This window comes from Legionella shakespearei DSM 23087, assembly GCF_000373765.1.
In the GTDB taxonomy this organism is placed as follows: domain Bacteria; phylum Pseudomonadota; class Gammaproteobacteria; order Legionellales; family Legionellaceae; genus Legionella; species Legionella shakespearei.
Genome location: NZ_KB892434.1, coordinates 66,806 through 151,045, shown reverse-complemented (window position 1 = coordinate 151,045; position 84,240 = coordinate 66,806). Strand labels below are relative to the sequence as shown.

Genomic DNA, 84,240 nt, shown 5'->3' with positions numbered 1-84,240 from the left:
GCTGGTTGGGGTTACCACAGTGCTACAGACATAAACGGCTACACCCATTATAACGATTGGGATGGTGACTGGAACTGGGGCTTCAAACTGGAAGGTTCTTACCACTTCAACACTGGTAACGATCTGACTGTTAACTGGTACCATTTAGATGCTGACACTGATGGCCACTACTACGATGAAGTATACCGTGGTTACACACACAACAACAAATGGGATGCAGTTAATGCTGAATTAGGTCAATTCGTTGATTTCAGCGCTAACAAGAAAATGCGTTTCCATGGTGGTGTTCAATACGCTCGAATCAAAGCTGATGTAAACAACTACGAAAACACTGTGTTCTTAACTAACCACAATGCTGAGTTCAGCGGTTTCGGTCCACGTACTGGTCTGGATATGCACTATGTATTCGGTAACGGCTTTGGTATTTATGCTAATGGCGCAGCTGCAATTCTGGTTGGTACTAGCAAGTTCAACGATGGTGTGAACTTATTCAATGGTTCCAAGAACTCTATTGTTCCAGAAGTTGAAGCTAAATTGGGTCTGGACTACACTTATGCAATGGCTCAAGGTGATTTAACTCTTGATGCTGGTTACATGTGGTTCAACTACTTCCATGCAATGCATACAACAGCTACTAACCTGAATGGTGGTGTTCTGTCTGAAACTGATTACTCAGCTTCTGGTCCTTACATCGGTCTGAAGTATGTTGGTAATGTTTAATTTCTTAGTTAACTAAGAAAATAATATAAGCCCGTCACTGGTTTGATGGGCTTTTTTTTTTGAAAGGGAGTCCATATGTTAAAGAAAACAACTTTAGCTGTACTAGGTTTGGCGGTTAATGGTTTTGCTTCTGCTGGTACTATGGGGCCAGTTTGCACCCCAGGTAACGTTACAGTTCCTTGCGAAACAAAGCAATGGGATTTAGGTGTTCAGGCACTTTACATGAAAGTTATTCAAAGTGCTGATAGAGCCTATCTGCATACAGTTGCGCCATTTGATGGTTATGGCGAATTTAAAAATGATTGGGACTGGGGCTATAAGCTCGAAGGCTCTTACCATTTTAATACAGGCAACGACATTACTTTAACCTGGATGCATTACAAGAGTGATACAACTCAGGGAGATTTCAGAGGTTTTATACCCTTTTCAACATTAGCTCCCCCCCTCTTTACTTCTTACACAGCAGCCAGTGAAAATCAATTAGATCAAGTCAATTTAGTCATGGGACAGCATGCTGATTTTGGTTTAGTCAAAAATATGCGTTTCTACGGCGGTTTGCAGTACGCGAACATTCGCTCTGATATTACCCATCTTTACAACCAATCACCAGCTGCCCTTATTCCATCTGGTATAACTTCTGTAAGTCTGCATGATGACTCAGATTTCAAAGGAGTTGGTCCTGTAATTGGTATCGATTATTCCTACGACCTGACTAATGAATTCAGCCTGACTGCTAATGGTGCTGGCTCAATTCTTTATGGTTCAAGCAGAGTGTTCACTGGTTACGTTGGTGCACCTGTAGCTGCAGTTATAGCATCCTGGTATGGTAGCAAGAAAACAATGGTTCCCAGCCTGGAAGCAAAACTTGGTGTAAACTATGCTTACGGCATGGCTCAAGGCACATTAAACATTGAAGGTGGATACCAGGTAGTTAACTATTTCCATGCCTTACAAACTTTTGGTGTTGAATCCCCTGCTGCCAATGTCATAACAACTAGTGATTTTGGTCTTTATGGTCCATACCTTGGCCTTAAGTATGTAGGCAACGTTTAATTAGTATTATCTAATTCTCCAGGCCCATCAATTGATGGGCTTTTTTATTTCTATCCGTAATAAAAACCAATACATTGATTAATCTCTAATAATTGAAATTAGCGGTACAAAATCAGATTCAGCCAAAAGCAAGATTCAAATTATTCGCTAGCAAAGCAGAATTCACCACGATATAATCCCTCGGCTATCCGACGAAGAATAAAAATAATACACAGGAGTACCCCGCATGAAGTTTAATAAAGTTTTATTGGCCTTAGTTTGTTTGTCATCGCCACTCTATGCGGAAAATGATCAACAACTGCAACGTGAAATTCAGCTGTTACAAAAGCAAACCCGTGACTTACAAGCTCAGCTGGACAGGCTACAAAAAAGACTGGTTTCACAAAGAACCGTTACTAAAGCTCCTCCAAAAGCTAAAGCTACAACCAGAAGCAAACGCGCAACCCCTCAAGCGGCACCTGCGCCAGTAGCCAAACAGAGTAGAAATAATATTAATGTACATAGATTTCATTCTACCACTGTAACCGTACATACCCCGGACGGTCATCCTGAATCAGTAGGCTTCTATCCTACTGCATTGATAGCCGATAATCAGGTAGTGACCTATATTGCCGGAACTCCAGTGGTAAGCTCACCCTATTTAGGGGACAGGCCTGCATTCGATGGTTCTGATTACATAGTCAACATTTCCAGTATTAACCGTGACATACGATTGATGCAACAAAGGCGTCGTATGTACAGAGCATACCAAAGTATAGGTTACCCCATTCCTGAAATGCCAATTATTTCAATCAGCGGAAAATCAGAGCCTGTTGCCGTTTTAAGTAATCCGTTCAGGGCTAATATGGACGGTGATATCACACTCGGTTCCAGTGAGTTGGACGTAGCGGCTGCTTTAAACCAGAACGTAGAAGCTTACATTGCCATTGCTTATGATGAAAGCCCTCCCTCTGTTGGTCCGCGTATTAATAACTCGGCATTTAACCTGAACATGGGCTTTGTCAACGTCGGTAATCTGGATCGCACGCCCTTTTATTTCACCGCAGGCCAGGTATACGTACCCTTTGGGCGTTATTCCAGCTCTATGATCAGTGCTCCATTGACCTTGAATCTTGCCCGAACGAAGACAAGACCGTTTATCTTCGGCTATAAATCTCAGGAAGATACCGGACCTTTCGCAGCTGTATATGGATTCCGCAGTGATACAACGCTTGGCAAGTCAGGTGTTGGCGGCGTTAACTGGGGTTACATTTTCAAACAGCATAATACCACTGGTGAAGTTGGCGTCAGCGTTATTAGTTCAATAAATGATGCTGCTGGGATGCAAAGCACTGGATCCAATGTAGGAACGACCTTTGGTGGTTTTGGATCACTGCTTAACGGAAATGAGGCCGTGCGCAAAATCCCTGCTGTTGACGTCCATGGTAATATAAGCATTGATCGTTATAATTTTACCGCAGAGTGGGTAGGAACGACCAAACGTTTCAGATATCAGGATTTAAGTTTTAATGATTATGGAGCAAAGCCACAAGCTGCACAAGCAGAGGTGGGCATGACGTTCAGAGCATTTAACAGACCTTCTTCTATAGGTGTTGGCTATCAATGGTCGAAAGATGCTCTTGCTTTAAATTTGCCGAAGCAACGTTTCAGCGGCGTGTTTAACATTTCCATTTGGAAAGATACCGTTGAAAGTATTGAATACAGACATGATATTGATTATGGCCTGACCCAATATGCCAATGGTGCTGCACCTCCTGGATTTGTAAACGAACCTACTTTAGGAACAGGCCGTTCGTCAGACACAGTGTCTGCGCAAATCGGCGTTTACTTCTAAAACCTGTAGCCCGTATTAGCGAAGCGTAATACGGGATCATCACCCTTCATATCCTTTATGTTATGCACTAATACTCCGCCGTCCCGCGGCTTGTCCGCGGGATCCAGGGATCTAGGCTCGGAGTGAAATCTCTGGATCCCGCGGACAAGCCGCGGGACGGCGGAGAGAAGTACCCTCTTTATGCCCCATATATGGGGCTATACATTCAACCTATCAAACTTCACCTGATTATTTTTTACAAACTGTGCTATCTTTTATCATAGCAACTCTTCAAACAGGAATTGGCATGCATGAGTCGGATACAGGACGAGCGATAGTTTCATTGTCAGTCAAAATGAAAACAAAATTAGTTTCTGTATCGATCGTTTTCATACTCGTAATGCTTTTCCTGATTCTCTCGCTTCCTAAAACATACGCCGCCAAAATTGTTGAATTAAGTATAAAAGGCCCTATTGGCCCCGCAACAGCTGATTATATAGTTCGTGGAATAAGTAATGCGCAAGATTCTGATTTAATTCTTATCTTGCTTGATACACCCGGAGGGTTGGATGCATCAACCCGAATCATTTTACAACAATTTCTTACATCAAAAGTCCCCATAATCACCTATGTCAGCCCTACCGGTGCGAGAGCGGCAAGTGCGGGAACGTTCCTTCTTTATGCCAGTACCTTAGCTGCAATGGCTCCGGGTACACAGTTAGGTGCGGCAAGCCCGGTTAATATTGGAGGTGCTGATGCCAAGACAGATAAATCGACCATGGAAAAAAAGGTAACTAACGATGCGATAGCAACAATTCGTACGCTGGCTCAATTAAGAGGACGTGATCCGGTGTTCGCACAAAAGGCAGTGGTGGATGCCATTTCGATTACTTCCAGTGAAGCCCTGAAAGCAGGAGTAATAAATTATATAGCTACAGACGTAAATGATTTATTATCTCAGGTTAATGGTGTAACCGTTATGCAGAATAATCAAACAGTCAGCATTAATACGGCGAATCCGGAAATTCAGGTCGTTGCCCCTGATTGGCGCACGAGATTCTTATCTGTTATCACCAATCCAACAGTCGCCTATTTGCTCCTTTTGCTGGGAATTTATGGAATATTTTTTGAACTGGTCAATCCTGGCTTCATTTTACCAGGCGTAATCGGCGCGGTTGCCATGTTGCTGGCGCTTTATGCCCTGCAATTGCTACCGGTAAATTATGCTGGCCTCCTGCTTATTTTCCTTGGTGTAGCTTTTGTCATAGCAGAAGGGTTTACCCCCAGTTTTGGAGCACTTGGTATAGGCGGGACAATTGCATTTGTACTGGGTTCTATCATGCTGATAAATACTGATTCAGCGGCATATCAAATCGCATGGTCAACCATATGGGCTATGGCTGTATTCAATGTGGTGGTCTTTCTGTTTTTGTTAAGTATGGCATTCAAAGCCAGGAAACAGAAAGTAAATAATGGGCTGATTATGTTAGTTGGCGCAAAAGGACGAACCCTGGGTGACATCAATCTGAACGGTCAGGCTGTTATACGCGGTGAAATCTGGAGTGTCTATTCCAAAAAACCGATAGCGGCGGACAAACCCATCAAGGTTTTATTAACCCATGGTTTGTTATTGGAAGTAGAGGAAGATTTGGCAGCTGAATAATGCCTGTGCCCCACGGCAACTATTAAGGAGAACGAAATGGGTGCTTTTCTGGGAGTTTTATTAATTGTTATTGCTTTGTTCTTAATGTCTATGTTTAAAGTATTCAGGGAATATGAGCGTGGTGTTGTGTTTATGCTGGGTCGCTTTTGGCGCGTTAAAGGGCCTGGTTTGATCATAATTATTCCAATAGTGCAGCAGGTCGTAAGGGTTGATTTGCGTACCATAGTAATGGATGTTCCCAGTCAGGATGTTATTTCCCGTGATAACGTATCCGTACGGGTCAATGCCGTTTTATATTTTCGTGTGGTGGTGCCTGAAAATGCCATTATTCAGGTAGAAAATTATTTTGAGGCGACAAGCCAGTTGGCACAGACTACTTTGCGCTCTGTATTGGGTCAGCATGATCTGGATGAGATGTTGTCTGAACGAGAAAAACTAAATAGCGATGTTCAGAAGATACTTGATGCGCAAACCGATAGCTGGGGGATTAAAGTATCTAATGTAGAAATCAAGCGCGTAGATTTGGATGAAAGTATGATTCGCGCGATTGCCAAACAGGCAGAGGCAGAGAGGGACAGGCGAGCCAAGGTCATTCATGCCGAAGGGGAGTTACAGGCTTCAGAAAAACTATTGCAAGCATCTCAGGTTCTGGCACAGCAACCCCAGGCCATGCAACTAAGGTATTTACAGACTTTAGCAACCATCGCCGGGACTAACAACTCAACGATAGTTTTTCCCATGCCTATGGAACTGGGTGACATATTAGCAAGCATGGCCAAAAAGAAATAAATTGCAAAATATTGTCACGATCTAATCGTAGCCCGGCCTGCTCGCAGCCGGGATCGAAGTGGCAATGAGCTTAAGTAAGAATCGCTGCGGGAGAGTCCTGCGCAAGAAACCCCTTGACCTAAGCGTGTCTTTTAGGGAAACCTGCATCCATGCGGTCGATGTGCGCGTCCCTGCGCACAACGCCCTAAAAGACACGCTTAGGCCAAGGTGTTTCCGAGAGAATGTGCCAAAGTGGCAGAGAACGTAAATCTGAATCCTGGCACAGTGTGTAGCCCGCTCTGCTCGCAGCCGGGATCGAAGTGGTAATGAGCTCATTCCCGTATTACGGTCAACACCCGATCTACGTCGTCCTGAGCGCGTCTTTTGGCGCGAAGGATCTCCTGAAAGCGGCATGGTGCCAGTATTTGGAGATCCTTCGCGCCAAAAGACACGCTCAGGACGACGTGGATCGGGGAATGGTTACGGCTAATGCCTAATACGTTCTACGCTATGTTTTTTCAATTTTCATCATTACAAACTTTCGTTTATACGCTATTTATGATAGAACTCTATCTTTTAAAGTATCATGAGGTTTCACTGTGTCGATTAAATCAGATAGATGGATTGAAAAGATGGCGCTTGAACATGGGATGATATCACCATTCCAATCCGGGCAAGTGCGTGAAAATGATAGTGGCCGGATCATATCTTACGGCGTTTCCAGTTATGGCTACGATGTGCGTTGTTCTAATGAGTTCAAGATTTTTACCAACATTAACTCGGCTATTGTCGATCCCAAAGCCTTTGATGAGAACAGCTTTGTCGATGTTCAATCCGATGTATGCATTATTCCTCCCAATTCTTTTGCATTGGCAAGAACAGTTGAGTATTTTCGCATACCCAGAAATGTTTTAACGATTTGCCTGGGTAAATCTACTTACGCCCGATGCGGTATTATCGTCAATGTAACCCCGTTGGAACCTGAATGGGAAGGTCATGTAACTCTGGAATTTTCCAATACTACAACGTTGCCTGCAAAAATTTATGCAAACGAAGGTGTGGCGCAAATGTTGTTTTTGGAAGCAAGTGAAGTGTGTGCTGTTTCTTATCGTGATCGTGGCGGAAAATATCAGGGGCAAACTGGAGTAACCCTGCCACGCACTTGATAAACTATTGCCACCGGTACTTGAGTTTGTAGCCTGTATTAGCGGAGCGTAATACAGGATCGAATTGGCAATTTCCGTAAGTGTTCAACCCTATTGAAGGAACAGCCATATTTGGCTCATCTTGAGAGAAAAACCCGCGAAATGATGCTCACATAGCCACCTATGCTCCGCTCATTTCGCGGGTTTTTCTCTCAAGATGAGCTCAAATCTGGCTGTTCGAGTACACATAAGCCCATACCCCCTGAACGGTTATCAATTTCCCGTATTACGCTTCGCTAATACGGGCTACGACCTATGTTACGAATCCGAAAATCCAGTTATTCGTCTTTAGGTAAAGGACAATTTGCCCGCGAAGCATCCACTCGTTCCCGTAATTCTTTCCCGGGTTTAAAGTGAGGACTATGTTTTGCTTCAGTCACTACCTTTTCACCTGTTTTAGGATTGTGGGCATTTCGAGGTGGTCGGTAGTGCAGTGAGAAACTACCAAAGCCCCTTATTTCTATTCTTTGGCCTTTGATAAGCGCTTCACTCATCAATTCCAATATTTTATTAATGCCATCGGCTACTTGTTTCTCAGTAAGATGCGTCATTCGAGCAGCGATGTGTTCAATGAGTTCCGATTTAATCATACCCACCTCGTTTTGTCGCGTGTTCCAGAGTCTGCTACCAAGACACATCAGGTGCTGACAATTTTCTCTTGTTTTATAAGTATAGACGGGGTAAAAAAATATTCAATGTTTTCAAACCAGTTAGTGCAAATATGTTTTTGTGGTATGAATATAAGCAAGAACCACGCCCCAACTCATTTGAATTTTTGTATGTTCTACTTGCCAGAACTCAGTGTTTAAAAGGGGTTTGCTGGTGGTTATGATGGCTTCTATTTGCGGCAGGTTGTTCAGGCGGGAGCAAAGATCTTCCCAGGTTTGTCCTATCAATGCAGTTGCATTTATAAAAATCAGGGTGGCATCCTTTAAATCTGCCTCAAGAATGTTTCCCTCTATTAACTCAATTTTTTCTGCGGCAATTTGGTACTCATTTATTGTTTTTAATTTTTCTACCTGTTCGCAAGCGCATAAGTGCAATTGATGAAACAATTCAATACCCAAACTCTTTCGTACAGGATATACCATAGCGCAGGCGAGTACTGCTTTTCCAACTCCAGAGCCCAAATCGTAAAAAACAGTGGTACTGTCGATTTTTACTAAAGATAAAAGGGCAATAAAGGGAAGAAATTCTATTTCACCATAGGTAAATTCAAAGGCATCTTGCTTTTCCCTTGCCTGACGAGAAAGAATGAAACCATTCACGTCTTTATAGATTTCCTGAAAAACGGGTTCATGATGCATCAAATTTAAGGATTTTTGCCACTTTTTTATTCGCCTTATTTTTCTTTTGCGAAGAAAGTAAAACAGTAAAAAAAGAATAAAAATGGGCAAATAAATAAGGTAAGGCATTAAATGGATGGAGAGTTCAAGCCCTTCATCCATGTTGTAATCCATTATCGTTTAATATTTTTGCTTTTTCTTCCTGGGTCAAGTTTGGCCAGGCTTGCAGCAGTACCTTCCCTGCCTGGCGTTCATTCATGGCCTGATGGTGCATTTCCCAGGGTAATTCATCACTCATATAAAGAACAATAATAAACGCGGTGAGAATAGTAAGGAATACGGCAAAAAAACCTGCTTTAAATTGAAATAGGCCCAACAGCTTATTGCTCTTATTTACGGCGTCTTGCGCAACGCGCTCTACATGATCGCAGCTTTCGCTGGCTATGCGATGAAATTGATGCACATCATATTTGGACAGCTGATTGGCTATAGATTGGCTAGCCTGCAAAGAGCGATTTTCAATTTTATCAAGGCAATTTTCGGTCAGGCTCTTTAGCTGTTCCTGTTGTTGCTGAAAATTATGAGTAATTTGAGCGCATTTTTGCTCTAATAATTGCAGATTGGCTTCACCTTGAGATAAGGCCTTTTCCGTTGTGCTGCGAAACTGAGTGATCCCTGTGTGAGTCAAAAGATCATTAATTGTTGTCAGCTCATCATGTACGGTGCTTAAGTAATGCTGCAAGTGTTGCGATTTCTGTTCGATCTCGGTACGCCAATCCATCATTTTGGTTTCGGCAAGTTCGAAATAAGCAATAAATTCGCCAGTATGTCGCAATAGCTCCTTAATACGCACTAAATCATCATCAGGATGTTGTTCCATACGTTCTCCTTGCAAGCAGTCCTGTCTTTATCCTGGATTATGATTCTATACCCAAAATTCGTTTACTGCTATGACTCAGGGCGTTTATTGGTTGATGCGGCAATTTCTGGTTGCGAATCTGTTCAACAGTGCAGGAAGCAAGCGATAGATTGTTGGTGTAGCTGCTTTTAGGTGCTGTTGACAGACCCGGATAAATTGGCATTATTTGTGCTTAACAAAGTGATCCATTTTCATTATCATCATTTCAGGAAATGAAAGAGCCCTTCTAAATAAAAATCGATTGAATTATTTTTCGACATGGTGGTTTAATTTTTTATTTATGAGTGGTAAAATATACATTAAATTGTAAAACCTTGTTAATATTTCCTTAATCTGGATTGATTAAAATGGAGATGTATCCCAAGGTAGGAGAGTGCTATGGTTAAAGCTTTCTTTGATAGAACTCCTGCGATAGATGATGGCAAGCAGGATAAAACGGAATATAAATTTATTCATGTAGGTGGAGATCAGTTCCGTGCTCTTGCCGTGTCTTTAATTGATTATTTACGTAATACCAGGCGTGTTAATGATGTCTCTTTGAAAAAAATATTGGAGCGTTTTGACAGCCGTTATCCCCAATATGTTCCACGACCGCTTTATTTTTCGTCCGCAGAACGCATGGGAATGTTGATTAATGGGCCACGTAAATCTGAAGTAGTGGAGTGTATGGCGGATGTATTACGTCAACTTGCTGTTGATGAGATCTATGCCCATCCTTTAAACTATCGTGAAGTTTTTAATGATTTGCCAGCCAGCACGTCACGCGATTATCTTCGTCAGGCAACGACACCTTTGTCTGTGGATGCGCTACGTGCCCTTTCCCAAATGCTTGGTTTAAATATCACCCTCTCTTTTACGGAGCATGGTAAAGAATTGCGTAAGCGAGTGGTGCATGCCAATAATTCTATGCCTGGTCCTAAAGCAGACTTATATTTACAAGTACAGGGTACAAATTATTTACCCGGTGTAAAGAATGAAAGTGATTTCGCTTATGTTGGGCATTTGGCTGTGAAAGCACCAAAACCGGTTGAACAAACAACGTCAGAAACGATTACCGCTCTGCTAGAGTTAATTGCTTCAGACAATAGCGAGCTTTTAAGAAATTATTTTCGCTGGCGCAATAATCTGTTGTTTAAACTGCATGACCCGGATGACAAATTAAACACTCAGGATCTGATTCTTCTTTATGCAGTGTTTTTACCTTCTCAACGCGGTATTGTTAATAATCCTAACGAATTTTTTGCCAGATTAACCGAAAAAGAAAAAGAGCCTGTGACGGCTAGCAAATTGCAGCCTTCAAATTACGTGAATGAATTATTGGCAAACGCTTTTGCCGGATGGATTAGTACAGGGTTAGTAGATCCCGATGAGTTGTTTGAATGTATTGAAACACCTTCTTATGCCAGCCCAGCTGCTTGATAAAACAAATGTGTAGCCCGTATTAGCGAAGCGTAATACGGGAAACAGCGATTCATTGCTTGACCACGTCATTGCCATTTTGATCCCGTATTACGCTTCGCTAATACGGGCTACACTCCTCAGTAATCCTACAAAAATCCTTCTTGCTTCATCCATTCGTCATTGGGGAACTTGGACATATAATTACGGATGGAGTCAGGTAAAATGACCAGGCATTTCTGCCCTTTACCTAAAGTTTTGGCCGCTTGCAATGCGCCCCACATAGCAGCACCACAGGAACCTCCTACCAATAGCCCTTCTTCACGCATCAGTAATCGCGCGGTGCGGAATGAATCAGCATCATTAGTTTTCACATAACCATCTAAAAGCTCATTCTTTAATACTTCAGGGAAGAAATCATAGCCTATACCTTCTACATGATAGGATTTGATTTCAGTACCGCCACCAAGAATGGAACCTTCGGGATCCACACCAATAATTTTAATTGCAGGATTATATTCTTTCAGGCGTTTGGCTATTCCGGAAATAGTGCCGCCAGTTCCAACTCCGGCAACAACCATATGCAAATCCATGCCAAAATCATCAATGATTTCCTGAGCGGTACCTTTGTAATGGGCATTAGGATTATTCGGGTTTGAGTATTGATCCAGAATATGAGAATTAGGGATTTTCGCCTGCAGATCCTTTGCCAGAGAAATATGACTGTCCGGATCATGAGACGCGGCTTCAGTCCGGGTTCTATAGATTGTCGCACCAAGGCGTTCCAGAACCGATTGCTTTTCCTGGCTCATTTTTTCCGGCATGGTAATGATCACTTTATATCCAAGAACCGCCCCTGCCAGAGCTATTCCTATCCCTGTGTTGCCTGAAGTAGGTTCAATCAAAGTATCACCTGGCTTAATCCGCCCTTCACGCTCGGCTTGAGTCACCATTTCATAGCCAATCCGGTCTTTTACGGAGCCACCTGGGTTGAAAAACTCACATTTGGCATACAGTTCACAGTCCAGATCGCGGCTTAAATGGTTAATTTTTACTACTGGGGTTCTGCCAATAGTGGCTAAAATATTGGGGTAAATCATACTCAGTCCCTGTGATTGATAAAGAAGTCTAAATTATACTGAAGAACGATGAAAATACCATGTTTCAAAAGGTTCGATTTTTCAACAAGGTGATAATAATGAGTTGATCTCGTCAGACAAAGATAAAAATAGTATTATTATCAATGCCTTACTTTAAGGGCTGTTAACTCAATAAAACACTATCTTGTTCGTAAAGCTTAATGATTTCTTCAACTTGATAAGAATGAATTAATTTACCATGATCAAGCAAAAGAGCCTGATTGCAATACTTTCTGATTGTATCCATTTCGTGTGATACAAGAATTAAACCCTTTCCTTTCGATTTTTCATTAAATAACTCAATACTTTTTTGTTTAAAGGCGGCATCACCAACGGCAAAAACCTCATCAATGACATAAAAATCGAAATCAAAAGCCATGGACATGCCGTAAGCAAGGCGAGCTATCATCCCTGAACTGTAGGTAGAAACGGGCATATCAAAATACTCGCCTAAATCTGCAAAATAATTAACAAAATCAATTTTATTTCTTCTCTCTATGGCGTTACAGGAAAAAAGGCGACAAATGAATTTGATATTTTCTCGGCCAGTCAACGCTTTAATAAAACCGGTAGTTAATCCTACTGGCCAGGATATTGAACTGGTACAGGTTACTGTGCCTTTATTGGGAAATTCTACACCGCAGAGAAGGCGCAATAAAGTCGACTTACCTGAGCCATTAACGCCCAGCAATCCCAGTCTCTCTCCAGGAGCTAATGTTAATGAAAGATTTTCAAAGATAATCCGCCGGCGTCTATTGACGCGGTAATATTTAGTAATATTATCAGCGATAATCATTATTAAGCCTCCTCCATGCTCAAGATTTAAATTACATCTGGGTATTAATTCTCAGAGTTATTTCTTCTTCCCGAGCCTTTAACAGATACGATACTTGTCTTCTCAGGCTTTTAATTGCTTTTATACGTTTTATTTTTCTGAGAGAAAAAGAATATTGAGCTAAGGACAACAAAGTTTTTTCTCCAAAGCCATCGATGAGAACGAAATGATAACCTTGAGATGGTTTAAAGGCATAAACAACATTATTTGCAGTTAATTCTATGACACAAATATCAATTTCCGTCATATGAGCTATAAATTCTTCAAGATGTTGTTCTACTTGTTCGTTAAATTGTCCATCGGTAATGACATCGAAAAGTGTCTTTGCATACTTACCCTGATCGTTCTTTTCTGCTTGAACAACTAAGCCTAATCCGAGGTTGGTGTCAACAAAACCGATGATTCGTTGAATGTAATTACTGGGCGAGTTGGGTGCAAAGTGTAATTTCAGCCTGGCATATTCTGCGAGCTCTCTGAGTAAATATTTAAAGAAGCGATGATAATTTCTAACAGACAATTCTTCATTGTTAATCCACTTTTTTATGGTGCATTTTAAAATTTTAATTAACAAATCAGGATTTTTCGGGTGTGCGTAAACATAGCGTGTCATGCCTTCGGCCATGTATTCGTTTTTATTTAGGCGTACTAAATTATCATTCATGAATTCATCTCTTTTACTGATTCATTAAAAATAAGATACAGGGGAGAACCTGTAACCAAAGAATTATTTGCGATACAGCCATACTTATCCAAAATTTGTGTATAACCTTTTAAAGGTAAGTCAGCAGGCTCTGGATCATTAGACCAAAGCATTATGACTTTTTGTTCTTCAGTTTTAAACTCAAAAACATACAGTTCATTAGAATAATCATGTTTATGGATAAAATGTGCTTTGCCTAAAAAATGTAAAAAGAAAGCTAAAGCCTTAAAAGCAGCCCTTGGACGAAAATTGTCTCTATCATCAACCAGACCATAACCATGTGCGGACAATCGCCACCAGAATATTTGCTCTACATGGCCCGAGCATAAGGCTATTACAATATAGCGTAACATATAATTGGCATACTCTTCTTCACTAATGCCGGGTTCTTCCCTTCTCCATTTAGGCGTTTCATAGGGACAGCCTATGGGAGACCAGATTCCGGTATATTTAACAGGCCAATTTACTTCAGAAATAATGACTTTGTCAGTGCATTGTTTTGAACCACTGGCTAAAGCTTTAAGTAACGCGCATTTTTCGACAAGAGAAAACGTTCTTCCTTGCTTGTTTTCCGGAGCGCCTCTTCTATCTACATACAGGAAATGCGATAAGGCATCCAGGCGCTTGCCTTTAGGCAATGTTTTTAATGCAGCAAATACGGCCTGATAGTCAAAATCGATGCATGCAGGTCCTGTTAGTTTGATTTGCGGATAACGCTTTTGCAGTTCGAAGGCGGGACGCATTAATTGAGCATATTCTTTCGAGCTCCAAATACCCCATTTTACCCGATTGCTGGCATGAGTGACTTCAATATAAGAAACTTTATCTGCAACAGCACTAATTACCGTATTCAAAAAGCCTGCCCAACCCTCAAGATCTAATATCGCTTGCCGGTCTTGTAAAATCGCAACCATTACTTCAATGTTTTGCTGGTGTAGGTAATGAACAAGGTCAATACCTTTTCGCCAGTCTTCAGGTGATTCATGATGACAAAATCGCAGTAGGACAGGGGGATTGCCTAATTGCTTTAACAATATTAATTCATGCTCCATATAGTCCTTTTTAGGATGGAGTGCTATCCCGACACGATGTTCTAAGGAGAGGGGGTGTCGATAACTATTAGCCAAAATCTGATAATAACGCTTATGAATAGCTCTTAAATGAATAACTCCATGAAAAGCCATTGTTATGATATGCAGCCAATCACGATAACAGTTCTTTTCTTTCCGATTTAATATCATCATGGGCTGAGCCGTTTTTTCGTCCCAAAGCCATATATTCTGTTTATTCACGGTTACTTTTTTATGTTTCTTCCTGAAGTAGCGTACTGGATGTCTGAATGGGCTTAAATACTGATACAATTCCCAACGCCTCCTGTATTTCACCTCTTGTTGGTGCAATAAAGCAGGTGCATCTTCATGTCCCCAATAAATCATTTTGAAGATATTTCTGTAGGCTCCAGGCAAGTTAATGCGCGAGAGATCAAAGGCGCGTTGTTTCAAGCTGAGAGGGTTTTGCGCTATTTTGCTGTTATTTAAATTATGAAATAACGGCTTTTCCCATTTTTTATCCTGTTGTTCCGGGAATACAATAGCCTCGCCATTCAGATTTCCGTGCATGAATCCCATGTCATGCATTGATCGGATAGCGGGGGCAATAGTATGCAGTAAATCCATCAATTCTTTATTGTCACAACGCTCATATATTTTATTAAGGTAATCCCCAAAGCAAATGACGGGCTCAAAAAGATAAAGATAATAGCTTTCTATTAAATGCCCTTTATGCCATAGATCTAACCAGGCAACAGGATTTGGAGCGCCAATATGATTTTGCTGTAAATACCAGGCAGCCAGAAAGGAATGTTTGGCTTTTGATTGCCTGTTACCATATTGACGCCGGAAACATTTAACTGCAACAGATAATTCTCCCAATGTTACTATTGAGTTTTCGTCATGAGAAAAAGGAATTATTGCATTTAATTGCGACAAAAGGAGTGTATGGTCAAATGCTAAAGCAACGCCGCCTTGATAAGGTCCTAAAGTTATAGGAGTATACTGATTCAAAAAGCACCTCTTGTATTTATCAAGGCCAACGATTATAAGACCAAAGCCATTGTTCTGGATGCGATAAAATCATTCTTTCAAGGATCTCATTATACAAGAGGGTATTTTTATAAATAGCCTCACGTCTATCCGGATACTCTTCCCAGGTGACCTGAGGGTAGAATTCAATTATATGTTTATGATTTTTCAAACGATAAGTACATACAGGAACTACTGGGGTTTTAAATTTGGCAACTATTGTTGCTATGCTGGAATAAATTGCTGTTTCAACACCGAGAAAAGTCCCCTTGATACTGACAGATGATCTACGGGAAGCACGTTCATCCATAACAAAAAAAACGGCATTTTTTTTTCTTAAAGCGGAGCAAACTTTGAACAAAGCGTGATTTTTTTCAATGATGTGCAATCCGGAGCGAGAAAAGTTGTAGTGAATCAATTTTTTAAATAATATTGAAGTCGAGCTTTTTAGTTTGCGAATAAAATAAAACTTACCGTCAAACCCCTCCGTATCAGGTAAACCGATAAGAGGGGCGAACTCCCAATTACCCAAATGCCCGGTCAAAAGAATTGCCCCCCTTTCTTCTGCAACCGCTGCAACTAAATGTTCTATTCCACGAAACTCAATGCGCTTTAAAAGGCGTTTTCTGCTCATTAAAAGCAAAAGAAATATTTCTTTGATTGACGTAACGATGTGACTGTAGAAAGCCATTATCAGACGTTTTTTCTCTTGCTCAGTTAAAGTTTTTTGAAAAACAAGATTAATATTTCTACGTACTTTCAATAAATTAGCGGGAAGCAAATAATACATTAACTTCCCTGCCCAGCTAATACGAAAGTCATTTTTCGCTTTTAATAATTCTGGCACTTATAGCTCCCAGTTAATTATAGCTTCCATCGTCTGTGTACCCACCACCATTGCTCAGGATGCTCCATAACGAATTGTTCTAACACCTGATTGTAACGTAAAGTATTATTGTAAATGGCTTGTTTCTTATCCGAATGAGGCTCCCAAATCACCTCAGGATGGAATTCAAATACATGCTTGCCATTTGGGGTTCGATGACTTGATAAGGGAATAACAGGAGCATTATATTTTTGTGCAAAATAAGCAAGGCTGCTGTAAGTTCCCGCTTTAATATCAAAAAAATCGACAGGGATACCCAGCTTATTTTTGGTATCTGCATGTTGATCCATGACAAAGACTATTTTACCGTTATTCTTCAAGACCTGGTTTATTTTTGTTAGGGCGCCATGGCTGTTAATCAGTTCAATGCCACAACTCGACATACGTTCAAAGAGCATTTTCTCCAGCCGTTTATTGTGAATTGGACGTCTTATTACATAAAAAGGTTCCGTGGGAGGGGCAACATTCAATAACCCTATTAAAGAAAAAAATTCCCAGTTACCTGTATGTCCGGAAAGCAATAAAACGCCTCGTCCTTTAGACTGGGCATTACGTAAATGCTCCACTCCATGCAGTTCTATCAGTGCATCAATCTGCGCAACTCTAATCCTTCTCATGCTCAGTATTTCTTTCAAAGTTGTAGCTGCGTGAGAATAAAAAGCTTTGGCTAAGTGCGTCTTTTCCTTTTGAAGAATTGTATTCTTAAAAACCCGATCAATGTTATCCAGAACGATCTGCTTTCTGACAGGCAATAAATAATAGAAAAAACGTCCCATCCATGACACTGACAATTTCATTAAATCTGGTTTCATCTTTAAAACAGTTCAGCAGCAAAATAGCTGCTCAGTTTACAGGCAATATGATACTAAGTACAATACCGATAAAGTTTTGGAAGTAATAGAGCATTATCGTCATTCATAGATGTTCTAGCAGGTTTATCTTTTAGCAGATCTTATGATAAAAGCAAAACGGATTATACCCAATTATTCCTGGATAAGCGGAATTGTGAAAGTTAAAAATACCTGTCAAATGGTATCTAAAGTGTTCTTATCACGCTTACAAGGTAAACGTCATTTGTTATATGACGTATCTGAAATAGTCAGACGCGATGCGAAAACGGGTATACAGCGTGTTGTCAGAGAATTCTATTTATTTTTAATAAATAATTGTCCCCCTGGCTACGTGGTATATCCTATTTGTGCCGGATCAGATAAACCTTACTCTTACCTCAAAATAAATTGCTTTAACATGCGTTATCCTTATACAAGTCATAGGGTTAAGATAAAACCTGGGGATATTTATTGTGCTATGGACTTATGCCAACATATCATAACGAAGCATAGCGAGGAATTAAATCATTGGAAAGAAAAGGGGGCTTTACTGTATTTTTTTATTCACGACTTGCTCCCCTATCTGCATCCGCAATGGTTTAATGAGGCAGATGCCGATGTCTTCATTTCATGGCTTAAATCTGTTACTCAATTGGCTGATGGGTTTCTGTGTTCGTCAAAAGTGGTACAACAGGATATTATCCAGTACATGAAAGCGTATTACGAACCGCAAAAAAATATTTTGCCCCAAATTATACCTTTGGGAGCCAATTTTACTCAAAGCATCAGATCAAAAGGGTTTCCTTCTAATGCAAAAGCGTTATTTGCTCAATGGAAAGAGCGAATAACTATTCTTATGGTAGGAACAATTGAACCTCGTAAAGGGCATGATGACATTTTATCAGCCATCGAAATGTTGTGGCTGCAAGGAACAGAGCTGAATTTAATTATTGTTGGTAAAGCCGGTTGGAAAACAGATACACTCCAGGAGCGAATCAGATGTCATCCTGAAAAGGATGAAAAATTATTTTGGTTGGAACATATTAGCGATCAAATGCTGGAAAAAGTGTACCAAAATACTCAAGGATTAATTTTTGCCTCTCAAGCAGAGGGGTTTGGCTTGCCACTAATTGAAGCGCTTTATTATAAAAAGGCAGTTTTAGCTCGCGATATTCCCATTTTTCGTGAAACAGGCGGCGAGTCTGTTAGCTTTTTTAAGGGGGAGGATCGCAATACCCTAAGTGAGGAAATTCATTCCTGGCTCAATACCATACAACAAGGAAAAACCCAATCCAGGGGGTATGGACGAACATGGGATGATGCCGGGAGGGAATTATTATCCTGTCTGCCATTAAAGAAAAGTGAACCGGGGAATTAAAATGGAAGATGAATGGTATCAATTGTTTGAAGCTAAATTCCGGGGCTCGGAAGCATCAATAAAAAATCGTTTAAAAATATATTTGCCCTTTATCAAACCCTTATTTAAATTATATCCTGATGGACAAGTACTGGATATTGGCTGTGGGCGGGGGGAATGGTTAGATCTTTTGACTGATGAGGGAATAAAGACTGTCGGCCTTGATGTGAATGTTGCTTTTACCAGGTATTGTCAACAAAAAAAACTAACAGTTATAGAAGAGAATGTCCTCACTTTTTTGCAAAAGCAGAAAGCAGACTCCTGGCTTATAATTTCTGCATTTCATGTAGTCGAACATCTGAGTTTTGATGACCTGCAACAATTAATCAAAGAAGCATACCGGGTGTTACAACCAGGTGGTCTTTTTATATTAGAAACTCCCAATCCTGATAATCTGAGAGTTGCCAATGTTACATTTTGGTTTGATCCTACTCATAAACGATTATTACCCAAAGAGCTTTTAGCTTTTTTGATAGAGCAAAATTTTTATCGCCATAAAATATTGGGGCTTAATGAGAGCAAAGCAAGTTTCTCTGATGGGATACGATGGTCTGAGTTGTGTGCTGCTGTTAGCCCTGACTATGCCATTGTTTGCCAAAAAGTGGGTGATAAAAAAATCATTCACCTTGTTGATGAAGCGTTTAAAAACAAATATGGTGTCACTTTTGAAGAAGTATTGGAACACTATGAAAATGGTAGGCAGAAAGAACTGCTGGCTTTGGAATCACGTATCCAGAAATTGGAGAAGGAGATAATCCGTATCCGGCGCTCATATGGAATTATAGTACTGCTTAAACGGATCTATTCACACAAATTTTGGAAATTTAAAAGACAATGAAGGCAATTTTTTGGTGCTGTGTAAGATGATGCAGTCAGTTAATGCAATAAAAAAAAATTTAAACAGCATGAGGGCTGCGATTTATGCGCTCATGCTTCGTAATATAGAAGAAAACTTTATCGTTAGCTCAAATCCTAATCGTTTACGTGATTTATTAAGAATATTTTTAGAGCCTGTGGCGCATGTTGCATTATGGAGTATGATCAAATCATTTCGTTATAAAGACCTTGAAAATGAGTTGGATACCTCACTTTTCATCCTCTTGGGTGTTCTTCCCTGGTTGTTCACCCATGGTTCCATTGCAAACTCTTTAAATATTATTAAAAAAAATAAAGCCTTATTATGTTTCAAACAAATAAAACTTATGGATCCGGTTATTGCTTTACTGCTTTCTGAGTTGATAACTATTACTTTTGTATTTTGTATCAGTTTACTTGTTTTTTATTTCCTGGAAATAGAATGGAGGTTGGAAGACCCTTTATGTTGGTTTTTTGCCCTGTTATTCTACGTTTTAACTGTTATGGGGCTGGCTTTTTTTGTTTCATGTCTGGCTTTTTTTTCAAAAAATATAGGTAAATTTTTTTCTGCCATATTGCGTTCAATGTATCTTTTTTCCGGCATATTTTTCAGCGCACGCATGCTTTCCCCTGACTGGAGTCAATACCTGACATACAACCCACTGTTCCAATTTATCGAGTTATCACGAAGCGCTTTCTCAAATGAACCATTAAATACAGACGTAGGGCTTAGTGTTTTGGCTCACTCTGCATTAGTATGCATGTTTATTGGCCTGGGCACCTATACTTTGCTCAGAAAGAAAATAATGACGGAAATTATGAATGATTAAGGATTAATTCTATGAGTCTTTCTCTGAAGGAAAAATCGGGTAGTGGCCTGATATCTTTTAAAAACAAAACGTTGCTTTTCCTCGCCAGGAGCTGGATGAAAAAACAAACTGCATTCAGTATTTGCGTCCTGCTTCCTTTGTTCATTATTGGCAGTTATCTTCTATTTATCAAAACTCCTGAATATGAAAGTAGTACCAGTATTTTAATTCATAATTATGGAGAGGATTCCGGAATGAAGAACAAAACCAATTCTTTATTCCAAAAGGCCAATGATAAGCAACAAAGCCAGATGACTTCTTCTGCTACAGTATCTTTAATCAAGCACTACTTGTCTTCAGAAGAGCTGCTATTTGCTTTGGAAAACACTGCAGGTATAAAAGCGCACTATCAGGCAAAGAGCATTGATTCTTTATCAAGGCTTAAAGAAACAGCAAATAAGAAAGAGTTTCTCGATTATTTTAATAAAAAGGTTAAAGTTTCAGCCAATAGCAATACTGGGGAGATAAGCATTGCTCTAAGAGCATTTTCATCTGAAAAAGCACAGAAATTACTTCATTTGATGAGTAAACAAACTATAGAGTTCGTGAATAAAATAGAATTATCCGCTGCTAAAGAGCAAAAAATGTATTTACAATCAGAACTGCATAATAGCAGAGAAAAACTGATCAAAGCCAAACTCCAATTCAAAAATCTGGCGCAAGACCCTACAGTGCATCAGCAGGAATTAGCCCACAAACAGCTGAAATTAAAATTTGCTGAGGCAGAATATGATGCGGCACAGCAGGCCTATGTTTTCTGGATCATGTCATTGAAAAGAAACAGTGTGATCCAGATCTTGCCGCCAACTCAACCCGATTCTTATTCCTATCCGCGGTTACCCTACGATCTTTTCTCCTTGTTGGTTATTTTCAGTATTTTTTTTATTTTAGCTAAAATGATCATCATGCTTATCGGAGAACATATTTATTGATGCAAAGAAAAGTACAGTAAAGTCGATTATCAGTACATTGAAGCAAGTAAATAATACTGTTCTTCTCATTATCTTTAGGCTAGTATCCTTTCATTAATCAATTCAGATACATTGTATGTAAATTAAAAGCAGAGACATCATGTAGTATGAGAAATTCTGCGTAGTTACAAAGGGATTATTTTGACCGAAAAACGCCCATTAAAAATAGCTATTGTTGCCGGTGAAATGTCTGGTGACCTCTTAGGTTCTGGATTAATACGCGAGTTAAAAAACCATTATTCCCCCATAGAGTTTACTGGTATTGGAGGCCCCCTGATGCAACAGGAGGGTTTTACTTCCTCTATTGCGATGGAAAAATTGTCTATCATGGGTTTTACCGGCGTGCTATTGCGCGTTCCTGAATTATTGCGTATTCGGAAGGCATTAATAAAAAGGTGGACTGAAGAGCCACCTGATGTTTTTATTGGAATAGATTACTCTGATTTTAACCTCTCGTTAGAACTTGCGCTAAAACAGTTGGGAATAAAAACCGTTCATATGGTTAGCCCCAAAGTTTGGGCCTGGAGACAAAAAAGAGTAGTGAAAATAAAAAAAGCGGTGGATTTAATGCTCACCTTATTTCCCTTCGAAGCTTCATTTTACCAAAAAAATCAGGTTCCTGTAGAGTTTATAGGCCATCCGTTAGCAGATTCTATTGATTTACAGGAAGGAGAAATCTCCCCAAGGCACCACTTTGGTTTTTCCGATAAAGATAAGATTATTGCCGTATTACCAGGAAGCCGTATGTGTGAAATGAAATATATGGCACCCTTGTTTATCGAGGCAATGAAAGAAATAAGTATACAGGAATCGGCAGTACAGTTTATTGTTCCCATGCCTACTGCCAGGTTGCGTCTTTTCTTTCAAAAGCAATTAAGAGCTAAAAATTATAATCTCAACGTGCAGATTTTGGATGGAAAATCAAAAGAGGCTATGGCAATTGCTGATGTTGTTTTAGTAAAGTCAGGAACAGCAACACTTGAGGCCATGCTACTCAAACGTCCTATGGTAGTGGCATTTAAATGTGATGCCCTAAGCTATGCTATCGCCGCTTTATGCGTTAAAGTGCGTTTTATTTCCCTCCCTAATTTATTAGCAGATCAGGGCATCGTAGCAGAATATATTCAAAAAAAGGCAACAGCAAAACCAATTGCAAAAAGTGTCATCAATCTACTTGATACACGCGTCTCGCAACAGATGAAAACACAATTTAGCCTCATACATCAAACATTGAGGCAGGGAGCTAGTAAAAAAGCAGCCCTAGCTATTTTGGGTCTTCTCGACTCTTCCCACGGCTGATACTTTTTTTCAAGAATACGGTTTGTTTGTGCCACTCTCTTGCCGGAGTTGCCGGATAGCCGGCCATTACCGCACCGGCTGGAACGTCTTTTATCACGATACTGGCGGCAGAAATTACAGCATTTCGCCCGATTTTTAAATGCCCGATTACTCCTGCCCGCCCGGCTAAAACAACAAATGGTTCTAATTGAGAACTGCCAGCAATAGCTGCCTGAGCCACAATAATGGAGCCTTTTCCAACTTTCACATTATGACCAATTTGCACCAGATTATCTATGCGGCACCAGTCGTCAATGATTGTATTGTCCAGTGAACCTCGATCAATGCAGGTATTGGCTCCAATTTCTACGTCATTACCTATAACCACGCCGCCAGCATGAGGTATTTTATAATGTCCATCCGCATCACTGGCAAAACCAAAGCCATCTTGCCCGATTCGCGCACCAGGATATATCCGTACTTTATTTCCCATAACGGTATGGCTGATACTGACATTATTTTCAATATGACAGTGGTTACCAATAATTACGCCATCACCAATATAAGTATTTACCCCAATTTTGCATCGTTGGCCAATGGTTACCTTCTTTCCTATATAAGCCCCGTGCTCTATCTCACAGCCTTGACCTACAATGGCACTTGGCGAAACAAAAGCAGAAGGCGCAATAGATGCAATGAGCTCTTCTTCCGGATAAAATGCCTGAGTAATCAATGCATAGGCTTTGTAAGGGTTTTTATGAACCAGCAAATGCATGGTTGGAGGAGCATAGTCCACATATTCAGGAGCCAGTATACAGGCGCCTGCTAAAGAATTTTTTAATTCTTTCAGGTATTTTTTTTGATGCAGCATACACAAGCTTAGGGGGGTAGCAGAAGAAAGCGTGGCTAAATGCGCTACTTCAAATGCAGCGCCCTTATTATCAATGAGTTCTGCTCCTGAAATTCGAGCCAGACTGGATAAAGAAAAAGGGCCTTTGGAAGTGGCAAACTGGTAAGAAGTCATAATAAAAAACTCATTGATACTATCGATAAATACTACGGTTAGATGCCTGTAAAAATTTTATTACATGCATAACGTCCTGATTGTCTGAAAACTCATCCTTTAGACGATTCATCCCACTTTTTAATGAAAGTCCATCCTGAAATAGAATTTTATAAGCACGGTGAATTTCCCGACGTGCGGTGGCAGTGTATCCATTACGACGCAGGCGTTCTATATTAAGACCATAACGCCTGGCAGGATTACCAGAGACCATAGAATAAGGGAGTACATCTTTCGTTATTTTACTCATGCCACCGATCATGGACATTCGTCCCAATTGAATAAATTGATGAATGCCAGTTAAACCGCCGATAGTAACCCAATCTTCAATGATCACGTGCCCAGCCAGTGCGGTACTATTGGCAATGACATTGTGGTTGCCAATAATCACATCATGTGCCACATGTACCGACGTCATAATCGAATTATGGTTACCTATTTGAGTTTGTCCGCCCCCTCCGGCTGTACCGCGATTAATAGTCACATATTCTCTGATAATATTGTCATGACCGATGGTAACTGTACTTGCTTCACCTTGAAATTTAAGATCTTGTGGAGTGCCTCCAATAACAGCGCCAATACCTATTTGATTGCGCTCACCAATTTTTGTCCAGCCATCAATAACAACGTGAGAAGCGATGGCGGTGCCTTGACCAATCGTTACATGTTCACCAATAATTGAATAAGGGCCGATGGTAACATCAGGAGCAATTTTTGCACTATGGGCAATGATTGCAGTGGGATGAATTCGATTAGGAATAGAGATAACATTACCAGGTACATGGGAACGATCTAACGGACTCATCGACATGAACATAGTTTACCTCCGTACTACTAAAAATTAAAACTCACTTCTTTGATGAATTTTCTTATGATGATAGGGGTCATGATGAAGAAAACGCATGGCCGGATAGCTCCAGGCCATGCGAAACACCAGATTAGCAATAATAAGAAGCTTTCAAGAATACATTTCGCAAAGAAAAGCGTTGGTTGATGGTTATAGAGTTCGCGCCATCTTTACGACGATATCGTTCAGAAGCTGTTTCCGACCAATATTGTTCTGTATTAAGACCTGCTTCAAGACCCAGTCTGTTGCCACTGGTAAAATCATAATTAAAACTGGCTACAAGATTTGCTCCTAATACTGGAACAACCCATAAAGCAGAATCATAAGCTTGATGATAGGTATAAAGATTACTTACTGGCATATTAAATATCGGGGTTCCAGTACGAAGAGACTCATTGAGTTGGCTCTTACGATTACCACCAAGAACTGCAAGGGATAAATCACCGCCTATACTGAAATAGCGATTAAAATCCCAATAAGCTCCGGCCCCTGCTTTGGGTCCAATACCCCAGTATTTTGCCTCGTACTGAATGTAATCAGATTGAGGTGCCTCTGTGTCAAAACCGAGGGAAACTACTGTCCCATTGTAAGTGGTTTCAAATCCCTTTTTAAATTCTGTTGCTTTAATTCCGTAGAACCTGGAAAAACGGATTTGATCAGCAAATTTGCTTTGAAAATTATGGTGAGTCATCAATTCACCACTTTGGAACTCATAATAGCTGCTCATAGAAGCCAGAGCTGGTCCTGTTAACGTAGGATTGTCATCAGCATTTCCCATCGCCAGGCTCATGGTATTTTTCATCAGCGCGTCAGCTTCTGAATTGCCGGCAAATTGCGTACCATGGTTTTTCAGGTTTGTATAACTTAAAACAACATCATTACTGTATTGTGGTCCAAATTGGTAGCCCAGACTTAAGGCATATCCCCAGCGAGGATCAACATCCGATAAGTGCGATACTATATTGCCAGTCGGGCTTATAGTGTCGACAAAATGGAATTTGTTTAATGATTCATCGCTAATAGCAGCATAGACAGCTGAAGCACTAAAAAAATAACGTTTGCTGTCATCCTGTACATCTCCCATGGTTCCGGCAAACGAAACACCTGCATTAGCTAATGCAAAACCAAAAAAACAAGCCTTAGGAATACGTCCGTAAATCATTATTTTTATGCTCCCTTATTTTATTGTTTTTATAACTATTTTTTGCTTGAAGATGCTCATAATAACATGATTTTTATCTTTGTCTACAACGCATATGAAAGCCTATATTTCCAATAAACAGACCTCTTATGAGAGCTCCAGATCCTCAATAAACGCATCCACTTTTGCAAAATGTTCATCCCAGACGGGTATACGAAAACCCGACATGCGTTCAAGTTGGGCCTGGCGACGAGGGCTTTGCTCCTGAGCATAATGTTCAATACATTGCATCCAGCCAATACCATCCAGAGGATCAAAGTACTCGGGAATATCGCCGGCAATTTCATGAAAAACAGGGAGATTGCTGACAATGACTGGTACCTTTATGCTCAAGGCCTCTATCAGAGGTAAACCGTAACCTTCAGTAAATGTAGGGAAGAGTAAGGCTCTGGCATGCTTTACATAGCGGACAAGTTCTTGATCGTCACACCGGGTTTCTATGACGGAATGGCGTAATTGCTGACATCGATCCAGCAAGGATATGGTATAACTGCATTTGGTGCTGCGTTTACCAATAATAACCAGCTTGGGAGCTTTGTCACCCAGTCGGTCTACCATGTCTCTCCAGATATGTAATAACAATACATGATTTTTACGATCTCCGATTGTACTGATGGTCACAAAGTAAGGCCCTTCAATCAATGGCTGGGTATTTATGACATCAGCGTTCCATCCCGGCGCCAAGGTAGCGGGACGCGTTGGAGGACAAAAAACACCTTTAGATTGTACATAATGCGCCAAAACATCCTGAGTAAATTGAGATACGGTAAGAATGCCTTTGCTATGCTGCAGAATCAGATCAAGATTTAGGGCAAATTTGTGAGTATTGTTCGGTGTGCAATACTCAGGATTGAGTACAGGTATCAGATCATGAACTACACTCAACAAATTAATTTTTTTATCTTTTAAGGTTTTAATATAGGATGGTTTTTTCAATCCTCCCTGATCTGTTTTAAGTAAATAAGTGGTTCCTTTCGGCATTGCATTACGCGATCTGAAAATTCCTTTAATAACTAATTTTATAATTTGATAAATATGTTTTGCATTCCAATCTAACAACAATACGGCAATTTGTTTGGATGAGTCCTTAGGTAAAATAAATATCCGTTTATCAAGGCGTATCAGGATTTGCATTCTATCCAGATAAAACTTCAAATAAGCAAGAGTAACACGTGGAATACCATGCGGAGGTCGTTTACGTCTGAGTTCATTTATTAAACTGCTTGCATCAATTAAAATATGTACCATCCATCAACTCCGCTATATTACACCCAGGCAGGCGATTTTAGTGCCCTTCACCCAGACAATCAATTTAATTTAATCATTGCTTTTGGAAGTTAATAATGAACTATAAAAATGCTCGAATAAAAGGATTGTGTCAGAGAAATCGTTATGGCCATTTTGCACTTTTTAATTTATAGTTATTTATGAACAAGATAGATTCATTAACTTATAACGTACTGCAGGAAGCTATTATGAACAAAAATTTATTCAGGTTGAGTTATGGAGTTGTTGCAGCACTTACTTTAGGTTTGTCTGGTTGCTATTTTGATGGGCAAAGCGCGCAAGAAACCGATTATTCTTCTTATGATTCTGCTCCAAGGACTCAATCGTATGGAAAAGCAAACGGTTCCAGCTCAGGTTCGAGTTCCAGCACTCCAAAGGCGGCTGCGAAGGGTACTTCTTCTTCCAGTGAACCCGCTCAAAAAACCACTCCTGGACCAAAAAGAGCAGCAGCTCCGCAACTTCCAGTGATTCAATAATCCACATTTCGGTTCCTCTCTTGTATCTGTTCTCAGGAGAGGAAACCGCACGCTGTTCGCTGGAAAAATTTCGTTATTACACTATTCTTTAATGTAAAACTTCACCCTCTTTAGACAGACAAAGACCCTTCAAAGGAATTGATCATGGCAAATGTAGCTGAGGTACTTGTTGATACGCTATCCAATGCTGGCATAAAACGGATTTATGGCATCGTTGGCGATTCATTAAATGGCATAACCAATGCCTTGCAAAAGCATAAAGAAATAGAATGGGTTCATGTACGCCATGAGGAAGCGGCGGCTTTTGCTGCGGGTGCTGAGGCACAATTAACGGGTGAACTAACGGTGTGTGCCGGCAGTTGCGGACCAGGAAACCTGCATTTGATCAATGGTCTTTATGACAGTCACCGTAGCGGTGCGCCAGTGCTTGCCATTGCGGCACACATACCCAGCCCCGAGGTTGGGGGAAATTATTTCCAGGAAACGCATCCTGGCATCTTGTTTAAAGAGTGCAGTTGTTTTTGCGAGGTTGTGGAATCGGCAGAGCAAATGCCAAGGTTACTGCATCTTGCCATGCAAGCAGCTCGTGCCAAGTCAGGAGTTGCAGTATTAGTGATTTCTGGCGATATTGCCTTGCAGCAGGCACGCCATAAAGTGATGAAAGAGAGTTTGTCTTTTGTCCGTCCGGAAGTGACACCTCCTGCCGCTGTATTAGAGGATATTGCCCAACGCCTGAATGCATCTAAAAATGTTACTGTATTCTGTGGTATTGGTGCTGCCAATGCTCATGATTCGTTAATGCAGCTTTGCAGTACTCTCAAAGCTCCTGTAGTACACACCGTGCGTGGCAAACCCTTTATTGAATATGATAATCCCTATGATGTAGGCATGACTGGTTTTATAGGTTTTAGCTCTGGCTATTATGCAATGGAGGCCTGCGACACCTTATTATTGTTGGGAACCAGCTTTCCTTACCGACAATTTTATCCTGAAAAGGCTCAGATTATTCAAATTGATTTGCATGGAGAGCAATTGGGCAAGCGAACCCATCTTGCTTTGGGTGCGGTTGGTGATGTGGATTGCACTCTAAAAGCCTTATTGCCTTTACTCAAGGAAAAACAAGACAGCAGCCATTTAGACAAGGCAAAGGGACACTATCAGAAAGCACGTAAGGGGCTCGATGCCCTGGCTACAAAGACCGCTGATAAAACCCCGCTTCATCCACAGTATGTTGCGCAATGCATTGATCGTGCTGCACGTGCAGATACTGTTTTTACAGCGGATGTGGGAACGCCTACAGTGTGGGCTGCGCGTTATTTGAAGATGAATGGCAAGCGGCGGTTGTTAGGATCATTTAACCATGGTTCTATGGCTAATGCGTTATCACAGGCTTTGGGTGCGCAATCCGCTTATCCTGACAGACAAGTTGTTGCCTTGTGTGGGGATGGTGGTTTTGCCATGCTCATGGGCGAGGTTTTAACGCTAATCCAGCAGAAATTACCGATTAAAATCGTTGTTTTTAATAATGGCAGTTTAGGTTTCGTAGAAATGGAAATGCATGTTGGCGGAATGCTGGATTATGCTACTTCCCTGACTAATCCTAATTTTGCTGCTATGGCGGAAGCGATTGGTATTAAGGGAATACGTGTAGACAGTGCTTCAAGTCTGGAAAGTGATTTGGAAGTGGCATTTGCACACAAAGGCCCGGTTATTGTAGACGTATCGGTAGATCGCAATGAATTGATCATGCCCCCTGCTATTGAAATGGAACAAGTCAAAGGATTTAGCCTGTACATGATGAAAGCCATAATCAATGGCCAGGGTAACGCCATTCTCGACCTAATGAAAACCAATTTATGGCGACCCGAATAATCAGTCTTGGCAGGTTTTGTAGCCCGGCCTGCTCGCAGCCGGGATCGAAGTGGCACCAAACTTTAATAGTCCTGCGCAAGAAACCCCTTAACCTAAGCCTGTCTTTTAGGGAAACCTGCATCCATGCGGTCGATGTGCGCATCCCTGCGCACAACGCCCTAAAAGACAGGCTTAGGTCAAGGTGTTTCCGAGAGATTTTGCCAAAGCGGCAGAGAACGTACATCTGAATCTTGACACAGTGCGTAGCCCGGTCTGCTCGCAGCCGGGCAATGAACTCATTCCCGTATTACGGCTACGCCTAATACGGGCTACGAAATCTGATTCTTCCCCGATCTACGTCGTCCTGAGCGCGTCTTTTGGCGCGAAGGATCTCCCGAAAATGGCATGGTGCCAGTATTGGGAGATCCTTCGCGCCAAAAGACGCGCTCAGGACGACGTAGATCGGATTAAATTACTTCGGCGCTATCATTTCTTCAGGTTTCACATATTCAGCAAATTGTTCCGCTGTTAAAAAGCCTAACTTCACTGCTGCTTCCTGTAAGGAGGTATTATCATGATGCGCTGTTTTAGCTATTTTCGCAGCTTTATCATAACCTATATGCTGATTTAACGCGGTGACCAGCATTAAAGAATGATGTAAATAATAATCAATCACAGGCTTGTTCGCCTCTATACCTTCTGCACAAAACTCCTGGAAAGAATGGCAGGTGTCAGCAAGTAAATTTAATGAATGCAACACATTAAAAATAATAACCGGTTTGAATACATTCAATTCAAAATTACCCTGGCTGTCTGCAATACCTACAGTAGTGTCATTACCCAGAACCTGACTACACACCATAGTCATGGCTTCGCACTGGGTAGGGTTTACTTTCCCTGGCATAATAGAAGACCCTGGCTCATTTTCAGGAATGATTAACTCACCAATACCACAACGTGGGCCGGAAGCAAGCCATCTGATGTCATTGGCGATTTTCATCAGCGCACAAGCCAGTGTTTTCATAGCAGCATGAGCAAAAACCAAAGGTTCGTGCGACGCTAAAGCTGCAAATTTATTCGGTGCAGTGACGAAAGGCAGGTTTGTGATTTGGGCAATGTGTTCCGCAACTTTGACTGCAAATTGAGGATGAGTGTTTAGCCCGGTTCCCACCGCAGTGCCTCCTGCAGCCAGTTCGTAGAGTTCAGGTAATACTTCTTCCAGCCTATGAATGCAGGCATCCAGTTGGGCAACATAACCTGAAAATTCCTGGCCTAAGGTTAAAGGCACGGCATCTTGTAAATGGGTTCTGCCGATTTTAACTATGTCTTTAAACTGGTGCATTTTCGCGTCAAATACATCGCGCAGGCTACGTACAGCAGGTATCAGTTTTTCGTTGAATGCAACCGCTGCGGCAATATGCATGGCTGTCGGGAACGTATCATTAGACGATTGTGACATGTTGACATGATCATTGGGGTGGATGGGCGCTTTACTGCCCATGACTCCGCCAGCCATTTCTATAGCCCGGTTGGAGATCACTTCATTCGCATTCATATTGGATTGGGTACCGCTTCCTGTTTGCCAGACATGCAGGGGGAAATGATCGTCTAACTTGCCCTTGCTCACTTCATCCGCGGCAGCAACAATTAAATTGGCTTTATCTTTAGGTAATTTACCTAAATCAAGATTGGTGAGGGCGGCTGCTTTCTTTAAAATGCCAAAAGCATGGGTGACTTCACGGGGCATAATATCCTGGCCAATATTGAAATGATGCAATGAGCGTTCAGTCTGTGCTCCCCAATATTTATCAGCAGGAACTTCTATTTCGCCCATGCTATCTGATTCTATTCGTGTTTTACCCATGATTTTCTTATTCCTCAGATGAAATTAATAACCATAAGATTTTAGCATAGCAGGCGGTAATAAGTAATTTTTGTTATATTGTGTCAGATAAAAATATTGGTGAATTTATCATGAGAGAAATACGCATTTATCAAGCGGGTGAATACCAGAGTGGGCAATTACTTGAATTGTCTCCTGAGGCAGGGCAGCACGTGGCTGTCGTTTTACGCATGCAAGCAGGAGAACCGCTTACTTTATTTAGCGGTGATGACCGTGAATTTGATGCACTTATAGAAACCGTTAAAAAAAAGCAGGTCTTTGTTCGCATTGGCACTGTAAGAGAAGTCAGTCGCGAATCACCATTAAGCATCCATTTGGCTCAGGCTATTTCCAAAGGCGACCGGATGGAACTGGTAATGCAGAAATCGGTTGAATTAGGTGTAACCCGCATTACTCCATTAATTACCGAACGCTGTGCGGTAAAACTGGATAAAGACCGAATGACAAAAAAACTGCATCAGTGGCAAAGCATAGTCATTGCAGCCTGTGAACAATCTGGCCGTAATAAAGTGCCTGTGGTACACCCTCCAATCCATTTTGACCAATATGTTGCAAAAGAATCGGCGGCATTGAAGTTTGTCGTTCACCCCTTAGGCAGTAAGTCATTAAAGGAATATGCAGTGTCTCAGCCAGATATTGCCTTAATCATCGGTCCAGAGGGTGGTTTAAGTGATGAAGAAATCAAATTGGCTTGTAAATATGATTTTTTACCCTTATCTTTAGGGCCAAGAATTTTGCGGACAGAAACCGCGGCCATTACTGTATTAAGTATGTTACAAGCGGCTAACGGTGATCTATAATAAATAATTCGAAACGATAAATAACAGAGGTTTTCCCATGAGCGATAATATTAAAACGGTAACTGATGCGAGCTTTGATCAGGATGTTATTAACTCCAACAAACCAGTATTGGTTGATTTCTGGGCTGAATGGTGTGGCCCATGTCGCGCACTGACACCTATTTTGGAAGAAGTGGCTGCAACTCATGGCCAAGCGGTAACTTTTGCCAAAGTAAACATAGATGAAAATCCCCAGGCTCCAGCCAAATTCGGTGTAATGAGTATTCCTACACTGATTTTATTCAAAAATGGCCAGGTTGAAGCAGTTAAGATGGGTTTATTGTCCAAATCACAATTAAGCGCCTTTGTTGAGAGCCACGTTTAAAGATACTGTAGGTTCCGTAGCCCGTATTAGCGCAGCGTAATACGGGAATTTTCCAGAGACTTCCTACTCTCGTTCCCCGATCTCCGTCGTCCTGAGCGCGTCTTTTGGCGCGAAGGATCTCCCGAAAGTGGCACTGAATCCTGGCAGGATGTGTAGCCCGGTCTGCTTGCAGCCGGGATCTCAGTGGCACCATGCCACTTTCAGGAGATCCTTCGCGCCAAAAGACGCGCTCAGGACGACGAGGATCGGGTAGCGCACGGGCTACGATTGCATTTGGAGCGTTACCAAAAAAGTTTTTTTATTTATTTCAGTAGAAAAATGTTGGATCTTGTTAAAAAGCTGTGATAGCCTGTTACCAATATGTGGCAAGCCTTCAAGGTATGACACATAGGCAGCAGAATCCTTAGCTGCTATTCCCTAACAAAATTTTCTCGGATATTCAATTCGTTTAAACCATAAATCAAGTGAGAAGTATGAATCTTAGTGAACTTAAGCAATTACCTATTGCCGATCTCGTCAACATCGCACAAGAGATGGGAGTAGAAAATACCTCCCGTATGCGCAAACAAGACATCATTTTCGCCATTCTTAAGGCCCATGCCTTAAAAGGTGAAGACATCCATGGTGATGGAGTTTTAGAAGTTTTAACTGATGGTTTTGGTTTCTTGCGATCCGCCGATGGCTCTTATTTGGCCGGTCCTGATGACATTTACGTCTCACCAAGCCAAATCAGACGTTTTGGCCTGCGCTCTGGCGATACCATTTCAGGTAAAATCCGTCCACCTAAAGACAGCGAGCGCTACTTCGCATTGCTGAAAGTAGATGAGATTAACTACGATACTCCTGATAGTGCAAAACGTAAGATTCTATTCGAAAACCTGACTCCTTTATTTGCTTCCGAGCGCCTGGTAATGGAGCAAGGCAATGGCAGTACAGAAGATTTAACTGCCCGGGTTGTGGATTTATGCGCACCTTTCGGTCGTGGCCAGCGTGGTTTGATTGTTTCCCCGCCAAAGGCAGGAAAGACCCTAATGCTGCAAAACATTGCCCGCTCCATAGAAAAAAATTACCCCGAATGTTACCTCATCGTTTTATTGATTGATGAGCGCCCCGAGGAAGTAACTGAAATGCAACGCTCTGTTAAGGGCGAAGTGGTTGCCAGTACTTTTGATGAGCCGGCAAACCGACACGTTCAAGTGGCTGAAATGGTTATAGAAAAAGCCAAACGTCTGGTAGAGCATAAACGCGACGTGGTCATTCTTCTTGACTCCATCACTCGTCTGGCTCGTGCATACAACACCGTTGTGCCTTCTTCAGGCAAGGTACTTACTGGTGGTGTGGATGCCAATGCATTACAAAGACCTAAGCGTTTGTATGGTGCTGCGCGTAACATCGAAGAAGGCGGTAGTTTGACCATTATTGCTACAGCACTGGTGGATACCGGTTCCAAAATGGACGAAGTCATTTATGAAGAGTTCAAGGGAACAGGTAACATGGAAATTCACTTAAGCCGTAATATTGCCGAACGCCGTGTCTTCCCGGCAATCAACATCAACCGTTCGGGTACTCGCCGTGAAGATCTCCTGTTAAGCCCCGAAGATTTACAGCGTACCTGGATCTTACGTAAAATTCTGCAGTCAATGGATGAGTGTGATGCAATTGAGTTCTTGCTGGAGCGCATGAAAAATCACAAAACCAACTCTGAATTTTTTGATGCAATGAAGCGCCAGGAATAATCTCTAATACGTAGCCCGTATTAGGCGATAGGCGTAATACGGGTAGTCGTGTCCTGACTTCCCGCATTACGCTGACGCTAATGCGGGCTACGAATACCATAATTTACTCGCTTTCCGCCATTCACTTCTAAGTTGAGATAAATCATCAATGAAATATTCTGATCTGAGAGACTTTATAACCCAACTTGAATCACGTGGATTATTAAAACGCATTGACTATCCTGTTTCACCTTATCTTGAAATGACTGCGGTCAGTGATCGTGTTCTGCGCTCTGGCGGCCCCGCTTTACTGTTTACTAACATGCCTGATCATCAAATGCCTGTTTTGACTAACCTGTTTGGAACGGTCGAACGGGTTGCAATGGGCATGGGCGAGGAATCTATCTCTGCTTTAAGAGAAATAGGAACGCTCTTGGCAGCTTTGAAAGAACCAGAGCCACCCAAAGGTTTTAAAGATGCTTTTAGCAAATTACCTTTGTTGAAGCAGGCATTAAATATGGCGCCCAAATACGTCAGCGGTGCAGAATGCCAGACTCATGTCTGGGAAAAAGATGAAGTGGATTTAACACGCCTACCCATACAAACCTGTTGGCCAGAAGATGCCGCTCCCTTAATTACCTGGGGACTAGTTACTACCAAAGGGCCACATCAAACCCGCGAAAACATGGGGATTTATCGCCAGCAAGTGTTAAACAAGAACCAGCTCATTATGCGTTGGCTGTCTCATCGTGGCGGCGCGCTGGATTATCAGGCCTGGCAACAGGCTTATCCTGGAGAACGTTTTCCAATAGCCGTAACTTTGGGTGCCGATCCTGCAACCATTCTGGCGGCGGTAACACCGGTTCCCGATACTTTATCAGAATACGCCTTTGCCGGTTTGTTACGCGGGCAGCGGACCCGTTTAACCCGATGCATAGGAAATGAATTACACGTACCTGCCAGCGCTGAAATTATTCTGGAAGGCTATCTTGAGCCTGGTGTTGAAGCACCGGAAGGGCCTTATGGCGATCACACCGGTTATTATAATGAAGTACAATCGTTTCCCGTTTTTACAGTAGAACGCATAACCCATAGGGAAAATCCCATTTACCACAGCACCTATACTGGCAGGCCACCTGATGAGCCGGCTATTTTAGGTATGGCCCTGAATGAAGTGTTTATTCCTTTATTGCAGAAGCAATTCCCGGAAATTGTTGATTTTTATCTGCCACCCGAAGGATGTTCTTATCGTTTGGCGGTGGTTACGATTAAAAAACAGTATCCCGGTCATGCCAAACGAATTATGATGGCCGTCTGGTCCTTCTTGCGCCAATTTATGTACACTAAATTTGTGATAGTATGTGATGATGATATTGATGCGCGTAATTGGCAGGATGTGATTTGGGCAATGACGACCCGCATGGATCCTTCGCGAGATACCGTTATGATTGATAATACTCCCATCGATTATCTCGATTTTGCTTCACCTGTTTCAGGCTTAGGCTCAAAAATGGGAATGGACGCGACCAGCAAATGGGCTGGAGAAACGCAAAGAGAATGGGGTAAACCTATTATTATGGATGAAGAAATTCTAAAGAAAGTAAACGGCTATTGGCCCTCTCTGGGCTTGGATTTATGAGTGAAAAGACAGTTAATGCTCAGGTGGAAACGATTTCACCATTAACAGACAGCATCATGCAATTGGTATTGAGACCTGATGAGTTTGTTACTTATCAGGCAGGACAATACCTGAACATTCTTTTTGCAGGTGAAGAGTTTAGTTATTCTATTGCCAATGCACCCTTAGGTTCTCATAAATATGAACTACATATCCGCCATAGCCTTGATAATCCTTACAATAAACAGTTATTTGCCCATATTAAAGATCAAGGCGAAGTGCAATTAAAATTACCCTTTGGCGAGTGCAGCATTAATCATCTGGATCCAGTACGGCCTATACTATTTATTGCTGGCGGTACTGGATTTGCACCAGTGAAAGCAATGATTGAGCAGCTGTTATCCAGCACAGACCGCAGGTCATTTGAATTAATCTGGGGTGCCCGTTCCCGCAGTGATTTGTATATGGATGAAAAAGTGAGTCATTGGCAATCCCATGTCAGTCATTTTAAGTATTTTTCACTGGTGTCTGATGAGAGCAAAGAAACCTTGGCGTCATCTGCTTTGGCACGGCATCCAACCGATCTTGATGAGTGGCAAATAGTATTAAGCGGCCCTTTTGATATGGTTTATAATACAAGAGATGTATTGATCAACAAGGGTATTTCTCACCATCATTTGTTTTCCGATGCCTTTAGTTTTGAAAATAAATAAAATATAAATAAAAAGGAACAATGCACATGGAAACTTTATATCAGATTTTAGGATTGCTTGGAGCAGGCCTGATTGTTTTCATTTTATACCGTGCCATTAAAGGCAAGCCAGAGATGTTCAGCAAAGAAAATTTGAGCAAAAGCTCCTATACTATGGCCATTTTAGCCATAATCCTCATCGCTTTTGTGGGTTTGCTGGTGTTAATGCTGAGAAATACTTAGCTAAATTGTAGCCCGTATTAGGCGAAGCCGTAATACGGGAATGAGCATATTGCCATTTCGATCCCGTATTACGGCTTCGCCTAATACGGGCTACACACTCTCCTAGTGCTTGGCATTAGAAGTAGAATAAGCGCCTTTTTGCTCCCTTAAGTAATGACCAATATTAGGATTATTAATGGGCATTTGGCTTGGATCAGCAATGAGCATGCATTCTTCCACATAAGTCACCTGGCTGCTGTCATCAACCAGCAAACGATACCAGGGATTTCTGGTTGCAAATTCATGCTGACTTGCCTGAGGATTGTAGTTGCCTGAGGCCTGAAATAAAGGGTCTACATCAACCACTATAGCCCGGTAGCGAATCCTTTTATGAATCACCAAATCCCCGATATTAAATTTTGCGGTTTTATCCATCATTAGCTCCCCAATTTTGAGCATCTTGAACAATATATCGGTAGATTGGCCGAGAGCTTGAATAATCCTTAAACATCAGGCCAGCAAAGGAGTTTAGGCGAGGTAAATGGCCAGAATAATTCCTAGTTCATAGAGCAGGCATAATGGGACAGCCAGCATAACCTGAGATAAGACATCAGGGGGAGTGAGTAACATTCCAAGAGTAAAGGCCGCAACAATAATATAAGGCCTTATCTTTTTTAAAGAGACAACATCTATGATCTTGAGCCGCACGACGATTAGACAAATCAATGGCACCTGGAAACTAAAACCAAACAAAAGCAACATTCGGGTTATGAAATCCAGGGTGTAGGCCATATCCGGCATCAAACGTACTCCTTCCGGGAGAGCCTGGGTAAAAAACTGAAACATGAAGGGCAGCACCAGATAAAAACAAAACAGCATGCCGCTTACAAACAACGCAAGGCTGATTAATAGGGCACCGCGAACTTGATCCTGTTCCTTTTTATAAAGACCGGGGCTTACAAAACACCAGATTTGATATAAGGCAAATGGAGCGCTAAGCAACAAGGAAGCATCGGCAGCGAGTTTAAGCGGTGTAAAAACAGAAGAAGTAATCTGAGTAGCAATTAACCCATCTTGATTGGGCAGTGAATGCAGTAAAGGAGTTACCAGCCAGTGGAACAAATCCGCGGCAATGAAAAAAAATAACAAAAACAAACTGCCAAAGCAGATAAGGGTATACAAAACCCGGCGGCGCAATTCAAGTAAATGAATTAGCATAAGTCAGTTTGAGTTGGCAAGATTATCCCTAGAGTAAACTATTTGGCTTTGATTTCCTAGGCGTTTCTCTAATACGTACATACCCTAGATCCACGTCGTCCTTCGCGCAAAAAGACGCGCTCAGGACGACGTGGGATTTAAATAGATAAAAAAACCGTAGCCTTGATGCAGCGATAGCGTATTTCCTACTGGTGACGTGGTCAAGTTTTCCTATGGTCTCTTAGCTTTGCTGGATGAAAACCTTGATTACGCTGTCGCTGCATCAAGGCTACACTTATTTTAATTAACTTAATGGCCGTATTAAATAGCGCAAGGAATCCTGTTTTTCACACCAACAACTTCAGGTCTGATTTCTTTTAAACGATTGAACTGGTCGACGAAGACCACTGTTGGAACCAACGCAGCACAATCTTCTTCCAGTACTTGGGTAAAAGAAGCAATAATTATCAGATCGCCTGGAGTGACTAAATGTGCTGCAGCGCCGTTTACACAAATTTCTGTTGAGCCTTTTTCCCCGGTAATCGCATAAGTTTCAAATCGGGTTCCGGCAGTGATATTCCATACATTAACTGCTTCGTAAGGAAGAATGTTTGACGCCTTCAGTAATTCCGGAGAAATAGTAATACTGCCTTCATAGTCCAAATCTGCCTCGGTTACACGGGCGCGATGTATTTTAGATTTGAGCATTTTTCTGTAAGCCATTATCTTATCCTAAATTAACCTTATTCATTGTGGCTGAATTTTATCCCAGGTTATAAGCCTAGGCTATATATTTTTTGCACTGGCTGCGAAATATAGAGGACTCACCGATCCCCGTCGTCCTGAGCGCGTCTTTTTGCGCGAAGGATCTCCTGAAAGTGGCATCGTGCCAGCATATGGAGATCCTTCGCGCAAAAAGACACGCTCAGGACGACGTGGATCTGGGAATGGCGCAGTTTTGTAGCCCGTATTAGGCGTAGCCGTAATACGGGAATGAGTTGATTGCCACTTCGCTCCCGTATTACGGCTGGTGCCTAATACGGGCTACAAATTGGCACCATGCCACTTTCAGGAGATCCTTCGCGCAAAAAGACGCGCTCAGGACGACGTAGATCGGGAGATGTGTAGAAGAGTCAGCTGCAAGCAGACCGGGCTATAATACGAACCAGAGTAGCCCGGTCTGCTTGCAGCCGGGAAGTACCTTCATTTAACTCAATCCCTTCTTTCTGTTCACTGTTAATACGGTTACAGGCACGGTATAATTGTTTTTTAATTCATAACAGGTGGCAAAAGTGAGGCATAGCCCACGTAAACGGTTTGGCCAGAATTTTTTACAAAACCAACACGTCATTGATGATATCTTGCGCGCCATTAATCCGCAGGCGGAAGATAATATTCTGGAAATTGGTCCGGGATTAGGGGCTTTGACGCAACCTTTATTACGCAAGGTGAACCAGCTAACCGCAGTAGAGATCGATACCGATTTACAACACTATCTGTCAGAACTGCCCATAGCCAAGGGGAAATTACACCTTATTGGCGCTGATGCCCTTACCATTGACTACAGCCAGTTCGGCCAAGATTTAAGGGTTGTAGGAAATTTACCCTATAATATTTCCACACCGTTACTGATTCATTTATTAAAGTTCATTCCCTATATAGAAGATATGTATTTTATGTTACAAAAGGAAGTGGTCGACAGGATGGGGGCAGGACCTGGTACTAAAGCTTACGGGCGTTTAAGTGTCATGTTGCAATACCATTGTGAAGTGGAGCACCTGTTTGATGTGCCGCCAGAAGCCTTTGATCCACAACCTAAAGTGGATTCAGCAATTGTTCGCCTGATACCCTATCGCAATTCTCCCTTTGATGCAGTACCGGTAGAGGATTTAGAGCGATTGGTAGCCACCGCCTTTGCCATGAGGCGTAAAACACTGACGAATAATCTGAAGGGAGTTATCTCTTTAACGCAATTAAATGATTTAGGCATAGATGGCGGTAAAAGGCCGGAACAAATTTCTGTTTCTGATTATGTCCAACTAGCGAAATTTATTTCCAATTAGTGTAAAATTATATAATACGTTATTATGGAGGTTAATTTGTTTCATAGCCAACGCAAGAAATCTTTATCTACGCACTCTAAATCACTCAAAGATTTAACGCGTTTTCAGACTGCTGCCCAGTTTTTGCTTGAAGAGAAAAGAAAGATTTTATTACAAAAAATGAAAGAGCTCAGCGGGTTGGAAGCTTCCCGTTATGAGAGCTTATGTGCCTTGCTTATCGAGAATCTGGTTCATTACTGCCAAAACCTTCCTGAAACCACTAACAGTTACTATTCGCAACCAGGTGGTTTGGTCGATCATGCTTTAAATCGAACAGAAGCTGCCTTGAGCCTGTTTCAGGAATTTCTGGTTCAGGAACAGCCGAATGCATTATCTGAAGAGCAGAAACTGTGGCAATACGCCCTTTTTAGTGCCGCTATTTTACAAGGCATAGGCAAATTATGTATTGATTACCGCATCAACCTTTTTGATGTGAACGGACAGCAACTGAAACAATGGAACCCATTACTGGAGAGTCTGGTTAATACCGGTACTTATTATGATTATGAGTTTCAGAAAGAATCGGATATTGAATTTCGCCGTCGTTTGAACCTTTTGTTAGCCAGAGAATTAATGCCAGCCAGTGGCTTTTCCTGGATAGCATCCAATCCTGATGTCCTGGCGATTTGGCTGGCTTTGCTGAACGAAGACACTCGTTCTGCAGGAACTCTGGGAGCCATTTTAATCCGGGCAGATGCTATTGCCATACAAAGGTACATCAGCGAGTTTATGGTTAAAAGTGGGATGAGCCGTTCAGGACGCTTTGGGCGTGCGGGAACGTTTGCTGGGGGTGTACCTGAATCCATTGCAGAAAAAGAACAGGCTATGGGTGTTGAATTTATCCAATGGTTGTCCAAGTCTTTGGCTGAAGGCCGGATTATGATTAATAAAGCACCCTTATTTATGGTTCCGGGCGGTTTATTGATGTCGCAGGAAATGTTCCAGTTGTTCGTACGTGAACACCCTGAATATAAAAATTGGCAAGCTGTCCAAAATGGCTTTTTATCTTTAGGCCTGCACGGCCGTGGCGTTGCTGGAAACGTGATGAGCCGTTTTGAACAGGCTCATACCCAGCAAATGCAAAGTGGTATTGTTTTTTCTGAATATGCGATAGCACTTCCCTCGACTGTAGAGGTGCATCAGTTAAATACGGGTAAAGTTGAGTCCATGTCCGCTACAGAACTGGTCTACAGGGCACAATTTACCAGTCAGTTTACCCAACAACAAAATACCCTGGTGGTCGCACCGTTACAAAAACTGGCGGCATCAGGGCAGTGGCAAGCAATAGAAAATGACCTGTCACCATTAACACCAGGGGCGAGCCGCAGTGTCTGATTACGCCATAGGTGATGTTCAGGGTTGTTATGAGCCCTTGCAACGGTTACTTGAATCAATTGATTTTAACGAACGTGTTGATCGCTTATGGTTTGTTGGCGATTTGGTGAATCGCGGCCCTGAATCTTTGGCAGTTTTGCGCTTTATCCATGCATTGCCAGTAACGCCGCAAATTACTTTGGGCAATCATGATTTGCATTTATTGGGTTCATTATTTGGTGGAAGACCATGGAAAGGGCACGATGACACCATTCAGGATGTAATGCTGGCTGCTGATGGAGAAGAATTAGGGCATTGGCTCAGAAAGCAATCCATCTTGTGTTATTCGCAAGAATTAAATGTAGTTATGAGCCATGCAGGCATAGCTCCTGTTTGGGATTTGTCTCAGGCGATTCTTTGTGCTCAGGAATTAGAACAAAGGCTTTCTGGCGATGATTATGCTGAATTCCTGTCTCAGATGTATGGCAATAAGCCCGATGTCTGGTCTGATGAACTGGAGGGCCTGGACAGGCTGCGCATGATCACCAATTACTTTACCCGTATGCGCTTTTGTAATGATTATGGCGCTTTGGATCTAAGTTATAAAGGTACCATAGCCAAAGCTCCTGCCCAGCTTCATCCCTGGTTTGAGGTACCGGGTCGTAAAGAAATTACTGCCGATATCGTTTTTGGCCATTGGGCGGCCTTGATGGGAGTTACTGCAAATCCCAATATTCATGCTATAGATACTGGTTGTCTTTGGGGGGGCGAATTGACTGCCTTACGTCTGCAGGACAAACAGCGGTTTTCTGTTCCAGGACAAAGAGGTAGTATTTAGTTTATGAGACGGGTGAATAACAGCATCACATCATTGCATATATTCCTGACGATCCTTATTGCCTGGTCGGCTCAAACCTATGCAGTAGACAGTTCCCTTTACAAATGGGTAGATGATCCTGCACAAGAAGCCCAGCGCGTTGAACAGGCAGGCACACGCTTGAGGGAAGCCATACGCAATCCAGAATACATGATGAAAAACTGGATAGAATTGCCCACATCACCCGAAGCACGCAAAAAAACGGTTTATCAGCTCAGTATCCGTGAGGCCATCTTATTGGCATTACGTTATAACCCTAATATTCAAAACCTTGAGTTGGATCGGATTGTTCAGCGCTATCAATTACGTCTGGCCCATAATGAGTTTGAATTGCAGTATGCTCTGGGGGCTTCAGGTGCGACCCAGAGAAGTACGTTTAATGGTATTGGCACATCTTCCGCCAATACCTTTATAGCCAGCCCTGAGCTGGGTTTAAAAACCAAACTGGGAACTAAAGGATCTCTGTCTATAGATAATAATGTTGGGGTGAACAACAGTTACAGCCCGGTATTAAATCTTTCTGTAACCCAGCCGTTACTGCGTGGTTTTGGCCCTTCAGTCAACGAAGTGGGATTGCTAAACGCCATTGATAACGAATGGATCAATAAATTAAGTTTGCAGCAATCGGTTGTTGATCAGGTAACTCAAGTCATTATTGCCTACAGAGCATTAATTTTAAGCGGCAATAATTTACAAAATCAGCGCCTGCAATTAAAAGAAGCAAAAAAATCCTATGAAATTAATGAGAAAAAGATAGAGGCTGGTCAATTGGAGCCCACCGGTAATATCCAACAATCCTATCAAATTGAATCCTTAAGTTTGCTGGTAGAACAAGGTGAAAATGATTTTAAAACCGCGGCCCAGGACTTATTGCAAACCATAGGGCTTGATCCCGACATGCATCTGTCCGTGCCTAGTGATGTGAGTGTGCAGGAAATTAAAGTCCCTGATTTGCAGGAATCCATTGAAATAGCCTTGAATCATAATACCCAATATCTGGCTTTGAAAATGGCCTTAAAGGCCGACGAGCGAGCATATACCGTAGCCAAAAACCAGCAATTATGGCAATTGGATTTGGCAGGTAATGTCCAAAGCGGCATAGTGAATGACGTTACCGGCACTAATACAGGTATTCGCGGTATTTATAATGGCAACAACGTGACTGAAACGGCGCGGGTTACCCTGACCGTCCCTTTGAATGATATAGGCCGGCGCAGCCAGTTAATCAGTGCCAAGGTACGTCTTGAAAAAGACAGGATTAATTTGATTGCTGCCAAAAGAGCTTTAGTGACCAACATAACAAATACCATCAATACCATCCAAAGCTTGGCAAAACGGTATGAATTGGCACAAAAGCAAGTGAAATTAGCGGAGCAATCTTATGCTTTGGAAAAGAAAAAACAACAGGCTGGAATATCCAGTGCATTGGATGTAAATAATACTCAGAATCAGTTGATTCAAGCGCAATCAGGACTAATTGGAGCTAAGGTTGCGTATCTCAATCAGTTATCAGCACTGCAACGGACTTTAGGAACTACGCTGGACTATTGGCAAATTAAACTAAGGTATGGCGGATGAACAGTTATTTAAAAATAATAGGCACAATGCTCCTGGCTTTGACGCTTGCGTCCTGCGGTGGCAGTAAAGAGCAGCAAAAAGCAACGAATTTAAATACCTTTGAGGTAAAACCACAGGCTTTTCACAAGACCCTGCATTTTACCGGAACCATACAGCCCTTACGGGAAAGCACCCTGACCAGCCCCATGGAAGCAGTGGTGGAAACCATGCATTTTCATTACGGCCAAATGGTGAAAAAGGGCGATATCGTTTTAACTTTGAATTCTACAGAATTACAAAAGCAATATAACGACATTCTGACCGACTATTTAAAAGCCAAAGACAGTTATTCCATAGCCAAAGCCAAATTTGTGGGAACGCAGGAATTATGGGATGCCGGTTTATTGTCTAAAAATAATTTCTTAAGCGAAAAGTCCGGGGTGGATACTGCCCGTGTTACTTTGATGCAGGCTACACGCAAACTGACCGAATTATTAGAAAAAATGGATGAAAATAATGCGCAGAATTTCTCTACTTTAAGCCTTTCTGATTTTGAAAAAGTAAGAAAAATATTAACCTCAAATCATAATTTAATTCATTTAAAAGCGCCAAGTGACGGGGTAATGCTGTATCCGCCAAAATCTGGTGATGACAAAACCACACGTGTGACCGTGGGCTCTTCGGTTAAATCAGGGCAAGTCATTGCCTTGATTGGTGATTTAAAAGGGATTAGCGTCGAAATTGATGTGCCGGAAATTGATATTGATAAAATTCATCCGGGTATGGAGGCAACAATTAGCGGGGTAGCCTTCGGCAAACATCAGTTAAAAGGAAAACTGGTAGCGGTTAATGCTCAGGCTTCCAATACCAGCAATGGTGGATTGCCTTCTTTTACTGCTGTAGTTGAAGTCAGTTCACTGACGGAAGAACAACAACCTTGGATAAAAGTGGGAATGAGTGCTGCCATAGAATTGAATGTAGACAGCGACAATCAATTATTAGTACCTATAGCTGCCGTGAAACGCGAGAAAGGCAATAGTGTTGTGCGCCTGCAATTGGCACAGGGTTCTATCGAGAAACGGATTATCACCACAGGGCCCGCCCAGGCCGATTCAGTAGTCATTGAAACAGGGCTAAAAGAAGGTGACGTGGTGGTTTATGACTGAGCCATTAATCAAACTTAAGGATTTGGTAAAGACTTATCATCTTGAAGGGATTAGTTCTACGGTACTCAAAGAAGTATCCTTAACCGTTAATGAAGGCGATCTTTTGGCCATAGTCGGGGCTTCTGGCTCTGGCAAATCGACGTTAATGAATATTATTGGTTTACTGGATAAACCGGATTCAGGCACTTATTTATTAAAAAACAGGAATGTGGCGGGTTTATCTGAGGATGAATCAGCAGATTTACGCAATCAAAGTATAGGCTTTGTTTTCCAGCAATTTAATTTGTTGCCGCGATTTACTGCCATGCAAAATGTTGCCTTGCCTCTGACTTACAGAGGTACAAGTGCTGTAGAAATAAAGGAAAAAGTATTGCATGCACTCGATCGCGTGGGAATGAAACAATACGCGCGGCACAGGCCAACGCAGTTGTCAGGAGGGCAGCAACAACGGGTAGCAATAGCCCGGGCTTTGGTGACTGAGCCAAAAGTTATTTTGGCGGACGAACCTACAGGTGCCCTGGATTCGCGCACTGGTTCTGAAGTAATGAATTTATTTTTAACCTTACATGCGGAAGGCCGTACTATTATCATGGTCACTCATGATGAACACGTGGCAGCCCAATGCAAACGGCGGATTACTCTGGCTGACGGAGTAGTGATTGCGGAGTCGGCCTCATGAATTTCAGTAGCCATTTTCAGCAAGCACTGGTGAATTTAACCGCATCAAAACTGCGTTCTTTTTTAGCGGTTCTGGGTATTTTAGTGGGAACAGCGGCAGTAGTGGCTTTAATCAGCTGTGGGCAGTTAGCCACCGAAAAAGCTCTGGAGCAATTTAAAGCACTGGGAACTGATTTGCTGGCTGTTGCTGTATATCAGAAAACACCCACTAAATCACACAGTGGTGATGATGCCCTGTCCATAAATCAATGGCAGCGCCTGGCCGAGCAAATACCCTATATAGTCAAAATCGCTCCTTACAGCACCGCGTATCAGCCATTAAGTTTTCAGGGTAAATTAATGCAGGGGGCGGTGATTGGGGCTGATGAAAATCTGGCAAGTATTATTCAGGTTGATTTAGCCCAAGGGCATTTTGTGTCTTTTGTCGAATCCTTCGAACATTTTTGTGTCATTGGCAATGGTCTGGCGCAACAAATAAAAGAAATCAGTATGGATGATCCCATCGGAAAGCAATTACGAATAGGTCAGTCTTTATATACTATTATTGGCATAGCGAAACAGTGGAAAGAGAATGGATTTTTCAATGAAGACATTAATCAGGCAGCAATTATTCCCCTGGCAGGAATTAGCCTGGTAAGCAAAGATGCAAAAATAAATAACGCAGTAGTCTTGTTGAAACCTGATAGCCCCATTGACGAAGTAATTGATCATATAAAGCAATTAATCAGTTCCATGGCGCCTAAATTGAGTGTCTTTCCGCGCAGTGCGAAACAAATTATAGCCAGTATGGAAAGTCAGGGACGTATTTTTACCTTATTGCTAGCGGTGATAGGTGGAATTTCACTTTTAGTTGGCGGTATTGGTGTTATGAACGTCATGCTGGTTTCGGTTAGTGAGCGTAAAAAGGAAATTGGTATTCGTAAGGCAGTTGGTGCAAAAAACAGTGAAATCCAGGCTTTGTTTCTGGTGGAGTCTGTGATGCTGTCCTTATTGGGAGGCATCTTGGGAGTCATTTTGGGACTGATTTTCACTCGGATAGTCGCCTATTTCAGTGATTGGACCTTTTCCATTTATTGGTTACCTCCAATAGCGGGTTTTCTGGTATCCGCAGCAACCGGAATTTTCTTCGGCTTTTACCCGGCACGCCGCGCTGCAAAACTGGAACCCATGGTTTCCTTACGTAGCGAATAATTCTGATATCTAATCCGTCAATAAATTCGGCACAACGACGCTTGACAACCACTTTGAAATTATCAAAATTCAACATATAACAACTCCCCAAAAATACGGTTTATAAAAATCAATGTCACTGCTCATCTCGTCACGTTGTTTGGGATGACGCGCAAGAGGAGTTTGTGGTTCAATTGATAGACAATAAGATTTTATATAATGCCAAATGATCAGTGTTATTTCATCGTGGTGTTCCACGGATATTAGAACAGAAATGCGGGAACTACTGATTTAAATAGATAAAAAACTGTAGCCTTGATTACGCTATCGCTCTGAGTGATCCTCTCATAATTTTAATCTCGTAAAAAGATGTAAATAAACAGGATGATCAGCGCAAGTAGCCCCTCCACCTCCGGGGGAGGGTGCCCGACAGGGGGTGGGTGGGGGGATCAAAAAGAGAACTTATTTAAGGTAAAAAGGTCTAAAATAGCATGGCCTATTTGATAGAAACTCCTTTTTTGATCCCCCCATCCGCCCTGTCGGGCACCTTCCCCGGAGAGGGGAAGGCGATCCTGCATAGTTCTGAGTGGTACTCAATATGAGAGGATCACTCAGCGCTATCGCTGCATCAAGGCTACGCCTATTTTAAATAAATCATCAAGCTTCTTATCCATAACTCACGTGAGTTTCGGATAAGAAGCTTGTTTTATCCAGTCGTTCCTTCGTCTTAATTCCCTCCCCCGTGAGGGCTAGGGAGTGGTCCTGCCCGCACTGCCATTAAGGAGTTCCGCCGTCCCGCGGCTTGTCCGCGGGATCCAGGAATCTCACTCCGAACTTAGATCTCTGGATACCGCGGACAAGCCGCGGTACGGCGGAGTAGGGAGTGCCGTGACTGGATTTACGTATTGCATTGAATTTATAAGTAATTTATGATGGTAATAGAGTTTATTACTATCAATAAATGGAATTTCTTATGCTAAAAAAATCCCTTGTACTTGCCCTGTCAACCTTTTGTACTGTTGCTACAGGACACGCTGATACTACTAATAATACGAATACAAAACCTTTGCCATCCAGCTACATGCCTGTAGTTATTAATGAGACGTTCCAAAGTATTTTGCAAAGAATGAGTGCGGCAAAGCAGGCAATCAACGACAAGCAGCAGGCTTTGTTACAAGAGCGTTATGATTTAAGTAACACGCCTTCAAAAACCGTTACCATGTCCAATGGCAAACCCATTCAGGACGGTGTCCGGATTAAATTACCGCAAGGAATGACCTGGGATCAGCTGGCTAAAATGACCCCTGATGAAATTAAAGCGAAAGGGGTATTTCCGCTAGGATTTTTACCTTTGTCTCATCCTAACCACCCCGAAGGTGGTATGTTATTCCCCAAATTCGCAATTGATGAAATTAACAAACAGGAAGGCCGCGATTTAACCCGCTTTGATTTGGATTTTGATATTCCTGATCATTTCCTGCCCCCTTTTCCGGCTCCCATTTATTTAACAACCAGACCTGATCTGGGCGATGTTTCCCAGGGTAAACTGGTTACTATAGAAAACTATTATGAACTGTTTAATGGCTTGTTAAACCCGAAACAAATTGAAGGTTTGCGTTTGTTGGTTACACCATTCCCACAGCAACAATACAATCAGACCGAAGATCGCCGCACTGTAAAACCAAGCCGTGGCGTTGCCTGTTTTGATTGCCATGCCAATGGTCATACCAATAAAGCCACACACTTGGTCGGCGACATTCGCCCACAGGAATTCCGCCATCGTATCAATACGCCTACCCTGCGTGGATTAAACATACAACGTTTGTTTGGTTCGCAACGGGCGTTAAAAACAGTTGAAGATTTCACCGAGTTTGAACAAAGAGCCGCTTATTTTGATGGGGATCCGGTGATTGCAACCAAGAAAGGAGTCAATATTCTGGAGAGAGGCAGTCAGGTTCATTTTATGTCTGAATTCCAGTCTATTCTCGATTTTCCACCCGCACCTAAATTAAACTGGGAAGGCAAGCTGGATCCTGCTAAAGCTACTCCTGCTGAATTACGTGGCCAGGAATTGTTCTTTGGTAAGGCAAAATGCGCCAGCTGCCATACACCGCCCTATTATACTGATAACACCATGCACAACCTGCAAACTGAGAAGTTCTATAAGCCTCAGATGGTCAATGGCATGAAAGTTGTGGGTGATGGCGCTATAAAAACATTCCCATTACGTGGCATAAAAGATTCTCCACCTTATTTGCATGATGGCCGCCTGTTAACTTTGGCAGATACCGTTGAGTACTTTAACCTGATTTTAGGTCTGCAGTTGACCGCTGAAGAAAAATCGGACCTGACTGAGTTTATGACTGCTCTGTAAAAGTACGTGCCAGTATAACTGTTCCGCTTCCTGACGGTCGCGGCTCGGTTTTCGTGCTTCGAATTTACTTTATCGAGCACCGAAAACCGAGCCGCGACTGTAAAGGAGCGGAATTTTTGCCGTACGCATGAACAAGAGTACATGAGTGCCGTAGCCCGTATTAGCGGAGCGTAATACGGGAAATTACCAAGGTAATTCCCGGCTCCAAATCGCCCAAAAATCCACGTCGTCCTGAGCGCGGCATTTTGCGCGAAGGATCTAAATATTGGCACCATACCGCCTGCAGGAGATCCTTCGCGCAAAAAGACGCGCTCAGGACGACGTAGATCGGGGAATAGCAAAGAGGTGCAGAAGAGTCAGATTTCGTATTAGTGAAGCGTAATACGGGAAATTGCCAAGTTGATTCCCTGCTCCAAATCGCCCCCAAAAATCCACGTCGTCCTGAGCGCGTCTTTTTGCGCGAAGGATCTCCAAATGCTGGCACCATGCCGCGCGTGCAGGAGACGTGCATACGAGAGAGAGTGGCTCACCTTATATCCCAAGCCTGGATTATTTCATCATAGAGGCTAAAGCAATACATCCCTTTCCTGCATGCAAGCCTATGGCAGACGATGCATATTCTATAAAAGCTGGAGCTTGTCCGAGAGCCTCTGTCGTTAACTCAGCAAATTGTAAGGCTTTCTCTGGAACTCCCGCATGAATTAAACCATAGCACTCCAAGGTCTGATTTTGGCGAAGGGTTTCTACATGGCCCACCACCTTGGCAAGTGCTTTAGTTTCACTAAAGGCCTTATCAAAGAGCACTCCTTTACCAATGGGATTAATGCTGATGATAGGCTTGATATGAGCAAATTGAGCGATACGTCCACCAATCTTGCTGATCCGACCACTGCGGATCATGGACTCAAAATGCTCTACATAGACAAATAAGTTAATTTTGGGAATTTTTGCCAGCAATTGCTCTTTGATCTCTGCTATAGGCAAGCCAGCCTCAATGAGTTGTGCCGCATGCATTACCAGCAATCCCAAACCGCCGGAGGTCTGACGCGAATTGATAACATGCACATTGGAAAATTGCTCTGTAGCTTTAACAACAGCATCATGGGTACCACTCAAAGCCTGAGATATAGGTAACACCAGCACTTCTTCATAGTGATTGGCTATGTGCCTTATTTGTTCCTCAATCGCTGCAGGAGAGGGAAATGAGGTTTTGGGATAAGTGCTTAAAGTCGTCAGGCGGTCATAAAAGCTCTCCTGATTAATACAAATTCTATCAATGAGATTATGCCCATCCAAATGCATATTAAGCTGAATAATATGGATTTGATTATTATCCAGAATTTCCTGGGGTACATCGGCACTGGAATCAGTTACCAGAGCAATCGGATAGTTTCTTTGATGGATCATTTGAAATTGGCGTAACATATCTTCTGCTTTAGACTGGCTAATTTGCGCCACATCAAAAAGCGACTCAAAGACTGCTGCCGGCTTTTTGCAGTGCAGGTGAAAACGACACAATTCAGCATTACCACTGCTTACCACGCTGTCTCCAAACTGTTCCAATTGGTTGGCAATGGCTTCACGATTAATTGATTCCCCTGAGAGGGTAATTTCTGTACAATATCTTTGTTCCGGTGGTGAACCGTCTGCACGTGTTTCATGATGGGGTTCTGAGCATTCCAAATGGATTTGGTTTTTATTAATTGACTGAGGATTCTCCAGATAATCGGCAAAACCACTGATAAAGTAATAAAATCCTAAAGCACCTGCATCGACTACCTGAGCATTTTTAAGGACAGGGAGAGTGTTGGCGGTACTTTGCAGGGCTTGATTGGCATCGGACAATGTCTGTTGGATGAGTTGTTTAAAGCAAGTGAACTCCTGGGCTAATTTACTGATACTTGCCGACCAGGCATCGATCACGGTAATAATAGTTCCTTCTACCGGATGTAAAATGGCGGAACGAACACTGGAACTGGCCTTAGTGATTAATTGCGCGAAGGTTACGGTGTCTATTTGTTCTGAGGCAAGCTGTGTTTCGGTAAGGCCACTGAAAAACTGGGAAAATATCATTCCTGAATTGCCGCGGGCTCCCATGAGAGCCGAGTTAGCCAGGGATTGAAAGGTTTCTTTCAAGGTGGGTTTGGTGGCAGAATGATGAATAACTGCCAAAGCAGTAGCTGACATATTATCACCTGTATCTCCATCGGCAACGGGGAACAGATTAATGCTATTAAGCTTTTCACGATTGGAAATTATAGAGTTGCACGCAGTTAAAAACGCGGAATGAAGGGTATTGGTATCAAGATGACGAATTTCCATGGGCTAATTTTAAATTAATGGTCTATCTTATAAGAATACACATATAAGTTATTAATTTAAAAGAGTGATTTATTTAAAAAAATTAAAGAGAAATACAATTAGGTCGAAAATAAACTTTAATGAATAATAATTACAAAAGAGGGGAAGAGCTATGAAAAAGTGGGGGCTCACGTTAGTGGCATTCATGCTGCTAAATCAGGTTTCATTTGCAAGTGAGAATTGGAACCAATGGGTTGCCGGTGTCCGCGAAGAAGCACTGCAACAGGGAATTCCACCGGCGCTGTTTGATGAGGCTTTTGCCGGAATCCATGAACCAAGCCGACAAATCAAAAGCTTCATGCATTCCCAGCCTGAACATCGATTAACCTTCAAAAAATATTTGAGCAGCCGTGCTGACAATTACCGTATTGCTATAGGCCGTAAAGAATATAAAAAGAATAAAGAGGTTCTGGAAGCAGTAGCTCAGCAATATGGGGTTAACCCTTGTTTCATCGTGTCTTTCTGGGGTATGGAAACAAGTTATGGTTCTTATATGGGGAATTTTCCGGTCATTAAAGCCCTGGCTACTTTGGCTTATGATTCAAAACGTAAGGACTTTTTCCGTAAAGAATTATTTACAGCCTTACACATTCTCCAGGGTGGACATGTCAGCCTTGCTGATTTTAAAGGCGAGTGGGCTGGTGCTTCTGGCCAACCTCAGTTCCTGCCTTCCAGTTGGGTAAAATACGCTGTGGATTATGATGGTGATGGACGAAAAGACATTTGGAAAAGTAAACCGGATGTTTTTGCATCAATAGCCAATTATATGAAACAAAATGGCTGGCAAACAGGCGAACCTTGGGCTATTCAAGTCAAATTACCCGCCAAATTTGATATGAAGATGGAAGGTAAGTCTATAGTCAAACCTGTAAGTGAGTGGAATGCATTGGGTGTTCGCACTGAAAGTGGACAGCCTTTACCTTACCAAAACCTGCAGGGCAGTATCGTTCAGCCTTATGGCGGACCTGCGTTCCTGGCATTTCCTAATTATAAAATGATTTTGCGCTATAATAATTCAATATATTATGCCGGTGCTATTGGATACATGGCAGATAAAATTTGTCAGGTGCACTAAGGTAATTGAGTTAGTTGTAGCCCGTATTAGCGCAGCGTAATTACGGGATCATCCTGCCACTTCGATCCCGTATTACGCTGCGCTAATACGGGCTACAAAACACTGCAATGAGAGATAAATCGTGAATCAGTATCTTGATAAAACAGCCAGTCTTACTCCTGCTGCGCAAAGAATAATTTGTCACAAGGCAACAGAGTACCCTCATACTGGTGCATATAATACCGTTATTACTCACGGTACTTATCTTTGTCGGCGTTGTGGCCTTGCCTTATTTCGTGGCAACAGCCAATTCAGTTCAGGTTGTGGCTGGCCAAGTTTTGATGACGACATTTTAAATACAGTGAAGAGAACACCAGACAGTGATGGCAGGCGTACCGAGATATTATGTTCTCGTTGTGATGCCCATTTGGGGCATGTATTTACTGGTGAGTCCTTTACCCATAAAAATCTGCGTCATTGCGTCAACTCTGCTTCCCTTGATTTTGTCGCCGATGACAAGGTTCTGGACACAGAAGAAGCTATTGTCGCGGGAGGGTGTTTTTGGGGTGTTGAACACTTTTTAAAACAAATTCCTGGGGTGCTTGCTGTTGAGTCAGGATACACAGGCGGGCACACTTTAGATCCCTCTTATGATCAAATCTGTCATGGAAATACGGGACATTATGAAGCGGTACGGGTATTGTATGATCCTGCACAAACGGATTACCGCCAGGTTTTAAAGCGTTTTTTTGAAATCCACGATCCCACCCAAAAAACCGGGCAGGGCCCTGATCTGGGACAACAATACCAAAGCGCAGTCTTTTATTTTAATGCCGAGCAGCAACAGATTGCAGAGTCTTTAATTCAGCAACTCAAAAAGCGAGGTTATCCGGTTGCAACCCGCCTCCTTGAAGCCCAACCTTTCTGGCCAGCTGAAGAATACCATCAGAATTATTATGCAAAACACCATAAAGCACCCTATTGCCACCGCCCGGAAAATCGTTTTGGAGAATAGTTGAAGACGCACTCAGGACGACGGAGATAGGGGCAAAGTTGCTTCGAAATAGCACAGTGTGTAGCCCGGTCTGCTTGCAGCCGGGATCGAAGTGGCACTATCCCGGCTGCAAGCAGACCGGGCTACAAAGCAAATCAAGCTCGCTGCTGACCGCCATAATTGAGCAATAAGTCCACATCATATTCTGGCGCAGAGGGTTGCTCCAAAACCGGATACAAGGATGCATTTGCTGAACTGTTAAAGAAGGCCCCGCTTCCACCATAAGTGCTGGTTATATTTTGCGCCCTTCCTAACAATTGACTCATTGAACGCTGTTGTTCTTTGAGGTCCTTTTCAATCTGTGCGCAATTTTGTTCTGCGGCTTTAATTTGTGTCTGCAATGCTGGAATAGCAGAAGTATTGATATTCTCTGCTTTTTTCCCTTGTTCTTCCAGCGTTGCCTGATTATTCAGGATCGTTTGCTTATTTTCGTCAATTTGCCCTTCGTATCCTGATTTTTGAAAATGATAGATCACTGCCACAGTCAGCGAAATAAGGGTACCTAAGGCAAATACTCCAGGAATGATAAAGAATAATGGGCTCACCATAAGACTGCTAACCAATCCTGCACTTACTGAACAGGCACTCACTCCAAAAAGGGAAAAAAAGAGCGCTGTGGTGCGAGCACTTTCGGCTGAATCGCGTTCGATGAAATGCTGGTTATTTACTTTTTCGAGATCCTGGTTCACGCTGACAAGTTGTGGTCTTGATGCCGCATAGTGTTGCACTTGCTGTTGTTTTTCCAGCAAATTACTTTGCAGTCGTTGCAACTCAGCTTTTGCATCATTTAATGCTTTTTGGGTCGTTTTTGCTCTTCCCTCCATTTCATTATACGAGTGCATGGTGGCCAGAATTGATTTTAAGGCCTGGCGTTCAGTGAACGTAATTTTAAGGCCGTCAGTTCGCTCCAGCGCCTGTTCCAATTGGCTGAGGTAAAGGGTATAACTGAGCTCAGTTGCTGTGCGCATCAGTTTGTTTTGAGTATCATCAAGTTCGCTGTTTTTGCGGGTAATACGATATCGCAGTTGTTCCTTGTTGGAAGAGGACAATTGCCTTAAATCAGGATCGGCAGCATTTCTGGCCTGTTCCCTGTCCATACGCCCCTGACTTCTTATTTGCCGTTGCTCTTCTCTATTGGGAAGAACAGTATGCAGTTGTTGCTTTAATTCTTTATAGCGTCTCTCCGCCTGGCTTTGATCCAGGATAATGTTATCCAAACTTTTTTCTTCTACGCTGCACTCTCTTTCTTTAGTGTTAATCAGCAGGTTTAGCCTTCGGCGTTCATCTTTCAGTCGATTTTCTTCCTGAAACAAACTGCTCCAGCGTAATTCAGTTTGCAGGGAATAACCATAATCGTAGTATGGTGTAGTGTACGCATTAGGGTATCCAATTGTTGTCGAGTAATGGCCATGGACATGGACGTTATTGACAGGGTATGAAGGAATTGATTGGTAATTAAGTAATAGTCGTTCGCTTTGAATGCGGTCTATGGATGCGTCAAGGCTGCGCAGGCTGTTTCTCAACTCTTCAACCTGGCTGCGACTTTGCTTTGCTATCCTTTGTTGGGGGGCGCGTCTTATTTCCAGTTGGCTCAGTGTGCTTTGTAATTCCTGTAACTCTGCAGTGTATTGTGAATGCAGGGTGGTATCCTTTTTTTGTTCCCATTGATCGTTTTGCTCTTCGTGTTCATCGCTGCTTTTTTGTGCTTCACATGCCTGTAGGGTTGAGTGATGCATAAATTCCTGTTTGTCACTTGCACAATGGCTTGAAACAAGAGAATAGATCGCGGTGGTGACTGGCGACAGAGGTTTTCTTTCCAGAAGGTATTGGCGAAGAGCCTGATAGTTTGCTTCGCTTATTGTTGCATCAGTTTGATATTGAACTGCATCATTGATAATGATTTCTGATAACGCCATGATCGTGACTCCTAAGGTAATAAATTATTAACTTTCTTGTATGTCTTAAATCCGGTTGTTACTGATTACGTTCCAAATTAGTGTTGCTTCAAACTGGTGATATCCCCCTGCTGCGCTGTTAGCCTTAAATTGAGGTGGATTATGCCAGAGGAATGTTAAGGAATTGTTAAGTGATTGTGTCAGAATTGTAAATAGACAATTTGAGCTCTAATCTGAACTGCGACTATGAAGGCATCAGTACCTTAACAAAAATTCCGCTCCCTCACGGTCGCGGCTCGGTTTTCAGGTGCACGATGAAGTAAAATGAAGGCACGAAAACCGAGCCGCGACCGTGAGGGAGCGGAAATTTTGGAGGTACACCTAATGAGTAATCAACAAGGGAGTGCATCGAACTGTTCCGCTTCCTTACGGTCGCAGCTCGGTGTTCTTAGCATGATGCTCTTTTGTACTCTTGATTAGCGAATCACAATACAGGCTCAAGGGGATATTTCGTGGGGATTCCTCAGCTCAGGACGACGGGGATTTGAGGGGAGGTTATTATTTGGGTTCTGCTTTTGAACTCTCAGAATGGTACTTCTTATCAACCTCTTCAGCTTTGCGCTTGTTTTCCTGCAATTGCAATTCTTTAAGCTGTTCATCCCATAAGAGAGCGGCTTTTGTTTTGATTTGATTGATTTTGCGGATCAATTGTCCAAGATGAGTAGCTAGCATAGGCAGCTTAGAGGGTCCAAAGACCACCAGAGCAACGACAAGAGTTAATAAAAGCTCACCACTGCTCATGGTTTATTATCATCATTCTTTACATCTTTATTGCTGTCGTCATTCATAGCCTGGCGAAAGTTTTTTATCGCTTCACCCAAATCCGTACCTAAAGTTTTCAATTTGGAAGTGCCAAATAAAGCGATAACAATGGCTAATATTAATAATAATGATAATGGGCTAATGCCGCTGAGTCCCATGGTTAGCTCCTTATTTTTCGGTTGATAAGCACTAATAGTCCTGCCAGGGCTGTCCCTGTTAACGCAACAGGTGTTAAGTATTTATAGTTTAAAAGATGTAAATAATTAATGATACCCAGAGACAGGAATGAAGCAAATACACCCCAAAACACACTGTTCCAGTGTATGCCCTGTTTTTGATATTCAGGTTTGTTGTTCGCCAGCTCTTTTTTAAATAATAATTCCTCTTTTTTCAATTCCAATACGTCAAAAATTAATTTGGGCATATGAGGAAGCTGTTCAGCAAAAAAGGGCAGATTTTGTTTTAACTGGTTCAGGAAGGCTTTGGGCCCAATTTGTTCACGCAGCCATTTTTCCAGAAAAGGTTTGGCTGTTGCCCACAGGTCAAGATTAGGATAAAGCTGCCGCCCTAAGCCTTCGATAGCCAACAGGGTTTTTTGCAGTAAGACCAACTGGGGTTGAACTTCCATATGGAATCGCCGCGCCACTTGAAACAGGCGTAATACCACCTGAGCGAAAGAAATATCCTTTAAAGGTTTTTCAAATATAGGTTCACAGACCGTACGGATAGCACTTTCAAACTCTTCGACCCGCGTATCGCGAGCTACCCAGCCAGACTCCACATGGAGTTGGGCAACACGCCTGTAGTCACGGTTAAAAAAGGCGATCAGGTTTTCTGCAAGATAGCGTTTGTCACTGTCATTCAACGTGCCGATAATGCCAAAATCAATGCATATGTATTGGGGATCCTGAGGATGTTTGTAGGAGACGAAAATATTTCCGGGGTGCATGTCCGCATGGAAGAAACAATCACGAAAAACCTGGGTGAAAAAAATCTCGACACCGCGTTCGGCGAGCTTTTTGATGTTGATTCCCTGCTCGCGCAGGCTGGCTATATCTGATACAGGTATGCCATGAATACGTTCCATAACCATGACATTTTGACGTGAATAATCCCAGTATACTTCAGGTATGTACAATAAAGGCGAATTGCTGAAATTACGGCGTAGCTGTGCGGCATTGGCGGCTTCTCGTAACAAATCCAGCTCATCAAGCAGGGTATGTTCAAATTCGGTCACAATTTCTTTAGGCTTCAAGCGCCGTCCTTCCGGCCAATAACGATCTGCCAGTTTGGCAATGGTGTGCATGATACTTAAATCCTGCTCAATAATGCGCCGCATATTAGGTCTAAGTATTTTAACTACCACGTCCTCACCAGTTTTTAGAGTAGCGGCATGCACTTGAGCCATAGAGGCAGAAGCCAAAGCTATGGGATCAAATTCAGCAAACACTTCATAAGGCGACATATGGTAAGCGCGCTCAAGGATGCTCAGTGCCTGGGCGCTGGGAAAGGGGGGGACTTTATCTTGTAATTTACTTAATTCAATAGCTATATCTTCGGGAAGAATATCAGGGCGGGTTGATAGTGCCTGGCCAAATTTAATAAATATGGGGCCTAATTCTTCCAGTGATTTTCGTAACGCTTCCCCCCGTGTTAACTGAACTTTACGAAACCAGTTCCAGGGGTTTAAATAAACCATAAAACGTAATGGAGCGAAAAGTCTAATGGATACAACCACATTATCCAGTCCGTTTTTAGCAAGGATGTGGTTTATGCGTATTAAGCGAATTAATTGTTTAATTGATTTCATAACAACTCATCGGTTGATTTTGGCTTGTGTTGTTCGGCAGATTGGGTAATGTCTATCGGGTGGTCAATAATCCGTGTTGGCTTTTCCTTGCCAGGTTCAGTAATCACATGATGCAGCTTATCCATGACATGTTGCAGTGTTTCATGGATGAGTTGGGGTTGTGATGAGAGAGTCTGACCTACTTTAACAATAATGGGTTTTAACTCTTCTGCAGCTTTGCGCAGGGTATCTTCTTTAGCTGTCTGTTTTTTTCCAAACTTGCGAAGAAGTACTTTAAAAAGCATTCTTAAAATAAAAATTCCGTTCCTGATCAGGACATATTGAATTCGAAAGAGATGTTTTAAAGTTTTAATGGTTTTCATTTTGAGGTCATCAGTTGATTGATATGGGCTTGTAATCGTTCAACACTTAAACGCAATTCATCGACATCATTAAAAAAATCATCCAGTTCATTTTTCGAAGGAACTACACGCAATTCTTCTTGTAAAAATTCGGTCATGTTGAGTTGCATGGAATTACTGAACTGCTTTTTAATTTCCATACCCTTACGTATAAACGAACCTATCTGATGGGCGACAACATCACCAGTAAAATGAGCCAGATGCCCTTCCCAGTCTATGTCCAGTTCATCAAACAGTTTTTTAACCTTTTGTCCGAGTTCAATGTCACCCGACATCCGAATTTTATCATTGAATAATGAGCGGGCTTTGGATGCAGGTAATAAACTCAAGCGGATAAGGCCTATAGGATTACTGTGAATAATGGTGTCAGGATTTCCGTCATATTGGTCCAGCAACAACAGTTGGCTGTTTTGAAACTGAATGTAAAAGTTAACATTTAATGGCGAAATAACCATTTCGATCACTTTTTCATTCAAGGCCTGCAGTTTTTCTGGCATATGCTCATCCAGGTTTAATGCCTGGTTAATTGCAGTTTGCAGCGCTTTTAAGGAGTATTTTTTTAACATAATAAACTCAGTATTTATAAGCAATATGTAAGGCTACTATGCCCCCACTCAAATTATGGTATTGGCAATCTTCAAAACCGGCTTGTTCAATCATCTCTTTTAATGCATCCTGATTGGGGTGCATGCGTATGGATTCGGCAAGGTATTGATAGCTGGCTTCATCTTGAGCAAAGAACTTTCCTACTTTAGGCAAAATATTAAAAGAATACCAGTCATATACCGGTTTTAAGCCTGGAAAGGTGGGCGTAGAAAACTCAAGTACCATGAGTTTACCACCGGGTTTACATACGCGATACATGGAGCGTAAGGCTTCTTCTTTGTCTGTAACATTTCTCAAGCCAAAGCCCATGGTAATGCAATGAAAACTGTTATCGGCAAAGGGCAGGCATTGGGCATTGCCTTGTACGAAACTGATGTTTTTAAACAAACCTTCATCAAGCAGGCGGTTGCGTCCAACCTGCAGCATGGCTGAATTGATGTCCGCGAGAATGACCTGGCCGCTGTCTCCGACTTTTTTACATAACAGACGCGTTAAATCACCACTGCCTCCTGCCAAATCAAGCACTGACTGCCCAGGGCGAACATGACTTAACTCCACAGTGAAGCGTTTCCACAGATGATGAATTCCCAGTGACATCAAGTCATTCATCAAATCGTAATTTTTAGCTACGGAATGGAATACTTCTGCTACCTTTTTTTCTTTCTCATCCCAGGCGACTGCTTCAAAGCCAAAATGAGTGGTTTTATCCTGATCGGTCATAATTAAACTGATTACCTGTTTCGATGCACCATCTTAACCGATTCTCCAGCAAAGTGGTACTTAAGCTTCGTATTAGGCGCTTTGATTTCTCTATTGCTCAGAGTGAGCCTCTCATAATTTTAACCAGGTAAAAAGATGCAAATAAACAGGATGATCAACGCAAGTAGCCCCTCCACCTTCGGGGGAGGGTGCCCGACAGGGTGGGAGGGGGGATCAATAAGAGAACTTATTATTAAACGTAAAAACTCTAAAATAACAGAACCTGCCGAGAAAATAATCCTTTTGATCCCCCCATCCGCCCTGTCGGGCACCTTCCCCCGGAGAGGGGAAGGCGATTCTGCATAGATTGGGATGCAACACAAATATGAGTGGATCACTCAGCACTGTCGCTGCATCAAGGCTACGTTTTTATGAGTTATTTTGATAAAGCTCTGTCAGTACCCTTAAATACTGCTGCTCATCAGGAGGCAGATTATTTTTTTGTGACAGCCATAAGCATTCAGCGAGCTGGTCCATAATTAAATGTTCAACAGCCAGAGGGTCTTTGTATTTTTTAACCAGGTTTTTATAAATCTCATTAATGCCCAAAGGGCGATCTGTAGCCACTTGCTCTCTTACTGCCAGGTGTAGTCCCATGTGCAAGAACGGATTGGTTTCGCCGAACTCGGGATAATAAGTATGCTCCTGGAATTTAGTGCCTTGTTCCAATATTTTATGATACTCAGGATGAGCCAGGATCACCTGGGCAATTTCATTTTCCAAAGGTGACAGAGGTTTTTTATGTTGGAATTTATCCCAACTGTTAAAAAACATCTGCCTGGTTTCCTGAACAGTATCCCCGTAAAACATAATAACTCAAATCGTGGTTTTAATTAGGGCAAATTATATACCTGCAGAGCGTCAAATACTATGTTCAATGCGGCTCAGGAGACAATTCCTCTATTTCTTCTACACGAGTACTTGCCCGAGCAGGTCTGAACAGGGTTCCCAAATAGCCAAACACGGAACGATGAGCCACCTCTTCCCGATGAACCGGTTCTGCAACGGGAGCGGGGTACAGACGATCCTGGACCATCCTGAATCCTGAAAAAACACTCCTTAATACCAGAGGCAGTATAGTCAGCATAATAATCATGGTAGTAAGGTTCGTTGACTCTTCAGCCAGGGCATAATTAGCCATGGCTTGTAAGCCAGCAACAACCAGAACTATGGCCATGGATTGGGTAATCAAATCAGACACGCCAATATTGCGATTATCCATGGGCAGGTCACGGCTTTGATTGATTTCATAAAATGAAATCCATAACCAGAGTAAGTCAAAGGCCACACTAAACCAATGCTGCTGATACATTTCCTTAACCTCAGTTGCGCCAACAGCCTTGGCTAATTCAAAGCTTAATTTACCGCTTTTCAGCGCCAGAGCCATAGTCGGCTTTTCCTGGGAGTTAGCCAAAGGAGTAAATTGCTGAACAAACAAACTTTTAGGAAGGTTAATATCAAACAGTTCATAGAATGATTTTTCCGAGCCAAACAAGTGGCGTAACTGTGCGTCACTTAAATTGGATAAGGGGGCAACTCCCGGGGCAAAGGTAGCGTCTTCTGTCTGATGCGCTATCACCATATTAGCGTGTTTCATCATCATCACGTCATTGCTGCCATCGCCATTGGCTACCACAAAAAACTGATTGTCTTTAAGAAAGCGTGCCAGAGTGCCTTTTCCTTCAGTGCTCATTTCAGCAAAAATAATGACGGGACGGTTCTTTTTCTCTCTTTGGAGCAGTGATTGAAAGAGCTTGAGCACTTCCGGATTAATGCCTGAAAAAATAACGGTTGAACCGGGAGGGCAATTTTGCTCATTCAGCAGTTCTGGATTCAATCCACTTATTTGATTTGCGCGTATGCTTAGAATTTTACCCGCATGCTCTGGACAGAGTACCCGGGCAATATTTTCAGCAGCTTTTGTAGTATCTCCGGTGGCGACAAATACGGGAACCTGAATTTCCTGCAGTTGGCTGATAAATTTCTCAGCACCCTTTTTGACCGGGTTATCAATAATGAAGGTAACACAATGACGCAGATTATTTGTCAATTCCGGATGAGTCAAAATGAAGGATTCGATTTCTTTTTTATCGTCCTTATCAAATAATCCTTTCAGTGTTTCATAGGTTTTTTCAGAAATGGGCGCGCGGGCAATGCACCAGTCCCGAGACAGGACGCCTGTTCTGCTCTGCATGGAAGTGTAAGCCTTTAACAGGGCTGTGTCATGGAATGAGTCGGCTTTGGGCACACCACAAAAAACGAGGTATTGGTTTTCTGCTTCTTTAACCAGAGTGAAGCGTCCGCCAAAAGTGCGGTACAAGCCCAGGTGGAAGGTTTCCAGCTCTCTGTTTTGTCCAGTAATTATTTTTTTGAAATGATTATTGCCAAGCGTTGTAATGTCCACGCAATCAGCATTTTTTTGTAAGCCTTTAAACAATTGCAGAATGGCTGCTTCTTCTGGCTCCATATCTTTGGGTTTATTGGTGTAAGCGCCAATGAATAGTTCAAAGGCCAGTTGCTGTTCCTGGCTTTCTGGTAAAAATAATTCGGGTTTGTTTTGCAATACCTGCTGTACATCAGCGTCCATTCCAGCAGCCCAAAGTCCACGTACTTCCATGGTATTGGTAGTCAGGGTTCCCGTTTTATCAGAAATAATGGCAACTCCCTGAGGGAAGCGATCATGATAATAGCCGCCTATGGCATTACATAAATCCACAACACGCAAGGCATCGACCGTTTCCAGGGGATGCCCTTCCATATTGGAATTCATTTTTTTCATCAGCCGGCTGTTAATCGTTTCACGCAAAAAGGCTTCCGAAAATGGGATCATGGTTTGGAACAGGGTAAACATCAGGCGTATGGATTCAGCCGGCAAAGTGGTAATGTCCCTTTGTAAAAAAGCAGCCATAATGACCGATGCCAGAATGGAATGTAACACGCTTTTTTGTTTGCGTTTGGAAATGATTTGATCAATAACCGAAGTTTTTTCATAGCCGCTGTTTAACAAGAGTTCGTTTTCCGGCTTGATTTGAATAAAAATATTGTCTTTACCAAATAAGTTCAATTTATCACCAGTTAATACCCCGGCTTGTTTGCCGTCACGTACCGCATGTAAATCTACTTTTTGATAGTTACTGTCAAATGTCGACTTAGTGTTATGTTCTATCCAGACGTCTTCACCATTTTGTGCTTTCAGGTTCACGCTGAATTTTTGTTGTTCTGTTTTTTCAATATAGTGTCCCTTTTCATCGCGTTGTAAGGCAATAATCTCTCCAGAAACCGGCACAGAGGACAAATCGATACTGTCATCGCACAAAACCAGATCGCCTGTACGTAATTGATACCTGGGTATGGCAATAAACACCGGGCCTTCAGGAGTAAAGCGCAGGACCTGATGGCAGGTGTTATTGTATTCATAATCCTGCCTGAGTTTTTCCTGTTGTGCCTGCATTTTTTTTATGGTGGACGGTGCCACGTCAGCAATTAAGGCGGGTAAGTTTCGGAATTGCTGCACGATTTTTTGTGCATGGAGAATGTTGTCGGAAATCAGGCCGAGCTGAAACGTGCGGGATAAAACCATTAATTCTTTGGTAAGGAAATGATTGATTTGATAATAAAGGTTTGAGACCGGGGTAAGGCCGCTTGAAATCGCTGCAGTATCAGAACGCTGCGCCCCTTTACCGTATTGGTAACGGACCAATTGCTCCTGGAGTTTCTGGGTTAACCAGGTGACACTGCTTGGTACAAGCAGTGCACTGGTGCCAAGGCTTGCGATGAGGGAATAGTCATCGGATAAACGGTCTTCTAACAGGACTTGTGTGCCAGTGAACACGGAGCTGTATAAATAAGTAATCGCCATAACTTCACTGGCAACAGCGGCAGAAAATGCCACCGTGGATTTAAATTCCCTTTCGGTAATGCGGTGCAGGGCACAGTAGCTCAGCACTGCGGCACTTAATAAAAATTGATAAACGTAGGCGGATTCTTCATTGTCATTATAATACTGGCTCAATCCCCTGGTGATGTAATCGCCAATTACTAATGTTGCTCCAGAGGTAATCGCTGGCCATACGTATTTTCTAAGGTAGCTGAAATCAACCGTATCCAGTGAAAAAGCCATCGTTATGGCGTTATAAAGCTCGCTGGTACGGGATGAAATAAAATCCCCTATTTCATACAGAGTATTTCTCAGGAAATAAGTTCTGTCGGGAATTTCATCCTGAGTAAAGCGGGTAGATAATGCCCTGCTGTTTGATGGGCGGGTCTTTTTTCCTGTATTTTTTTTTGCAGCCTGTTCCGTACGCATGTAGAAGTCCTTTATTTATCCAATAAAACTTAATTTTTACATTCCTGCTGGATAAATACCCTATTCCATAGTGAGCTTGCAAGTGGTATTGCAAAATATAAGGTAAAAATAGCCCGAATGCTTGTAATGAATGGTGTTTTTGTAACCCGATTCACGTCGTCCTGAGCGCGTCTTTTTGCGCGAAGGATCTCCTGAAGGCTGCATGGTGCCAGTATTTGGAGATCCTTCGCGCAAAAAGACGCGCTCAGGACGACGTGGATCGGGGCAAAGTTGCTCCGAAATGGCACAGTGCGTAGCCCGGTTGCAGCCGGGATCGAAGTGGCACAATCCCGGCTGCAAGCAGCTGTCTCTTGAGCACATCAGTTTATGCCCTACACCAATGCTAAATCATGCTCTGTGCCGCAACAAAAATTCCGCTTCCTCACGGTCGCGGCTCGGTTTCCGGTGCATGATGAAGTATATACGAATGCACGAAAACCGAGCCGCGACCGTCAGGAAGCGGAACAGTTATACTGGCAGGGGCTGTGTTTCTGCCCTGAAGCTCTGGATCCACCGGACAAGCGAATAGAATGAAAAACCTTAAGTAAGTGCCATTCATTGCTTGCAATTAATGTAAAAAATGGTTAAAATTTCACCACAATGATGTAGGTGTGAGTCCAGCATGTCAATCCTGAATACCCTGAAAAAATATCCTGAACTTGAACTTTATAGTAAAGAGAAAGGGTACGAATTATATCAACTGATTCTGCAATTAGAACGAGAACAATCGCTTTGGGTTTACGCCGTGGGTTTAGGTATTCCTGTTTACTCGGCATTAAACCTGCTCAGTAAAATGATCACGGATGTGTGCCGAATTATTGATACGGTGATTCAGACTATTGTCCAGAGAGAGTATGCTGGTGGTAACGTACAAACTCTGCTTGTTGATGCAGTTGAGTACGCGCGTAGTTTTATCGGTATGACCGTTGGTATTTTTTTGATGGTGTACAACCCTGCTTATGCTGCTGAATTATTTTTAACAGCTCCTGCAGATCCGAATACCATTTATTTAACTTCTGATGAAGGGGCTCGTTTGTATGCTATGGCAGATGTCCTGCATGCCTTTTTTATCAGGCACCAAATCGATTATCGTATCAGTTGTGGTACCGCATTAGGTGCTCTCAGGGAGCATGGGATTATTCGTAATGATGATGATATGGATTTGATGATTCATCCTGACAGTGTAGAGAAATTTAAAGTTTTATGTGAGACGGGTGTTTTTGCCAAAGAAACAGGTATTGATATAGTGGCACAAGAATTCACGGGTGGATGGCAATGTTTTTATTCTGATAGCCCCAAAGGTGCTCCCAATACCCCTCTTGAGCATACCGGCAAACCTTTTATTGATATTTTTCCAGGCATCAGTCGATTGCTTTGCGACCAGACTATTATCACCTATGGGAATGCCAACATGTCTCTGCAATCAAAAGGAGATTATTTCACTGCGGATGAGTGGGCTACCTGCGTGGAATATCCATTTGGCCCAACAAAACTTTTTGGTATTGAACCCAACGTTATGGAAGATTATTTATATCGTAGTTATGGCCCGTCAGCATTAAAATATGTTAATCGCTTATATCCACATGAAGCGTATACCGCCATTTATCAATCCCCACTGAGTATTTTGTCTATACTCTCACAACATCCCTCTCCTCGGGCTCTGCGGCATATGTGCCCGTCACCACTTGATTTTGATCAAGGAGTCTATGAGAGTAAGAGAGCACTTGCCAGGATGCCAGCAGAGGTGAATCAATCCGCTAAAAATAGCTATAGATTTATGTCTAATGCCCAAATTGCGCCTGACGACCCTGTAATTTCAACAGACGTAGCCTTGATGCAGCGATAGCTCTACGTGCTAACTATCTCAGACCTTGCTGCCAAACCAAGTTTGCGCAAGGTCAATAAGCTGAGAATGCTGATGGATGTGAGCAAGAGCATAAACGATTCTGCTTTTTCAATCCCGGCAGCGCTGCTGATAAAACTAAAGAGTGCAGAACAGTTAAATTGGCAAAACAGGGTGAGGGCCAGGGCCATGGCCATGTGTTGGGGAAACGGGCGGACTACAGCCGCAGTTGCTGAGGCCACGATAAATCCTGTACCAAAATAATAAGCCATCATCGGAATGACAAAGGTAAGCATTACATTCTGGGAAAACAAGGCGAACAACCACATCAGGCAGGCCGATAAAGCAAAGATGCGTACTCCCGTTCCAGTCAATTTGACACTGGAATAGTAACTGACCAATAAGCCACAACATGCTGTGCCCAGCAGATGCATGATTGCCATAACCGTTTTTATAGTGCCGTATTGGGTACTGGTTAAATGCGCCCCTTTAATCAGGATAAACGATGCACTGGTATTAAAAGCCGATTCTCCAGCCATCATCAAAGCAGAGATCAGCAAATAACAGACAAACACAGGGTGGCTAAAAACAGCTATAATACTCTGAATTAATTCTGATGGTGGCTGTACTTTTGATTTTGTTTCCTTTAAGGCCGAACAAAAGGGGAATAAGAGCAGTCCGTAGGCAGCGATAAGCAGTGATGCCATTTGCCAATTCCAATAACTGTTAATCAAGCCTCCCAGGAAGGGCAAGAAGCAAATGAAAAGACCGGCCAGGGTAAAGAGCCAGGCAAAATAATGTGTTGCCCTTTGTTCATCATGAGTGTCATTAATCATGGCCCGTCCCATGAGGAGCGTTGCACCAACACTGACCCCCTGCAGAAAACGGCATATCAGCAGGCTTGTCATTGAATCGCTGAATGCGGCAAAAAAATTGGTGCAGATAAAGAGCATCAGCCCCGTAATAAAGACAGGTTTCCTGCCATAACGATCAGAAATAATTCCCCATAAAATCATGCTGAACGCCTTTCCTAAAAGGAAACAACTGATGGTTAACTGGGCACTACTCGCGCTTACATCAAAGTAATCAGCTATTTTCGGCAAGGCGGGAGCCAGGAAATGGACATCCATATTTCCCAGGAACCAGGTCAAAAGTACGATAAGCAGAGCATTTTTTTTCATGATTTGCCATCAGGTTAAGGAGTCGATAAAGTGCTCATCTGCCTGTTCAGTAACAGAAGATGACCCAATACAAAAACAGCAAATAAACCGTATATCGCAGCTATCATCAAAAAGACTGCAGGATAAGACAGCCAGCTTGCCAGAAAACCTCCAGCCAACAAACCAAACAAATTACCTGCCTTGGCAAAGGAATTGGCAATTCCCAATGCGTATCCAGGCAGGGAATAGCGATCACTGAAAAGGGCAAACAAAGCGGGTAATAAAGCGGCCAGAACCACGCCCCACAAAATACGAATACAGGCGAAAAGATAAAAATTAATCGTGAATGCTTGCAACATCATCAGAAAACAGCCAAGCAGACTATAGCCAAACAGATATAAATTCGCTGATTGAGGGTTTTGGCGACAACGGTCAAATTGTCGCCCACACCATTCAGAACTGCAGAGCATCCCTAATGCTGGCAAGGAATACATAAAACCAATCAGAGCCCAATTATTGGAAAAATAGTGGTTCAGATACAATGAAAGACCGGGATCGGGTAAAAATTTGGCGATTTGAGTCAAGGTTATCAACGCGCAAAGAAAATAAAAAATACCTTTTGAGTGTGGGGCAATATCAGATTTTCCCGGTTTCCTTTTAATGGTTTGCGCACTTGATACGGGTAACAAGTACTGCATGGCAATGGTTGCTATCAGGCAAATCACCGCCGCCACTCCGTAAAGTCCCTGATAATCACTCAATGTGAGTGCCATGCCGCCAGCGAAACCAGCAATAGTTGTGGCAATGGCTTTAGTTGATTGCAAACGAGACAGTTGCCTGCTTTTATTCTGCCAATCACTGATGCTCACCGCGTAGGTTTGCATGGCGATAATGAAGCCGGCAAAAGCACCCTGCATAATACGAATGATTAAAATCCAGGTTACTGAATTCACAAAAATCATGCTGGCCTGAGTAAATACTAAAGCCCAGCAGGCACGCATTAACATGGATTTATAACCATAGCGATCAGCAGCCCAACCCCATATTGGCGCGATGAGAATATTAGCAATCATCGGAAGTATTAAACTCAAGGTACTGTAAAATACAGCAGATTGCATTGTCGCGTCAGTTTGGCTGGCAATAAGCAAAGGCAGAAAAGGATTGGTCATTTCCAGGGCTAAAATCATGAAAAATTGCCCATATAAAATAATCGTTTCCGGCTTAGTCATGGATTTGGCTCAAGGGATTATCAACAGTAGAATAAAGCATCTCATCCTGATCCAGATTGAGGCGCATTCTCAGCAAAGATTTTTGTTGCCAGGGCAGAGAAAGAAAGTGTTCCTCATGCCATTGATACATTTCAGCGGGAAGTTCTGCTTTGACACTCTGGAGCAATTCCTCTATTAATTGTCTGACCTGCTTCCAGAAGAGCGCTGTGGGAAAACCATAATATTCGTGCAGGCACTGGATAAAGGGCGTGAGATTGCTTAACAGGTTACCATGAATAAAGGTATTAGACAGCCCTTGCAGTTCCGTACAGGTGATGGTTGAATCAGGATGCAACTCGGGTTTTAAAATTCTGTCGTAGAGGGGATGTAAACAGATTTTAATACCACCCAGATCACGTATCACCAGCCCCGCAGGTTTGTGCTGTTCAAAAATGACCAGCGTATTTTGCTGATGGGCTTCTAAAGCCAATCCATAATGCAGCAATAAATGCATTTGGCCTTCGAGTACAGCGCGGCAATACTGTTTGAAATAACTGACAGGATTAAGTCTGCTTGCTTCAATAATTTCAATGAGCAGCGGTGCTTTTTTTACCGGAGACAAAGCAAAAAGGGCAGCCAGTGGTACTAACTGTTGTGATGCTTTAATCCGTTGCAGGGGATTTTCACGGACGATCATCGCCAATTGTTTTTTTCCATGTGCAGGAATTGCTGGATGAGTAGAATTAATTCCCGCCAGGTCTCTGGCAATAAACAAGCGTTCATTATAGTAGTGATGTCTGGCCAGCAGCTCCTCAATCCAAGTGGATAGAACCGATGAATTGCTTACTGATGCTGGTGATACCGTACGCAAGGATGACGTGGTATGAACGGCAACTGCCAATTTCAAATGAGGACTGTAGCTGCCAGAAGTCATCATAGTACGGAATGACATGGATGGTCTGGTATTTTGCAGATGTTTTACCACCAGCAATAACCCTGACTCAATCAGGGGGGCGCATAAGTTCCGTAAGGTATTTTCCCATTGCCAGGGGTGCACGGGCAAGGGCAGGTAATCGTCTGGATTATGCTGCATTTGCGCCACTCTTTGCCGCCAGCTTTGATAGGCTTCAGGAAAATGCTGAATGAATAACAGGCTATAACTGGTTTCATCAATCGAAGTAAACGCGATTGAGCGATGAAGTGCCGCCCAGTGAATGGGAACTTCAGCATTGAATTCGGGAGAATAGTGAATGACTTCACGTTTATTAAAACCCGTTTTGGTACGAAAATTAGGATGATAGGGATGGCCTGTACAGCCCCATTGTTCTAAAAACATCAATTGTTCTTGCTTTTCATACTGGGCACATAAAGAAGTCCAAAGGCTGGGGTAGCCTTGAGCTTCCTGTTGTAAATGCTGTTGCCAGTGCTCATGATAGGCAAGTGCCAGGACTTGATTTTCTATACTGTCTTTCAACTCTTGTTCCAGGGTACTCCACCGGTTAAACAGGCTCGTCGGATTTTGTTTCTTTTGCTGCTGTTTTAGCAAATCAATGTAATCATCGACAGAAGTAGTAAGCATAGTCTCAGCACTCAATTGTTCATTGACTGCGGCATGATGCAGGCGATCAACGCATTGCTGGCTGGCGGTATTGATTAATTCAGCAATTTTCTTTGCTGATAAGTTCAGTCCTTGTTCAAATAACAGGTTTTGCACCTGATAATTCAATTCCTGGTAAATTTTTGATGTTATTTTCATAAGGCATACTTAATAAGGTTTAGGGATATAATATAAATGATAATGATTCTCATTTGCAACAAAAAAGAAAGATTGTGTAATAATTCCTGATTTAGCCTCAGGATGCAAGCCTAGAAGTTTAATATAGCCTGTAAAGCAAAATTGTTTACTTTCGAACAATCACCAAAAACAGGACGATTTAGGCCGGATGCTATTGCATCATCCGGATAGCCGTAATCCTTGAAGTACTGAAATTGAAGGCTGAGATAGCGGCCTGGATAAGCAGAAAGGCCTACCCCTATTCTTTCCTGAGGTAATCTCATGGCCAGGGATTCAAAGGAGTAATCATAAAAGGCGAGTATTTTATAAGGTATATTTCTAAAAGAAAGCTCATAGCCACTTTGCAGGCTGAACGCCTTGGGGCTGGCCCCTTTAGTGTTGTAACTCATTTCCTCAGGAAGAAAGGAATGAATGGCTGCGACATAAGTAACGTAAGTGCTTAATTTGTTATGATTTATATTGAGATAAGCCGCAAAACCTGGGACATCGCTGTGGATTGGGCGGAATAAAAATCCGCCAAAACCTTTATTGTACTGGGACATCTGACTTTCAGCCAAGGAGCGGATGAAACTGCCGCCCAGATCATAAGTCTTGTTATGCATTCCCACATTCAGGTTGTAATAAAAAGGTAGGGAGGAGGGTTTAATGCGGGAGTAGGGATCAAAAAGAGAGAGATTGGCGTAATATAAAGAATCATAACCTGCAACTAAAGCAATTTGATTGGTTTGACCTAAGGCTTTGGTAAGTGGCTTGTAAATCAAATCATTTTTATAACTGCCAAAACTAAGCCATTTCTTGCCAGCTTCAAAAAACAGGCCGGAAGACTCCTTTTGATATTCATCATACAACTGATCAAAAAAGAGTGTCGGTGTTACTGGAGTGGGAAAAGTATTGTAAATCAATAAGCTCCTTAATGTATTCCTATCCGTCAGTTGCAGTTCCGAACCCAATTTGACATTAGATAATTGTTGGTTGAGTAAGTACTTTTCCCCCTGCGTTGCTGAATTGGTGACATTAAAAAATACATGCCCGTCATAATGAAAGCGTTTATTTTCAAAGAGCTTGTATTCGCTTGCGGCAAAAGACGGGATTTCAATTATCATTCCTGATAATGCAGCAAGAGCAAGTGTCATTATTTTAAGCATAAAGAGTAAGGCTTTGAACTGCGTTAATGTAAATGATAATCATTATCATTTAAAATGGAGCAATAAGGAATACCTCCTCAGCACGAAGGGATTGTGCGAGGGCAGAAAAAAGGTAACGGTGTTATTCAGAACTGATGTTAACTCAAAAAATAAGGGTTTTATTATCTCCTCCCACTCACCGGCCCGTTCGTGCTGAGGAGGGGTGGAAACCCCGTCTCGAAGCATACTCAGGGCAAAGAGTCTGTGCCAGTGCTTCGAGACGGCGCAAAAAGCCGCGCCTCCTCAGCACGAACGGATCGGGCCTATGCTTCACTCACCATTAATTCTGGAATGCTAATTGCATCATTTTTATTATCAGATACTGGACGAAGACGAAACATGAGGACTTTTGCTGGTGTTAAAAAAGTGCTTTTCATTGCATTTCTTATCGGCGGATTATCATTAGACAGTTTTTCCGATGCCTTTGCCTCCCAATGCCAGAATAATGTCGCCAATTTCACTGCTGAACTGCAACAACCTTTCAACATAGACCGTTTTGTCAGAGGGTGGGGGCCCATGCGCAATACGTTGCAATTGAACAATGAATTACTCAATTGTCTGGATAATTCTGTTGGGCTTGATTGGCAAAGACAGCGCATTATTGCCGCAGCAGATTTCTGGATTAAGCAAAAATTAAATTATTGCCATCATTATTTGCCAGACTACCCTACTCCATTGAGTTTACGGAATGTTGGATACAATAAAGGAGGTTATTGCAGTGCCGCAAAAGATATTATGCCTGGAAGCCCTTATTACCAGCAACAGGTCAGATGGAATTACAGCGGCCTGGGTGCCGAAACCATGGGAAATTGGTTGAATAATACGATGTGGTACGGAATGGACTGCAGCAATTACACGACATTTTTATACAATTTTGCCTTTGGACTCATGTTCAGCAGTAAAACCGAGTATCAGGCGGGTCAGCGAGCTGATCCGATGCAATATGATCTGTCGCCTAATCAGCAATCTGAGGACAATGTGCTTGATAATCCTAAAGCTGCAGGTTTATTGGTATGTAGTGATAATACGCTGGAAGTACAACACTCTTGTGATGGCCATGGTGGCTATTTATCAGCCATTGACAGTTCTGGTACGAAACATCGGGGTAGCATTACCGCCAAAAATTTAGCTGCTTTGCCTTTATATCCGGGTGATTTACTCTTCATTTCTGCTTCACGTCCTGATGCAGTTAATCCTTCAGCTGTAGTACATGTTGTCATGTGGACCGGAAAGCAGGTAGGTTATGGCTCTAATGATATTCACCCTGACCAGATTGCGCCTAATTCCTTATGTCCTCAGAAAGACTGGATGCCTCGGGTAGGCGATTGGGTGATTACCGACAGTCATTATCAGGGGGCTGACTACCGTGTTCTGACTTCGTGCTACTATTTAAATAATCTATGGGGTGTCAGGCGCGTTATTTACTAAGTGCCTTGTACCTGGCATCTCCTTGCTTTAACCAGGCATTAGGATATGATTGACTAAGCATACACATAAGTTTATGGATATCTTCCATGCGTTTACTTGCCCTATTAACAGGATTATTTTTGATGGCCACAAATACCGTATCAGCTGAAACCCCAGAGACCAAGCCAGGTGACAATGCCTATGACTTTTCCTTTACTACCTTGGTCGGACATCATCCCTTACCTCTGTCATCCTTTCGTGGAAAGGTTTTGATTATTGTAAATACGGCTTCAAAATGTGGCTTCACCCCCCAATACGCAGCCCTGGAAAAACTGTATGAGCAATATAAAGATAGGGGTTTAGTCATACTGGGAGTCCCGGCAAATGATTTTGGCAGTCAGGAACCCGGCACTGAGCAGGAAATTGCCAATTTTTGCCAGCTTAATTTTGGTGTTTCATTTCCGATGACGGCTAAAGAGGTTGTTTCAGGAAAAAATGCCCATCCTTTTTATCTTTGGGCTAAGAAAAAATTGGGTTTTGGGAGTGCGCCAAAATGGAATTTTCATAAATATATTATCAATCGTAAAGGCGAATTGGTGACGTATTTCTATTCCACTACCTCACCTGAATCCAAACGGTTCGTAAAAGCAGTAGAAAATGCATTGAATGAGCCGGCCTGAGCCCAAAAAAATCGTGAGATGCAACCGTGATCGGAGCATTTTGTAGCCTGTATTAGCGGAGCGTAATACAGGATCGACGTGGCAATTTCCCGTATTACGCTCCGCTAATACGGGCGACACTGCCATTAAGTAATATCGATTAAATATATAAAAAAACTGTAGCCTTGATTACGCTATCGCTCTGAGTGGTACTCAATATGAGAGGACGACTCTGTACTGTTTGTATCTTTCGAGCCCTGGGCTTGGTCATTTTTCTTCCAATTGCTCTATAATTAAAGATTAAGGAGTAATTTTATAAGGAGATAATTATGACCAGTAAATACAGTAAAGGTGCACAACGAGAAGTTGAAAAAGAAATGCGAGAGTATAAAAAAGGCGAGGCTCATAGCGGCAAAGATGGGAAAGTTAAAAGTCGTAAACAGGCCATTGCTATTGGCTTGGCCAAAGCTCGCGAAAAAGGTGAAAAGGTTCCAAAGAAAAAGAGTAACAGGTAAGCAACATTGTCTCGATAGGGACAAAGTCCTGCCTAATCCCGAATGGGGCACGATTTTCAGGTAAAAATGTTGACATCTAAAGCGGGTTTATGAGATATTCCCTCTGCGAGGTTGGACTTGCTATGTGTCATTCCACTGGGTCAATTGGCGACACACTGATTGGCCCTTTCTATTTTAATTTCCCCTGAACTTTTCTTTACATGCCGCTCAAGGCAAGTTTAATTCCTATAAACGCCATTAATAAACCACTGAATAATTCGATCATTTGCCAGACAGTAGTTTTGCTTAAGACATCAGAAAAATAACGGATAGTTACTGTTAATGAGCTAAACCACAGCAGGCTTGCTGTAATTACTCCCGCCAAAAAGGCAAATTCGTGATCAGGGAATTGCCTGCTGCCACCACCTATAATAACCAGTGAATCTATGATGGCATGCGGGTTAAGCAGGCTAAAACCTAAGGCAAATAAAATAATTTGTTTGCGATTATGGGGTTGAGGTGCTTGAGCTGTTGCTTTGTCCTTTTTGGAAAAAGAACTGCGTAAGGCATTTACTGCATAGTAAAGTAAAAATGCAGAACCAAACCAGATCATCCAGATTTGCAGGGTAGGATGAGCTAAAAGGAGTTGATGTAATCCGGCAACACTGGCGCAAACCAGGATAATGTCGCAAATAAAACAAACCAACGCTGACAGGGCAGCGTGATTTTTCCGGGCACCCTGTTTAATCAAAAAGATATTTTGCGGGCCCAAGGCCATGATCAGCGACAAACCCAGAATTAGTCCATTGAAATAAATAAACATAATTTATGAATAAACAGAAAAAAGAGGTGCAATTATAACACAAATTTTGTGCAAAACATTAAATTTCCAGGCGTAGCCCGGTCTGCTTGCAGCCGGGAATGGAGACTTGGTTAGAACTTAGGTTGTGTCACGAGCGTCAGTTCCCGGCTGCAAGCAGACCGGGCTACAGCACTGAGCATAGCGAAGGCTCGCTCTTATGAAGATGGTACTGAAGCTAATATCTTATGCAACACTTCTTGAAGAACAGGGCCCACATTGCTGCTCGAATAATGCTGCACACGTTGGTACGCATTTTTCGCCAGTCTTTCCGCCAAATGCCTGTCATCAATAATTTGCTTTATAGCATCTGCCATACTCACGGGATCTCGAGGCGTGACTAAAAGCGCACTTTCGGAATTATCTATGATCTCTCGTGGTCCTGATAAATCACTCAAAACCATTGGCAGTGAATGGATCATGCTTTCCAATATCACCATGCCAAAAGCTTCTTCTCGTGACGGCAGGCAAAAAATATCCAGACTTTCATAAAACGAATAGCGATCCTCTATCCAGCCCAGCAGTATGACTTTATCCTCTAATTGATGTTGATGGATTAATTGCTGATAGCGTTCTTTTTCCTTGCCATCTCCGGCAATTTTTGCTTTAAAGAGGATGCCACGCCTTTGCAGTTCAGCAAGCGCTTCAATGAAAAGGTCTATGCCCTTTACATCAACGAGTCGCGCACAAGCACCAATTACGGGGACATCCACATTCCTCGGCGCTTTGTAAACTAAATGTTCCGGGATATGGAGCATATTAGGAACCGTAAATACGGTGTGTTCAGGTTTGCCTGAAGCGATAATGTCCTGTCGCATGTGTTCTGTAATGGCAATAATTGCATCAGAACCAAAGTCGTAATGTCCTTTGACATGGCATACCGCGATTCTGGGCACTTTCGTTAGTGTTTTTTGAGCCAGATAAGCTGCTCTGTAACTATGAGTAATAATGCAATCCGGTTGTTCCTTCTGGATGAGTTTACGCAATTTATAAATAGCGATGAAATCATGCTGATTAAAATTGTGCAGTGTAATCAAATGTTCCTGAGGACAGCTGCTTAATATTTCTGCCTTGGGATGGATAATGGGAATTACATGATTGCCTTGCATCGCCAATGCGGGGATGTAGTTTAAAAAAACCTGCTCCAGTCCACCATTTACTTTGGAAAACATTACATTGAATATTTTCATCCCCGCCCCTGCAACAATTTTATCCCGGTCGCTTGTAACCGGTAGCATAGTATATCAAGGGAAGCATGAATTTGTTAACAATCCCTTTTCAAAATAATCAAATTGCATTATTTCCGATTAAAACTAATAACAAATCTACAAAAGAGCACACTTAACGCTGAATAACATTGCAACTTGGCAGGTGTGAGGTATAAAATGCGACAATTATTCTGTCTCCTCAAGAGAAGCGTGCAAAATAAGAACAAATAGGAGGGAGCGTGGGCTCTTTGTCAAAAAGAATGTTGATTAATGCTGCTATCCTGGCAGTTCTTGGTTTCATCGGTCAATCTGTATATGCTGAAAATGCTGTTCCTAAGCCCGTAGAGCCTGTTTTGGAGTCATATTATCCAGAATATCCTGCGACTACACCGGCTACTGGTGCTCAGCAAGAGTTAATCCAACGTGGAGAGTATCTGGCTAAAATGGGCGATTGTATCGCTTGCCATACTGATGTGAAAGCAGGCACAGGCGCATTCGCCGGTGGATTACCACTAGAAACCCCTTTCGGAACCTTCTATAGCCCTAACATTACTCCAGATAAAGAAACAGGAATAGGAAACTGGACCGAACAGGATTTTATCAGAGCATTGAAGGATGGGCGCGATCCTAAAGGACGGAACTATTTCCCCGTTTTCCCTTACATCTATTTTTCCAAAATGACTGATGATGATGCGCGCGCTTTATATGCCTATTTTATGAGCATTCCTCCTATCAAGCTGGAAAATAAAGCTCTGCCTTTCCCTTTCGGTGTTCCGGGCGCACGTTTTTCTCTTTGGGGTTGGAACATTTTGTTCTTCTTCCCTGATGATAACTCCATAGAATATGAGGCAGATAAAAGTCCTGAATGGAATCGTGGAAAATACATAGTGGATACCTTAGGGCATTGCAGCATGTGTCATACGCCACTAAATATTTTTGGTGCTCCTAAAACACGTTATTACTTAACCGGCAGCTTTGTTGATGGTTATTGGGCTCCAAATATTACCAAGTTTGGTTTGGAATCAGCTACAGATGCTCAAGTTGCCGATGTATTTAAAAACAATGAGCTGATTAATAATGCCGGTCCGGTAGCAGGTCCAATGGCTGAGGTGAACCACAACAGCTTGAGCCATTTGACTGAAGCAGACAGGTTAGCCATTGCCACTTACATTAAGTCAGTGGAAAGCGAAGAACCATTAGGTCTTTCACCATCAAATATGCCACCCTCACTGGCGCGTGGAAAGCAGGTTTATATGAAAGCCTGTATTATTTGCCACCAGGATAATCGTATGAGTGCACCGGTCATTGGCGATTCTGCAAACTGGTATATGCGATTAAAGAGCAGTGGTTTGACGGGCTTATACCGCCATGTGATTCATGGATTCAACTCCATGCCAGTCAAAGGGGCCTGCGTCACCTGTTCTGATAATGACATTATTTCTTCAGTAGATTATCTGCTGAACGCATCATTAACCCGCTCCCAATGGAACGATTTGGCTGCCGGCGGCGCGCAGAAATATCCATCTAATGGTAAGGATATTTATAATGAAAACTGCGCTGTTTGCCATAACGAAGGAAAATTGGGTGCTCCCAGAATTGGTGATAAAGCAATCTGGAAACCCTTAATTGCTCAAAATATGGATGTATTATTTAAAAATACCATTCAGGGTAAGAAACACCTTAAAAATGGCGGTTGCGATCAATGTACTACTGATGAAGTAATTGAAGCAATTAAGTACATGGTAAGTCAGTCTAAAACAGAAGGAAATTATTCCTTGTGGTAGGACAGTAGCAACTGGTAAATAGAGAAAATCGGTTAAACATGTGCCGGGATTTCCCGGCAACTTGATGAGATGAGGGATTGGGATGTTAAACAGGTTAACGATCTGTAGATTAATAATGACGCTTGGTGCCTTTGCCCCACTGCAGTCAGCTTTGGCCGCTGCGGATAATTGGCAAATGAATATGTTTGAAGGGGTGACTCCATTAAGTAAGGACATGTATTACTTACATATGGTCTGTATGGCCGTGTGTGCCGTGATCGGTGTGGTGGTTTTTGGTGTCATGATTTATTCTCTGGTTCATCACAGAAAATCAAAAGGATATAAACCTGCCACGTTCCATGACAACCCACGTCTGGAAATTGTCTGGTCTATTATTCCTTTTCTGATTCTTATAGGCCTGGCTATTCCTGCTACGCGAGTGCTGATCCGCATGGATGATTCCGCCAAATCAGAAGTTACCATCAAGGTGGTTGGATATCAGTGGCGCTGGCAATATCAATATCTCGATCAAGGGATCAGCTTTTTTAGTAATCTTTCCACCCCTTATGCCCAGATACAGGGTAAAGAAAAAAAGGGTCAGTGGTATTTACTCGAAGTAGACAAACCATTAGTAGTCCCTGTCCATAAAAAAATTCGTTTTCTGGTGACTTCTAATGATGTCATTCACTCTTGGTGGGTTCCCGAGTTAGGTATTAAGCGTGATGCTATTCCTGGCTTTATGTACGAAGCCTGGGCCAGAATTGAAAAACCAGGTGTATACCGGGGTCAATGTGCCGAGTTATGCGGAATTAATCACGGCTTCATGCCTATAGTAGTTCAGGCTGTGAGCGAAACCGAGTTTGATCAATGGGTCGCTCAGCAAACCAAAGTTGAAGATCAATATGCCAAGACAGAAGGACAGGCAGGGGCACAGCTCACTATGACTCGCACCGAATTAATGACTTTGGGTAAACAAAAGTATGATCAGTTCTGTTCTGCGTGCCATAAAGCGGACGGTACAGGTCTTCCACCTTTATACCCTGCATTAAAAGGCAGTTCAGTCGCTGTAGGTAAACCCATTTCGCGTCATATCGATTTGATTCTTAACGGTATCCCTGGGTCTGCCGGAATGCAACCTTACAAGGATCAGTTAACTGATCAGGAAATTGCTGCAATTACGACTTATGAGCGTAATGCATGGGGCAATAATACTGACGATGAAATTCAACCCGCAGATGTTGCAACACTGCGACAAAGTAATAATCAAAAACCTACCATGGTTAATAAGGCTAAAGCAGGAGGTTTGCAATGAGTAACGCAGTAGCACATGCAGATGACACCCATGATGATCATGGTCCAGAGCAAGGCAAAGGTTTCTTCGGATTTGTAAAACGCTGGTTATTTACTACTAACCATAAAGACATAGGTACCCTGTATTTATGGCTTGCTATGATCAGTTTCTTTTTCGCAGGTGGAATGGCACTAATTATTCGTGCAGAATTATTTCAGCCCGGCCATCGTTTTGTTGATCCCAATTTCTTCAACCAAATGACTACCATGCATGGTCTGATCATGCTGTTTGGGGTAGTAATGCCTGCATTCACTGGTATGGCTAACTGGCAAATACCTATGATGATAGGTGCGCCGGATATGGCACTACCACGGTTAAATAACTGGAGTTTCTGGATATTGCCGTTTGCATTTTGTCTGCTGTTTTCTACCATGTTCCATGCTGGAGGCGGTCCTAACTTTGGTTGGACCATGTACGCGCCTTTATCGACAAAATATGCCCCTCCCAGTACTGATTTTATGATCTTTTCAGTTCATATGATGGGTCTTTCATCCATTATGGGATCAATTAACATTATTGCTACCATCCTGAACTTGCGGGCTCCAGGCATGACCCTGATGAAAATGCCCATGTTCGTGTGGACCTGGCTTATTACTGCATTTTTATTGATTGCTATTATGCCTGTTTTGGCTGGTGCAGTAACAATGATGCTGGCAGACAGACATTTTGGCACCAGTTTCTTTGATGCAGCAGGTGGCGGTGATCCTATTTTGTTCCAGCATATTTTCTGGTTCTTTGGCCATCCTGAGGTATACGTACTGGTATTACCCGCATTCGGCGTTGTTTCTGAAGTCATTCCCACTTTCAGCCGTAAACCGCTGTTTGGTTACCATTTTATGGTGTACGCAACTGTAAGTATTGCCGCACTGTCCTTCATTGTATGGGCACACCATATGTTTACTACCGGTATCCCTCTGGGGGCGGAATTATTCTTTATGTACACTACCATGCTTATTGCGGTACCTACTGGAATTAAAGTATTTAACTGGGTGAGTACCATGTTTAAGGGGGCTATGACTTTTGAAACCCCCATGCTGTTTGCACTGGCTTTCGTGTTTTTGTTTACCATCGGTGGTTTTACTGGCTTGATGCTGGCTTTGGTACCTGCCGATTATCAATATCAGGACAGTTACTTTGTTGTAGCACATTTCCATTATGTACTGGTTCCCGGAGTTATATTTTCACTGATGGCGGCAACCTATTACTGGCTGCCCAAGTGGACAGGCCATATGTATAATGAAACATTAGGCAAATGGCATTTCTGGTTGTCTGTAATTTCTGTCAATCTGACGTTCTTCCCTATGCATTTCTTAGGTCTTGCGGGAATGCCAAGAAGAATCCCCGATTATGCCTTACAGTTTACCAATTTTAATGTTATTGCAACTATTGGTGCCTTTATCTTTGGCTTTTCTCAATTACTGTTCTTATACAATGTGATTGCAACCGTACGTAAACGCGGAACGGACAAAGATGTTGCTACTGCTCGTGTCTGGGAAGGTTCACACGGCTTGGAATGGACCCTGCCTTCTCCACCTCCTTACCATACATTTACGATTCCACCTAAAATTCATTAGAGGTGGGGTTTAATGGATAAGGAACAAAAGCAACAGAAATTACTTGTTATTTTAACGCTGATTGTTTTGGGGATGTTTGCTTTTGGCTTTGCATTGGTACCTATTTATAACAGCCTGTGTAAAACCCTGGGGATAAATGGCAAGACCAATCCCGAGGCCATTGCTTATGATGTAAGCAAAGCCAAAATCCAAACTTCCAGAGAAGTTCTGGTACAGTTTGTGGCAACAAATAATAGCGGTGTGCCTTGGGCATTTTATCCCAAAACCAAAGAAATCAAGGTGCATCCAGGTGAAATAGTAAACCTGGCATTTTATGCTGAAAATAAAACAGACCATAAAATGACAGTGCAGGCAATCCCCAGTGTAACACCCGGACTTGCTGCAAAGTATTTGAAAAAAACAGAATGTTTTTGCTTTACCCAGCAAACGCTGAATGGCCATGAGGCGATGAATATGCCTTTGTTATTTCATTTGGATACAGATTTACCCGACAACATTAATACAGTTACTTTGGCGTATACCTTGTTTGATGTAACGGGAAGAGCGACCAACCAGGGTTAACCTGGTAATCAGCATAAAGAATTATTGACACAGGAGAATAAAATACAATGGGAGCGCACGGTACTTATTATGTCCCCAAGCCTAGCCACTGGCCTCTGGTTGGATCAGTGGGATTGACTACTATGTTAGTAGGAGCTGCATCATGGCTTCATCATGATTGGTATGGCCCTTACATATTTACTGCAGGGCTTTGTATTCTTGTTTTCATGATGTTTGGCTGGTTTGGGCAAGTGATTTATGAAAATGGCAAAGGAGTTTATGACCTTCAGGTTGACCGATCCTTCCGTTGGGGTATGTGCTGGTTTATTTTTTCTGAGGTGTGTTTTTTCGGAGCCTTTTTCGGTGCATTGTTTTTTGCCCGTTTTTGGGCGATACCGCTTTTAGGAGGAGAAATTCATCCTATTACTCACTTTACTCTCTGGGCTGATTTTAAAGCAGCCTGGCCTTTATTACACAACCCAAATAACCAGATCTTCGTAGGTGCTCATGAGGCGATGGGAGCATGGGGGTTAGCGGCAATCAATACCTTGATCCTGCTTACCTCTGGCGTGACGATCACTTGGGCGCACTGGGCTTTAAAACTGAATAAAAGAACACAATTGCTGGTAGGGATGTCGCTGACTATTGCCTTGGGTGTGTTATTCCTTTTGTTACAGGCTTATGAGTATCATGAAGCTTATACCGAAATGAATTTGACCTTGGATGCAGGAATTTACGGTACCACCTTTTTCATGCTGACCGGATTTCACGGGTTACACGTAACCCTGGGTACCATTATGCTTATTGTCATTTTGATACGTTGCAAACGTGGACATTTTACACCAGAACGACATTTTGCCTTTGAAGGAGTTGCCTGGTATTGGCACTTTGTTGACGTAGTGTGGCTCTTTCTGTTCCTCTTTGTCTACTGGCTCTGATTCTATTTATTTTGGCTACAACCGGGTATTGATAAGCAAGCCCGGTTGAAACTGAATGCGTTCAATTTCCATTTTGTATGTAAAATAATATTGGGCAAATTGAATATCACGTATTACAGCATTTCCCTTAAAATATTTAGCAACAAAGAATACCTGGCTGTCCTTTTCTAAATAGTCATTGCAGCTTATCTCCAATTCATGTTCAGATAAGCTTACCATCTGGCACTCGTATTTATTCTCGCCAATCTTTATGGTTATAAATACAGGTTGAACCGGTTGAATTAACACCACAACCTCCGCCTAATTAATCCATTAATGAAAATGGGTTTAGTATCAATAATGAGGCAGATAAACCGATATCCTTAAACAATTTATACATAATAAGCCTAATATGTAAAAATTTCCCTCATATAACTAAGTCTAGCTCAAGAAAGTAAATCTATTGTATTTTTTCAATAAAATTTAACGAATCCAATCCGTAACCGTGTCAGCGAAACGTGCCATGATCGACCTTAGAGCTAGTAAGGTAAAATTACTCCGTCAAAAAACGGAGTAATTTTATAAGGACTAGGAGATTATTCCTGAACTTCGCACGTTATTTGAGTGCAATCACGACAATTGTTAGATGCAAGACCAAAAGCATTGGCAGCAGAAACAGGATTTTTTGCCATTTGATCATCTGCAGCTTTATCCGCTTCCAGGTTACTGCTGCTGGCATTTGTAGTACATACCCAATTGGCGCTCATATCGGTAGCATCGGCAGCGAATGAAAACGTACTGCACAGAAATAATGAAATGATTAAAAGTAATTTATTCATGATATCTTCCTTGTATAAAAGTAATGAGCAGAGTCCGATAAATATTATCTATGATATTTGCTCTGGAAATCCCTAACTGCTTTTTCAGCCTGGTCTTTGGTATATCCATAGTGTTTTTGTAATTTACCGTAAATTTCCTGATGAGATCCTTCGATTACCTTCAGGTCATCATCGGTCAATTTACCCCAGGCTTGCTTTACTTTTCCTTTAACTTCTTCCCATTTTCCTTCAAATATATCTGTATTCATTTTAATTCTCCTATTGAACAGGTGGCGAATTGAATGCGTCATTAAATATAAAGCATATCCATATCACTCAACGTGATTTGGGGCTTGCTCTAGTTATTAAATTAATACACTGATGGGAGCGACTTAACGATAAATCACATAACATACAATTTATCATTCATTCAACCGTCTACCCTAAAAGTCATACAGGCTAATCCAGGATCGGAGTAATTTAATAAAAAAATAAATTACCTGATATATAAAATCCATAATGTATGAAGCTATAACTCTCCCTGAAATATTTTTCCCTTCAGATGTGACAAAGAAAGAAAATATTTCTGTGTTAAATTGTAGTATTTAATATCTGATTGTCAATTAATTGATCTTTTTGGGCATACATACTGTTGAGTGATATTTTTTATATAATTATTATTGTTATAATTACCCTACTGATTGCTGGTATATCTTGGAACTTTGTATTTTCATGAGATCAAGGCGCTGGCATAGGTAACTTTCAACAGGAAATAGAAAAGGTAAAGTCCAATGTTTTGGGTATATATTCTTGGTTGTAACGATAAAAGTTACTATACCGGTCATACTGATAATTTAGAAAATCGTTTGTATCAGCACCATAACCGAATGATTTCTGGCTGTTATACCGCAACCAGATTACCAGTTACTCTTTTATACACAGCATCATTCCCCACTCGAATGGAAGCTCTTGCTGCCGAGAACCAGATTAAGGGCTGGAGTCGTAAGAAGAAAGAGGCTCTGATTAAAGAAAATTGGGAAGAACTATCCTTTCATGCAAGACGAAAGAAAAGAGAATCATAGTCCAGCTCACCCCTGCCCGTCTCGAAGCAGGCTCAGGGCAAAGAGTCTGTGCCAGTGCTTCGAGACGGCGCAAAAAGCCGCGCCTCCTCAGCACGAACGGATTGTGCGAGTG

General features: G+C 42.3%; 76 protein-coding genes. 40 read left to right on the top strand and 36 right to left on the bottom strand.

Annotated features, from left to right (window positions below; translation table 11 throughout):
* From B094_RS0113890 to dcd, 6 genes are all read left to right on the top strand, one after another.
* A partial coding sequence (locus tag B094_RS0113890; RefSeq protein WP_018578424.1) for an Lpg1974 family pore-forming outer membrane protein occupies nt 1-720 on the top strand: 720 nt, incomplete at its 5' end.
* Between the two features lie 75 nt (nt 721-795).
* On the top strand, nt 796-1,773 hold the full coding sequence (locus B094_RS0113885; RefSeq protein WP_018578423.1) for an Lpg1974 family pore-forming outer membrane protein: 978 nt from the start codon (nt 796-798) through the stop codon (nt 1,771-1,773).
* Nucleotides 1,774-1,999: 226 nt separating this feature from the next.
* Nucleotides 2,000-3,607 (top strand): LbtU family siderophore porin, encoded by a 1,608-nt coding sequence (locus tag B094_RS0113880; RefSeq protein WP_018578422.1) that lies wholly within the window; start codon nt 2,000-2,002, stop codon nt 3,605-3,607.
* Nucleotides 3,608-3,893: 286 nt separating this feature from the next.
* On the top strand, nt 3,894-5,249 hold the full coding sequence (locus tag B094_RS0113875) for an NfeD family protein (protein WP_018578421.1): 1,356 nt from the start codon (nt 3,894-3,896) through the stop codon (nt 5,247-5,249).
* 36 nt (nt 5,250-5,285) lie between these two features.
* Nucleotides 5,286-6,038 (top strand): slipin family protein, encoded by a 753-nt coding sequence (locus B094_RS0113870; protein WP_018578420.1) that lies wholly within the window; start codon nt 5,286-5,288, stop codon nt 6,036-6,038.
* A 578-nt stretch (nt 6,039-6,616) separates the two neighbouring features.
* Nucleotides 6,617-7,183, top strand: coding sequence for a dCTP deaminase (gene dcd, locus B094_RS0113860; RefSeq protein WP_026254043.1), 567 nt, complete (start codon nt 6,617-6,619; stop codon nt 7,181-7,183).
* A gap of 317 nt (nt 7,184-7,500) precedes the next feature.
* Here the strand turns inward: dcd and B094_RS0113855 are convergent, their stop codons facing one another.
* The 3 genes from B094_RS0113855 to B094_RS0113845 all read right to left on the bottom strand — a co-directional run bounded on the left by B094_RS0113855 (nt 7,501) and on the right by B094_RS0113845 (nt 9,388).
* Nucleotides 7,501-7,812, bottom strand: a complete 312-nt coding sequence (locus tag B094_RS0113855) for an integration host factor subunit beta (RefSeq protein ID WP_026254042.1) — start codon at nt 7,810-7,812, stop codon at nt 7,501-7,503.
* Between the two features lie 120 nt (nt 7,813-7,932).
* Nucleotides 7,933-8,670, bottom strand: coding sequence for a class I SAM-dependent methyltransferase (locus tag B094_RS0113850; protein ID WP_018578416.1), 738 nt, complete (start codon nt 8,668-8,670; stop codon nt 7,933-7,935).
* Nucleotides 8,663-9,388, bottom strand: a complete 726-nt coding sequence (locus B094_RS0113845) for a hypothetical protein (protein WP_018578415.1) — start codon at nt 9,386-9,388, stop codon at nt 8,663-8,665. The genes B094_RS0113850 and B094_RS0113845 overlap by 8 nt, the downstream gene beginning before the upstream one ends.
* 417 nt (nt 9,389-9,805) lie before the next feature.
* On the opposite strand from B094_RS0113845, the gene B094_RS17375 reads away from it, so the two are divergent.
* The gene (locus B094_RS17375; protein ID WP_018578414.1) at nt 9,806-10,846 is read left to right on the top strand and encodes an OTU domain-containing protein; all 1,041 of its coding nucleotides are present in this window, start codon (nt 9,806-9,808) and stop codon (nt 10,844-10,846) included.
* A 128-nt stretch (nt 10,847-10,974) separates the two neighbouring features.
* On the opposite strand, the gene B094_RS0113835 is transcribed toward B094_RS17375, so the two are convergent.
* From B094_RS0113835 to B094_RS0113810, 6 genes are all read right to left on the bottom strand, one after another.
* Nucleotides 10,975-11,925, bottom strand: a complete 951-nt coding sequence (locus tag B094_RS0113835; protein ID WP_018578413.1) for a pyridoxal-phosphate dependent enzyme — start codon at nt 11,923-11,925, stop codon at nt 10,975-10,977.
* 163 nt (nt 11,926-12,088) lie between these two features.
* Entirely contained in the window at nt 12,089-12,760 is a 672-nt protein-coding gene (locus tag B094_RS0113830; RefSeq protein WP_018578412.1) for an ABC transporter ATP-binding protein, read from the bottom strand.
* A 31-nt stretch (nt 12,761-12,791) separates the two neighbouring features.
* Nucleotides 12,792-13,460, bottom strand: coding sequence for a YrbL family protein (locus tag B094_RS0113825; protein ID WP_018578411.1), 669 nt, complete (start codon nt 13,458-13,460; stop codon nt 12,792-12,794).
* On the bottom strand, nt 13,457-15,562 hold the full coding sequence (locus B094_RS0113820) for a hypothetical protein (RefSeq protein ID WP_018578410.1): 2,106 nt from the start codon (nt 15,560-15,562) through the stop codon (nt 13,457-13,459). Before B094_RS0113820 ends, B094_RS0113825 begins: the two co-directional genes overlap by 4 nt.
* Before the next feature lie 19 nt (nt 15,563-15,581).
* The gene (locus tag B094_RS0113815; protein WP_018578409.1) at nt 15,582-16,427 is read right to left on the bottom strand and encodes a lysophospholipid acyltransferase family protein; all 846 of its coding nucleotides are present in this window, start codon (nt 16,425-16,427) and stop codon (nt 15,582-15,584) included.
* A 17-nt stretch (nt 16,428-16,444) separates the two neighbouring features.
* On the bottom strand, nt 16,445-17,263 hold the full coding sequence (locus B094_RS0113810) for a lysophospholipid acyltransferase family protein (protein ID WP_237762246.1): 819 nt from the start codon (nt 17,261-17,263) through the stop codon (nt 16,445-16,447).
* Between the two features lie 157 nt (nt 17,264-17,420).
* Here B094_RS0113810 and B094_RS0113805 point away from each other — a divergent pair, with 157 nt between their 5' ends.
* The 5 genes from B094_RS0113805 to lpxB all read left to right on the top strand — a co-directional run bounded on the left by B094_RS0113805 (nt 17,421) and on the right by lpxB (nt 22,707).
* Nucleotides 17,421-18,674: a glycosyltransferase family 4 protein gene (locus B094_RS0113805; protein ID WP_018578407.1), complete on the top strand. Its 1,254-nt coding sequence runs from the start codon at nt 17,421-17,423 to the stop codon at nt 18,672-18,674.
* A gap of 1 nt (nt 18,675) precedes the next feature.
* Nucleotides 18,676-19,551: a class I SAM-dependent methyltransferase gene (locus B094_RS16310; protein WP_018578406.1), complete on the top strand. Its 876-nt coding sequence runs from the start codon at nt 18,676-18,678 to the stop codon at nt 19,549-19,551.
* A gap of 25 nt (nt 19,552-19,576) precedes the next feature.
* Nucleotides 19,577-20,398 carry an ABC transporter permease gene (locus B094_RS0113795; protein ID WP_018578405.1) on the top strand — a complete coding sequence of 274 codons (822 nt, stop codon included), beginning with the start codon at nt 19,577-19,579 and terminating at the stop codon, nt 20,396-20,398.
* A 95-nt stretch (nt 20,399-20,493) separates the two neighbouring features.
* Complete coding sequence (locus B094_RS0113790; protein WP_162263930.1) at nt 20,494-21,369, top strand: hypothetical protein; 876 nt, start codon at nt 20,494-20,496, stop codon at nt 21,367-21,369.
* A gap of 180 nt (nt 21,370-21,549) precedes the next feature.
* Complete coding sequence (gene lpxB / locus B094_RS0113785; protein ID WP_018578403.1) at nt 21,550-22,707, top strand: lipid-A-disaccharide synthase; 1,158 nt, start codon at nt 21,550-21,552, stop codon at nt 22,705-22,707.
* On the opposite strand, the gene lpxD is transcribed toward lpxB, so the two are convergent.
* The 4 genes from lpxD to B094_RS0113765 all read right to left on the bottom strand — a co-directional run bounded on the left by lpxD (nt 22,673) and on the right by B094_RS0113765 (nt 27,045).
* Nucleotides 22,673-23,710 (bottom strand): UDP-3-O-(3-hydroxymyristoyl)glucosamine N-acyltransferase, encoded by a 1,038-nt coding sequence (gene lpxD / locus B094_RS0113780; RefSeq protein WP_018578402.1) that lies wholly within the window; start codon nt 23,708-23,710, stop codon nt 22,673-22,675. The genes lpxB and lpxD overlap by 35 nt on opposite strands.
* A gap of 19 nt (nt 23,711-23,729) precedes the next feature.
* Nucleotides 23,730-24,560, bottom strand: coding sequence for an acyl-ACP--UDP-N-acetylglucosamine O-acyltransferase (gene lpxA / locus B094_RS0113775; RefSeq protein WP_026254038.1), 831 nt, complete (start codon nt 24,558-24,560; stop codon nt 23,730-23,732).
* A 127-nt stretch (nt 24,561-24,687) separates the two neighbouring features.
* The gene (locus tag B094_RS0113770) at nt 24,688-25,758 is read right to left on the bottom strand and encodes an Lpg1974 family pore-forming outer membrane protein (RefSeq protein WP_018578400.1); all 1,071 of its coding nucleotides are present in this window, start codon (nt 25,756-25,758) and stop codon (nt 24,688-24,690) included.
* 126 nt (nt 25,759-25,884) lie between these two features.
* A complete protein-coding gene (locus tag B094_RS0113765) occupies nt 25,885-27,045 on the bottom strand; it encodes a glycosyltransferase family 4 protein (protein ID WP_018578399.1) in 1,161 nt (386 codons plus the stop codon).
* Between the two features lie 227 nt (nt 27,046-27,272).
* On the opposite strand from B094_RS0113765, the gene B094_RS0113760 reads away from it, so the two are divergent.
* A complete protein-coding gene (locus tag B094_RS0113760) occupies nt 27,273-27,560 on the top strand; it encodes a hypothetical protein (protein ID WP_018578398.1) in 288 nt (95 codons plus the stop codon).
* Nucleotides 27,561-27,704: 144 nt separating this feature from the next.
* Nucleotides 27,705-29,432, top strand: coding sequence for a ubiquinone-dependent pyruvate dehydrogenase (gene poxB, locus B094_RS0113755; RefSeq protein WP_018578397.1), 1,728 nt, complete (start codon nt 27,705-27,707; stop codon nt 29,430-29,432).
* Between the two features lie 451 nt (nt 29,433-29,883).
* Here the strand turns inward: poxB and fumC are convergent, their stop codons facing one another.
* The gene (fumC, locus tag B094_RS0113750; protein ID WP_018578396.1) at nt 29,884-31,275 is read right to left on the bottom strand and encodes a class II fumarate hydratase; all 1,392 of its coding nucleotides are present in this window, start codon (nt 31,273-31,275) and stop codon (nt 29,884-29,886) included.
* A gap of 110 nt (nt 31,276-31,385) precedes the next feature.
* Here fumC and B094_RS0113745 point away from each other — a divergent pair, with 110 nt between their 5' ends.
* From B094_RS0113745 to B094_RS0113720, 6 genes are all read left to right on the top strand, one after another.
* On the top strand, nt 31,386-32,114 hold the full coding sequence (locus B094_RS0113745) for a 16S rRNA (uracil(1498)-N(3))-methyltransferase (RefSeq protein ID WP_026254035.1): 729 nt from the start codon (nt 31,386-31,388) through the stop codon (nt 32,112-32,114).
* Between the two features lie 37 nt (nt 32,115-32,151).
* On the top strand, nt 32,152-32,478 hold the full coding sequence (gene trxA, locus B094_RS0113740; RefSeq protein ID WP_018578394.1) for a thioredoxin: 327 nt from the start codon (nt 32,152-32,154) through the stop codon (nt 32,476-32,478).
* 473 nt (nt 32,479-32,951) lie between these two features.
* A complete protein-coding gene (gene rho / locus B094_RS0113735) occupies nt 32,952-34,214 on the top strand; it encodes a transcription termination factor Rho (protein ID WP_018578393.1) in 1,263 nt (420 codons plus the stop codon).
* Between the two features lie 148 nt (nt 34,215-34,362).
* Nucleotides 34,363-35,832, top strand: a complete 1,470-nt coding sequence (ubiD, locus tag B094_RS0113730; RefSeq protein WP_018578392.1) for a 4-hydroxy-3-polyprenylbenzoate decarboxylase — start codon at nt 34,363-34,365, stop codon at nt 35,830-35,832.
* A complete protein-coding gene (locus B094_RS0113725) occupies nt 35,829-36,524 on the top strand; it encodes an NAD(P)H-flavin reductase (protein WP_018578391.1) in 696 nt (231 codons plus the stop codon). The genes ubiD and B094_RS0113725 overlap by 4 nt, the downstream gene beginning before the upstream one ends.
* 26 nt (nt 36,525-36,550) lie before the next feature.
* Nucleotides 36,551-36,745: a hypothetical protein gene (locus B094_RS0113720; RefSeq protein WP_018578390.1), complete on the top strand. Its 195-nt coding sequence runs from the start codon at nt 36,551-36,553 to the stop codon at nt 36,743-36,745.
* Between the two features lie 102 nt (nt 36,746-36,847).
* Here B094_RS0113720 and hspQ read toward each other — a convergent pair whose 3' ends face one another.
* From hspQ to panD, 3 genes are all read right to left on the bottom strand, one after another.
* Nucleotides 36,848-37,159, bottom strand: a complete 312-nt coding sequence (hspQ, locus tag B094_RS0113715) for a heat shock protein HspQ (protein WP_018578389.1) — start codon at nt 37,157-37,159, stop codon at nt 36,848-36,850.
* Between the two features lie 93 nt (nt 37,160-37,252).
* Nucleotides 37,253-37,942, bottom strand: a complete 690-nt coding sequence (gene tatC / locus B094_RS0113710; protein ID WP_018578388.1) for a twin-arginine translocase subunit TatC — start codon at nt 37,940-37,942, stop codon at nt 37,253-37,255.
* Nucleotides 37,943-38,242: 300 nt separating this feature from the next.
* A complete protein-coding gene (gene panD, locus B094_RS0113705; RefSeq protein ID WP_018578387.1) occupies nt 38,243-38,644 on the bottom strand; it encodes an aspartate 1-decarboxylase in 402 nt (133 codons plus the stop codon).
* A gap of 569 nt (nt 38,645-39,213) precedes the next feature.
* Here panD and rsmA point away from each other — a divergent pair.
* The 8 genes from rsmA to B094_RS0113665 all read left to right on the top strand — a co-directional run bounded on the left by rsmA (nt 39,214) and on the right by B094_RS0113665 (nt 49,159).
* Entirely contained in the window at nt 39,214-39,984 is a 771-nt protein-coding gene (rsmA, locus tag B094_RS0113700) for a 16S rRNA (adenine(1518)-N(6)/adenine(1519)-N(6))-dimethyltransferase RsmA (RefSeq protein WP_018578386.1), read from the top strand.
* A gap of 24 nt (nt 39,985-40,008) precedes the next feature.
* Nucleotides 40,009-41,358, top strand: a complete 1,350-nt coding sequence (locus tag B094_RS0113695) for a conjugal transfer nickase/helicase domain-containing protein (protein ID WP_040524344.1) — start codon at nt 40,009-40,011, stop codon at nt 41,356-41,358.
* Nucleotides 41,351-42,175 (top strand): symmetrical bis(5'-nucleosyl)-tetraphosphatase, encoded by an 825-nt coding sequence (locus B094_RS0113690; RefSeq protein WP_018578384.1) that lies wholly within the window; start codon nt 41,351-41,353, stop codon nt 42,173-42,175. Before B094_RS0113695 ends, B094_RS0113690 begins: the two co-directional genes overlap by 8 nt.
* Nucleotides 42,176-42,178: 3 nt before the next feature.
* Nucleotides 42,179-43,792 carry a TolC family protein gene (locus B094_RS0113685; protein ID WP_018578383.1) on the top strand — a complete coding sequence of 538 codons (1,614 nt, stop codon included), beginning with the start codon at nt 42,179-42,181 and terminating at the stop codon, nt 43,790-43,792.
* Nucleotides 43,789-44,937: an efflux RND transporter periplasmic adaptor subunit gene (locus B094_RS0113680; protein WP_018578382.1), complete on the top strand. Its 1,149-nt coding sequence runs from the start codon at nt 43,789-43,791 to the stop codon at nt 44,935-44,937. Before B094_RS0113685 ends, B094_RS0113680 begins: the two co-directional genes overlap by 4 nt.
* Nucleotides 44,930-45,616 carry an ABC transporter ATP-binding protein gene (locus B094_RS0113675; RefSeq protein WP_018578381.1) on the top strand — a complete coding sequence of 229 codons (687 nt, stop codon included), beginning with the start codon at nt 44,930-44,932 and terminating at the stop codon, nt 45,614-45,616. Before B094_RS0113680 ends, B094_RS0113675 begins: the two co-directional genes overlap by 8 nt.
* Nucleotides 45,613-46,806 carry an ABC transporter permease gene (locus B094_RS0113670; protein ID WP_018578380.1) on the top strand — a complete coding sequence of 398 codons (1,194 nt, stop codon included), beginning with the start codon at nt 45,613-45,615 and terminating at the stop codon, nt 46,804-46,806. The genes B094_RS0113675 and B094_RS0113670 overlap by 4 nt, the downstream gene beginning before the upstream one ends.
* Before the next feature lie 952 nt (nt 46,807-47,758).
* Nucleotides 47,759-49,159: a cytochrome b6 gene (locus B094_RS0113665; RefSeq protein ID WP_018578379.1), complete on the top strand. Its 1,401-nt coding sequence runs from the start codon at nt 47,759-47,761 to the stop codon at nt 49,157-49,159.
* Between the two features lie 549 nt (nt 49,160-49,708).
* Here B094_RS0113665 and B094_RS0113660 read toward each other — a convergent pair.
* Nucleotides 49,709-51,481, bottom strand: a complete 1,773-nt coding sequence (locus B094_RS0113660; protein WP_018578378.1) for a DegV family protein — start codon at nt 51,479-51,481, stop codon at nt 49,709-49,711.
* Between the two features lie 151 nt (nt 51,482-51,632).
* Here B094_RS0113660 and B094_RS0113655 point away from each other — a divergent pair, with 151 nt between their 5' ends.
* Both B094_RS0113655 and B094_RS0113650 read left to right on the top strand, forming a co-directional pair.
* Nucleotides 51,633-52,595, top strand: a complete 963-nt coding sequence (locus B094_RS0113655; RefSeq protein WP_018578377.1) for a lytic murein transglycosylase — start codon at nt 51,633-51,635, stop codon at nt 52,593-52,595.
* 121 nt (nt 52,596-52,716) lie between these two features.
* Complete coding sequence (locus B094_RS0113650; protein WP_018578376.1) at nt 52,717-53,589, top strand: bifunctional methionine sulfoxide reductase B/A protein; 873 nt, start codon at nt 52,717-52,719, stop codon at nt 53,587-53,589.
* A gap of 134 nt (nt 53,590-53,723) precedes the next feature.
* Here the strand turns inward: B094_RS0113650 and B094_RS16305 are convergent, their stop codons facing one another.
* The 9 genes from B094_RS16305 to B094_RS0113600 form a co-directional block, all read right to left on the bottom strand.
* Nucleotides 53,724-55,544 carry a hypothetical protein gene (locus B094_RS16305; RefSeq protein ID WP_018578375.1) on the bottom strand — a complete coding sequence of 607 codons (1,821 nt, stop codon included), beginning with the start codon at nt 55,542-55,544 and terminating at the stop codon, nt 53,724-53,726.
* Between the two features lie 537 nt (nt 55,545-56,081).
* Entirely contained in the window at nt 56,082-56,324 is a 243-nt protein-coding gene (locus B094_RS0113640) for a Sec-independent protein translocase subunit TatA/TatB (protein ID WP_018578374.1), read from the bottom strand.
* The gene (gene tatA, locus B094_RS0113635; RefSeq protein WP_018578373.1) at nt 56,321-56,503 is read right to left on the bottom strand and encodes a twin-arginine translocase TatA/TatE family subunit; all 183 of its coding nucleotides are present in this window, start codon (nt 56,501-56,503) and stop codon (nt 56,321-56,323) included. Before tatA ends, B094_RS0113640 begins: the two co-directional genes overlap by 4 nt.
* Before the next feature lie 2 nt (nt 56,504-56,505).
* Nucleotides 56,506-58,155, bottom strand: a complete 1,650-nt coding sequence (ubiB, locus tag B094_RS0113630) for a ubiquinone biosynthesis regulatory protein kinase UbiB (RefSeq protein WP_018578372.1) — start codon at nt 58,153-58,155, stop codon at nt 56,506-56,508.
* A complete protein-coding gene (locus tag B094_RS0113625; RefSeq protein ID WP_018578371.1) occupies nt 58,152-58,517 on the bottom strand; it encodes a hypothetical protein in 366 nt (121 codons plus the stop codon). Before B094_RS0113625 ends, ubiB begins: the two co-directional genes overlap by 4 nt.
* A complete protein-coding gene (locus B094_RS0113620) occupies nt 58,514-59,122 on the bottom strand; it encodes a ubiquinone biosynthesis accessory factor UbiJ (RefSeq protein WP_018578370.1) in 609 nt (202 codons plus the stop codon). The genes B094_RS0113625 and B094_RS0113620 overlap by 4 nt, the downstream gene beginning before the upstream one ends.
* A 7-nt stretch (nt 59,123-59,129) precedes the next feature.
* Nucleotides 59,130-59,882: a bifunctional demethylmenaquinone methyltransferase/2-methoxy-6-polyprenyl-1,4-benzoquinol methylase UbiE gene (gene ubiE / locus B094_RS0113615; RefSeq protein ID WP_018578369.1), complete on the bottom strand. Its 753-nt coding sequence runs from the start codon at nt 59,880-59,882 to the stop codon at nt 59,130-59,132.
* A gap of 408 nt (nt 59,883-60,290) precedes the next feature.
* On the bottom strand, nt 60,291-60,731 hold the full coding sequence (locus B094_RS0113605) for a DUF1841 family protein (protein ID WP_018578367.1): 441 nt from the start codon (nt 60,729-60,731) through the stop codon (nt 60,291-60,293).
* A 64-nt stretch (nt 60,732-60,795) separates the two neighbouring features.
* On the bottom strand, nt 60,796-64,227 hold the full coding sequence (locus B094_RS0113600; RefSeq protein ID WP_018578366.1) for an HAD family hydrolase: 3,432 nt from the start codon (nt 64,225-64,227) through the stop codon (nt 60,796-60,798).
* A gap of 661 nt (nt 64,228-64,888) precedes the next feature.
* On the opposite strand from B094_RS0113600, the gene B094_RS16300 reads away from it, so the two are divergent.
* Complete coding sequence (locus B094_RS16300) at nt 64,889-66,112, top strand: LicD family protein (RefSeq protein ID WP_018578365.1); 1,224 nt, start codon at nt 64,889-64,891, stop codon at nt 66,110-66,112.
* Between the two features lie 2 nt (nt 66,113-66,114).
* Here the strand turns inward: B094_RS16300 and B094_RS0113590 are convergent, their stop codons facing one another.
* From B094_RS0113590 to B094_RS0113575, 4 genes are all read right to left on the bottom strand, one after another.
* Complete coding sequence (locus B094_RS0113590; protein WP_018578364.1) at nt 66,115-67,290, bottom strand: MFS transporter; 1,176 nt, start codon at nt 67,288-67,290, stop codon at nt 66,115-66,117.
* A gap of 14 nt (nt 67,291-67,304) precedes the next feature.
* Entirely contained in the window at nt 67,305-68,498 is a 1,194-nt protein-coding gene (locus tag B094_RS0113585; protein ID WP_018578363.1) for an MFS transporter, read from the bottom strand.
* Entirely contained in the window at nt 68,491-70,233 is a 1,743-nt protein-coding gene (locus B094_RS0113580) for an IucA/IucC family protein (protein WP_018578362.1), read from the bottom strand. The genes B094_RS0113585 and B094_RS0113580 overlap by 8 nt, the downstream gene beginning before the upstream one ends.
* Before the next feature lie 110 nt (nt 70,234-70,343).
* Nucleotides 70,344-71,417, bottom strand: a complete 1,074-nt coding sequence (locus B094_RS0113575) for an LbtU family siderophore porin (RefSeq protein ID WP_237762302.1) — start codon at nt 71,415-71,417, stop codon at nt 70,344-70,346.
* Nucleotides 71,418-71,747: 330 nt separating this feature from the next.
* On the opposite strand from B094_RS0113575, the gene B094_RS0113570 reads away from it, so the two are divergent.
* The 3 genes from B094_RS0113570 to B094_RS0113560 all read left to right on the top strand — a co-directional run bounded on the left by B094_RS0113570 (nt 71,748) and on the right by B094_RS0113560 (nt 74,037).
* Nucleotides 71,748-72,884 (top strand): hypothetical protein, encoded by a 1,137-nt coding sequence (locus tag B094_RS0113570; protein WP_155823916.1) that lies wholly within the window; start codon nt 71,748-71,750, stop codon nt 72,882-72,884.
* A 122-nt stretch (nt 72,885-73,006) separates the two neighbouring features.
* Nucleotides 73,007-73,543 (top strand): glutathione peroxidase, encoded by a 537-nt coding sequence (locus tag B094_RS0113565; protein ID WP_026254033.1) that lies wholly within the window; start codon nt 73,007-73,009, stop codon nt 73,541-73,543.
* A gap of 308 nt (nt 73,544-73,851) precedes the next feature.
* Nucleotides 73,852-74,037 (top strand): DUF6496 domain-containing protein, encoded by a 186-nt coding sequence (locus B094_RS0113560; RefSeq protein WP_018578358.1) that lies wholly within the window; start codon nt 73,852-73,854, stop codon nt 74,035-74,037.
* 196 nt (nt 74,038-74,233) lie between these two features.
* Here B094_RS0113560 and B094_RS0113555 read toward each other — a convergent pair whose 3' ends face one another.
* Nucleotides 74,234-74,839 (bottom strand): LysE/ArgO family amino acid transporter, encoded by a 606-nt coding sequence (locus B094_RS0113555; RefSeq protein WP_018578357.1) that lies wholly within the window; start codon nt 74,837-74,839, stop codon nt 74,234-74,236.
* Nucleotides 74,840-75,033: 194 nt separating this feature from the next.
* Nucleotides 75,034-76,065, bottom strand: a complete 1,032-nt coding sequence (locus tag B094_RS0113550; RefSeq protein WP_018578356.1) for a glycosyltransferase — start codon at nt 76,063-76,065, stop codon at nt 75,034-75,036.
* A gap of 257 nt (nt 76,066-76,322) precedes the next feature.
* Between B094_RS0113550 and B094_RS0113545 the strand changes: the two genes are divergently transcribed.
* The 5 genes from B094_RS0113545 to B094_RS0113525 all read left to right on the top strand — a co-directional run bounded on the left by B094_RS0113545 (nt 76,323) and on the right by B094_RS0113525 (nt 82,249).
* Nucleotides 76,323-77,867, top strand: a complete 1,545-nt coding sequence (locus tag B094_RS0113545) for a c-type cytochrome (protein ID WP_018578355.1) — start codon at nt 76,323-76,325, stop codon at nt 77,865-77,867.
* Between the two features lie 82 nt (nt 77,868-77,949).
* Nucleotides 77,950-79,158, top strand: a complete 1,209-nt coding sequence (gene coxB, locus B094_RS0113540; protein ID WP_026254032.1) for a cytochrome c oxidase subunit II — start codon at nt 77,950-77,952, stop codon at nt 79,156-79,158.
* The gene (gene ctaD / locus B094_RS0113535; RefSeq protein WP_018578353.1) at nt 79,155-80,771 is read left to right on the top strand and encodes a cytochrome c oxidase subunit I; all 1,617 of its coding nucleotides are present in this window, start codon (nt 79,155-79,157) and stop codon (nt 80,769-80,771) included. The genes coxB and ctaD overlap by 4 nt, the downstream gene beginning before the upstream one ends.
* Before the next feature lie 12 nt (nt 80,772-80,783).
* Nucleotides 80,784-81,332, top strand: coding sequence for a cytochrome c oxidase assembly protein (locus B094_RS0113530; protein ID WP_018578352.1), 549 nt, complete (start codon nt 80,784-80,786; stop codon nt 81,330-81,332).
* A gap of 47 nt (nt 81,333-81,379) precedes the next feature.
* The gene (locus tag B094_RS0113525) at nt 81,380-82,249 is read left to right on the top strand and encodes a cytochrome c oxidase subunit 3 (protein WP_018578351.1); all 870 of its coding nucleotides are present in this window, start codon (nt 81,380-81,382) and stop codon (nt 82,247-82,249) included.
* 15 nt (nt 82,250-82,264) lie between these two features.
* On the opposite strand, the gene B094_RS0113520 is transcribed toward B094_RS0113525, so the two are convergent.
* The 3 genes from B094_RS0113520 to B094_RS0113510 all read right to left on the bottom strand — a co-directional run bounded on the left by B094_RS0113520 (nt 82,265) and on the right by B094_RS0113510 (nt 83,315).
* The gene (locus tag B094_RS0113520) at nt 82,265-82,537 is read right to left on the bottom strand and encodes a hypothetical protein (RefSeq protein ID WP_018578350.1); all 273 of its coding nucleotides are present in this window, start codon (nt 82,535-82,537) and stop codon (nt 82,265-82,267) included.
* A 287-nt stretch (nt 82,538-82,824) separates the two neighbouring features.
* Nucleotides 82,825-83,067: a hypothetical protein gene (locus B094_RS0113515; RefSeq protein ID WP_018578349.1), complete on the bottom strand. Its 243-nt coding sequence runs from the start codon at nt 83,065-83,067 to the stop codon at nt 82,825-82,827.
* A gap of 44 nt (nt 83,068-83,111) precedes the next feature.
* Nucleotides 83,112-83,315 (bottom strand): CsbD family protein, encoded by a 204-nt coding sequence (locus tag B094_RS0113510; protein ID WP_018578348.1) that lies wholly within the window; start codon nt 83,313-83,315, stop codon nt 83,112-83,114.
* Nucleotides 83,316-83,837: 522 nt separating this feature from the next.
* Here B094_RS0113510 and B094_RS0113505 point away from each other — a divergent pair.
* A complete protein-coding gene (locus tag B094_RS0113505) occupies nt 83,838-84,128 on the top strand; it encodes a GIY-YIG nuclease family protein (RefSeq protein WP_018578347.1) in 291 nt (96 codons plus the stop codon).
* The last annotated feature ends 112 nt before the right edge of the window (nt 84,129-84,240 follow it).

Excerpts from the sequence above, each read along its gene's own strand:
- B094_RS0113885 (WP_018578423.1), top strand. The coding sequence starts at position 796 with ATGTTAAAGAAAACAACTTTAGCTGTACTAGGTTTGGCGGTTAATGGT.
- B094_RS0113880 (WP_018578422.1), top strand. The coding sequence starts at position 2,000 with ATGAAGTTTAATAAAGTTTTATTGGCCTTAGTTTGTTTGTCATCGCCA.
- B094_RS0113875 (WP_018578421.1), top strand. The coding sequence starts at position 3,894 with ATGCATGAGTCGGATACAGGACGAGCGATAGTTTCATTGTCAGTCAAA.
- B094_RS0113870 (WP_018578420.1), top strand. The coding sequence starts at position 5,286 with ATGGGTGCTTTTCTGGGAGTTTTATTAATTGTTATTGCTTTGTTCTTA.
- B094_RS0113855 (WP_026254042.1), bottom strand. The coding sequence starts at position 7,812 with ATGATTAAATCGGAACTCATTGAACACATCGCTGCTCGAATGACGCAT.
- B094_RS0113850 (WP_018578416.1), bottom strand. The coding sequence starts at position 8,670 with ATGGATGAAGGGCTTGAACTCTCCATCCATTTAATGCCTTACCTTATT.
- B094_RS0113845 (WP_018578415.1), bottom strand. The coding sequence starts at position 9,388 with ATGGAACAACATCCTGATGATGATTTAGTGCGTATTAAGGAGCTATTG.
- B094_RS17375 (WP_018578414.1), top strand. The coding sequence starts at position 9,806 with ATGGTTAAAGCTTTCTTTGATAGAACTCCTGCGATAGATGATGGCAAG.
- B094_RS0113835 (WP_018578413.1), bottom strand. The coding sequence starts at position 11,925 with ATGATTTACCCCAATATTTTAGCCACTATTGGCAGAACCCCAGTAGTA.
- B094_RS0113830 (WP_018578412.1), bottom strand. The coding sequence starts at position 12,760 with ATGATTATCGCTGATAATATTACTAAATATTACCGCGTCAATAGACGC.
- B094_RS0113825 (WP_018578411.1), bottom strand. The coding sequence starts at position 13,460 with ATGAATGATAATTTAGTACGCCTAAATAAAAACGAATACATGGCCGAA.
- B094_RS0113810 (WP_237762246.1), bottom strand. The coding sequence starts at position 17,263 with ATGAAATTGTCAGTGTCATGGATGGGACGTTTTTTCTATTATTTATTG.
- B094_RS0113805 (WP_018578407.1), top strand. The coding sequence starts at position 17,421 with ATGATAAAAGCAAAACGGATTATACCCAATTATTCCTGGATAAGCGGA.
- B094_RS16310 (WP_018578406.1), top strand. The coding sequence starts at position 18,676 with ATGGAAGATGAATGGTATCAATTGTTTGAAGCTAAATTCCGGGGCTCG.
- B094_RS0113795 (WP_018578405.1), top strand. The coding sequence starts at position 19,577 with ATGATGCAGTCAGTTAATGCAATAAAAAAAAATTTAAACAGCATGAGG.
- B094_RS0113790 (WP_162263930.1), top strand. The coding sequence starts at position 20,494 with ATGAAAAAACAAACTGCATTCAGTATTTGCGTCCTGCTTCCTTTGTTC.
- lpxD (WP_018578402.1), bottom strand. The coding sequence starts at position 23,710 with ATGACTTCTTACCAGTTTGCCACTTCCAAAGGCCCTTTTTCTTTATCC.
- lpxA (WP_026254038.1), bottom strand. The coding sequence starts at position 24,560 with ATGTCGATGAGTCCGTTAGATCGTTCCCATGTACCTGGTAATGTTATC.
- B094_RS0113770 (WP_018578400.1), bottom strand. The coding sequence starts at position 25,758 with ATGATTTACGGACGTATTCCTAAGGCTTGTTTTTTTGGTTTTGCATTA.
- B094_RS0113765 (WP_018578399.1), bottom strand. The coding sequence starts at position 27,045 with ATGGTACATATTTTAATTGATGCAAGCAGTTTAATAAATGAACTCAGA.
- B094_RS0113760 (WP_018578398.1), top strand. The coding sequence starts at position 27,273 with ATGAACAAAAATTTATTCAGGTTGAGTTATGGAGTTGTTGCAGCACTT.
- poxB (WP_018578397.1), top strand. The coding sequence starts at position 27,705 with ATGGCAAATGTAGCTGAGGTACTTGTTGATACGCTATCCAATGCTGGC.
- fumC (WP_018578396.1), bottom strand. The coding sequence starts at position 31,275 with ATGGGTAAAACACGAATAGAATCAGATAGCATGGGCGAAATAGAAGTT.
- B094_RS0113745 (WP_026254035.1), top strand. The coding sequence starts at position 31,386 with ATGAGAGAAATACGCATTTATCAAGCGGGTGAATACCAGAGTGGGCAA.
- trxA (WP_018578394.1), top strand. The coding sequence starts at position 32,152 with ATGAGCGATAATATTAAAACGGTAACTGATGCGAGCTTTGATCAGGAT.
- rho (WP_018578393.1), top strand. The coding sequence starts at position 32,952 with ATGAATCTTAGTGAACTTAAGCAATTACCTATTGCCGATCTCGTCAAC.
- ubiD (WP_018578392.1), top strand. The coding sequence starts at position 34,363 with ATGAAATATTCTGATCTGAGAGACTTTATAACCCAACTTGAATCACGT.
- B094_RS0113725 (WP_018578391.1), top strand. The coding sequence starts at position 35,829 with ATGAGTGAAAAGACAGTTAATGCTCAGGTGGAAACGATTTCACCATTA.
- B094_RS0113720 (WP_018578390.1), top strand. The coding sequence starts at position 36,551 with ATGGAAACTTTATATCAGATTTTAGGATTGCTTGGAGCAGGCCTGATT.
- hspQ (WP_018578389.1), bottom strand. The coding sequence starts at position 37,159 with ATGGATAAAACCGCAAAATTTAATATCGGGGATTTGGTGATTCATAAA.
- tatC (WP_018578388.1), bottom strand. The coding sequence starts at position 37,942 with ATGCTAATTCATTTACTTGAATTGCGCCGCCGGGTTTTGTATACCCTT.
- panD (WP_018578387.1), bottom strand. The coding sequence starts at position 38,644 with ATGGCTTACAGAAAAATGCTCAAATCTAAAATACATCGCGCCCGTGTA.
- B094_RS0113695 (WP_040524344.1), top strand. The coding sequence starts at position 40,009 with ATGGAGGTTAATTTGTTTCATAGCCAACGCAAGAAATCTTTATCTACG.
- B094_RS0113685 (WP_018578383.1), top strand. The coding sequence starts at position 42,179 with ATGAGACGGGTGAATAACAGCATCACATCATTGCATATATTCCTGACG.
- B094_RS0113680 (WP_018578382.1), top strand. The coding sequence starts at position 43,789 with ATGAACAGTTATTTAAAAATAATAGGCACAATGCTCCTGGCTTTGACG.
- B094_RS0113675 (WP_018578381.1), top strand. The coding sequence starts at position 44,930 with ATGACTGAGCCATTAATCAAACTTAAGGATTTGGTAAAGACTTATCAT.
- B094_RS0113670 (WP_018578380.1), top strand. The coding sequence starts at position 45,613 with ATGAATTTCAGTAGCCATTTTCAGCAAGCACTGGTGAATTTAACCGCA.
- B094_RS0113665 (WP_018578379.1), top strand. The coding sequence starts at position 47,759 with ATGCTAAAAAAATCCCTTGTACTTGCCCTGTCAACCTTTTGTACTGTT.
- B094_RS0113660 (WP_018578378.1), bottom strand. The coding sequence starts at position 51,481 with ATGGAAATTCGTCATCTTGATACCAATACCCTTCATTCCGCGTTTTTA.
- B094_RS0113655 (WP_018578377.1), top strand. The coding sequence starts at position 51,633 with ATGAAAAAGTGGGGGCTCACGTTAGTGGCATTCATGCTGCTAAATCAG.
- B094_RS16305 (WP_018578375.1), bottom strand. The coding sequence starts at position 55,544 with ATGGCGTTATCAGAAATCATTATCAATGATGCAGTTCAATATCAAACT.
- B094_RS0113640 (WP_018578374.1), bottom strand. The coding sequence starts at position 56,324 with ATGAGCAGTGGTGAGCTTTTATTAACTCTTGTCGTTGCTCTGGTGGTC.
- tatA (WP_018578373.1), bottom strand. The coding sequence starts at position 56,503 with ATGGGACTCAGCGGCATTAGCCCATTATCATTATTATTAATATTAGCC.
- ubiB (WP_018578372.1), bottom strand. The coding sequence starts at position 58,155 with ATGAAATCAATTAAACAATTAATTCGCTTAATACGCATAAACCACATC.
- B094_RS0113625 (WP_018578371.1), bottom strand. The coding sequence starts at position 58,517 with ATGAAAACCATTAAAACTTTAAAACATCTCTTTCGAATTCAATATGTC.
- B094_RS0113620 (WP_018578370.1), bottom strand. The coding sequence starts at position 59,122 with ATGTTAAAAAAATACTCCTTAAAAGCGCTGCAAACTGCAATTAACCAG.
- ubiE (WP_018578369.1), bottom strand. The coding sequence starts at position 59,882 with ATGACCGATCAGGATAAAACCACTCATTTTGGCTTTGAAGCAGTCGCC.
- B094_RS0113605 (WP_018578367.1), bottom strand. The coding sequence starts at position 60,731 with ATGTTTTACGGGGATACTGTTCAGGAAACCAGGCAGATGTTTTTTAAC.
- B094_RS0113600 (WP_018578366.1), bottom strand. The coding sequence starts at position 64,227 with ATGCGTACGGAACAGGCTGCAAAAAAAAATACAGGAAAAAAGACCCGC.
- B094_RS16300 (WP_018578365.1), top strand. The coding sequence starts at position 64,889 with ATGTCAATCCTGAATACCCTGAAAAAATATCCTGAACTTGAACTTTAT.
- B094_RS0113590 (WP_018578364.1), bottom strand. The coding sequence starts at position 67,290 with ATGAAAAAAAATGCTCTGCTTATCGTACTTTTGACCTGGTTCCTGGGA.
- B094_RS0113585 (WP_018578363.1), bottom strand. The coding sequence starts at position 68,498 with ATGACTAAGCCGGAAACGATTATTTTATATGGGCAATTTTTCATGATT.
- B094_RS0113580 (WP_018578362.1), bottom strand. The coding sequence starts at position 70,233 with ATGAAAATAACATCAAAAATTTACCAGGAATTGAATTATCAGGTGCAA.
- B094_RS0113575 (WP_237762302.1), bottom strand. The coding sequence starts at position 71,417 with ATGCTTAAAATAATGACACTTGCTCTTGCTGCATTATCAGGAATGATA.
- B094_RS0113570 (WP_155823916.1), top strand. The coding sequence starts at position 71,748 with ATGCTAATTGCATCATTTTTATTATCAGATACTGGACGAAGACGAAAC.
- B094_RS0113565 (WP_026254033.1), top strand. The coding sequence starts at position 73,007 with ATGGCCACAAATACCGTATCAGCTGAAACCCCAGAGACCAAGCCAGGT.
- B094_RS0113560 (WP_018578358.1), top strand. The coding sequence starts at position 73,852 with ATGACCAGTAAATACAGTAAAGGTGCACAACGAGAAGTTGAAAAAGAA.
- B094_RS0113555 (WP_018578357.1), bottom strand. The coding sequence starts at position 74,839 with ATGTTTATTTATTTCAATGGACTAATTCTGGGTTTGTCGCTGATCATG.
- B094_RS0113550 (WP_018578356.1), bottom strand. The coding sequence starts at position 76,065 with ATGAAAATATTCAATGTAATGTTTTCCAAAGTAAATGGTGGACTGGAG.
- coxB (WP_026254032.1), top strand. The coding sequence starts at position 77,950 with ATGTTAAACAGGTTAACGATCTGTAGATTAATAATGACGCTTGGTGCC.
- ctaD (WP_018578353.1), top strand. The coding sequence starts at position 79,155 with ATGAGTAACGCAGTAGCACATGCAGATGACACCCATGATGATCATGGT.
- B094_RS0113530 (WP_018578352.1), top strand. The coding sequence starts at position 80,784 with ATGGATAAGGAACAAAAGCAACAGAAATTACTTGTTATTTTAACGCTG.
- B094_RS0113525 (WP_018578351.1), top strand. The coding sequence starts at position 81,380 with ATGGGAGCGCACGGTACTTATTATGTCCCCAAGCCTAGCCACTGGCCT.
- B094_RS0113515 (WP_018578349.1), bottom strand. The coding sequence starts at position 83,067 with ATGAATAAATTACTTTTAATCATTTCATTATTTCTGTGCAGTACGTTT.
- B094_RS0113510 (WP_018578348.1), bottom strand. The coding sequence starts at position 83,315 with ATGAATACAGATATATTTGAAGGAAAATGGGAAGAAGTTAAAGGAAAA.
- B094_RS0113505 (WP_018578347.1), top strand. The coding sequence starts at position 83,838 with ATGTTTTGGGTATATATTCTTGGTTGTAACGATAAAAGTTACTATACC.